The sequence below is a fragment of the Streptomyces sp. NPDC002790 genome (assembly GCF_040295505.1).
GTDB lineage: Bacteria > Actinomycetota > Actinomycetes > Streptomycetales > Streptomycetaceae > Streptomyces.
In genome coordinates, this window is sequence record NZ_JBEOVM010000018.1 from 1 (window position 1) to 90956 (window position 90956).

Consider the following 90956-nt stretch of genomic DNA (forward strand, 5'->3'; position numbering starts at 1 on the left):
TACGGCCACGGGGCTCCGCCCCGGACCCCGCGCCTCAAACGCCGGCGGGGCTTGATTTTGCCGCAGGGGCTTGATCTATCAATCCCCTGCGGCGATTGAGCAGGCCCACCCGGCAGGACTGCTTATAGCCCCTGCGGCGATTGAGCAGGCCCACCCGGCAGGACTGCTTATAGCCCCTGCGGCGATTGAGCAGGCCCGTCCGGCAGGACTTTCGGGAAGGGGTGGGGTGGGGGGATGTCACGGCTCCGGGCGGAACGCCTCGTCGAGGAAGTCGTAGGGCTCCCGCGGCGCCTCCGGCGAGGTGACCACTTCCAGGCCGGCCTCGGGCACCGGGGCCTGCTCCGGCTCCGGGTCGACCTCGGTGGGCCGGTTACGGCGCTCCCGGCACCACCACACCCCCGAAGCCACCGGCACCCCCACCACGCAGACCCACCCCGCCGCCACCACCCCGGTCACCCACCCCACCGGCCCGAACTCCGCAAGCGCCGACCGGCCGAGGGCCCCACCGGCGGCCCCCGCCAGGCACCCCATCACCACCCCGCACAGCCCCCCGGCCACAGCCACCGCGCCCGCGGTCCGCCGCCACGACCACCCATCCCCCGCCGCCACGACGAACCCCGCGACGACCACTCCCGCCACCACCGGAACCGCCCCCACGGCCCACGTCAGCGGCGACCCGTCCCCCGCCTTCGGCACCGCCACCAGCAGCGGAAACGCCGGCAGCATCGCCGCCCCCGAGCTCCCCAACGGCCCCACGGTGTGCCCGACACCGAGCACGACCCCGGGACCGAGCCCGTACGCGACCCCCCAGATCGCGGCGTTCGGCACGAGCCCCGCGCACAGCAGCAGCACCGCGAGCCGCCCCGACCAGGCCCCCGTGAGGTGCAGGAACGACTCCCGCACCGCCTCCCCGTGCCACACCAGCATCCCGGCCACCAGCAGCGCCCCGCCCGCGACCAGCGCGAGCACCCCGGCCAGCGCCGCCCGCACGGCGACCGGCGCCACCTCCCGTACGAACCCCTCCGGGATCAGTCGCGCCAGTCGACCCGGCAGCGGTCCGTACGGCCGCCCGTGCGCCGTCCACACCCCGAAGCCCGCCGCGGCCACCGGGAGCACGACCAGATGCGCCACACAGCTCACCCACGAGGGGCGCAGCTCTCCGCCAGCGCAGTAGTACGTCGCGGCGGCCGCCACCGACAGATAGCCGACCGCCACACCGGCCCAGACGCCCGCCACGGCCTCGGACTCCTCCGCCGCGTCCCGCGCCGCCCGGTGCACCAGCCACACGGGCAGCGCGAGCAGCAGCAGAGGGCTGACTCCCAGCGGTACGGGGATCCCTGACAGGGTGTCCGTTCTGATCACCTCGGCGCCGTGCGCCAGGATCCACAGCGCGGCAGCGGTGTGCAGCGCACCGCCGGGCCCACTGTCGGGGAACGGCGAGCTGATCCACAGCACCATCACGAGCACGGCGCACGCCCCGAGCCCGAGCCCCGCCGCGAGGGCCCCGCGCAGCGCGCCGCGGACGGGGCCCGGGGCCCTTTCCCGCAGCCGGGTCAGGAGCAGGGGCAACGAGAGTCCAAGGCCGGTCATTTGGGTCACCGGACCATGCTCCCAACGACACGCCCTTACCTCGCGCAACAGGCGAAGCCCGGATGTGTCGCACAAGATACGTTTATGTTCTTTTTGGCACGAAAGGGTGTGTGGAGTTCACGATGACGCAGGGCGCTGCCTCCCCACTGCCGCCGCCCAAGGAGCGCCGTAGGCTCCGCGAGGCCGGCTCGCTCTCCCGTGACCAGGTCGCCGAACGGGTCGGCGTGACGAGCGAGACCGTCCGCCGCTGGGAAGCCGGCCGCACCACTCCAAAGGGTCAGAAGCGGGAGACGTACGCACGCCTCCTCGCGGAACTGACCACCACGGAGGAGCCGACCCCGGCGACGACGGCCCCGACGACAGCGAAGCCGGCCCCGAAGGCCGCCGCGGCGATACAAGAACCCGCGCCGCCGACAGCCGGGGCGACCGCCACCGCCACGGCCGTGGCGGAGCCGGAACCCGTCACGGCACCGCCCCGTGCCCGTACCGCCGCCGAGGCCTTCGACGCGCTCTACACGCACGCCGCGCCGTTCCTCGTCCGGCAGACCTATCTGCTCACCGGCCGCAGGATCCTCGCCCGCGAGGCCGTCGAGCGCGCCTTCCAGCAGGCCTGGCAGCAGTGGCCCGAGGTGGCGGTCGACCCGGACCCGGCGGGCTGGGTGCGCGCGGCGGCGTACGAGTACGCGATGTCGCCGTGGCACGGCCTGCGCCCCGGCCGCCGTGAGCCGGAGGCCCCGCCGGCCACCCCGGAGGACCGCGAGCTGCTCGGCGCGCTCCTCGACCTGCCGCCCGTCTACCGGCGCACGCTGCTGCTGTACGACGGGGTGGGCCTGGACCTGCCGGAGACCGCGGCGGAGACGGAGGCCAGCACCCCGGCCGCCGCCAACCGCATCCTGCACGCCCGTGAGGCGGTCGCCGGGCGGCTGCCCGACCTCGCGGTCCCCGAGCAGCTGCACCGGCGGCTCACGGAGCTGGCGGGCTCGGAGAAGCTGGACGCGCCCGTGTCCACGGTCGTGCGCAGCGGCGGCGAGCGGCGGACCCGGTTCTGGACGCGGGCCGCGGTCGCCTTCACGGTCTTCATCATCGGGGCGACGGCGCTGACCCTGCGGGTGGCGCCCACGCACTACGAGCCGGTCCCTGCACCGGGTTCGCCGGTCGCCGGCGTGCCACCGCTGACCGGTCCCGAACCGCTGACACCGGCGGACCTGGAACTCCGCAAGGAGCTGCGGGACCGGCTGACCGGCGGACCCGAGCGGCTCGCGCCGAGGACCGAATAGCGCGCACGTGGCGCAACGCCAGTGGGCCCGCACCGTCACCGGTGCGGGCCCACTGAGCTGCGTAAGGCAGCTGGTTACGAGAGGATCTCGCGCGCCAGCTTCGCCGTCTCGGTCGGCGTCTTGCCGACCTTGACGCCGGCGGCCTCGAGGGCCTCCTTCTTCGCCTGCGCGGTGCCGGAGGAGCCGGAGACGATGGCGCCGGCGTGGCCCATGGTCTTGCCCTCGGGCGCCGTGAAGCCCGCGACGTAGCCGACGACCGGCTTCGTCACGTTGGCCTTGATGTAGTCGGCCGCGCGCTCCTCGGCGTCGCCGCCGATCTCACCGATCATGACGATCAGGTCGGTCTCGGGGTCGGCCTCGAACGCGGCGAGCGCGTCGATGTGCGTCGTGCCGATGACCGGGTCGCCACCGATGCCGACGGCGGACGAGAAGCCGATGTCACGGAGCTCGTACATCATCTGGTACGTCAGCGTGCCGGACTTCGAGACCAGGCCGATGCGGCCCGGCTTCGTGATGTCGCCCGGGATGATGCCGGCGTTCGACTGGCCCGGCGTGATGAGGCCGGGGCAGTTCGGGCCGATGATGCGGGTCTTGTCGCCCTTGGACTTGGCGTACGCGTAGAACGCGGCCGAGTCGTGGACGGCGATGCCCTCGGTGATGACGACGGCGAGGGGGATCTCGGCGTCGATCGCCTCGACCACGGCGGCCTTGGAGAAGGCCGGCGGGACGAAGAGGACGGACACGTTGGCGCCCGTCTTCTCGATCGCCTCGGCGACCGTGCCGAAGACCGGGATGTCGTTGCCGTCGATGTCGACGGACGTACCGGCCTTGCGCGGGTTCACACCGCCGACGATGTTCGTGCCGTCGGCGAGCATGAGCTTGGTGTGCTTCATGCCCGTGGCACCGGTCATGCCCTGGACGATGACCTTGCTGTCCTTGTTGAGGAAGATAGCCATGGCTGTTTAGTCCCTCGTCCTTACTTCGCGGCCGCGAGCTCGGCGGCCTTGTCGGCCGCGCCGTCCATGGTGTCCACGCGCTGCACCAGCGGGTGGTTGGCGTCGGAGAGGATCTTGCGACCCAGCTCGGCGTTGTTGCCGTCGAGGCGGACGACGAGCGGCTTCTCGACCTTCTCGCCCTTCTCCTCGAGGAGCGCCAGCGCCTGGACGATGCCGTTGGCGACCTCGTCGCAGGCGGTGATGCCGCCGAAGACGTTGACGAAGACCGACTTGACGTCGGAGTCGCCGAGGATGATCTCCAGGCCGTTCGCCATCACCTGGGCGGACGCGCCGCCGCCGATGTCGAGGAAGTTGGCCGGCTTCACGTTGCCGTGGTTCTCACCGGCGTACGCGACGACGTCCAGCGTCGACATGACCAGACCGGCACCGTTACCGATGATGCCGACCTCGCCGTCGAGCTTGACGTAGTTGAGGCCCTTCTCCTTGGCAGCGGCCTCGAGCGGGTCGGCCGCGTCCTTGTCCTGGAGAGCCTCGTGGTCGGCGTGCCGGAACTCGGCGTTCTCGTCCAGCGACACCTTGCCGTCGAGGGCGATGACCTTGCCGGAGGCGACCTTCGCGAGCGGGTTGACCTCGACGAGGAGGGCGTCCTCCTCGACGAACGTCTTCCACAGGGTCTGGAGGATCTCGGCGATCTGGTCGGCGACCTCGGCCGGGAACTTGGCGTCCGTGACGATCTTGCGGGCGACCTCGGGGGTCACGCCCTCATTGGCGTCGATCGGCGTCTTGGCGACGGCCTCGGGGCGCTCGACCGCCACCTCCTCGATCTCCATGCCGCCCTCGACGGAGGCGATGGAGAGGAAGGTGCGGTTGGTGCGGTCCAGGAGGAAGGAGACGTAGTACTCCTCCACGATCTCCGGAGCCGTCTCGGCCATCATCACCTTGTGGACCGTGTGGCCCTTGATGTCCATGCCGAGGATGTTGGTCGCGTGCTGCACGGCCTCGTCGGGGGTGGCGGCCAGCTTCACGCCGCCGGCCTTGCCGCGGCCGCCGACCTTCACCTGCGCCTTGACGACGGACTTGCCGCCGAGACGCTCGGTCGCCTCGCGGGCCGCCTCAGGCGTGTCGATGACTTCACCGGCCAGCACCGGTACACCGTGCTTGGCGAAGAGGTCCCTCGCCTGGTACTCGAACAGGTCCACGCGCGTCCGTCCCTATCAGTGATCTCGCCGCTCTGCGCTCTGCGGTCTGCCTATCTGAGTGGGCGTGCCGCGAGGGGCAACGTGACTCCGCTGTCACACGTGACGAGTGCTGTCGCTGCTGTGCACTGCTGCCACTGAGGAGGCGTACACGGTGGCCGGGTACGCGGCATGTCCGTCTCGCAGGTTATCGCCGCTCGGCGACCGCTTCTAAATCGCAGATCACACCTGAGCGGTGATACCCATCACAGAGCGTCCCGTTTGTGGCGTTATTTACATTGCTGCCGAGGGCCCCGGGGAATGGAAACGGCCTCACCGAGCGGGGGTGCGCTCGGTGAGGCCGCAGGTCAGCGGGTGGTCACGTCCCCAAGCGGACCACCCGCCGTCATGCACGTAAAGCGACCCGATCGGACCGATGGCTTTCGGCCGTCCGGGCACCGTCGCGTCGGTCAGACGCCGGGCAGGTAGCTGGGCGCGACGGAACCGGCGACACCCTGCACACCGGTGACGGCGTTGCCCGCGAGCGGCTGGGCGTCGGCGGTCACGGTGCCGGTCAGGCCCTGCGCGAACGGGGCGACCTCGTGGGTCACGCCGCCGGCCAGCGGGGCGACGTTGTCGCCGACCACGGTCTGCGCGAACGGGGCGACGTTGTCGCCGACCAGGCCCTGCGCGAGCGGCTGGACGTCGCCGGTGACGCCCTGCGCCAGGCCCTGCGCGCTGGTGCCGACGCCGCCGACGACCGGCTGCACGTGGTCCACGACCGTCTGGACGAGCGGCTGTACCGCGCCCACGACGCCGCCCGCGAACGGGGTGACGTCATTGCCGACCACGCTCTGCGCGAACGGCGCCACGTTGTCACCCGCCACGCCCTGGGCCAGCGGCTGGACCTGGCCGGTGACACCGGTGGCGAAGGGCGCGACGTTGTCGCCGACGACGGTCTGCGCGAACGGCGTCACGTCGCCGACCGCGCCGCCCGCCAGCGTGGTCACGTCGCCGACGGCCTGGCCTGCGACCGGGAGCACGCCCTGCACGGCGGTGTTCGCGAGGGGCGGGAGCACGGCGTCGGCGGTCTCGCCGACGGCCGGGGCGGTGTTCGTGCGGACGTTGTCGACGGCGCCCTGGACCGTGCCCTGGGCGTTGTCCTGTACGTAGGCGGGGGCCTGGGCCGCCGCCTGCGTCAGCTGCTGCTGGAGCTGCGGGGCGAAGGCGTCGAGCGGGCCGAACAGGTAGTCGACACCCTCCTGGGCGTCGGCGACGTGGCCGGCGGCCTGGTCCTTGACGCCCGTGACGTCGGCGGTGTTCGGGGCCTGCACGTCCGGGGCCTGCACCTGGTGAGCGTGCGACTGGACCTGGGCCTTGGCGTGCTGGGCGGTGGCCTTGGCCTTGTTGGCGACCTGGGTGTGGTCGACCTTGTCGGTCACCTGGGTGGCGGCCTTGGCCTTGTCGGTCACCTTCGAGGTGGTGTCCTGCACGTCCGACGTCGTGTTCTGCAGGTCGGAGACCGTGTCACCGGCGACGTCCGGGACGGACAGCGAGTGGGCGGGCAGCTCGTCGGCGCTCGCGACGGCGGAGCCGAGCGCCCAGGCGCCGGAGACGCCGGCGGCTATGACGATGGAGCGGCGAATGTTCTTGTTCATGGGTACGTCAGTTCCTTCGAATTCACTTCACGACTGGGCAGACCTGTTCCACCCCCGCGTGGCAGGTCACGAGCGGGGAACTGGCTGCCCTAGCCGGGGAATTCGGGAATGTCGCGAAGCCGGTCGACCACCGGCGCGGTGCCCGCGGACGCCGTGGCGCCGGACGCGAGCAGTACGGGGGCGCGGTCGCCGAACGCGGCCGCGTGCAGATCACCGTGGCGCGAGGAACCGCCGTCGCCCGCGCTCGCACCGGCCGACGGCACACCGTCGGGACGCTGCGGCACGACGGGCGACGCGGGACGCGCCTCGGCCCGCGCGCCCGCTTCCGCCTTCTGTACGTCGCCGAATCGCGCGACGTCGTACGCCTGCGGGGCGCTCGCCGCGGCGTGGGTCCGGTCGGCGTACTCGGCGTACTCGGCGTACTCGGCCGTGCCGGACCGGTCGCCGTGCGCCGCCGGGGTGTCCGACTGCTGCGGCGTGGTCGCGGCGGGCGGTCCGGGCCGGTCCCACGCCCCGACGAGGTCCGCGACGACTCGCGTCGCCAACTCCTCGACGGGCCCCGCCACCTGGCGCACGGTGGCCCCGACCGGCGCGGTCAGATACCGCAACGCGTCGGCGACGGAACGCAGCCGCACCTGATCGCCCCCCAGCGCCTCCACCTGCTGACGCAGGGGGCCGGTGAGGTACGTCCGCACGGTGGCGGTGGCGGCGGTGGCGGTGGTTTTGGCGACGTTGGTGGCGGGAGCGGTGGGGTCGCTGGGAGCCGCGGGCCCGTCGTGCAGGTGCCGCGCCAGGCGCTTCACACCGGAGGCGGGCTTCGCCTCGGGCGAGGACTTTGCGTCGGGCGAGGTCTGAACGCCGGGGGCGTGCTCCGGTGCGGCCGGGTTCGGTGTCGGCTCGGCGGGCCGAACCGGTGCGGATGCCTGCGCGGCGGGCCGAACCGGTGCGGGTGCCTGCGCGGCAGGCCGCGCCTTCGCCCGTTCCGGCGCCGATGTCGCGGTCGACGCCGCGGTCGAGGGCCCGGGTGCGTCGGACGCCTCGGTGCTCCCGGTGGCCTCGGAGAGTGCCGGGTTCTCGCGGGGACCCGCACCGCGCAACTTCTGCACGGAATCGGCGACATGCTCCCGCACCGCCACATGCCCCGCGCCGAGCGAACCCGCGTCGGACGACAACCCGTCCGCCTGCGCCCGGCCACCACACACGATCCCGAGGACCAACAACCCACCGAACAGCAGCGCCAGTTGCAGCGCACGCCGTCCAGCCGTCGCGCGAACCGGGCGCGCGACGACGGGGGCGGGAAGTGCCATCGGGGAAGTCACGGTGGCCGAATCCTCGCATGGGGCGAGGGAGGCGGCGCAAGCCCCGTGTACCTCCGTGTTACCGATGGGTACTCATATCCGGTTCGCCGTGGGTGCACGCTTTTCCGATGCTGCGTCCGGTATCGGCAAGGGGCGTTTCTCGATGGCCGCGGCCATGACGTCGGGGAACAGATCCGGGGTGCAGGCGAAGGCCGGCGCACCGAGCCCCGCGAGCGCCGCCGCGTGCTCCCGGTCGTAGGCGGGCGCCCCCTCGTCGGAGAGCGCGAGCAGCGTCACGAACTGCACGCCGGACGCCTTCATCGCGGCGACCCGCTTCAGCATCTCGTTGCGAATGCCCCCTTCGTACAGGTCCGAGATCAGCACGACGACGGTCTCGCCGGGCCGGGTGATCTGCGACTGGCAGTACGCCAGCGCCCGGTTGATGTCCGTGCCGCCGCCGAGCTGGGTGCCGAACAGGACGTCGACCGGGTCGTCGAGCTGGTCCGTCAGGTCCACGACGGCCGTGTCGAAGACGACGAGCCGGGTCGCTATCGAACGCATGGAGGCGAGCACCGCCCCGAAGACGGAGGCGTAGACGACGGATGCCGCCATCGAGCCCGACTGGTCGATACAGAGGACGACCTCCTTCTTCACGGACTGCGCCGCGCGCCCGTAGCCGATCAGCCGCTCGGGCACGATCGTGCGGTACTCGGGCAGGTAGTGCTTGAGGTTGGCCGCGATCGTGCGGTGCCAGTCGATGTCGCGGTGGCGCGGCCGCTGGATGCGGGCGCTGCGGTCGAGGGCGCCGGTGAGCGTGGCGCGGGTGCGCGTGGCGAGCTTCTTCTCCAGGTCCTCGACGACCTTGCGCACGACGGCGCGCGCCGTCTCCTTCGTCGTCTCGGGCATCGCCTTGTTGAGCGAGAGCAGCGTGCCGACGAGGTGCACGTCCGCGTCGACGGCCTCCAGCATCTCCGGTTCCAGCAGCATCGCGGACAGCCCGAGCCGGTCGATGGCGTCCCTCTGCATGACCTGGACGACGGAGGACGGGAAGTAGGTCCGGATGTCGCCGAGCCAGCGGGCCACGGCCGGAGCGGACGCCCCGAGCCCCGCGCTGCGGCTGCCGCCGGTGGCCTGCTGCTTACCTCGGCCGGAGCCGTAGAGGGCATCGAGGGCGCCGTCCATCGCGGCGTCCCGCCCGGCGAGTTGACACCCCGTACCCTCCGCGGCATCACCACCGAGCACCAGCCGCCACCGCCGCATGCGCTCGTCCTCGGCCGTCGTGGTGGCCGGGGCGGCCGGGGCGGTCGTCGTGTCCGGGGCGGCCGGGGCGGTCGTCGTGTCCGGGGCGGCCGGGGCGGTCGTCGTGTCCGGGGCGGCCGGGGTGGGTGTCGTGGTCGGGTGGTTCGTCATCTGGCCGCCTCCGTGGGGTCGTTGGTACGCCGTCCGGGCCGCGGGTGCCGAGCGGCCGGTGCGCCGGCGCGGGTGAGCCGCTCCTGGCGGACGACGCTCGAACGGTGGGGCCGCGCACGGTGGGGCCGCTGGCCGACGCAACCGTCTCCGCCGCGCCGCCCGCGCGGTCGGCCGTCCGCTCCGGCTGCCCGGCCGCTCATCCGCCCACCCCCACCGCGTCGCCGAGGAGCAGGCGCAGCACCGGCAGCACCGCGTCCGCCCGTTCCGCGTCCAGTTCCTCCGCGAAGCCGCGCGGTCCGCCGGCGATCGGGGCCCGCCCGCCCCCGGCAGGCCCGCGTCGGACCAGCTCGCCCAAGGTCCGCCGCACGCCGGGCTCGTACGCCGAGAACGTGCGCCGCAGCAGCGGCAGTACGTCCGTGAACGCGTCGCCCGACACCCGCGTCAGCCACGCGTCGACCAGGCCCAGGAGCCGCTCGTCGTGCACCAGGAGCAGCCCGCCGCCCGAACCGCCGCCGACGAAGCCCTCGATCCACGCCGCCGCCTCGGCCGGCGCGGTGCCGGGCGAGAGCACGAGGCTCATCAGCCGGGCCGCGTCGTCCTCGTCGAGCACGCCCTCGTCGAGCAGCACCCGCGCACACCGCCCCCGGATCACCCCGGCCACACCGTCCCGCTCCGCGAGCACGCGCAGTACGGTCCGCCAGCGCCCACGCACCCCGGTGTCCTCCAGGAGCGCGACGGCCGAGTGCACCGCGTCGACGTGGCCGCGCATCTCTTCGGCCGCCTCCGCGTCGAGGCTCGCGCACGCCGGGGGCAGACCGACGAAGACGCGCTCGGCGAGGCCCGCCGCCACGTCGGCGAGCGCACCGGTGTCGGTGTCGCGCACATCGCCGTAGCGCAGAGCCCGAACCAGGGCGGGCAGGGCGCCGGCGAGGTGGCCGACGTCCGCGTCGAGGGCGGCGCGGTCGGCGAGGATCCGCATCACCGTCGGCAGCGCGTCCGCGAGCCCCGCGAGCAGGCAGACCTCGGCGAGCGCCGTGACGTCGCCGAGCGCCCTGGCCGCGACCGCGTCCGTCTCCGCCTTGACGGTCGCGGCGGAGACCACGGTCGTCCCCCACACCCCCGCCTCCGCGACCCGCACGGAAAGCTCCGGCTCCCAGCGCAGCCGCCACGACTCGCGGAAAGTCCCCGTGGAGCCGCGCGCCGATCCCGCCGGCTCGCCCCAGGCGACGCCGAGGAGCCGCAGCCGGTGCAGCAGGCGGCTGCGCGCGGCGTCGGTTTCACCCCGCAGGTCGAGGTCCAACTCCTTCTCCGCCGCGGCCGGTTTGAGCCGCAGGGAGCGCTGCTGCCGCGTGAGGTCGCGCTGCAGCGGCACCGCGGGCGCCGCCTCGGGCACCTCCCCCAGCACGTCACCGACGACCAGCTTGTCGTGGATGAGCGCCAGCGGTACGTCCGAGCCCTCGCACAGCACGGCCCGCACCGCGTCGGTGGTCTCGGTGAGCCCCGCGAGCGGCCGCCCACGCAGCACTGCGAGCGTCTCCGCGAGGCGTACGGCCTCGATGACATGGGCAGAGGACACGATGCGGTCCTCCTCGCGCAGCAGCCCGGCGACCTTGGTCAGCCAGCGTTCCACCGGCCGGTCGGGCGCGCTGAACAGATGCCCGTACCAGCCCGGCGAATCGATCCCCGCCCCGTATCCGCTGGCGCGGGCCAGGCGCCGGTGCGTCCACGGCACCCACGTCATGTCGACCTTCGCCTTCGGCAGCCCCTTGAGCAGGGCGCGGTCGGCCGCGACGGTCGCCTTCTGCCGCAGCGCGGGCACGTGCCACGCCCCACACACGACGGCCACGTCGTCCCCGAACTCGCGCTGTGCCGACCGCACTTGGAGCCGCATGTACGCCTCGCGCTGCGGATCGCGGTCGTGTCCCCCGTCCCCGCACGTCTCCCGCAGCGCGCCCATCGCCTCGCCGAGCGCGGCGAAGGCGTCGCCGTCCCGGTGCTCGACGACGTCCTCCCACCAGCGCTCCGCATCGTCGTATCCGGCGGTCTCGGCGAGCACCCCGAGGGGGTCGACGCGCAGGGAGTCCCCCTCGCCCCTGTCGTCACCGGCCTCGTCGTCCTCCGCCCGCATCGCCAGGCTGTGCGCGGCCGGCAGGTCGATGAAGCGCACCGGCACGTCGCGTCCCAACGCCCAGCGGATCGCGACCCATTCGGGCGAGAACTCGGCGAACGGCCAGAACGCCGACCTCCCCGGCTCGTCCACGACATGCGCGAGCAGTGCGACCGGCGGCCGCATGCCGGCCTCTGCGGCGAGCGACACCAGGCCGTCGGCCTCCGGCGGCCCTTCGATCAGTACGATCCGCGGCTGCGCGGCATCGAGCGCCGTGCGCACTGCGCGCGCGGAGCCGGGCCCGTGGTGTCGCACGCCGAGCAGCGCGGGCCCCGTGGCCGGTGTCGTCATGCGCTCACCTCTCGGCAGGCCCGGTAGAAGTCCTTCCAGCCGTCGCGCTCGCGCACCACGGCCTCCAGGTACTCCTGCCAGACGACCCGGTCCGCCGCCGGATCACGCACCACGGCACCGAGGATTCCGGCGGCCACGTCGGAGGGGCGCAGCACACCGTCCCCGAAGTGGGCGGACAGCGCCAGGCCGTTGGTGACGACGGAGATCGCCTCTGCGGTCGACAGCGTGCCGCTGGGCGACTTCACCTTCGTCCGCCCGTCGGCCGTCACACCGTCGCGCAGCTCGCGGAAGACGGTGACGACGCGGCGGATCTCGTCCATCCCGTCGGGAGCACTGGGCAACTCCAGAGCGCGGCCGACCTGGTCGACCCGCCGCGAGACGATGTCGACCTCGTCCTCCACGCTCGCCGGCAGCGGCAGCACGACCGTGTTGAACCGGCGCCGCAGCGCGCTCGACAGATCGTTGACCCCGCGGTCCCGGTCATTGGCCGTGGCGATGAGGTTGAAGCCGCGCACGGCCTGCACCTCCTGCCCCAACTCCGGTATCGGCAGGGTCTTCTCGGACAGGATCGTGATCAGCGAGTCCTGCACATCGGCCGGGATGCGCGTCAACTCCTCGACGCGCGCGGTCATCCCCTCCGCCATCGCCCGCATGACCGGGCTCGGCACGAGGGCGTCCCTGCTCGGCCCGTTGGCCAGCAACTGCGCGTAGTTCCAGCCGTATCGGATGGCCTCCTCCGGCGTCCCCGCCGTGCCCTGCACCAGCAGCGTCGAATCCCCGCTCACGGCGGCCGCGAGATGCTCGGACACCCAGGTCTTGGCGGTGCCGGGCACGCCGAGCAGGAGCAGCGCCCGATCGGTCGCCAGCGTCGTCACGGCGACCTCGACGAGGCGTCGCGGACCCACGTATTTCGGCGAGATCACCGTGCCGTCGGGCAGCGTGCCGCCGAGCAGATACGTCGCGACGGCCCACGGTGACAGGCGCCAGCGGGCCGGCCGCGGCCGGTCGTCCTGCGCGGCGAGCGCCGCGAGTTCCTGCGCGAACGCGTCCTCGGCGTGGGCCCGCAGCACCTCGTCCGCGGCTTGAGCCCCGCCCTGACTCCCGGTCTGGCTCTCGACGGAAATGGTCATGGCTGTCCCCCTCCAACTCGCCCAACTCACCCAGCTCGAACCCGCACGACGAGCCCTCGACCGCTCTCATCGCGTGGTGGATCCCACGGTGCACCACGCCACTGACAATCGACGTCGGCCGCGCCATCACCGCAGGTCAGACAGATGTCCGGACGGATTGTCAGTGGCGGGATCTACCGTCGAGGACATGAATCAGCTGGGGGTGCGCTGGACGACGGATCAGGTGCTCGCACTGGCGCCTGACGCCGCGTCACGCAAGGCGGGAAGCAAGCTCGGGGACCCGGGCCCGTGGTCGGGGGCCGGGAGTTCCGCGGGCGCGGAGGGTTCGGACGAGGGGGCGGTATGGGGACTGTGCAAGGGGAGCGGCAGCAAGCCGTACCAGACGATCGTGGACATCGGCGGGGGCGGCCCGGGCGCGACCGGGCCGGGGTATTCATGCAGTTGCCCGAGCCGCAAGTTCCCGTGCAAGCACGCGCTCGGGCTCTTGCTGCTCTGGGCGGGCGGCGAAGAGCAGGTGCCGGCGGGGCAGTCGCCGCCGGAGTGGGCCGAGCCATGGCTGGCGGGGCGGCAGAAGCGGGCGGAGTCCCGGCAGTCCGCGGCGTCGGCGACCGGTTCGGGCAGCGCCCCGGCGGATCCGGAGGCGGCCCGGCGCAGAGCCGAGCGCCGCGCCCAGCGGATCACGGCGGGTGCGACGGAGCTGGAGCAGCGCCTCGCCGACCTGCTGCGCGGCGGCCTCGCGCAGGCGGAGCAGTCGGGTTACGGGCTGTGGGAGGAGACGGCCGCGCGCATGGTCGACGCGCAGGCGCCCGGACTCGCCGCGCGTGCCCGGGAGTTGGGGGCGATCCCGGCGTCCGGCCCCGGCTGGCCGGTGCGGCTGCTCGAGGCGTGCGCACTGCTGCACCTCCTCGACCAGGGCTGGTTGCGCCGCGACGCCCTGCCCGCCGACCTGGCGGCGACGGTCCGCTCACGCGTGGGCCTGCCGGCTCCGGACAGAGAACCACCGCTGCGCGACCGCTGGCTGGTCCTCTCCCAGTACGACACGGCGGACGGCCACCTCACCACGCGCCGGACATGGCTGCACGGCACGCGGAGCGCGCGCACCGTACTCCTCCTCTCCTACGGGGCGGCCGGCCGCGCCCCTGCGCTCGCGCTGCCGACGGGGCGCACGCTCGACGCGGCGGTGTCGGCATACCCGGGAGCGGGGTCCCTGCGGGCCGAGCTGGGCGAACAGTTCGCCTCGCCGGAGTCGGACGGCCCACGCCCCAAGGGAGTCGACGTCACCACCGGTCTCGCCACTTACGGAACGGCGCTCGCGGCCGACCCCTGGCTGGAGTCCTGGCCGGTGACGCTCGCGGAGGTGATCCCGACGCGGGACACGGACGGCCACTGGCAACTGGCGGACGCCGAAGGCAAGTCGGCACTCCCCCTCACCGCACACGCGGCGGCGTCCCCCGCCCTGTGGCGCCTGGTCTCCGTCTCGGGAGGCGCGCCGGTGACGGTCTTCGGCGAATCCGGCCCAACCGGCTTCCACCCACTGGCCACATGGACGGAGAAAACACCGGAGGTCATCCCCCTGCGCTGACACCCCGGTGCGGCACATCCAGCGGTGCCGCAAATCAAGCGATGCGGCACATCCAGCGGTGCCGCAAATCAAGCCCCTGCGGCTATTGAGCAGCGGGGTCCGGGGCGGAGCCCCGTGACCGTAACGCCGCTGCCGCCGCCCACGCCCCTGCGACCCACCGAGACCCACGGGAGGACCCATGCCACCCACCGCCACCTGGGACGACCTGGTCAGCACCGCGCTCCTCGGCACCAACCGCCGCCCCGACCACACCCCCCTCACCCTCCTCGACGAGGCCGCCGCGCAGACGGTACGACGCCGAGCCGGCCTACGCCCGGCCACAGCCGCCACCCCGCCGGACCGCACCGAGGACGACCCACGTCTCCCCCTGCCGCCCGCCGCGCGCCAGCGCCTCGCACTGCTGCTCACCGACCGCTCCAGCGGCACCGGTTCACGCCGCGGCACCGCCCCCGACCTCCTCGAACTGCTCCCGCAGTGGCTGGCCACGGCCAACTCGTACGGGTACGCGCCGCCACCCGAGCTGCTGCCCGCACTGCTCGACGCGGCGCGCGGCCGCACCGACCTGCGCCCACCGGCCCTCGCGTTCGCGGGCCCGCGTGCCCGGTGGCTGGCCCGGCTCAACCCGGACTGGAAGTTCGCGCTGCGCGCGACGCCGGGCGTCGGCGCCGTGCTGCCGGCGCCGGAGGAGAGTGAGCAGGTTCAACTACGGTGGGAGGAAGGCCTGTTCGCGGAGCGGGTGGCACTGCTCGCCTCGGTTCGGGCGCACGACCCGGCCGCGGCGCGGACGCTCCTGGCGGGGACGTGGGGAACGGAGCGCGCCGAGGACCGCCTGATATTCCTCGACTCGCTGCGCACGGGACTCGGAGACGCGGACGAGCCGTTCCTGGAGCAAGCGCTGACCGACCGCAGCAAGAACGTGCGGGCGACGGCGGCCGAGCTGCTCTCCGCGCTCCCCCGCTCGGCGCTCGCCGCGCGGATGGCGGACCGGGCGCTGACCTGGGTGGCGCTCGACCGTGCGGAAGGGGCGATCCTCGTGGAGGCGCCGCACGAGTGTGACGCGGGGATGGAGCGGGACGGCGTCGTGGCGAAGCCGCCCGCGGGGCGCGGAGAGCGTGCGTGGTGGCTCGGGCAGCTGGTGGAGGCGGCGCCGCTCGGCCGGTGGCCGGGCAGGTTCGGCGGCCGGGGCCCTGAGGCGATAGTGGCGCTGCCGGTCGCCGACGACTGGCGCGGGGAGCTGCACGCCGCGTGGTGCCGGGCGGCGGTCCGGCAGCGGGACATCGCCTGGTCGCGGGCGCTGCTCGGGGCGCCGACGGCGTCGGACGCGGCGGGGCCCGGGGCGGTGTCGCTCGCCGAGCGGGCGAAGCTGCTCGCGGCGCTGCCGGGGGCCGAACGGGCGGACTGGGTGGCGGAGTTCATCGCGGCGCACGGGCTGTCCGAGGCGTTCCAGCTGCTGGGGGTGTGCGGCACGCCGTGGACGCGGACGCTCGGGCGGTCCGTGGTCGACGCGCTGAACATCGCGCGGGACGCGGGGAGTTACCCGTGGAGCTTCAGCGGGGTGATGGGGCTCGCGGAGCGGTGCCTGGATCCCGAGGAGGTGGTGCGGCTCGACGGGCTCACGGCGGCGGTGGAGGAACCAGAGGGCTCGGCGCCCGGCGCCGGGGGGTACTGGACGGAGGCATTCCAACGCCTCGCCCGCACGCTCCGGCTCCGCCGTTCCATGCGCGACGAGCTGACCCCACCGTGTCCAGGCCCATGACCGCTGCACCGTGGCGGGGCCCGTCGTCCTCGTTGCGCCGCACCGGGGTGCCGCCTTGCCCACCCTGCCGCCCAAGGCGGCAGATTGCCCAAGGCGACGGGGCAGACGAAGCCGTGCATATCAAGCCCCTGCGGCGATTGAGCAGCGGGGTCCGGGGCAGAGCCCCGTGGCGTCAACTCCGGTGCCGACGCCGGTGCCGACGCACGAACCCCGCGGCGCGGAACCGCTCCCGTCAGCCCCCGGACGCCGCCGGCTGCCGGACGTTGGCCCGGACCCACTCCACGATGGACGCCGTCGTCGCCCCCGGCGTGAAGATCTCCGCGACACCCTTCTCCTTCAGCGGCGCAATGTCCCCCTCAGGAATGATCCCGCCCCCAAAGACCTTGATATCCGCGGCGTCCCGCTCCACGAGGAGCTCGATGACACGAGCGAAGAGCGTGTTGTGCGCGCCGGACAGGATGGAAAGACCGATCGCGTCGGCGTCCTCCTGGATGGCGGTGCCCACGACCTGCTCGGGCGTCTGATGCAGGCCCGTGTAGATGACCTCCATCCCGGCGTCGCGCAACGCACGCGCGATCACTTTGGCCCCTCGATCGTGGCCGTCGAGTCCCGGCTTCGCGACGACCACGCGGATCGGCCCGGCTGCCACACCCATCACTGCCTCCCTGAAACGACTGCTCAAGCAAAAGTTGAAGCGATTGTTCAAAAGACTGATGCCCGAAGTGAACGAACGTTATCGACAGCATCCCGCAAGCCGCCGTTTCACGGTGCGGACCGAGGGGGAAATCACACGGTGGGACACATTCGCTGCGCCCCGCGACTGCCACGGGCGGGACACACCGCCGGATCCAGGACAGGCGCGAAGGAGCCGCTTCGAGGTCGCCGCGCCACCGCGCCGACAGCCGCACGGCACGGTGGCACGGTGCTTCCGGCTGCCGTTCGGACCGATGAGTCGGCACATCGGGCACGACCGGCGCCGCGGGACCGCTTCGGTCGGCTCTCATGAGTGCACACGGGGGACAGAGGTGTCCTCCCGTGTGCCGACGGGAGGTTGACCGATGAAGGTCACGAGGACCCTGCCCTTTCGCCCCCTCTGCCACTTGCTGCCCACGAGACTGGCCGGTCTCTCGATCGCGCTCCTGAAGGCGACCGCCCTCGAACTGGCGATCCTCGCGGGCCATCTTCTCCTCTACCCCTCGGGCATCCTCCCCGAGCGGCGGCAGCCCCTGGCGCTGCCCCGCCACCCCTCGGCGTACGTCCCAGTGGCCATGGAAACGGTCACAGCGGACGAGAACTCCCCAGGAGAACCAGCAGACCCAGGAGAACTAGGAGAAGTAGGAGAACCAGCAGCAGCGGACGCACCTCGCCTGCCCGCACCGGACCAGAAGCCCCCGGTCCTCCTCCTGCACGGCTTCATCGACAACCGCTCCGTCTTCGTCCTCCTGCGCCGCTCCCTCGCGCAGCACGGCAGGCAGCACGTCGAATCGCTCAACTACTCCCCTCTCACCTGCGACATCCGGGCCGCGGCCACACTGCTCGCCCGGCACGTGGAGGAGGTGTGCGAGCGGTCGGGCCGAGACAAGGTCGACATCGTGGGGCACAGCCTGGGCGGCCTGATAGCCCGCTACTACGTGCAGTGCCTCGGCGGTGACACGCGGGTGCGCACGCTCGTCACGCTCGGCACGCCGCACGGCGGCACGCGTGTGGCGCCGCTCGCGGACGCGCACCCGATCGTCCGGCAGATGCGGCCGGGCTCGTCCGTCGTCGAGGAGTTGAAGCGGCCGGCGCCCGGCTGTCGTACGCGCTTCGTGAGCTTCTGGAGCGATCTCGACCAGTTGATGCTGCCCCTCGAGACGGCGTGCGTGGACCACCCGGACCTGCTCGCGCAGAACGTGCGGGTCACGGGCATCGGCCATCTCGCGCTGCCGGTACACCCGGCCGTCGCGATCGGCATCCGGCAGGCCCTCGACGCGGAACACGCGGAGCACGCGGGAGGAGCTCGCGCCGCCGCCAATTCCGGCGGCGGCCTGACAGTGGCCTGACCGCCGATCCGCGCCCCTGCGCAGCCATTTCGTCGAACGGGTCTCGAACCCAGGGCCAAGGAACTGTCCACAGTCCACCCAAAGGCGGCTGATTGCCCGTTTCCCCGGGTCGGGAAACCCGACGAAGATTGTCGTGCCCTCATACCGACGGGTACAGTCACCGCACTGCTCTGGCAGCCCTGTTGTCGAGGCGAAAGAGAAGTTGGTGAACGACCGCAATCCGTCGGGGACCGTGCCTAACGCGGCGTACGACGGTCACTCCGCGACCAGCTTCGCAAGCGATCCACTCTTCGGCGACATGGCAGAGGACCCGTACGAACCGGGTTCCCACGCGACCGGCCAGTGGCACACAGCCCCCCAGCAGCAGTACGCCGACCCCTACGCCTCCGCGTACTACGGCACCGGCACGTACGACACCGGTACCTACGACACGACCGGCGCCTGGGCGACCGGCGGGTACGAGCAGGTCGCCGACATCCCGGCGCAGCACCCCCGGACGATGGCCGAGCAGCACGCCACGGGTCAGTGGGACACGTCGGCGTACGAGACGCAGATGTACGCGGCTCAACACCCCGACACGCAGAGCTTCGACACGCATTCCTTTGAACCCCAGAGCTTCGAACCCCAAAGCTTCGAGACTCAGAGTTTCCAGACCCCGGGCTTCGAGACCCAGAGCTTCGAGTTCCAGGGGTTCGAGGCGCAGCACTTCGAAGCGCAGGGCTTCGAGACCCAGAGCTTCGAGACGCCGAGCTTCAACACGCACGACATGCTCGGCGCGCCCGATCCGCACGACACTCAGGGTTCCACCCACACCTTCCAGGCGCCGGTCTTCGGTACGACCGCCTACGACACGGGCGCGTACGACGCCACGCAGTGGAACGCGGCCGACGCCGTCGCCCCCGCGGAGCCCGAGGCCGAGGACGAGCCCGTCATGGACCCGGCCCCCGAAGCGGAACACCCGCACGGACCCGCCCTCGACGCCGACCCCGCGCCCCCGCAGCCCACATCACGCAGGGCCGGGAAGAACGCGAAGAACGTCTCCCGTGGTCGCGCCGGTCGCCGACGTCCGCCGGCCAAGCGGTCCGCGCTGGTCACCATCGTCGTGCCCTCGGTCTGCGTGGTCGGCGTCGCCGGGATCGCCGCGGCGAGCGTCGGCGGGAGCAGCGGGGACGACGGCAAGGAGGCGCAGGCCGAGGCGGCCCCGGACGCGCAGGCCGTGAAGCCGGCCGTCGCCAACAACAAGCTGGACTCGCAGTTGAAGGACCTGTCCGCCGACGCGGGCGACTTTGCCGACCGGGCGAGCCGCACGCAGGAGCGGATCGACCTCAAGGCGAAGCAGGAGGCGGCGCGCAAGCATGCCGCCGAGGAGGCCGCGCGCAAGGAAGCGGCGCGGCCCAAGTTCGTACTGCCGGTGAAGCAGCACGGGCTGAGCGCCTTCTTCGGGCAGGCCGGCGTCAACTGGATGTCCCAGCACTCCGGCATCGACTTCCCCGTCTCGTACGGGACTCCGGTGATGGCCGCGACGGACGGCACCGTGAAGACGCAGTGGAACAGCGCGTACGGGAACATGGCCATCGTCACCGCCAAGGACGGCACGGAGACCTGGTACTGCCACCTGTCCTCGCACACCGTGATGAGCGGTCCGGTGAAGGCCGGTGACGTGATCGCGCGGTCCGGGAACTCCGGCAACTCCACAGGACCGCACCTGCACTTCGAGGTACGGCCCGGCGGCAGCGCGGCGATCGACCCGCTGCCGTGGCTGCGCAGCCACGGCCTCAACCCGAACTGAGCCGCTCCCCCCGCTACAGCTTCTCGACCGGCGCGTACCGCAGCAGCAGCCGCTTCGGCTTGGGGTCGCCGAAGTCGATCGACGCCTCCGACTTGTCGCCGGTGCCCGACACGCCCACCACCGTGCCCAGCCCGAACTGGTCGTGCGTGACGCGGTCGCCGATGGCGAGGGCGACCACCGGCTTGGAGTTCGCCCGGCTCGTGGCGAAGGCCGGCGTCGTACCCGTGCGGGAGCGCGAGGACGACAGCGTGGCCGCGATGCCGCCGCCGATGCTCTTGGTCGAGGCCGCGGGCGTGGACGGGCCGGTGCGCTTCCAGTCGAGGTGGCCGACGGGGATCTCCTCCAGGAACCGGGAGGGCGGGTTGTACGAGGGCTGACCCCAGGCGCTGCGCATGGAGGCGCGCGTCAGGTAGAGGCGCTGTCGCGCGCGCGTGATGCCCACGTACGCGAGGCGGCGCTCCTCCTCCAGCTCCTTGGCCTGGCCGAGGGAGCGCATGTGCGGGAAGACGCCGTCCTCCAGGCCGGTCAGGAAGACGACCGGGAACTCCAGGCCCTTGGCGGTGTGCAGCGTCATCAGCGTGATGACGCCGCTCCCGTCGTCGTCCTCGTCGGGGATCTGGTCGGAGTCGGCGACGAGCGCGACGCGCTCCAGGAAGGCGGAGAGCCCCCCGCCCATCGTCGTGGCCTCGCCCTCGGTCGTGCCGCCGTCCGCCTCGGCCCCGCCCTCTGCCGTGTCCTCCGTCGCGTCCTCGCCTGCGGCGGACTCCTGCTCGAACTCCAGGGCCACGGCCGCGAGTTCCTGGAGGTTCTCGATCCGGGTCTCGTCCTGCGGGTCGGTGGAGGCCTGGAGTTCGGCGAGGTAGCCGGTGCGCTCGAGGATGGCCTCGAGGACCGTGGCCGGGCCCGCGCCCGACTCCACGATCGTGCGGAGGTCCTCCATCAGCGTGTTGAACCGCTTCACGGCGTTCGCCGAGCGGGCCGCCATCCCGTACGCCTCGTCGACGCGGCGCAGCGCCTGCGGGAAGGAGATCTTCTCGCGCTGGGAGAGCGCGTCGATCATCGCTTCGGCGCGGTCGCCGATGCCGCGCTTGGGCACGTTGAGGATGCGGCGCAGCGGGACCGAGTCCTCGGGGTTGGAGAGCACGCGCAGGTAGGCCAGGACGTCCCTGACCTCCTTGCGCTCGTAGAAGCGGACGCCGCCGACGACCTTGTAGGGCAGGCCGGTGCGGATGAAGATCTCTTCGAAGACACGGGACTGCGCGTTCGTCCGGTAGAAGACCGCGACGTCGCCCGCCAGCGCGTCGCCCGCGTCCGTGAGCCGGTCGATCTCGTCGGCGATGAACTGCGCCTCGTCGTGCTCGGTGTCCGCGACGTAGCCGGTGATCTGGGCGCCGGGCCCCTCGTTCGTCCAGAGGTTCTTGGGGCGGCGCGACTCGTTGCGCTCGATCACCGCGTTCGCCGCGCTGAGGATCGTCTGCGTGGAGCGGTAGTTCTGCTCCAGCATGATCGTCGTCGCGTTCGTGTAGTCCTCTTCGAACTGCAGGATGTTACGGATCGTGGCGCCACGGAACGCGTAGATCGACTGGTCCGCGTCACCCACGACGCACAGCTCCGCCGGGTCCGCCTCCTCCCCCTCGGTGGGGCCGACCAGCTCGCGGACCAGCGCGTACTGCGCGTGGTTCGTGTCCTGGTACTCGTCGACGAGGACGTGGCGGAAGCGGCGGTGGTAGTGCTCCGCGACGTCGGGGAACGCGCGCAGCAGGTTCACCGTCGTCATGATCAGGTCGTCGAAGTCCAGGGCGTTGGCCTCGCGGAGCCGTCCCTGGTACATCCGGTAGGCCTGGGCGAGGGTCTTCTCGAAGCCGTCGGCCGCCGTGCCCGCGAAGTCCTCCTCGTCGATCAGCTCGTTCTTGAGATTGCTGATCTTGGCGCTGAAGGACTTCGGCGGGAACTTCTTCGGGTCCAGGTCCAGGTCGCGGCAGACGAGCGCCATGAGCCGCTTGCTGTCGGCGGCGTCGTAGATCGAGAAGGAGGACGTGAAGCCCAGCTTCTTGCTCTCGCGGCGCAGGATGCGGACGCAGGCGCTGTGGAACGTGGAGACCCACATGGCGTTCGCGCGCGGGCCCACCAGGGCCTCGACGCGCTCCTTCATCTCGCCCGCGGCCTTGTTCGTGAACGTGATCGCGAGGATCTGGCCGGGGTGTGCTCCGCGCTCGGCGAGCAGGTACGCGATGCGGTGCGTGAGGACGCGGGTCTTGCCGGAACCGGCGCCCGCGACGATGAGCAGCGGGGAGCCGCCGTGCACGACGGCCGCCTGCTGGTTCTCGTTCAGCCCCTCGAGGAGGGAGGCCGAGTCGAGGACCGGGCGGGGGGCGCCGTCCCGGTAGTGCGCGTCCCGCTCCGGGGGCACGCCGAACAGCCCCTCCGGCATCGGCTCCGGGGCCCCGTCGTCGTACTCGGGGTCCGGGGGCGGGGGCGGGGGCTCCGCCGCACTGTTCTGGAGGCCGGTCAGGAAGCTGTCGTCAAAGAGGCTGCTCATCGCTCCACGAGTCTAGGCGGCCCCACTGACAACCCGCGGCCCCCTTCAAAATCCGAGGGAGCCCGGAGGGAAATCCGAGCGGGCCCGGAGGGAAATCCGAGGGGGCCCGGAGCAAGAGATCACGAAAATGTATCGGGCATATCGAACATCAACCTTCACAGCAGCCACACGAGTTGGCTACGGTTCAGCCGGGCAGCCCGTCCCCCCGCCCGCGGATGTCGCGGCGAACGGGCAGCCCCCGCTGAGTTCCGTACGCCGCAAGGCAGGGAACCGGGGACCCAACCGACCTTGGGGTGAATCGGTCAGCCGACCGTAGGGCAGCCTTCCACGTACGACGCCCGAACCCGACAGCTAACCCGGTAGGCGGACGACGGAAGGAGTCGCCTGCCTTGGCGTCGCACCGTAAGCCCCGCAGCCGTTCCCGGATCACCGGCGGCCTTCGCACGACCCCGGCCGTCGGCATCACGACCGCCGCCCTCACCTCCGTGGCCCTGCTCTCGCAGACGGCACAGGCCGCGCCCGCGCAGCCGTCGTCGAAGCCGCGCCTCGAAGAGGTCCAGCAGAAGGTCGACACCCTGTACCGGCAGGCCGAGGTCGCCACCCAGAAGTACAACGGCGCGAAGGAGCGGACCGACTCCAAGAAGACCCAGGTCGACAAGCTCCTCGACGATGTCGCGCAGCGCACCGATGACATGAACACGGCCCGCCAGAAGCTCGGCAGATACGCCGCCGAGCAGTACCGCTCGGGCAGTGTCAGCGACACCGCGACCATGTTCCTCGCGGACGACCCGGAGGACTACTTCTCGCAGCGCCAGCTGATGAACCGGCTCACCAGTGAGCAGAAGAAGTCGATCGACGACTATCAGGGGCAGGCGCGCGAGATCGCCGAGAAGCGCGACGAGGCGCAGTCGAGCCTCCAGGACCTCACCGACTCGCAGGCCGAGCTGAGGTCGACGAAGGAGACCGTCCAGACGAAGCTCTCCGACGCGCGCAAGCTGCTGGCCGAGCTGACCGCCGAGGAGAAGGCGCGGCTCGCCGCGATCGAGAAGGCCAAGGAGGCGGCGGCCCGCAAGAAGGCCGCCGAGTTGGCCGCCAAGCAGAAGGCCGCGGAGGCGGCGAAGCGGAAGGCGGCCGAGGAGGCGAAGGAGCAGGAGCAGTCTTCCGGCTCGTCCTCCGGCTCCTCGGGGTCCTCTTCCGGTTCGTCGGGCTCATCGGACGCCTCCTACGCCACGAAGGCCGCGCAGGCGCTGGCGTTCGCCAAGTCACAGGAGGGCAAGCCGTACGTGTGGGGCGCCACGGGCCCGGACTCGTACGACTGCTCGGGCCTTACGCAGGCGGCGTGGAAGTCCGCGGGGATCTCGCTGCCGCGGACGACCTGGGACCAGGTCGAGATCGGCAAGACGGTGCCGCTCTCCGACATCCAACCCGGTGACCTGGTGTTCTTCTACGACGACATCAGCCACGTGGGCCTCTACATGGGCGACGGCATGATGGTGCACGCGCCGAAGCCGGGTGCGGTCGTGCGCGAGGAGTCGATCTACTACGACGGCACGTCGTCGATCCACAGCGTGGTGCGCCCGGCCTGAGCCCACCACGCCTGTGACTCTGACGATGCCGGTGATCAGGTCCAGAGCACCGCGATGAAGATGTTCGCGACGGTGAGCGCGCCGACCGTCGCGAACAGACCCTTCTCGGCCTTCTCCTCGTCCCGCTTCACGTAGACGATGCCGAGGATCACGATCAGGACCGCGAGCTTCACGCCGATCTTGATGTTGTTGACGGTGGAGCCGTCGGCCTGGTTGAGGCCGACCAGGGCGACGCCGGTCACCAGCATGGTCAGCGCGCCGTGCAGCATCGCCTTGTTGAAGCGGGCCGCGCCCTCCTTCATCGCCGACATCTGCGTGAGGAAGCCGCCGAGCAGCGAGGCGATGCCGATGATGTGCAGACCGACGAAGATGTTGATGAGTACGTCCATGGGGCCGGAGCCTACTTGGGCCCGTTTCGGGCCACTTCGGAGCCCCGACGGTCACCCTCTGTCACCGCCCGTAACAAATGGGCCAGTTGCGAACAATCGGCCACCAACCCGTTACGCCGAGGTTTAGCGTCCTTGCTCAGGTGACCGGCTCCCCACCGCCGCCCGGGCCAGGGGCGGCAGTCGGACACCACCGCCGAGAAAGGTCCGGCGGCGACCCGCTCCCCCTGTGCGGGCCGCCGCCGGACGCGCGACCGGGGGCCGTGCGTTTCGGACGGCCGCCCAGAGGAGGACTTTGTGCCGGCAGCGCACCGCAAGCCCCGACCGCGTTCGCTCAGCGTTGGTAGGGCCCGCACCGCGGCCACCCTCGCCCTGGCATCCGCGGCCACCGTCACCGCCCTCGACGGCGGGGCGGCGCACGCGGAGCCCGAGCTCGGCGCCGCCCAGGTGCGGGCCAAGGTCGACAAGCTGTACCAGGAGGCGGAGGTCGCCACCCAGAAGTACAACGGCGCGAAGGAGAAGGCGGACGGGGCGCGGAAGAAGGTGGACGAGCTCCAGGACGAGGCGTCCCGGCGCACCGAATCGCTCAACTCCCAGCGCGAGAAGCTGGGTTCGGTGGCGGCATCCCAGTACCGCACCGGAGGCGTGGACCCTTCGGTCCAGTTGCTCCTCTCCTCCACCCCCGACGCGTACCTCGACAAGGCGTCCCTCACGGAGCGCGTCGGCGCCCGGCAGGCCGCCGCGGTCACCCGCGTGCAGGACGAACTCCGCGAGATCGACCAGCTGCGCGGCGACGCCGACGGCACGCTCTCCGAAATCCGCGCCAAAAAGGCCGAGTTGGAGGACAACAAGAAGAAGGTGAAGCGAAAACTCGCGGAGGCCCGCCGCCTCCTCGACCGCATCACCCCCGAAGAGCGCACCCCCACCGCCACACAGAGCGGGCGCACCTCACGCTCGACGGAACGCGCCGACCTCTCCCAGGCCCCCAACTCCCGCGCCAAGGCCGCGATCTCCTTCGCGTACGGCGCCCTGGGCAGCCCCTACGTATGGGGCGCCACCGGCCCCTCCGCCTTCGACTGCTCGGGCCTCACCCAGGCCGCGTACAAGGCGGCAGGCGTCTCACTCCCCCGCACGACGTACGCCCAGATCGACGCGGGCCCGCGCATCCCGAAGTCCCAGCTCCAACCCGGCGACCTGGTCTTCTTCTACTCCTCGATCAGCCACGTGGGCCTCTACATCGGCGGCGGCAAGATGATCCACGCCCCGAACCCGAGCGCACCGGTACGGGTGGCCCCGATCGACGAGATGCCGTTCGCGGGGGCGACGCGGGTGGCGTGAGCGGTCGGCTCGTCACGCCGACGTGGCGGGGAGCGACGCGAGGAACCGGCGTACGTGGCGGAGCCAGGTCGCCCGGTCTGCCGGGTTCAGGACGTGGGCGGCTCCAGGCAGTTCGATCAGCTGGGCACCCGGGATACCGGCCGCCAGCCGGTACGAGCTCTCGGGCAGCACCAGGCGGTCGCCGGTCGGCACCACCACCAGGGTGGGGGCGGACACCTTCGCCAGATCGGCCCGCACGTCCACCCGGGACACCAGGTCGAAGTGGTCCAGCATGCCCGGCGGCATCGCGGTCAGGGTCTGGGCGACCGGTTCGTCGAGGGCTGCCGGTTCACGGTCCGCCAGGTCCGCCAGGTCCGCCAGGTCCGCCGGGGACATGCAGGACAGGAGGGCGAGCCTTGCCACGTCCTCCCACTGACCCGCGGCCGCAAGGGACTTGATCAGCTGGGCGGCGAGCGCCAGGACCGGATCGGCGGCAGCGAAGCCGGCGGTCAGGACGAGGGCCCGGACACGGCCGGGGTGCCGTGTGGCGATCCGGACGGCGACGACGCTGCCGAGGGATTCTCCGAGGACGGCGAACGAGTCCTGGCCGGCCTCGACGGCGGCCGCGACCAGGCGGTCGGCGAGGTCGTCCAGGTCCAGGGGGCCGGTGGCCACGGCAGAGCCGCCGGCCCCGGGGTAGTGCGGGCCGACGAGGGTGTGGTCCTGGGCGAGGTCGTCGAGGACGAGACCGAAGTTCCCCTCGATGCCACCGCCCGCACCGTGCGCGAGCAGAAGTGCAGGGCCGCTCCCCTGCACGAGAACGTCGAGGCAAGAGGCGGGAAACGCGTGATCGGCAGTCATGGCGCCGACGTTAAACTCCGACATCAGTGTCAGAGTCAAGTCGCTTCTCCGGCAAGGGGAGCAGGGGGAGGCGAGCGGCATGCGCATGCAGGAGATGGTGCGGCGTACCGGGGTTCATGAACGGTTGCTGCGCTACTACGAACAGCAAGGACTCGTGACACCCGACAGGCTGCCCAGCGGCTACCGCATCTACGGCGAGTCGGACGTCGAGACAGTGCGCCGCATTCGCTGTCTGCTGGCGGCAGGCCTTCCGACCGCTCTGATCGCCCAAGTCCTGCCGTGCATCCGGGCGGACGACGAGCGCCTCGTGCCCGCCTGCCCGGATCTGCGCGCCCAACTCCGCCGGGAGGGCGAGCGCATCACCCGCGCCATCGAAGATCTACAGGCGTCGCACGCGATTCTCGACACCATCATCACCGCCGCACCCTCAGGGGCGCCGGCCGCTGAGGCCGCCCCAGCTTCAACTCCCTTCACCAGAAGCTGAGTCGGGGCGCATGGTCGAGTTCCCGGCCGGCTTCAGGCCGTCGTGTGCGCCGCCAGTGCCCGGATGAGCTCCGGCCACAGTTCGCGCGGCCTGTCGTGCCCCATGTCCGGGAGCAGGAGGAGTTCGGCGCCGGGGATCAGCTCGGCCGTGCGACGGCCGCCGTCGGGGGCGATCAGGGTGTCGTCCAGGCCGTGGATCACCAGCGAAGGCACGCTGAGCGCCTGGAGTGCGTCCGCGCGGGAGCCGCTGAGGATCATCGCGCCGAGCTGACGGCCGGTCCCGGCCGGGTAGTAGGCGCGGTCGTAACTGCGAGCGGCCAGATCCCGCAGGACGGCGGCGTCGCCGTACCGTCTGGAGGCCCACACCAGGGCCCTGTCCGCCACCGCGACGTACCCGGAACGGTCGGCCGGCTTCGGGGCGAAAAGCGCCGCCTGCGCCTCCGGGGTCGACCGCCCGCACTCGGGCTCGCCCGTCGAGGACATCATCGAGGTCAAGGTCAGGACGCGCTCTGGCCGGGAGATCGCCATCGTCTGGGCGATCATGCCGCCCATGGAGGCGCCGACCACATGGGCCCGCTCGATACCGAGCGCGGTCAGCAGGCCGAAGGCGTCGTCCGCCATGTCCTGCAGCCGGTACGGGATCATCGCGAGGGCGGCGGGCATGTCCCCCGCGCTCACCGTGGCGATGAACTCCGCCATGTCCACAGGGTGTGCGTCGAACTTGGTGGACAGGCCACTGTCCCGGTTGTCGAAGCGGATCACGTACCTGCCGCGCTCCGCGAGGGTGCCGCAGAAGTCCTCGTCCCAGGCGATCAGCTGGGCACCGAAGCCCATCACGAGCAGCACCACCGGGTCGGCAGGGTCGCCGAAGGTGTCGTACGCGATCGAGATCTCGGGCGATACGTCGACGCTCGGCATCAGTCCGCCCGCCCCGTGGCCGCCACCGTCACGCCAAGGCCCACCATCGCGAGGCCGCCTGCTCCGCCGACCGCCGCGAGGCGGCGCGGGGAGCGGGCGAACCAGGTGCGGGCCGTGGAAGCGGCCAGGCCCCAGACGCTGTCCGAGGCGATCGCGATGACGTTGAACACCAGTCCCAGAAGCAGCATTTGGAGCACGGTGTGCCCGGCCTCCCGGTCGACGAACTGGGGCAGCACCGCCGCGAAGAAGACGATCGTCTTGGGGTTCGCCACACCCACCGCGAAGCCCTCCCACAGGGTGCGCAGAGTCGTCGTGCCCGCCGCGCCCCGCTCCTCGTCGAACACCGCGCGCAGCGAACTCCGTTGACGTATCGCCTTGACGCCCAGATAGATCAGGTACGCGGCGCCCACCAGCTTCAACGTCATGAAGATCGCCACCGACCGCTCGACGAGCGACCCGACACCGAGAGCCACGGCGATCACGAGGACGTACGCCCCGAGCGTGTTGCCCACGACCGTCATCAGCGCGGCGCGCCGCCCCTGTGCGAGAGCACGGCCGACGACGAAGATCACGCTCGGCCCCGGGATGACGATCAGCAGCAAGGACATCGCCGCGAAGGCCAGGAGGCGGTCGGTGGACATCATGGGATCCATGGAGCCACATCCGGGGCCATGAACGCACCCGGATAACGGATCCGCCGGATCTGTCCCTCCTGCGCATGGCCAACCCTGCGGCTTGCGGCTCAGCCGGAGGTGCGTCCGACATGGGTGACCAGAATGCGGATCACGTCGTCGTCGATGACGTACAGAGCCCGATAGACACCGACTCGCAGACGCCGGTAACTGCTGCCGTACGGCGTCGAGTTGGCTGGGCGGGGATTTGTGGCCAGGCTGTCGACGGCTTCGTACAGAGCGGCCAGACCGTCGGGGTCGTCCTTGAGGAATCGCACGGCGGCACTGGTGGCCTCCGGCTCCCAGATGATGCCGTACGTCACCGGCGCAGCCCCAGCAGCCGGCCGACCTCGTCGTGCGACATGCCCTCGCCCAGCGCCCCCTCCGCCTTGCTCCGCTCACGCTCGGCGATCGCGAGCGAGTCCTCCAAATCCTCTATCACCTGGGGCGATACGAGGAGCGCGGCCACGTGGCCGTGATCGGTGAGGGCGATGGTCTCGCGGCCGTGTGCGGCGCGGCGCACGAGGTCGCCCAGCTCGGAGCGTGCCTTGCTGATGGCGATCTCAGTCATGCCCACATGGTGGCACAAGATTAATCTTGTGCCATATTCACGCCGCCCGCCACGGGGCGGCACGTCCGGCACAGCCCGCCCGGCAAGGCTGCGCGCTTTACGCGCCTTCCTGACCTCAGAGGTCATCGCCTCGGCCCCGCCCGCACCGACAGGATGAGGAATTCCTCCGCGTCGCAGGACGCGGACCACGACGGAGAGGTTCGCCATGTCCACAGCCGCACCAGCCAACACCCGTACGGTGACAGAGGACTTGCTGCGCAGGATCGGCGAGGGCGACCCCGAGCGCATCGCCGAGCTGTATGCCGAACAGGGCGACTGGAAGTTGAACTGGCCGGAGACCGAGCACGGTCGCGCCACCACGCCGTGGATCCGTCACCGGTCTTCACGGGCCGACGCCGCCGCCCACTACCGCGCGCTTGCCGAGCATCATGTGCCGGAGCACGTGGCGACCGAGGTCGAGCGCATCCTCATCGACGGTAACGACGCGGTGGTGCTCGGCGAGATCCGCCAGACAGCCCGGCCCACCGGACGTGCGTATCGTGCACGATTCGCTCTCCACCTCACCGTCGAAGACGGTCTTGTCACCCGCCACCACGTCTACGAGGACAGCCTCGCCGTCGCCCAGGCGTTCGGGGTGGACGGCCGCTGAGGTGACCGCGTGATCGCGGGCGCGTCCACCGGACGTCGCTCACACCAGCCGACGCGCCGTCGCCCACCGCGTCAGCTCGTGGCGGTTCGAGAGCTGGAGCTTGCGGAGGACCGCTGAGACGTGGGACTCGACCGTCTTCACCGAGATGAAGAGTTGCTTGGCGATCTCCTTGTAGGCGTAGCCGCGCGCGATGAGGCGCAGGACCTCGCGTTCGCGCTGCGTGAGGCGGTCCAGGTCCTCGTCGACCGGCGGCGCGTCCGTGGACGCGAAGGCGTCGAGGACGAAGCCCGCCAGGCGCGGCGAGAACACCGCGTCGCCTTCCTGGACGCGGAAGATGGAGTTGACGAGGTCGGTGCCGGTGATCGTCTTCGTGACGTAGCCGCGGGCGCCGCCACGGATCACGCCGATCACGTCCTCCGCCGCGTCCGAGACCGAGAGGGCCAGGAAGCGGACCGGGTTCTCCGCGTCCGCCATCATCTGGGCGCTGCGGCGCAGGACTTCGACGCCGCCGCCACCGGGGAGGTGCACGTCGAGGAGGACGACCTCGGGACGCGTCGCCGTGATCACCGTGACCGCCTGGTCGACGTCGGCGGCCTCGCCGACCACCTCGACACCCGTCTCCTCGGTGCGGCCGATCTCCGCCTGGACGCCGGTGCGGAACATCCGGTGGTCGTCGACCAGGACCACTCGTACCCGTCGCTCCTGAGCTGCCTCGTCGGTCATGACGCCCCTTCCGCCCTCTTCATGGTCAGTTCGACCTCCGTGCCACCGTCCGGCACCGCCCGCAGCCGGGCCGTCCCGCCGTTGCGTTCCATTCGGCCGATGATCGATTCTCTTACGCCCATGCGGTCGGGCGGGATGGAGTCGAGGTCGAAGCCGGGGCCCCGGTCGCGTACGGAGACGAAGACCATGTCCCCGTCCACGTCCCCCTCGACCTCCGCGTACACCTGGACGGCGCCGCCCACGCCACCGTACTTGGCGGCGTTCACCATGGCTTCCCTCGCGGCCTGCATCTGTGCCGACAGTTGATCGTCGAGCGGGGTGTCGCCCACCACCACGACCTCCAGCGGGACCCCGTGCTTGTCCTCGACCTCCGCCGCGTTGCGCTTCACCGCCTCCGCAACCGTCTCCGGCTCCTGCGGGTTCTCCGCGGCGGCCGGTTTGTAGAGCCACGCGCGCAGGTCGCGCTCCTGGGCGCGGGCGAGGCGGCGCACCTCGGCCGGATTGTCCGCGCCCCGCTGGATCAGGGTGAGCGTGTGCAGGACCGAGTCGTGCACATGCGCCGCGACCTCCGCCCGCTCCTGTGCGCGGATGCGCATCAGGCGTTCCTCGGAGAGGTCCTGCGTCATACGGATCAGGTACGGGCCCGCGAGGAGCGCGATGCCCACGATGACGGCGAGCGCCGCCTGGAGGATCGGGCCGATGTGTTCCGTGGCGCCCTGCGTGACGAAGATGCCGGTGACGCCCGCGCCGACGAGCAGCACCCCGGAGGCCGCGCGCGCCAGACTCAGCGTGCGCCGGCGGCGGCCGACCTCCATCCAACGGGCCCTGCGCGCGTTGTCGGCCTGTCGCCAGACGAGCGCGACGCCCGCCGCGACGAGCACGGTGGGGATCAGGTACGCCTTGGTGTTGCCGGTCAGGTTCACGTTCTCCACGAAGATCATCGCTACGACGACCATCAGGAGCAGGGCGAGGATCTGGCCCTTGTCCGGCTTGCGCGTCACCAGCCTGCGGCGGCCGTCGACGGACGTCTCCGTGCTGAGGACGGGCGGCCGGTCCGCGCCGACACCGCCCACGCCGAGCGGCACGAAGAACCAGAACGCCGCGTACAGCAACGCGCCAAGACCATCCGCCATGAACAGGCCCACGAAGACCAGGCGCACCCAGATCACCGGCAGCCCGAGATGCCCCGCGAGGCCCCGCGCCACTCCGCCCAGCCAGCGTCCGTCACTGCTGCGGTAGAGCTTGCGCGGCGGCCGCGGGTCGTCTCGGTTCTCGGCGAGAGAGGCGGGCGCTGCTTCCGACATGCCACCGATCGTCACACGCGGCAGGGGGCCGGGCATCAGGGTTCGGCCCGGATACTTCCCTGATCTTCGGGCCGGGGCCCGTGATCTTCGGGCTGGGGTACGTGACTCTTCGGTCCGGGGAGCCGTCGACGCGGATGGCACGGGGCCTCAGGGGTGATCTCAGGGTTCGGCCAGGGTTGTCCCGGCTGCCGCGGGCGGGTCCCGGCCGTCACGATGTACGTATGACGGAGCAGCCCCTTCAGGACACGGACACCGTGGCCCCCGACCCGACACCGGCCAGGCCGCTGCGCGGCTTCCGCAGGGACCGGCGGTACAAGACGCTGGGCGGGGTGTGCGCGGGGCTCGGCCGGCAGTGCGACATGGATCCGGTGATCTTCCGCATCGGCCTCTCGGTGCTCGCGGTGACCGGCGGCGTCGGGCTGATCTTCTACGGCTTCGCGTGGCTGTTCGTCCCGTACGAGGACGAGGACGAGAACGAGTTCCGCAAGCTCCTCACGGGGCGGGTGGACGGTCCTGGCCTTGCCGCGATCGTCACCGCGCTCGTCGGGTGCGGGGTGTTCCTCTCCATGCTGAACAACGGGGGCGCGCTCACCTTCGCCGTCGTGCTCGCGCTGCTGCTGGCCGGGGCCGGTTACTGGTCGCAGGCGCGGCGCACCGCCGATCCGGACCCGGTGGCCGCGCAGGCCGTCGCGGACGCGCCGCCGGAGGCGCAGGCGCCGCCGGTCGCGCGCGGGCCTTCGTGGTGGCGCGACCCGATCGTGAAGGACGGCACGCACGACGGAGGCACCGGCTACCTGTGGGGTCCGCCGGGCGCCGAGGAGCGCCCGGCGGCGGCGCGGTTCGGCTCCTGGCGCGGGCCTGTCTCCGCCGGGCCCGCCGCGCCACCACGGCCCGCCGGGCCGCGCGGCATCGGCGCGCTGACGTTCCTCGGCGCGCTGATCGCGGGCGGCATCGGCACGGGCGTGACGTGGGACGAGCGCACCCTCGACGCCAGCCTGCAGACCGGACTGGCCTGTGCGCTCGCCGTGTTCGGCCTCGGCATCGCGGTGAGCGCGTTCCGCGGCCGCACCGGGGTCGGCTCGATCCTCCTCGCGCTGATCACGGCGGGCCTGCTCACGGCGTCCGCCGCGCTGCCCTCGAACATCAGCACGCAGTGGGCCCGCACCGACTGGGCGCCCGCGCGCGCGGCGGATGTTCGGCCGAACTACGAACTGGGCTCGGGCGACGGCACGCTCGACCTCTCCAAGGTGGACATCGCCAAGGGCGCCACGACCGCCACCCACGTCGAGGTCGGTGCGGGGCGGGCGAGGATCGTGCTGCCCCCGGACGCCGACGCCGAGCTGCACCTGGAGGTCGGGGTCGGTGCGATCCGGCTGCCCGCCGATGTGTCGCGCGATGTGGACATCCGGCCGGGACTGGACCGGAACATCACGATTCCCGCGGCGAAGGCCTCCGGCACGATCGAGGTGCACGTCGAGGTCGGGCTCGGACAGGTGGAGGTGGATCGTGCGGCGTGAATTCCATCCGGGGCGGCTGGTGGCCGGGCTGGTGCTGATGGTGACGGCGGTTGTGTATTTCGGCGATGCGGGGGGCGCGTGGGACGCGCCGTGGTTCGTGGGGATTCCGCTGGTGGGCGGGGGGCTGTGCGTGGCGGCGGTCGTCGGCACGGCCCGGCGCCTGGCAACCCGCCCCCGGGGCTCCGCCCCGGACCCCGCTGCTCAATCGCCGCAGGGGCTTAAATAACCGACCCGAGCCATTCAATCGCCGCCGGGGGACCATCAGCCCCGCCGGCGATTGAGGCGATCCAGCCCTGCCGGCGCCTGAGGCGCGTACACCAAGCCCCAGCGGCGGGCGCGCACACCGAGCCCCAGCGGCGGGTGGGCACATCAAGCGCCTGCGGCGATTGAGCAGCGGGGTACGGGGCGGAGCCCCGGGCTTTCGAGCCCCGCCGGCGATTGAGGCGCGGGGGCCGGGGCGGAGCCCCGTGGCCGTCACCGCGTCCGGTTCAATACTCGGACGACCGCAGCCTTCGGCCCCGCCACCAGGAATCCACCGACCACACCGCCGCTCCCGCCAGAACCAGTGGGAGCCACGCCATCAGATACGCCAAGTCGTTCCCGAGGTAATACGGTTCCGTCGCCCAGCTCACCGTCAGCCACAGGCTCAACGAGATCAGCGCCCCGCCGACCGCCGCGAGCCGCGCGAGGACACCGAGCAGCGTGCCGACCCCGACCACCAGCTCGCCGAAGGCAATCGCGTAGCCGAACCCCGCCGGCGACTTCAGCGCGAGGTCGACGAGCTCCGGGATCGCGGACGTGTCCCGCACCCCCCGCATCTGGTCACCGATCGAGCCGCCCCCACTGGCCTTGAAGAACGCGCTGTCGGTGAGCTTGTCGAAGGCCGCGTAGATGAACGTGACGCCAAGGAAGGCGCGCAGCGGCACCAGGGCGTACCGCTGCGCGGTCTCGCGCCAGCCGCCCCGTGGCGGGCCGTAGTTCGTGGTCAGGTCGGATCGCATGCTGTGCGCCATAGCCGCTCCGCCGCCTCTCGCGCGCCGCTCGCGCCTGGTGTCTTTACCTGACCATACGTACGAGAGCACGCCCCGGCTCAGCGCGGAAGCCGTTCGGCCGCCTCAGTCGACGACGTCGATGCCGCAGCGGTTCGTCTCCACGCCCGCCGCCGTGATCACCTGCACCTCGACCCGACCCGGCTCCACGTCCACCGGAACCGGCACGGTGAGCAGCGCGTCGGTCGGGTTGGTGAAGCCGCCGGGGACCGGGACCAGCGGCACATGGACGTGGACCGGGCCGATCCGCACGGCGACCCGAGCGAGCTGGTCCACGACGCCCGCGCCGGGCGGCACGAACCCGGAGCCGCGGATCTCGATGTCGTCGCCGGTGCGGATCGGCGCGTCCAGGTCCCCGGCCTCCCGCGCCCGCACGACGGACAGGATCGCCGGCCGGCCGCCCTCCGTGTACTTGCCGGCGAGATACGTCGCCGCGGACACGCCCACCAGGACCGCGAGGGACCACGGCAGGTCGGGCAGCTGGTCGGGGCGGCGCGCGAGGCGGACGACCGCCCAGACGACGGCGGCCGCGCCCACGGCTACGTACTGGATGTCGGTGAAGCTGCCGCGCCCGGAGTCGTCGGTGAGCACGTCGGCGGCGCGCGGCCGGGGCGCCCGCAGCTTCTGCAGCCGCTGCCCGCCGACCCGGACCCCGACCACCCGCCGCACCAGCACGGCCACCCCGCACACCACGGCGAGCACCGTCAACAGGCCTGCCCCGCGCGCAAGTTCGAGGCCGCCGATGAGCGCGTCACGACGCCCTGGGTCGGCCGCGAGCGCCAGTTCACCCGCGAGGACGAGGACCGCGTACACGGTCGGCAGAAGCACGCCGCACGCCACCGCCCGCGAGGTCGACAGGCGGTTGTCCTCGCCGATCAGCGGCGCGAGCAGGCCGCCGCGTGCCCGGTGCAGATACCCGGCCGCGGTGAGCAGTCCGGCCACCACAAACGCGGCCACGAGCCCCGCCGTGCGGGCGGCGGTCCAGCCGGCGCCGATCGCGGTGAGCGACTGGCCTATCAGCAGCGCGCACACGCCGCCCCACACCACGTACAGCGTGCGCGGCCACAGCCGGGTGAACCAGGCCACGCCCTCCTCACGGCCGCGGTCGGCCATCGCCCGCGCGGACTGGGTGAGTTCGTCGGAGATCCACTGCCGCGACGCCCCCGCCGAGTACGCGACGGCCGCGGGCAACCCGTGCCCCGCCGCCAACTCATCCCGCTTGGCCGCAAATCGGGCAACGGCCCTGCGATGACCCTCGCGCGCCCCCCGCGGACAGTCGCCACAGGTACACCCGCCCTCGTGCGCCGTCCGGTCGTCCCGCGCTTCCTGCACCGCCACTGCCGCCGCCCCACCCTCGTCAACTTCCGCACCTTGAAGGCGAATTGTGCCGCACGCCGGGGGCGCGAACGTCGCACGGGCCCACCCCGCACGGGTGAACGGCTTTGACCTGCATTGACCGGAGTATTGACGTCACTGCGAGAATTTCCGTATGGCCGAGATCATCCAGCGTGACGGAACCTGGGCCTTCGACGGGACCACGGTCCGCATCACACCAGGTCTGCACCGGTCGGTCGCCCTGCTGCGGCAGACCTACGGCGAGATCGACGTGCCGCTCACCGCCGTCGCCGGCGTCGCCTACGAACCCGAGCGCAAGCGCGGCCGTCTCCGCCTCACCCTGCGCGAGGCCTCGGACCCGCTGCTCCAGGCCACCGGCGGCCGCCTCCCGGACACCGCCGACCCGTACCGGCTCACGGTCGACGCGGACCGCTCCGGGGTCGCCGAGTACGTCGCCGAGGAGATCCGCCAGGCCCTGCTGCTCGAACAACTCCCGCCGGGCCCCGCCGATTCGTACCTCGTCCCGGGGCCCGCCGTGCCGGTCTCGGTGCGCTCCAGCGACGGCCTCGTCTCCTTCGACGGCAGCCGGGTCCGCATCGACTGGAGCGAGACCTCGGACCGGGTGAAGCGTTCCACGGGCCCCCGCGTCATCGCGCTCGACGACCTCGACGAGGTCGAGTGGGTCCCCAACTCCGGTTACGAGGACGGGGTGATGCGCTTCATCCCCAAGGGCTCCCCGCACTCCAAGGACTCCCCGCACTCCAAGGGCTCCCCGCACTCCAAACTGCCGGCGGAGAAGGACCCGTACGCCCTCGACCTGTGGGGCAACGCCCGCAAGGACCTGCTGACCGCCCTCGTCGCCGCGGCGGTCACGGCCCGCCTCCCGCACCCCTCGGCGCCGCGCGGCACTCCTCCGCTGCTGCCCCGGCGGGCCGACCACGACGTGCTGCTGCGGCGCCTGCGGGAGCTGGGCGAGCTGCACCGCAGCCACGTGCTCACGGACGAGGAGTTCGCGGCGACGAAACGGGCGGTGCTGCGCGACTTCCGCTGATCACCCACGTATCAGAAGTATCAGGAGAGCAGGTCCGGCTCGCTGCGCGTGATGTCCTGCCACAGGCTCTGGTAGTTGATCCAGCCCACGAGGTCACTGCCCGTCTGCTCGTGGGTCGCCACCGCCTGCCGCCGGTCGATCAGCACCGGACGCCCCGCCGCACGCGCCGCCAACTGCACCTCGCAGGCCCGCTCCAGGGCGATGAACCACCAGGCCGCCGCGTCCACCGAGTCGCCCACCGTGAGCAGCCCGTGGTTGCGCAGCACGAGCGCCTTGTGCGAGGCGAGGGCGACGGCGATCCGTTTGCCCTCCTCCGGGTCCACGCCGACGCCCGTGTACTCGTCGAGCAGCGCGTGGTCCTCGTAGAACGCGCAGGCCTCCTGCGTGATCGGCTCGATCAGTTCGCCGAGCGCGGCCACGGCGCGGCCGTACGTGGAGTGGCAGTGCGCAACCGCGACCACCTCGGGGCGGGCGCGGTGCACTGCTACGTGCGTGGTGAAGGCGGCCTGGTTGACGTGGAAGCGGCCGTCCACGACCTGCCCGTCCCCGTTCGCGAGCACGAGGTCGCTCACCGTGACGTGCCTGAAGGGCACGCCGAACGGGTTGACCCAGTAGCAGTCGTCGTACTCCGGGTCGCGGGCGGTGATGTGCCCGGAGACCCCTTCCTCGTAGCCCGCCCGCCCGAAGACGCGCAGGGCGCCCGCGAGCCGCTCCTTGCGGTACCTGCGCTCGTCGGCGTACGTCTCGTGCCGCGGCGGCATCGCGAATCGGAGCTGGTCGTGGGGTATCGGGGCGGGGGGCTGCGTCGACATGCTGCGGAAGGTACCTCCGCTTCCGCCAAGGTGACAGGGCCGTCGTGTGAAAAGAATGCGGCGAAACGCGCGGGGATACCGGACAGAAGACGTCGGGATTGCGCGCGAGACTCGCCACCATGACGTCGAACGCGGCCACCTGGGCCACTTTCACCGAAGCCGAACCGGAACTCGCCAAGACCGTCGAGGACCGCTTCGGGCAGCACACCCACCACGTCCTGGCCACACTCCGCAAGGACGGCTCGCCGCGCACCAGCGGGCTCGAAGTACGGTTTCTGAACGGGGAGTTCTGGCTCGGCATGATGCCCGGCTCGCTCAAGGCCCGCGACCTGTTGCGCGATCCGCGGTTCGCGGTGCAGGCCAACCCGGGCGAGGGCCAGACGATGGGCGGCGGCGACGCCCGGATCAGCGGCCGGGCGTACCTGGTCGAGGACCCGGCGACCATCGCCCGCTACACGGACCGGGTGGAGGTCCCCGACCCGAACGACTTCCACCTGTTCCGCACCGAGCCGACGGAGGTCACCAGGACGTACGTCGAGGACGACACGTACCTGGTGGTGCAGGTGTGGACGCCGGGCGAGGCGGTCCGGGTCATGAAGCGGTCGTAGGCGACGCAAGTGAAAGTGCCGCCCACCCGAGGGTGGACGGCACTTTCACAGAACTACGAACTACGAGCTGCGGACTATTCCCACTCGATGGTGCCCGGGGGCTTCGACGTCACGTCGAGCACGACCCGGTTGACGTCCTTGACCTCGTTCGTGATCCGCGTCGAGATCTTCGAGAGCACGTCGTACGGCATCCGCGTCCAGTCCGCCGTCATGGCGTCCTCGGAGGAGACGGGGCGCAGGACGATCGGGTGGCCGTACGTGCGGCCGTCGCCCTGGACGCCGACCGAGCGGACGTCCGCGAGGAGGACGACCGGGCACTGCCAGATCTCGCGGTCGAGGCCTGCCGCGGTCAGCTCCTCGCGGGCGATGGCGTCGGCCTCGCGCAGCAGGTCGAGGCGCTCGCGCGTGACGTCGCCGACGATGCGGATGCCGAGCCCTGGACCGGGGAACGGCTGGCGCTGGACGATCTCGTCCGGCAGGCCCAGCTCGGCGCCGACCGCGCGGACCTCGTCCTTGAACAGCTGGCGCAGCGGCTCGACGAGCGAGAACTCGATGTCGTCCGGGAGCCCGCCGACGTTGTGGTGCGACTTGATGTTCGCGGTGCCAGTGCCGCCACCGGACTCGACGACGTCCGGGTAGAGCGTGCCCTGCACGAGGAACGCGACCTCCGGGCCGTCCTCCTGGAGGATCTCCAGCTGGGCCTGCTCGAAGACGCGGATGAACTCGCGGCCGATGATCTTGCGCTTCTCCTCGGGGTCGGAGACCCCGGCGAGCGCGTTCAGGAACCGCTCCGACGCGTCGACGACCTTGAGGTTCGCGCCGGTCGCGGCCACGAAGTCCTTCTCGACCTGCTCGGTCTCGCCCTTGCGCATCAGGCCGTGGTCGACGTACACGCAGGTCAGCTGGGAGCCGATGGCCTTCTGGACGAGGGCCGCGGCGACCGCGGAGTCCACGCCGCCGGACAGACCGCAGATCGCGCGCTTGTCGCCGACCTGGGCGCGGATCGCGGCGACCTGCTCCTCGATGACGCTGCCGGTCGTCCAGCACGGTGTGATGCCGGCGCCGCGGTACAGGAAGTGCTCCAGGACCTGCTGGCCGTGCGTCGAGTGCATGACCTCGGGGTGGTACTGGACCCCGTACAGCTTCTTCTCGTCGTTCTCGAAGGCGGCGACCGGTACGACGTCCGTGGACGCGGTGACGGTGAAGCCCTCGGGCGCCGCGGAGCAGGCGTCGCCGTGCGACATCCACACGGGCTGCTCGGCCGGGGTGCCCTCGAAGAGCGTCGAGTCGCCCTTCGACACGGACAGCGCGGTGCGGCCGTACTCGCGGGCGCCGTTGTCGTCGACGGTGCCGCCGAGGGCCGTGGCCATCAGCTGGAAGCCGTAGCACATGCCGAAGACGGGGACGCCGGCCTCGAAGAGCGCGCGGTCCAGGCTCGGGGCGCCCTCCGCGTAGACCGACGAGGGGCCGCCGGAGAGGATGATCGCCGCCGGGTTCTTGGCGAGCATCTCGTCGACCGGCATGGTGCTCGGGACGATCTCGCTGTAGACCCGGGCCTCACGGACGCGGCGGGCGATGAGCTGGGCGTACTGCGCACCGAAGTCGACGACCAGGACGGTGTCGGGGGCGGCGGCAGCGGAGGTCGCTGATGACACGGGTTGCCTTCCGGCGGCTTAGCGGGGGGTCGTGTGGCCGATTCTACCGGGTAGGTCACCCGTGGTCGGCGTCACGGGGCTCTGCCCCGGACCCCGCTGCTCAATCGCCGCAGGGGCTTGATTGTGGGCACCATCGCCGCAGGGCCTGATTGTGGGCGCCATGGCCGCGTGGGCTTGATGGTCCGTCCTCGGGACTTGATGGTCACGGAGGCGGGGTTATAGTGACGGCATGTTCTCGCTCACGACCTTCGTCTTTACCTATGGCAGCCGGCCCGCCGGATGCCATGGTCGTGCTGCTTGAACCACTGACAAGCACTTCACCAGGCGCCCCGGGCCGACAAGGTCCGGGGCGTCTGGCGTTTCCGGGGCTTGGCGGTCCGGGGCTCCGCCACCACGCCAGAGGAGCCCCTCATGACCACCACCGACACCACCACCGACGTGATCTCCGGTGCCCGCGAGCGCATCGACGCGCTCGACGACCGGATCATCGGCCTCGTCCAGGAACGCATGGCCGTCTCCGCCGTCGTCCAGGAGGCCCGGATCGCCTCGGGCGGGCGGCGGGTGAACCTGTCGCGCGAGAACGAGGTGCTCGGGCGCTACAGGGACGCGCTCGACAAGCCCGGCACCTCGCTCGCCATGACGCTGCTCGAACTGTGCCGGGGCCGGATCTGACCGGCTCCGGCAGGGCGGGGCACCTCAGTTCGGTTGCGTCCTCACCCATACGGCGCGTGACCCGTTGGCACAGGCTTCGTTGGTCCCGGTGTCCGTGCCAGCCAGGGGCGGGCCGATCGAACCACGCGTGGCTCCGCTGGAGCGTTGAGACGTATCGGGTCATGCCATACGTCGTGGGACCTCGCTCCAGACAAGTGACCGGACGGCAGGGGACAGCAGCCCGGTCACACCAGAGAACGGTCGGCCTCGGGGACGCCCGAGGCCGACCGGACTCCGTAGTACAACCCCATACCCCTCCGAGCGGGATCAGCCGGTCTGCAGCGGCTTCTGCTCATCCTTCTTCGGCGGCACCTCGGGTACCGCGAGGAGCGGCAGCTTCAGCGCGCCGAAGGCCTCCGCCGGGACCGCCGGGCTCTTCGGCTCGACGGGCGCGAGCCGCCGGTACGCCGAGCCGACCTCCGGCCGGGTGTCCTCCTCGCCCTTGTTCGGCCAGTACGACAGGGCCCGCTCGGCCTGCGCCGTGATCGTCAGGGACGGGTTCACGCCGAGGTTGGCGGTGACGGCGGCGCCGTCGACGACCGAGATGCCGGGGTGGCCGTAGACCCGGTGGTACGCGTCGATCACGCCGGTCTCGGCCGAGTCGCCGATCGGGCAGCCGCCCAGGAAGTGGGCGGTCAGCGGGGTGCCGATCAGCTCGCCGACGTTGGAGCCCGCGAACCCGTTGATCTCCGCCGCGATCGCCGAGGCGCCCTCGGTCGCCGCCTTGATCTGCTTGGGGTTGGGGGCGCCGTGGCCCTGCCGCGCGGTGAGCAGTCCCTTGCCGACGCCGTCCGCCTTCAGATGCGTGGTCAGCGAGTTGTCGAGGGACTGCATGACGAGACCGATGATGGTCTTCTCCGACCAGCGGCGGTTGGAGAGCGAGCGGACCATCAGCGACGGGTGCTTGACCACGTTCGCCAGCCAGCCGGCGACCCGCGAGGAGCCCTCCGCGTACGGAACTTGCAGGACCGACAGGCCGCCCATCGAGTTCGAGCCCTTGCCGTAGCGGACCGGCTCGATGTGCGTGTTCGCGTCCGGGTGGATCGAGGACGTGATCGCGACGCCCTTGGTGAAGTCGACCTTCGCGACGCCGTGCTTCTTCTTGTAGCGCCGGTTCGTGGTCTGCGAGCCGACGAGCGCCTCGGAGTTGGTGCGGGTCAGCTCGCCCAACTTCGCGGACAGGTGCGGCAGTTGGCCGCTCGCCTTCATGCGGTGCAGGAGGGTCTGCGTGCCGTACGTGCCCGCCGCGACGACGACCTTCGGGGCGGTGAAGGTGCGTCCGGCCGCCTTCTTGTCGTCCGTCGGCAGGGTCGCGACCGCGTAGCCGCCGCGCGAGTCGTCCGTCACCGAGACCACCGACGTCATCGGGTGGACGACGGCGCCCGCCTTCTCGGCGAGGTACAGGTAGTTCTCGTTGAGGGTGTTCTTCGCGCCGTGCCGGCAGCCCGTCATGCACTCGCCGCACTCGGTGCACGCCTTGCGGGCGGGGCCCGCGCCACCGAAGTACGGGTCCTCGACCTGCGCACCCGGGGCCGCCCTCGACTCGCCCTCGGCGTCCTTGCCGTCGCCGAAGAAGACACCGACCGGCGCCAGGTGGAAGGTGTCGCCGATGCCCATCGACTGGGCCGCCGCCTTCAGGTGCACGTCGGCGGGGCTCATCGTCGGGTTGAGCCGTACGCCGAGCATGCGCTGCGCCTGGTCGTAATACGGCTTCAACTCCTCCTGCCAGTCCGTGATGTGCGCCCACTGCGGGTCCTCGAAGAACGGCTTCGGCGGTACGTAGAGGGTGTTGGCGTAGTTCAGCGAACCGCCGCCGACCCCCGCGCCTGCCAGGACCATGACATTCCCGAGCAGATGGATGCGCTGGATGCCGTACATGCCGAGCTTCGGTGCCCAGAGGTAGTTCTTCAGGTCCCAGGAGTTCTTGGGGAGCGTGGCCGGGGTGAAGCGGCGCCCCGCTTCCAGCACGCCGACCTTGTAGCCCTTTTCGGCGAGGCGAAGGGCGGACACGGATCCACCGAAGCCGGAGCCGATGACCACCACGTCGTAGTCGTAGCCGTCCTGCGTCACGTGTGCGTTCTCCTTTGAACTTTGAACGTTGGAACGGCCGTCGGCTACTTCAGCCGGAACTTCTTCATCAGGCCGAGGCTGACCGTCATGAACGCGGCGTAGCGCTCGTCGTCCATGCCGAACGACGGAGCCATCGGCATCACGCGCTGGTGGGCGACCGTCTGCGCCTCGGTGTACTTGAGGATGCCCTCGGAGCCGTGCCGGCGGCCGAGCCCCGACTCCTTCATGCCGCCCATGGGCGACTGCACGCTGCCGTACGCGGGCGCGTACCCCTCGTTGATGTTCACGGTGCCGGTGCGCAGGCGGGCCGCGACCTCGTGGCCGCGCTTGGCGCTCTTCGTCCAGACCGAGGAGTTCAGGCCGTACGCCGTGGAGTTGGCGAGCGAGATCGCCTCGTCCTCGTCGCTGAAGCGGTAGATCGAGACGACCGGGCCGAAGGTCTCCTCGTTACAGACCGACATGGGGGCCTCGACGCCGTCCAGGATCGTCGGCTCGAAGAAGTACGGGCCGATGTCGGGGCGCGCGGTGCCGCCCGCGACGAGCGTGGCGCCCTTCGCGACGGCCTCGTCGACATGCCGCGTCACCGTCTCCAGCTGCCGCTCGCCGACGAGCGAGCCCATCTCCGCGCCGTACGCGAGGGACCGGCCGAGCCGCATCCCCTTGGTGCGGGCGGCGAACCGGGCCACGAACGCGTCGGCGATCGACTCGTGGACGTACAACCGCTCGATGGAGATGCACAGTTGACCGGCCGAGGAGAAGCAGGCGCGGACCGCGCCCGCCGCGGCCTTCTCCACGTCGGCGTCCTCAAGGACGAGCATGGCGTTCTTGCCGCCCAGTTCGAGGGAGACGCCGACGAGGCGCGCGGCGGCGCCCTGCGCGACCTCGCGGCCGGTGCGCGTGGAGCCGGTGAACGAGACGTAGTCGGCGTGCTTGACCAGCTCCGGGCCGACGACCGGGCCCTCGCCTAGTACGACCTGGAAGACCTCGGACGGCAGGCCCGCCTCGATCAGCAGGTCGCGCGCCCACAGGGCGGTCAGGCAGGTCTCCGTGTCGGGCTTCATGACGACCGCGTTGCCCGCGACGAAGGCGGGGAGCGCGTCGCCCACCGACAGTTCGAGGGGGTAGTTCCACGGCGCGATCTGGCCGACGACGCCGCGCGGCTGACGCAGCTCGGTGACCTTGGTCAGCGTCGGGACGGCGCCCGTGTGCCCCTTGGGCTTCAGGTACGAAGACGCCTTGCGGCCGTAGTGCCGGGCGGCGACCGTGACGGCCTGCACCTCTTCGTGCGCGTGCAGACGGGCCTTGCCGGTCTCCAGCTGGATCAGGTCGAGCACCTCGGCCTGGCGGGCGAGCACCAGGTCGTGGAAGCGCAGCAGGACGGCGGCGCGCTTGCGGACCGGCGTCTTCGCCCAGACCTCCTGGGCGGCGCGAGCCCGCTCGAACGCTTCTGCGACGTCCTCGGGCGTCGACTCCGGCAGGTCGGCCAGCTTCTCGCCGGTGAACGGCGTGTGGTTCGCCGTCCGCCCCGAGCCGACCACGTCCCGCGTGAGGCGCGCGATCAGGTCGGGCGTGACCACGTCGACGGCCGTGCGGGCACCCTCGGGGGCGGCCGCGACCGGGTTCGTGCGGGTCTTCTCTGCCACGTGCTCGGGGGTGGCCTGCGACTGCGTCATACGGGCGAGCGTAAGTCCGGGCGTCCGCTTTCGGTACCCGTCGGTAACAGGTTTCACCGACTGCACACACCGCGCCAGTGATCGCTGGCAGCAAAGCCGCTGATCAGGGCTTTGCCACCAACGAACGCGACTTCAGAGCTTGTTGACCTCCAGGTTGGCGATGGCACCCTTGGCGACCTCGCGACCGCGTTCCGTGAAGTCGCCCTTGCCCGGGTAGTCGACCCACAGCCGGTACATGTCGCCGGCCTTGCTCTTGTAGTAGAAGGCCTTCGCCTCGCGCGGCATGTCCTTGTCGAAGTCCGTGCCGATGCTTCGCACGCCGTACGTGATCGTGTTGAGCGCGGCGTCGCGGTCCTGGTACGTGACGTTGGAGTCGGTCTCGCTGGTGCTCTTGGTGTCGCTCGACATCGACGCCCCGGCGCCGCTGAACGTGCCGCCCTTGATGTCCTCGGAGTCCTTGGAGGCCTCGGCGTCGGCCGTGCTCGCGATGTCGGCCACCTCGTCCTTGTGGTCCGCGCGCGACAGGTTCACGGTGATCGCGCCGCTCGGATCCGCGTACGTCATCACCGACTTGTCGTCCTCGTCCGGGATCGGGATGTACGTGTCCGGCAGGCCGACGGTCGTGTCCAGTGGCGCCCCCGCCTCGAACTCCTTCCACCCGTCCGGCAGCGGCCCCGCGAACGGGTTCGCGACGACCAGGTACGCGACGACGGCCGCCACCACGACGCCCGCACCGATGCCCAGGAGGGTCTTGCGGCCCAGGCGCAGGCCGCCCTGGGCGGAGCCGATCTGGACGACCTGGGTCGGCGCCTGCGACGGCGGCTCGGCCGCCTTCTCCAGGAGGACGCGCACCTGCGCCGCGTTGGGCCGGCGCGCCGGGTCCTTCTGCAGCAGCCCGTTGATGGCGTCGGCCAGCGGGCCCTGCGCGGCGGCGGGCGCGGCCGGCGTCGCGTTCAGCACGGACTGGAGCGTCGCGGGCGTGTTGTTGCGGCGGAACGGGGAGACGCCCTCGGTCGCCGCGTACAGGACGACGCCGAGCGACCACAGGTCGGAGGCGGGGCCCGGACGCTGACCGAGGACCCGCTCCGGGGCGATGAATTCGGGCGAGCCGACAAAGCCACCCGTATCGGTCAGATTCGTCTCGCCCTCGATCTGGGCGATGCCGAAGTCGGTGAGGATCACGCGGTCGTGGCGGCCGAGCATCACGTTGTCCGGCTTCACGTCACGGTGCAGGATCCCGCCGGTGTGCGCGGCCTCCAGGGCGCCGAGCATCTCGAGGCCGATGCGGGCGGCCTCGCGGACGCCGAGCGTGCCCTCCTGGAGGGCGGCGCCGAGCGAGCGGCCCTGCACGAACTCCATGACGATCCACGGCTGGCCGTCCTCGACCGCCACGTCGTGCACGTTCACGACGGAGGGGTGGTCGAGCCGGGCCGCGGCGCGGGCCTCGCGGCGCATCCGCTCGAAGGCGTTGGCCCGCTCCCGCTCCGGCAGGTGGTCCGGCAGGCGCGGCTCCTTCACGGCGACCTCGCGGTCCACCGTCTCGTCCTTCGCCCGCCACACCGTGCCCATGCCGCCGTGGCCCAGCTTGCTCAGCAGCCGGTAGCGCCCGGCCACGAGCCGCCCCGCGCCCGGTTCGTGCTGCTCGGTCGAGACCTGCGTGGGCTGGGCGGCGTACGGGTTGCCCGGGTGCGGCACGTACGGCTGCTGCGGCGGTTGCAGGGCAAAGCTGGTGGGCTCGTTCGGGCCGTGTGCGGCTCCCCCGTTGTCACTCATGGGTCCATAAGTACCTTGCGGGACACGCCTGGGACCACTCGGAGCACGGAGTTGTGACCACGCTGATGCGAGGCCTCACCCCCGGGGCACCGCGAACCTGTCGACCGCGGCGTCGAAGTGGGCGCGCGCCCGGGCGGTGTCGCCGACGGGGGCCGACACCCACACGTCGTACATCCGGCCGCCCTCCTCCCAGCACAGGTCGACGGTGTGCCGGGCGCCCTCGGCCTCGCTGAACCCGTTCCAGGTGAACTCCCACAGCGCGGCGTCGTGCCCGTTGTGCGAGGTGTCGGTGACCTTGGCGGCACGGTAGCCCGGATTGTTCTTCGGCCCTCCGGCGTCGGAGCGCCGCTGCACGGCGCCGGGGCCGCCGCTCTCCGTGCGCCCCACCTTGACGCCGATGCGGTAGGTCTTGCCGGGCGACATGTAGAAGATCCGCGGCCCGTCCACGGAGCGCGTGAACCCCTCGGGCACGGCGAGCCGGAAACCCTCGGGGTCCGTGACCGTGCGATAGCCCTGCGGGGCCCCGGCGTCCGGCGTACGGGTCCCCGGCCGGGTCACGGTGACCGTGGAGGTCGGCGAGGGCGAGCCGGAGGCGGACGGCGTACCGGTCGAGGCGGAGACGGTGGTCGTCGGCGGCGGCGCGGGCGTCTTGCCGTTGTCCCCGGCCAGCAGCACCGCGGTCGCGACCCCGGCCCCCGCGAGCGCGGCCACCAGCGCCGCCGCGACGAGCAGCGCCCGGGTCGACACGACACGTCTGCGCCGCGCCATCGGCACGTTCGCCTGCGTCGGGGTGTAGAGCACGCGCGGCACGAGCGGGATGGGGACCGCGGGCTGCGGCGTCGCCCCGGTGGCGATGTACGCGCGCAGCAGCCGCTCGGCCTCGTCCAGGTTCATCCGGCGCGCGGGGTCCCGCTCCAGCAGGCCGCGGATCACCGGGAGCAGCGGCTCGGCCTCCTCGGGCGGTCTGATCTCCTCGTAGACGACGGCGTGCAGGATGCCGCCCAACGAGTCGCGGCGGAAGGGGGATTCGCCGCTCATCGCCGCGCAGAGCAGCGCCCCGAGCGACCACAGGTCGGCCCCCGCGCCGGCCCGCTCCCCCGCCATCCGCTCCGGTGCCGTGTACTCGGGCGAGCCGACGAAGCCGCCGGTCTCGGTGAGGGTGGTGGCGCCCTCGACCTGGGCGATCCCGAAGTCGGTGAGGACGACCCGGCCCGTCGAGCTCTCCAGGAGTACGTTCGCGGGCTTCAGGTCCCGGTGCAGCACGCCCGCGGCGTGGGCGACGCGCAGCGCGCCGAGCAGCGCGAGCCCGATCCGGGCGGCCTCCAGGGGTTCGACGGAGCCTTCCCTGGTGATGCGCTCGGCCAGCGAGTCGCCGCCGACCAGGTCCATGACGATGTACGGGTGTTCCTCGTACAGCACCACGTCGTGCACGACGATCACGTTCGGATGCCGCAATTGGGCCACGGCCTGCGCCTCGCGCAGCATCCGCTCGCGCTGCTGGTCGGCCTCGTCCTCCGAGAGCGTCTCGTCGACGGCGAGTTCCTTGACGGCCACCTGACGACCCAGCAGCGTGTCGGCGGCCCGCCATACGACGCCCATGCCGCCGCGGCCGATTCTGGCCTCCAGCCGGTAACGCCCGGCGATCACACGGGCGTTGTCCCCCTCGGTCCCCATGCGCCCCATCATGCCGCACGCTTGTTCACCGGGACTGCACGCTTCCGGCCAGGGGCCCTCACGTGCCTAGGAGCTCTCGGGTTCCCAGCCGCGCAGTATCGCGTCGAACTGCTGTCGCGCGTCGGGCCAGTCCGATTCCGGGACGGACAGGTAGATGGCGTACTCCGTGCCGTCGTGTGCCCGGTAGGTCTGCTCGATGGCGTGCCGCGGCCCGGACGTCGTGTCCTGCGTCCCGGCGGTCCAGCTGAACTCCCACAGCGACCCGGTCTGGTCCCGGAACATGTTCGACTGCAACAACACCCGCTGGTAGTCCGGCAGCTTGGGCCGCAGCCCCTTCTCCAGGTCCAGCTGGTGCTGGTACGAGTCCTTCCAGTCGGAGGCCTTGTCGATGGCGATACGGACGAACCGCTGCCCGCCGTCGGGCGTGTAGTCGATCTGCGAACCCTCCTGCTGCCGCTTCCAACTGGGCGGCAGCATCAGGCTGAACCCCTCGACATCGTCCCGCCGCACCCAACTGTCGGGGATCGACCCGTCCTTGGGGACTGCCTCGTCCTTGTCGCCGGATCCGCTCTGCCCCCCGGAGTCCTGGCTCCCGGAGTCCTGCCCCGTCGCCGCACTGCTGCTGTCAGCCGCACGCTGATCGATGTAATACATGGCGCCCAACGCCCCGCCACCACCCACGAGCGCAGCAGCCACAACAGCAGCAACCACCTTGGGCCACCGCCGCCTCTTAAGCCCCGCCGGCGATTGAGGCGCGGGGTCCGGGGCAGCGCCCCGCGACTCAGGACCGGTGTCCCGAATCGTCACGGTCGGCTGCCCGGACACATGCCCCACCGGAACCGGCGCCGCCGGCACATGCACCTGCGTCGGCACATACGCCTGCGCCGCACTCGGCCGACGCCCCTCCGCCGCCTCCGCAAGCATCACCTCCGCCTCATCGGCGGTGGGCCGGTCGGCCGGGTCCTTGCTGAGCAGGGCGCCGATGACCGGCCCGATCGCCCCGGCGTTCTCCAGCGCCTCCGGCTCGTCCTCGACGACGGCCTGCATCGTGGCGATCGGCGACGTACGCCGGAACGGGGAGAGCCCCTCCACGGCCGTGTACAGCGTCGCGCCCAGCGCCCACAGGTCGGCGGCGGGCCCGAAGTCGGACCCGCGCACCCGCTCGGGCGCGAGGTAGTCCACGGAGCCGACTATCTCGCCGGTCCGCGTGATGGTGGAGTCGCCCTCGACCTGGGCGATGCCGAAGTCCGTGAGTTTGACCTGCCCGTTGCCTGCGAGGAGCACATTGCCGGGCTTCACGTCCCGGTGCATCACACCGGCGTTGTGCGCGGCACGCAGCGCCCGTAGCGTCCACAGGCCTATCCGGGCGGCCTCTGCGGGCTCGACCCGCCCGTCCGCCTTGACCGCGTCGGCGAGGGACCGCCCCTCGACCAACTCCATGACGATCCACGGCCGGTCGTCGTGCTCAAGCACGTCGTGCACGGTGACGACGGCGGGGTGGTTGATCCGCGCGGCGGCCCGCGCCTCCGTCCGCGTACGCTCGAGCAGGACGGCCCGGTCCGCCTCGGCCACCCACTGGGCAGCCGTCAGCTCCTTCACGGCGACGGTACGGTGCAGCACCTCGTCGTGCGCACGCCACACCCGGCCCATGCCGCCGCGCCCTATGGATTCACCGAGCCGATAGCGCCCGGCAAGGACCTCGCCCTGCATCTGATTCACGTTTCCCCGATACTGTGTCGACCCGGTTCACACTAGGGATCAGTCGCCACACACGGAACAGCCGGGGTCCCACAGAGACCGCACTGTGACGCTTTGTCGCGGGCTCGACGGCTGTGGCGCGCGGGCTCAACCACCGTAGCGATACGTCGAGTACGCCTGCTGATAGAGCCGCGTGACCTCGTCCCGCTCGGCCTCCGGGCCGCGCACCTGCACCACGTGGTACCTGCCGCCGACCACCATCGCGAGATTGCGGACGTACATCTCCCGCCCGTCGGACCCCTGCCAGGTGAACTGCCCCTCGGCCATGGTCCGTCCGCCGACGTCGATGCTCTTCATGCCGCTCGACGTGGCCCAGGTCGAGTCCCGGAACGGCTGCAACTCGTGCTCGTCCTCCCGCTGATACTTCATCGGGTCCTTGCCGTACTTCGCCGTGGAGTCGCGCCCGGGGACGACGAGCAGCTCGAAGGCGCCGTGCGCGTAGACGACCTGCCCCCGCCCGTTCTTCCCCGTCCGCTGCCACCCCTTGGCGACGGCCACCTCGAACCCCGCGGCGTCCTCGCGCAGCACGAAACCGGGGGCCACGTCAGACTGCGGCTTGGTGGAGGAGGGCGTCGAACTGCGCTTGCCCGACGGAGACGCGGCGGACTTCGACGGCTCCGGCGACGGCTTGCCCCGGTCGTCCGAGGAGGCGGAGGGCGCCGCACCCGCCGCGTTCTCCTGCCGGGCGCCCGCGGCCCCGGCCCCGGCGCCCTGGCCCGACTTCGGCATGAACACCATCGCGTACGCCACGGCGCCCACGAGCGCGAGCAGGATCAGCACCAGCAGCCAGCGCCCGAGCGATCTCGGCCGGCGCGTACGTGGAGCGCGCGCGGGCCGCGGCGCGCGCTCCACGGCCCGGCCCCGCTTGTGCCGGCCGTGCTGCCCCGCGGTGGCCGGAACCCGCGCCCGCCGCTTGCGGACGAGCTCTCCCCTGCGGCGTACGACGGGCAGCCGGGCCGCGTCGAAGGCGGGCGCGGGGATGACGTTCACCCCCGCCTCCGGCTCCGGCGCGGAGCGCACCAACGACCGCAGCCAGCCGCGCAGTTCCTCGATGTCGAGCCGCTCGGTGGGGTCCTGGCGCAGCAGCGACTCGACGACCGGCCGCACGGGCCCGCACTCCTCGGCGAACGCGGGCGGCTCGGCGCACACCATCTGCACCAGCTCGGGCGTGGACTCCTCCGGGTACGGGGCGTGCCCCTGCACGGCCCGGAACAACAACGCACCGAGCGCCCACAGATCAGTGGCGGGCCCGACGGGCGCCGCCAACTGCCAGTTCTCCTGCACCGGATACGCCTGCTCGGGCGCCCACCGCTCGGTGACGGGACCGATGACGGTCATGCGCACCTGCCGGGACCGCTCGGCAGATATAGCCCCGCCGGCGTTTGAGGCGCGGGGTCCGGGGCGGAGCCCCGAGTCGTCACCCCCGGATATGAGCTCACTCCACCGGGCAGCCGGCACAACGGCCTTACCGGCCCCCACACCCACGGACTCCACCTCATCCGGATCCCGCTCGACCGCAGGCGCCACGTCATACCCGCACAACGCCTCCTCCGCCGCCCCCACGGCAAGCCCGGTCAGCATCACCCGCCCGTCGTCACAGACAAGCACCGTCCGCGCCGTGACGTTCCTGTGCACCCACCCGTGCGCATGCAGCACCCGCAACGCGGTGAGCACATCGGCGGCGACCTCAGCGGCCCGGTAGGGACTGAGCGGCCCACGCGCGAGCAGCGCGGACAGCGGCCGCGCCGCCACCAGTTCGCTCACGATCCACAGCGAACCGCCCTCGGCGAACACGTCGAAGACCTGGTCGAGCCGGGGGTGGTCGGGGATCCGCGCGGCGGCCTGCACGGCCTCGACGGCGCGCGCCACAATGGGGCCTCCCCTGCTCGAACGGAGTTGAGAGCTTGGGGAAGGTTCAGCGGCCTCCCGCCCCGTATCCCCGCCGGGCCTGAACCCCTCCGGCAGCCCGTCCGCGTCAAGGACCTCCGCCTCGACGACCTCGGGCAACGGCACCTGCCGCACGAGGACTTCCTGCCCGCTGTACGTGTCAAAGGCCCGCGTCTCCGCCGCCGGGGACTCGTACGCGTCCGAGGAGAGGACCGGCAGCCGGTACCGGCCGGCGAGCACCCGCCCCGCGTACTCGTCCACGACGCCTCCCCCTGATCCACCGGCTCTGCCGAGCGACTGCGCACGGTCCCCAAACATTCACGATACGTGCCGCACGGCCCACCGGTTCAGGACTTGGGCTTGAACGTCTGTGTGAATGCCTTCCAGGTCGACTTGCGCTGCTCGCCACCCCAGTCGGAGTCCTTGGCGGTGTACATCAGCCCGTATCCCAGCGACCCGTTCACCACGGTCCCCCGGTCTATCGAGTGCCACTTCGTGCCGCCGTCGGCGTACGTGAACTCCCAGTCGGCCGTCTTCCAGTCGCGGTAGTCCACCGACGCTATGCGCACCCGGTGGTACTGGGAGCGGACCATGTACTTCTCCTGGTTGCGCCAGTCCGCGACCGGGTCGGACTTGGGGCTGCTGGTCCAACCGATCAGCAACCGCTGCCCGTCGGGCCCGGTGAAACGGGCCCCCGCCGCCTGCGTCTTGACGTACTTCCACCCCTTCGGCAGGCCGATCGAGAAGCCCTGGGAGTGCTTGTACGTCTCCTTGACGGCCGCGGCGGACTTGCCCTCGGCGGCGTCACCGCTGGGCGAGGCGCTCGCGCTCGTACTGGGAGACGCGGAGCCGCTCGCCGACGCGCTCCCGGAGGGCTTCTTGTCGCCGCCGGAGCCCTTGTTGTCCTTGGCACCGCTGCCGGCGTCCTTGTCGCCACTGTCGTTCTTGCCGTCAGCGCCGGCCGTGGCCCCGGACGACGCGCCCTTGTCGCCGCCGCCCTTCGCGTCCGCACCGTCGCCGTTGTTCAGGACGAGGGCCAGGATGCCGGAGAGCACGACGACCGCGACGACGAGCGCGCCGATGACGAGGGAGCGGCCCCGCAGCGCGTCCGCGAGGACGGCCGTGCCACCCGGGCGCCCACCGCCCGCGGCCGGGCCGGCGGGCGCGGTCGCCCCGGGCTCCTCCGACTTCGCCTTCGGAGCCGTCGCGGCGGCGGCCGCCTTGCGTACGTTCTTCAGGGCGCCGCGCATCTTCTCCGCGGTCTCTTCGCTCCTGGCGGCGACACCTGCCGCGGCCGAGGCGGCGGCAGCCTTCGCGGCAGCTGCCCTGGCCGCCGCGGCGCCCTTCTCCCTGGGCTTCCTGGGCTCCTTGCGCTTCTTCGGCGCGGGAGCGGGCGGCAGCGGCACCACCTTCGTGGCCTCGACCGGCTCCGGCTCGGGGGCCGGCTTCGGCTCCGGGGCATGGATGATGTCGTTCAGCATCAACCGCGTCGTCGCGTCGTCGAGCCGCTGGTCGGGGTCCTTGTCGAGCAGCCCGTAGATCACCGGCTCCAGCGGCCCCGCGTTCTTCGGCGGGTCCACCTGCTCGGTCATCACGGCGGTCAGCGTGGCGATCGCCGACCCCTTGTCGTACGGCGGCACACCCTCCACGGCCGCGTACAGCAGACCGCCGAGCGACCACATGTCGGCGGCGGGCCCCGGCTTGTGGCCTCGGGCACGCTCGGGCGAGATGTACGAGGGCGCGCCGACCAGCATTCCAGTCGAGGTGATCGACGGGTCACCCTCGACCTGCGCGATCCCGAAGTCCGTCAGGACAACGCGACCGTCCTCCGAGATCAGCACGTTGGACGGCTTCACGTCGCGGTGCAGGATGCCCTCGCGGTGCGCGGAGCGCAGCACGTCGAGCACGGCGAGCCCGACCTCGGCGGCCCGCCGGGGTTCGAGCAGTCCGTCCTCGCGGATGGCCTCGGCGAGGGACATGCCCTCGACCAACTCCATGACGATCCACGGCCGGTCGTCCTCGTCGACCACGTCGTAGACCGTCACCGCGCCGTTGTTGCGGATCCGCGCGATCGCCTTCGCCTCACGCAACGTACGCGTGATCAGGCGGCGCTTCTCCTCGTCGTCGATGGCGCCCGGGAAGCGCAGCTCCTTCACCGCCACCGTGCGCCCGAGTGTCTCGTCCTTGGCCCGCCACACGGTGCCCATGCCGCCCCGGCCCAGCACATCGCCGAGCCGGTACCGGCCGGCGAGCAGCCGGCCCTCCGGAGCTGTCACGGACTCCTCCTGATCGTCCCGACCGGATGAATCCTGACGAGTGCCCTTGTCTTCACGGGCCTCGCCCGCCCGCTCCGCCTCCGACATGCGTCCCCTCTAGCAACCCGCCCTGACAGAGCCTTCATTGTCCCATCACTGGACCACCACTCCGCGCGCCGGGTCACCCCCACCCGACACGCACAGGAACGTCCCACAATGGTGCGCCCGCACCCCCGAAGGGACCGTCGTTGCCCGTACTCCGGACACTCCTGGCCATACCGCTGGCCGCGGCCATCGTGTGCCTGGCCCCGAGCAGTGCGCCAGGTCCGACGACGCCCGCGGACGACACTCTTCCGCTGCTCGTGACGCGAGGCAAGGCCCCGTCGGCCGCGCTCCTGGCAACCGACGGCTCCACAGGCCACTTCACCACCACCAGCACCGACCTCACCCGCTCCGATCATGTGCGCGCGGGCAGCATCACCAAGACCTTCATAGCGACGGTGGTCCTCCAACTCGCCATGGAACACCGCCTGCACCTCTCCGCACACATCACCACCTACCTCCCCACCCTCCCGGACACCCGCGAACTCACGGTCCGCTCGCTCCTGACCCAGACCAGCGGCCTCTACGACTTCACGGCCACCACCCACGGCCGCGTCCCGCTGACCCCGAGAGCGGTGGCGGCGCTCGCACTCTCCGAGCCCCGGACGACCCGCCCAGGAACCTGGTCGTACTCCAACACCAATTACGTACTCCTGGGCATGATCATCCATCAGGTCACGGGCCACTCCTACGCCACGGAGGCCCGCCACCGCATCATCGACCCGCTCCACCTCACCGGCACCACGTTCCCCGGCGCCCGCACCACGGTCCCGAGCCCGCACGGCCCCGACGCGGTCCGCCTCGACCCACGCACGGCCGGCGCCTCCGGCGAACTGATATCCACGCTCCCCGACCTGAACCGCTTCTACGCGGCCCTCCTGGCAGGCCACCTCCTCCCACCCGAGGCCCTCCGCACGATGCTCAACACCCGCCCCACAAACGGCCATTACGGCATGGGCCTCTACCCGGAAAAACTCCCCTGCGGCACGACGGTCTGGGGCCACAACGGCCGCATAGCCCACACCTACGTCCGTACAGCGGCAACACCCGACGGCTCACGCACCGTCACCTTCCGCACGACAAGCCCAACTTTGTCGCACGACACCGACATCGAACGAAACATACTCGCGTCAGAGTTCTGCCAGCGACCACAATCAAGCCCCTCCCGCGATTGAGCCGCACACCAAGCCCCTCCGGCGATTGAGCCGCACACCAAGCCCCTGCGGCGATTGAGCAGCGGGGTCCGGGGCAGAGCCCCGATCTTTCAGCCCCGCCGGCGCTTGAGGCGCGGGGCCCGGGGCAGCGCCCCGCGACCGCAACCCCGGCACCCGCAACAACGACACCCGCCCCACCGAAGGTCAAAGCGGCACGATGTCCGGCGCCCCAAGCCGCGCCGCATCCGCCGTAAGGTCATCCGGCTGCCGCTGCGACTCCCGCTCCGCCTCCACCCGCTTCTCGTAATGCTCGACCTCCCGCTCCACCTGGTCCTTGTCCCACCCAAGAACCGGCGCCATCAACTCCGCCGCCTCCCTCGCACACCGCACCCCCCGGTCGAAGGTCTCGATGGAGATCCGGGTCCGCCGCGTCAGCACGTCGTCGAGGTGCCGCGCCCCTTCGTGCGAGGCCGCGTAGACGACCTCGGCCCGCAGATAGTCGTCGGCACCGGTGAGCGGCGCCCCCAACCCCGGGTCGGCGGAGACGAGTTCGAGGATCTCCTCGGCCAGCGCCCCGTACCGGTTGAGCAGGTGCTCGACCCGCACCACGTGCAACCCCGTACGCGCGGCGATCCGCGCCCGCGCGTTCCACAGCGCCCGGTACCCCTCGGCCCCCACCAGCGGCACCTCCTCGGTCACGCACTCGGCGACCCGCTGGTCGAGCCCGTGCACGGCCTCGTCGACGGCGTCCTTGGCCATGACCCGGTACGTCGTGTACTTGCCGCCCGCCACGACCACAAGACCCGGCGCGGGATGCGCCACCGTGTGCTCCCGCGACAGCTTGCTCGTCGCATCGCTCTCCCCTGCGAGCAGCGGCCGCAGCCCCGCGTAGACCCCCTGCACGTCATCACGCGAAAGCGGGACGCCGAGCACGGAGTTGACGTGCTCCAACAAGTAATCAATATCCGCACTCGACGCCGCCGGATGCGCCTTGTCCAGGTCCCATTCGGTGTCGGTCGTGCCGATGATCCAGTGCCGCCCCCACGGAATGACGAACAGCACGCTCTTCTCGGTCCGCAGGATCAGCCCGGTCGTCGAGTTGATCCGGTCCTTCGGGACCACCAGATGGATCCCCTTGGAAGCCCGCACATGGAACTGCCCACGCTCGCCGACCATGGCCTGCGTGTCATCGGTCCACACACCGGTGGCATTGACGATCTGCTTCGCCCGGATCTCGTACTCCCCACCCCCCTCCACGTCCTCCACCCGCGCCCCGACAACCCGCTCACCCTCCCGCAGGAACCCGGTGACCCGCGCACGGTTCGCGGCCTTGGCGCCGTACATGGCGGCGGTCCGCACCAGGGTCGCCACATACCGGGCGTCGTCCATCTGCGCGTCGTAGTACTGAAGCGCGCCGACGAGAGCGTCCTTCTTCAAACAGGGCGCGACCCGCAGCGCATGCTTACGCGTCAGATGCCGGTGCATCGGCAGTCCGCGCCCGTGCCCACGCGCCATCGACATCGCGTCGTACAGCGCGACGCCCGACCCGGCGTACACCCGCTCCCACGCCTTGTGCTGCAACGGATACAGGAAGGGCACGGGCTTCACGAGGTGCGGGGCGAGCCGCTCCAACAACAGCCCGCGCTCCTTCAGCGCCTCGCGGACGAGCGCGAAGTCCAGCATCTCCAGATACCTGAGCCCGCCGTGGACCAGCTTGCTTGAACGGCTCGACGTGCCGGAGGCCCAGTCCCGCGCCTCGACGATCCCGGTGGACAGGCCGCGGGTCACCGCGTCGAGCGCCGTGCCCGCGCCGACCACCCCGGCTCCCACGACAAGAATGTCCAGCTCGCGCTCCGCCATGGCCGCCAGAGCCTGTGCACGCTGCTCGGGTCCCAGTGTCGCTGCCTTCACTGCTGCCTCCCGCTGTCGTCGGCGTGGCTCACGCGTGTGGTGTGCCCGGCCTCATGTACCTCGAAGCGCCCACCGCACTCTCCCTACATGCCCCGATTCTTCACCCGCTGCCCGATTCGGGCCACCAGCGGGCGCGCGCCTGTGGACAACTTGCGGAGACTCGCGGCGCAACACTCGCAAATCCATCGCTATGCAATACGACATATCGGTCATATTTACTCCTAGTCTGACAGGGCGCTCGCTCATCCTGTCCACAGGGCTTGCGCCCTCGTCCCGCTCCGGTTAATGACCGGTCCGCTCCTCGGGAAAGGACGGCAACCGCCATGCCCGCAGACCTCGCCGTCATCGGCCTCGGCCACCTCGGCCTGCCCCTCGCGCAGGCCGCCGTGGCGGCCGGGATCGCGACCATCGGCCACGATCCGGCCCGTGCCCGGGATCTCGCGGCGGGCCGGCTGCCCGGCGGCGGCGACTCGGCGGCCCTCACTGCCGCCGACCTCCGCCGCATGCTCTCCGCGGGCTTCCGCCCCACGGCCAACCCCGCCGAGCTCGCCCGTGTCCGCACCGCCGTGATCTGCGCCCCGACCCCGCAGGGCCCCGACGGGGCGCCAATGCTCACCCCGGTCGTCGAGGCGACCCGCGCACTCGCCGCCCGGCTCCGCCCGCACACCACGGTGATCATCGAGTCGCCCGTGCCGCCCGGCACCACGCAGTCGCTCCTCCTCCCCGTCCTCGAAGAGGGCTCGGGCCTGCGCGCGGGACGCGACTTCCACCTCGCCCACGCCCCCGGCCGCGTCGACCCCGGCAACCGCCTGCACCCCTACACGTCGACCCCCAAGGTGATCGGCGGCCACACCCCCGCCTGCACCGAGTCGGCGGCCACCTTCTACGGCCGCCTGACCGACAAGGTGGTACGCGCGCGTGGCCCGCGGGAAGCGGAGACCGTGCACCTCCTGGAGACCAACTACCGGCACGTCAACATCGCCCTGGTCAACGAGATGGCGGTGCTCTGCCACGACCTGAACGTCGACCTCTGGGACGTCATCCGCTGCGCGGAGACGAAGCCCTTCGGCTTCCAGGCCTTCCGCCCCGGCCCCGGCGTCGGCGGCCACGCCCTCGCCCAGGACCTCACGGGCCCGCACCTGCCCACACGCCCCCTGCGCATGGTCGAACTGGCCCGCCAGGTCAACCACCACATGCCGTCGTACGTGGTCCAGCGCGCGGCCACCCTCCTCAACGAGCACGGCAAGTCGGCCCGCGGCGCCCGGATCCTCCTCCTCGGCATCACCTACAAGCCGGACCTCGCCGACCAGCAGGCGGCCCCCGCCGAGGAGATCGCCACCCGCCTCATGCAACTCGGCGCCGCCGTCAGCTACCACGACCCGTACGTGCCGTCCTGGAACGTCCTGGACCGCCCGGTCCCACGCGCCGACTCCCTCTACGAGGCCGCCGCCGACGCCGACCTGACGATCCTGCTGCAACAGCACCGCACGTACGATCTCCAGGGCCTCTCCGTAAAAGCCCAACTCCTCCTGGACACAAGGGGCGCCACTCCGGCGGGAGCGGCCCACCGCCTCTAACCACGGGGCTGTGTCGATTTGCGGCTCCGCCGCGCGGGCGCAAAAAAACGGGTTGGGCCCCACCTATCCGGTGAGGCCCAACCCGTTTCCCGCTACGCGCTACCGCTTGTGTGTGGCATCGGCCACCGTGACCTCGACCCGCTGGAACTCCTTGAGCTCGCTGTAGCCGGTCGTCGCCATGGCCCGCTTCAGCGCACCGAAGAAGTTCATCGACCCGTCGGGCGTGTGCGAGGGCCCGGTCAGGACCTCCTCGGTCGTGCCGACCGTGCCGAGGTCGACCTTCTTGCCGCGCGGCACGTCCTCGTGGACGGCCTCCATGCCCCAGTGGTGACCGCGGCCCGGCGCGTCCGTGGCGCGGGCCAGCGGGGACCCCATCATCACGGAGTCGGCGCCGCAGGCGATCGCCTTGGGCAGGTCGCCGGACCAGCCCACGCCACCGTCGGCGATGACGTGCACGTAGCGGCCACCGGACTCGTCCATGTAGTCACGGCGGGCAGCAGCCACATCGGCCACAGCGGTCGCCATCGGCACCTGAATACCCAGCACGTTCCGCGTGGTGTGCGCGGCGCCGCCACCGAAGCCGACGAGCACACCCGCCGCACCGGTCCGCATCAGGTGCAGCGCGGCCGTGTACGTGGCGCAGCCGCCCACGATGACCGGGACATCCAGCTCGTAGATGAACTGCTTCAGGTTCAGCGGCTCGGCGGCACCGGAAACGTGCTCGGCGGAGACCGTGGTCCCGCGGATCACGAAGATGTCGACGCCCGCGTCCACGACCGCCTTGGAGAACTCGGCGGTGCGCTGCGGGGAGAGCGCGGCGGCGGTGACGACACCGGAGTCGCGCACCTCCTTGATGCGCTGCCCGATCAGGTCGGCCTGGATGGGCGCGGAGTAGATCTCCTGGAGGCGGCGGGTCGCGGCCTCGGGCGTCAGCTCGGCGATCTCGTCGAGCAGCGGCTGCGGGTCCTCGTAACGGGTCCACAGGCCCTCGAGGTTGAGGACACCGAGTCCGCCCAGCTCACCGATGCGGATCGCGGTCGCCGGCGAGACGACGGAGTCCATGGGGGCCGCCAGGAACGGCAGCTCGAAGCGGTAGGCATCGATCTGCCAAGCGATCGAGACCTCCTTCGGGTCGCGGGTGCGCCGACTCGGAACGACGGCGATGTCGTCGAAGGCGTACGCGCGGCGGCCGCGCTTGCCGCGCCCGATCTCGATCTCAGTCACGTTGGGGGGCGCCTTTCACATCTGGGTCCCACTTGGGCCTTGCCTGTCCAGTATCCCTGACACGCGAAGAGAGGGGCGGACCGGAGGTCCTCAGGCAAGGGCGGTGGTGGGTGACGGGCGGGAGGTCCCGGTGTTTCCCAGGACCGCCCCATCACGTCTGACCTGCTGTTACTTGCTGCGGCTGTAGTTCGGCGCCTCGACCGTCATCTGGATGTCGTGCGGGTGGCTCTCCTTGAGACCCGCCGACGTGATCCGGACGAACCTGCCGTTGCTCTGCAGCTCCGGAACCGTGCGCCCGCCGACGTAGAACATCGACTGGCGCAGGCCACCGGTGAGCTGGTGCACGACCGCGGACAGCGGGCCGCGGTAGGGCACCTGGCCCTCGATGCCCTCGGGGACGAGCTTGTCGTCGGAGGCGACACCCTCCTGGAAGTACCGGTCCTTGGAGAAGGACCGCTGCTCGCCGCGCGTCTGCATGGCGCCCAGCGAACCCATGCCGCGGTACGACTTGAACTGCTTGCCGTTGATGAAGAGCAGCTCGCCCGGGGACTCCTCGCAGCCCGCGAGCAGCGAGCCGAGCATCACGGTGTCGGCGCCGGCTACGAGCGCCTTGGCGATGTCACCGGAGTACTGCAGGCCACCGTCGCCGATGACCGGGACACCGGCCTCCCGGGCGGCGAGGGACGCCTCGTAGATGGCCGTGACCTGCGGGACGCCGATACCGGCGACGACACGCGTGGTGCAGATCGAGCCCGGTCCGACACCGACCTTGATGCCGTCGGCACCGGAGTCGACGAGCATCTTGGCGCCGTCACGGGTGGCGATGTTGCCCCCGATGACGTCGACGCCGCCCGCGTTGGACTTGACCTTGGCGACCATGTCACCGACGAGCCTCGAGTGCCCGTGCGCGGTGTCGACGACGATGAAGTCGACGCCCGCCTCGATGAGGGCCTGGGCGCGCTCGAAGGCGTCACCGGCCACACCCACCGCGGCGCCGACGAGCAGCCGACCCCCGGAGTCCTTCGCGGCGTTCGGGTACTGCTCGGCCTTCTTGAAGTCCTTGACCGTGATGAGGCCCTTGAGGAGGCCCGCGTCGTCGACCAGCGGAAGCTTCTCGATCTTGTGGCGGCGCAGCAGCTCCATCGCGTCGACGCCGGAGATGCCGACCTTGCCCGTGACGAGCGGCATCGGCGTCATGACCTCGCGGACCTGACGGCTGCGGTCGTTCTCGAAAGCGATGTCGCGGTTGGTGACGATGCCGAGCAGCTTGCCGCCGCCGTCGGTCACCGGCACACCGGAGATGCGGAACTTCGCGCAGATCGCGTCGGCCTCGGCGAGCGTCGCGTCCGGGTGCACCGTGATCGGGTCGGTGACCATGCCGGACTCGGAGCGCTTCACGAGGTCCACCTGGTTCGCCTGGTCGGCGATCGACAGGTTGCGGTGCAGGACACCCACGCCACCCTGCCGCGCCATGGCGATCGCCATGCGGGACTCGGTGACCTTGTCCATCGCGGCGGACAGCAGCGGGATGTTCACCCGTACGTTCTTCGAGACGTGCGAGGCGGTGTCGATCTGGTCGGGCGCCATGTCCGACGCGCCCGGCAGCAGCAGCACGTCGTCGTAGGTCAGCCCGAGCGTCGCGAATTTCTCGGGCACTCCGTCGACGTTTGCAGTCATGACACCTTCCCCAAATGGCCTTGATCGGTGCGGATGTCCATGCTAACGGCCCGCGGGGGTGTCTCATTCCACGATCAAGATCATCGGCGCACTTTGTACGTTTACACGTACACGTCAGGGGGATGTGCCACTGCTCCGCGAGCGCCCCGCCACCTACTGCTCGGCGAGCGCCCGGAGCCTGCTCAACGCCCGGTGCTGCGCCACGCGCACGGCGCCGGGTGACATGCCCAACATCTGCCCGGTCTCCTCCGCGGTGAGCCCGACGGCGATACGCAGCAGGAGCAGCTCCCGCTGGTTCTGCGGAAGGTTGGCGAGCAACTGCTTGGCCCACGCGGCGTCGCTGTTCAACAGCGCCCGCTCCTCCGGGCCGAGGGAGTCGTCGGGCCGCTCGGGCATCTCGTCGGAGGGCACCGCCGTGGACCCGGGGCCGCGCATGGCCGCCCGCTGCAGATCGGCGACCTTGTGCGCGGCGATGGCGAAGACGAAGGCCTCGAAGGGCCGCCCGGTGTCCTTGTAGCGCGGCAGCGCGAGCAGCACCGCGACGCAGACCTCCTGGGCGAGATCCTCCACGAAGTGCCGCGCGTCACCCGGGAGTCGGGAAAGACGCGTGCGGCAGTAGCGGATCGCGAGGGGGTGGACATGCGCGAGCAGATCGTGCGTGGCCTGCTCGTCGCCGTCCACGGCGCGGCCGACGAGCGTACCGATGACCCCCTGGGGAGTCGCTGCCTCGTCGTCACGCATCGGTCCATGGTGCCCCGACGCCTTTCGGTCCGAGACACCGTGCCCGTAGTTGTGCACCGAAGCGTTATGAGCAGGTGCGCCGGAACTCATCTCCTGCGCCCTCCCCTCTCGCTGACCCTGCTCACCCGACTCGTCCCCGAGGAACTCCACACCCCCAAGGATGCGGCATCGCGCGCGAAGCGTCGAAAAGTCGCGGCGCGACGGGCCGGAGCGGCGTCCCTCACGGCGGGTCCACCGCGCCCCGAAGGGCGCGGAGGCGTGCCGATCAGCGGCTCGTCGTCAGCGAACCAGGCCCCAGCGGAACCCGAGCGCCACCGCGTGCGCACGGTCCGAGGCGCCGAGCTTCTTGAACAGGCGACGCGCGTGCGTCTTGACCGTGTCCTCGGAGAGGAACAGCTCGCGCCCGATCTCGGCGTTGGACCGCCCGTGGCTCATGCCCTCGAGCACCTGGATCTCCCGCGCGGTGAGCGTGGGGGCGGCCCCCATCTCGGCCGAGCGCAGTCTGCGCGGCGCGAGCCGCCAGGTCGGGTCGGCGAGCGCCTGCGTCACCGTGGCCCGCAGCTCGGCGCGCGAGGCGTCCTTGTGCAGATAGCCGCGGGCGCCGGCGGCGACCGCCAGGGCCACCCCGTCCAGATCCTCGGCCACGGTGAGCATGATGATGCGCGCACCGGGATCGGCGGAGAGCAGCCGCCGCACTGTCTCGACGCCGCCCAGACCGGGCATGCGTACGTCCATCAGAATCAGGTCCGAGCGATCGGCGCCCCAGCGGCGGAGTACTTCCTCGCCGTTGGCCGCGGTCGTCACGCGCTCGACGCCGGGCACGGTCGCGACCGCGCGGCGCAGCGCCTCTCGGGCAAGCGGGGAGTCGTCGCAGACGAGGACGGATGTCATGACCGTCCTCCGCAGCTGATGCGCGTCACCTTGAGCCTCCAGGCTGTGTACGAATCGTCACCTGTGCGGTCGACATTCAACAAGGCAATCGGACACTTGCCCGAGCACTTGCTCCTTCAACCGCCTCCGCACTCTCAACGACGGTCACTCGAAAGAGTTACGGGTCGGACGACCTCCTTCGGCACTCTACGTGAGGGCGCGAACACGGTGCGGACAGCGCGGCGGACCCACAACGTTTCATCACAACCCATGCCCCATTTGGAAGGTTTTCCTTCCTTTTACTGGTATCTGTAGCTAGATTCGCAATGAGTCATATTTTCATCTCCTTAGACAGTAGATGTACGGTCATGTGCACCGCATCCACGTCTGAACGGCTACAAGGGGACACAGCAATGGCAGATTTCTCCCGCCTACCCGGACCGAACGCCGATCTGTGGGACTGGCAGCTCCTCGCGGCCTGCCGCGGGGTGGACAGCTCGCTCTTCTTCCACCCGGAGGGCGAACGTGGGGCGGCTCGCAGCGCCCGTGAGAACTCGGCCAAGGAGGTCTGCATGAGGTGCCCGGTGCGCGCGGAGTGCGCTGCTCACGCCCTACAGGTGCGTGAGCCGTACGGCGTGTGGGGCGGCCTGACGGAGGACGAGCGCGAAGAGCTCATGGGGCGGGCCCGCAACCGGCTCGTCACCGCGTCGGCCCCGAGTGGAGGACAGGCCGCCACAAGCGGCGCGCACAACTGAAGGAACGTTTCTGCACGCATCTGAACGGCCCGCGGAGGCGGGGCGCGCCGAGCCGCGCCCGCCTCCGCGTTCAGTGCGGGGCGGACCTGTTCAGCGTGTCGCGGCCTTCGCGAGGTGGTCGAGGGTCGCGCGGACCGCGGGCACCTGGGCCAGATCGGGCAGGGTGAGCGCGACGATCTCGCGGCGCACGGCGGGCTCGACGGTCACTGTGCGTGCACCCTTGGGCCGAACGGACTCGATGGCCAGTTCGGGGAGGACCGCCACGCCGAGCCCGGCGCTCACGAGTCCGACCACCGCCGGGTAGTCGTCCGTCGCGAAGTCGATGCGCGGGGCGAACCCCGCTCCCCTGCACACCTCGACCAGCTGGCGGCGGCAGCGCGGGCAGCCCGCGATCCACGGCTCGTCCGCGAACGCGTCGATGGTGACCGAGCCCGCCCCGGCCAGCGCGTGCCCCTCGGGGACGAGGCCCACGAGCCGGTCCGCGAACAGCGTCCGTACGACGAGGTCGTCCCAGTCCTCCGCGGCGTGCGCACCCTCGTAGCGGAAGGCAAGCGCGACGTCGCAGTCGCCCTCGCGCAGCATCTCCACGGAGCGCGGCGGCTCGGCCTCCACCAGGGACACGCGCGTGCCGGGGTGCTCGGCGCGCAGGGCGGCGAGTGCGGCGGGGACGAGCGTCGAGCTGCCGCTGGGGAAGGACACGAGCCGGACCCGGCCCGCCCGCAGCCCGGCGATGGCGGCGACCTCCTCCTCGGCGGCGGTGAGCCCGGCGAGGATGCCCGACGCGTGCCGCACGAGGGCCTCGCCGGCCTGCGTCAGGCGCATCTCGCGGCCGGTGCGGATCAGCAGCGGGGTGCCGGCCGAGGACTCCAGGGCCTTCATCTGCTGACTCACGGCGGGCTGGGTGCAGCCCAGCTCGCGGGCTGCCGCGGAGAAGGAGCCGGTGGCGGCGACGGCGCGCAGGACACGGAGATGACGAGCCTCGATCACCCCTCAAGCATAAGGGACGCTTGGATATCGCGCCGAATAACGCATGGCGACTTTGGGTCCGGGTCCCGTAGCGTTCCGCGCATGAAGCTTCTGTCGCTGAATCTGGGGCGGCCCGAGCCCGCCGAGTACACGGACCAGCCCGAGGGGGTCACGGGCATCGACAAGCGGCCCGTCACCGGTCCCGTGCGGGTGTCGGCGCCGGGCCCCGAGGGGACCGGCGCGAGCGGGCTCGCCGGGGACGCGGTGTGCGACCTGCGGCACCACGGCGGGGACCATCAGGCCGTGTACGCGTACGCGCGTGAGGACCTGGACGCGTGGAGCAAGGAGCTCGGCCGGCCGCTGCCCAGCGGCACGTTCGGCGAGAACCTCACGACGGAGGGGGTCGACGTGTCGGGCGCGCAGATCGGCGAACGCTGGCGCGTCGGTGCCGAGTTGGTCCTGGAGGTCACATCGGGCCGCATCCCGTGCCGGACCTTCCAGGGGCATCTGGGCGAGCGGGGCTGGGTGAAGCGGTTCACGCGGGAGGGGGTGCCGGGGGCGTACTTCCGGGTGATCGAACCGGGCGAGATACGGGTGGGCGATCCCATCGAGATCGTGCACCGGCCCGAGCACGGGGTGACGGTGGCGGTGCAGTTCCGGGCGGTGACGACTGAGCGGGGGTTGCTGCCGAGGTTGTTGGAGGCGGGTGGGGCGCTTCACCCGGAGGCGTTGCGCTCCGCGCGGGAGTACGTCGAGAAGTACGGCTCGTAGCCATCGTTGCGGTCGACCGCTCCCACGCCACGGGGCTCCGCCCCGGACCCCGCGCCTCAAACGCCGGCGGGGCTGAAAGAATTCGTGCTCATTAGCCTTGGGGCATGACTACCGCTCTGATCACCGGATCCACCGCAGGCATCGGCGCCGCGTTCGCACGGCGGCTCGGCGCGGACGGGCACAACCTGGTGCTCGTCGCGCGCGACACCGAGCGGCTGCACGAGCAGGCGACAGAGCTGCACGACCGGCACGGCATCGAGGCCGAGGTGCTCACCGCCGACCTGGCCACGGATGACGGAATCGCGGCGGTCGAGGCCCGGCTGACGGACCGTAAGGCCGCGGTCGATCTACTCGTCAACAACGCCGGGTTCGGCAACAAGGGGCAGTACCTGGAAGTCCCGATGGCCGACGAGCTGACGATGCTGAAGGTGCACTGCGAGGCGGTGCTGCGGCTGACGTCGGCGGCCGTGGGGGCGATGCGCGAGCGCGGTCGCGGCGGCGTGGTGAACGTGGCGTCGGTGGCGGCCTTCGTGCCGCGCGGCACGTACGGCGCCTCGAAGGCGTGGGTCGTGCAGTTCACGCAGGGCGCGGCGAAGGATCTCGCGGGCAGCGGGGTGCGGTTGATGGCGCTGTGCCCCGGGTTCGTCCGTACGGAGTTCCATCAGCGGGCCGGGATGGGCACGGGCAACATTCCGAAGTGGATGTGGCTCGACGCGGACAAGTTGGTGGCGGCGGCGCTGGGCGATCTGGCCCGCGGCAAGTCGCTGTCGATCCCGGACCCGCGGTACAAGGCGCTTATGGGTGTGGTGAAGGTGACGCCGCGCGTGCTTTTGGGCGGGGTCACGTCCCGCACGGGCCGCAAGTACGGTCCCCAGTAACGGTCGTCCGTCCCCACGTCACGGGGCTCCGCCCCGGACCCCGCGCCTCAAACGCCGGCGGGGCTTGATGTGCCGAGGCCCGGCCCCCCGCGACGGGGAGCCGGGCCTCGGTCGGCGGCCGCCTGAGCGGCAGCGAATCAGTGCGAGTGGCCGTGCCCGTGGCCCGCGGCCTCGGGCTCCTCGTCGGCCGGCTTCTCGACGACCAGGGTCTCGGTCGTGAGCAGCAGGGAGGCGATGGAGGCGGCGTTCTCCAGGGCGGAGCGCGTGACCTTGACCGGGTCGATGACACCGGCCTTGACCAGGTCGACGTAGTCGCCGGTCGAGGCGTTGTAGCCGTTGCCGTTCTCGAGCTCCTTGACCTTGGAGACGATCACGTAGCCCTCCTGGCCGGCGTTCTCGCCGATCCAGCGGAGCGGCTCGACGACGGCGCGGCGGACCACGGCGACACCGGTGGCCTCGTCGCCGACCTTGCCGAGCGAGTCGTCGAGGACCTTGGAGGCGTGCACCAGAGCGGAGCCACCACCGGAGACGATGCCCTCCTCGACCGCGGCGCGGGTCGCGGAGATGGCGTCCTCCAGACGGTGCTTCTTCTCCTTGAGCTCGACCTCGGTGGCCGCACCGACGCGGATGACGCAGACGCCACCGGCCAGCTTGGCCAGGCGCTCCTGCAGCTTCTCGCGGTCCCAGTCCGAGTCCGTGTTCTCGATCTCGGCCTTGATCTGCGCGACGCGGCCCTTGACGTCCTCGGCCTTGCCGCCACCGTCGACGAGCGTGGTGTCGTCCTTGGTGATGGTCACGCGGCGCGCGGTGCCGAGCACCTCGAGACCGGCCTGGTCGAGCTTGAGGCCGACCTCCTCGGCGATGACGGTGGCACCGGTGAGGGTGGCCAGGTCCTGCAGCATCGCCTTGCGGCGGTCACCGAAGCCGGGGGCCTTCACGGCGACGGCGTTGAACGTGCCGCGGATCTTGTTCACGACCAGGGTCGACAGGGCCTCGCCCTCGACGTCCTCGGCGATGATCAGGAGCGGCTTGGAGCCACCGTTCTGGATGACCTTCTCCAGGAGCGGGAGCATGTCCTGGATCGAGCCGATCTTGCCCTGGTGGATCAGGATGTACGGGTCGTCGAGGACGGCCTCCATACGCTCTTGGTCGGTGACGAAGTACGGGGACAGGTAGCCCTTGTCGAAGGCCATGCCCTCGGTGAAGTCGAGCTCCAGGCCGAAGGTGTTGGACTCCTCGACGGTGATGACACCGTCCTTGCCGACCTTGTCCATCGCCTCGGCGATGAGCTCGCCGACCTGGTTGTCCTGGGCGGACAGACCGGCGACGGCCGCGATGTCGGACTTGTCGTCGATCGGGCGGGCGGTCGCGAGGAGCTCCTCGGACACGGCCTTGACCGCGGCGTCGATGCCCTTCTTCAGGGCGGCCGGGGAGGCGCCGGCGGCAACGTTGCGCAGGCCTTCCTTGACCAGGGCCTGGGCGAGCACGGTGGCGGTGGTCGTACCGTCACCCGCGATGTCGTTGGTCTTGGTCGCCACCTCCTTCACCAGCTGCGCGCCGAGGTTCTCGTACGGGTCCTCGACCTCGACCTCACGGGCGATCGTGACGCCGTCGTTGGTGATGGTGGGGGCACCGAACTTCTTGTCGATGACGACGTTGCGGCCCTTGGGGCCGATCGTCACCTTGACCGTGTCGGCAAGCTTGTTGACGCCGCGCTCGAGGGCGCGACGGGCGTCCTCGTCGAACTTCAGGATCTTCGCCATGGAGCTGAGTCAGTCCTCTCGAAAAAACGAACCGCGCCCCTCGCACCCGGCAATATCAGCGGGGGCCAGGGGCGCGGTTCAAAGCATTCTGCTTCAGTGAAGCCGGGAAAGCTCGGGTGAATTACTTCTCGACGATCGCGAGCACGTCGCGAGCCGAGAGGACGAGGTACTCGTCGCCGTTGTACTTCACCTCGGTGCCGCCGTACTTGCTGTACAGCACGACATCGCCGACCTTGACGTCGAGCGGAAGACGCTCGCCGTTCTCGAAGCGGCCCGGGCCCACGGCGAGGACAGCACCCTCCTGGGGCTTCTCCTTCGCGGTGTCCGGAATGACCAGGCCAGAGGCCGTGGTCTGCTCGGCGTCGAGCGGCTGGACCACAATGCGGTCCTCAAGCGGCTTGATGGCAACCTTGGAGCTGGTGGTCGTCACGATCCGGTCTCCCCCTTCGGAGATCTCACGGGGTTAACAGTCTGGGGTGGCGACCAGGTGGATCCGTCGTCGCGGGTGCCGGACCTGCCCGTCGCTGTTGGCACTCTCCAGTGGTGAGTGCCAGAACCGAGACTATGACCGCGATTAGCACTCGGTCAAGCGGACTGCTAATCGACACCGTCGCGGGTCGCCGGATCACAGGTAGTCCTCCAGCCTCCCGACCGTGAGTCCCGCCTGCCGTACGCGGTCCAGCAGCCGGGCGGCCGCCTCCTGCCGCATCCCGTGGACCGGGAGGATGTCGCCGGGCCGCGGGGTGCCCCGCGGCTCGCGCCACAGGACGATCGCGTCGACCGCGCACGCGCCCGCCGCCAGCAGCGTGCTCCCGTCGTACGCGCCCGAAGGCGGGTGGAGGAGGCGGGGCGCCGTCCCGAAGCGGGCCTCGATGCGGTCGCGCTGACCGCAGATCTCGGCGTGCTGCTCCACGTATCCGAGGCCGGGCAGGAGGACGTGGGTGAGGGTGCGGTTCTGCACCTGGGCGCCCAGGGACGGGCCCCCATCGCCCCCACCGCCCGCGGCGCCCGCGAGGAAGAGCGAGACCGGGACGTGGCGATCGCGGAACGGTCCGATACCTTCCGCGCCCTGCCCGGCCCCGCCCTCGTACGCCAGGAAGACCACCCTGTCGGCGGTGGGGACGCGGGAGACGATCGGTGGGACGGTCCGCTGCGGGCCGGCCCGCGAACCGGACGCCGTCCGCTCGGCCGGGATGGCGCCCCGTGCGCACCCGGTGAGGAGTGCTGCGGCCAGGGCGCAGCCGAGCAGCCGCGCCCATGGCCCGCGCGGTGTCACAGGTAGTCCTCCAGGCGCGCCACCGCGTACCCCCTGTCGGTGAGGTACTTCATGAGGTTCCGGATCATGTCGGGCATCGTGCCCTTCCAGTCCTTCCGGCCCCTGAAGTGCGTGAGCAGGATGTCGCCCGGATGGATGCTGCGGTCCCACTCGCGGTAGTCCATGCGGTCCACGAACGCCTCGGCGTTCCAGATCGGGGCGTACTCGATGCCGCAGGCCTTGGCGGCGCGCAGGGTGTCCTGGTTGTAGTCGCCGAAGGGCGGGCGGAAGAGCTTGGGCCTGTGGCCGTACTTCTTCTCGATGACGTTCTGCATGCCGCAGATCTCGTGCTTCTGGCGGGCGTACGAGAGGGCGGGCAGGTAGGGGTGGGTGAGTGTGTGGTTGTCGAGGGTGATGCCGCGGGCCTGCATTTTCTTGAAGTAGCCGTATCCGGGCCTGACTTCGGAGTCGGTCAGGAACGCCGTGTACGGGATCCGCAGCTCGCTCATCATCTTCAGGAACCGCGGATCCTTCTCGGCCCCGTCGTCGATGGTGAGGAAGACGACCTTGTCCTTGGTCGGGATCGACGTGAACACGGGCGGCAGGCCGAGTTCCTTCTGGCCGTCGACCTCGAAGCCCTTGCGCGCCTCGATGACCGGCTTCTTCGCCGGCGGGGCCGGGGCGGTGAGCGGCACGTCGGCGAGGCCCCAGCGTCTGGTCGCCGCGACGAGGGCGGTCCGCTGGGCGCGCAGCTTCGTCGCGTACGAGTCGAGGGCGCGGGCGGGGGCGCCCTGGAGGCCCTTCTGCGCCTGCTGGCCGGGGGCCGGCCGCACCGGCTCGGGGTCGCCGCCGGCCGCGCATCCCGTGGCGAGGGCGGAGGCGGCGAGCAACGCGCTCAAGAGACGGACGCCGCGTCTCTTCCTGACCAGCTTTCGGGCGCTTTCTTCGTTTTGTCGTACTAGTTGCATGGCGCCGGATCCTGGCAGCTCGCGGGCCCGTTCCCGGGCCGACACCGCCGCCTGGCGCGCACCGTCGCCCGCCTGGCCCACAATGGACCGGGTGAGTTCCTCCCCTTCGCCCGACGCCTTCTCCGCCCTCCTGTCCCCCGAGGGCCTGGCCCTGCTCGACGAACTCCGGGATCACGATCCGGCCCAGGAGCTCGCCCTCGCCACGAGGCTGCGCCGCGAGCATCCCGCCGAGCTCGTCTCGGCCGCGCTCGCCCAGGCGCGGCTGCGGCAGCGGGCCGTCGCGAAGTTCGGGGCCGAGGACGCGGCCCGGATGTACTTCACGCCGAACGGGGTCGAGCAGGCGACGCGGACGCGCGTGGCGGAGTACCGGGCCGGGGCCTTCGAGCGGCTGGGCGTGCGCTCTGTCGCCGACCTGTGCTGCGGCATCGGCGGCGACGCGATCGCGCTCGCGCGCGCGGGGATCCGGGTGCTTGCCGTCGACCGGGATCCGCTGACGTGCGCGGTGGCGCGGGCGAACGCGGAGGCGCTCGGTCTCGCGGAGCTGATCGAGGTGCGTGAGGCGGACGTCACCGAGGTGGACACGTCCGCGTACGACGCGGTGTTCGTGGACCCCGCGCGGCGTGGTGGTCGGGGGCGCATCTTCGACCCCGAGGCGTACTCCCCTCCGTTGTCCTGGGCCGTGTCGGCCGCGCTCAAGGCGCCGCGCGCCGCGCTGAAGATCGCTCCCGGGATCCCGCACGAGGCGATCCCCGCGGAGGCTGATGCCGAGTGGATCTCGGACGGGGGCGATGTGAAGGAGGCCGTGCTGTGGTTCGGCACGACCGCCGGGCGGATGCGGTCGACGCTGCTGCCGGGGCCGCGGGAGCTCGTCGGGCGGGGGCTGCCGGATCCCGAAGTGCGGCCTGTGGGGCGGTACTTGTACGAGCCGGACGGTGCGGTGATCCGGGCGCATCTGGTGGCCGAGGTGGCCGAGGAGGTCGGGGGCGGGCTCGTCGACGAGACGATCGCGTATGTGACGGGGGACGAGTTGCGGCCCACGGCGTACGCCGTCGCGTACGAGATCACCGATCAACTTCCGTTCAACGTGAAGAAGTTGAAGGTGTTGCTGCGGGAGCGGGAGGTCGGGGTGCTGACCGTGAAGAAGCGGGGGTCGGCGGTGGAGCCGGAGGAGTTGCGGCGGAAGGCAATGCCTAAGCCCTTCGGGAAGCGGGCGGTGACGGTGTTCCTCACACGGGTTGCGGGGGCGCCCACGATGCTCATCGGCGCCCCGGTGGGTTGACGCCACGGGGCTCCGCCCCGGACCCCGCGCCTCAAACGCCGGCGGGGCTGTAAAAGGCGGGGCGCTGCCCCGGACCCCGCGGGCTCTCGTCGAAAGTACGGGCTTGAAAGATCGGGGCTCCGCCCCGGACCCAGCTGCTCAATCGCCGCAGGGGCTTGATAGGCCCACCCGTCGCCGGGGTTTGATGTGGCCCGCTTCGCCGCAGGCGAGGCCCGGGCCCCGCCCATCTCCCACCGCCCGCCCCCTCCGGGGGCGTCGGCCGCGTGGGGTGCGGCACCCCGCTGCAGGCAATCTGCCGCCCGCACGGCTCCCGGCCCATTGCGGTCGGCCGCGCCCCGCCTTGGGCAACGTGCCGCGGCACGACTCCCCACCCATGCGGTCGACCGCACCCGCCTTGGGTGGCCTCCCGCCCGCACGGCTCCCCACCCGTTACGGTCGGCCGCCGCCTTGGGCAATCTGCCGCCTGGGGCGGCAGGGTGGGCATGGCGGCGCCACGGTGCCGCGTGCCGAGACGACGAGCCCGGACCCGGAGAGGCTGCGCATGACGTTCGACCACAACGATCACTATCACCGGTTGCTGACCCGCCAGTTGCCCGCCGGAGGGCGCACCGCGCTCGATGTCGGCTGCGGCACCGGCCGGTTCGCGCGGCGGCTCGTGGCGCACGGGTACCGGGTCGACGCACTCGACCCGGACCCGGCGACGCTCGCCGTGGCGGAGGCCACCGGTGGCGGGCCGCGTTACCGCCTCGCCGATGCCGCGGAGGCCGAACTCCCGCCCGGCCACTACGACGTGATCAGCTGCCTGGCGAGCCTGCACCACATGCCGTTCGAGACACTCACCCGATTCCGCGAGGCCCTCGCGCCCGGCGGCAGGCTGCTCGTGCTCGGTTGCTACGACGGCGTGACGCCGTGGGACGTGGTCGCGTCCCCGGCGAACGCGGTGGCGCGTCTCTCCGTTCACGTGGGTGAGCGTGCGCGCGGAGGCGGAGTCCGTACTGCTCCGCCGCGACCGCCGGTGCGGCAGCCGGAGATGCGGCTGCCGGAGGTTCGCCGGGAGGCGGCGCGACTGCTGCCGGGCAGCGAGGTGCGTCAACTGCTGTACTGGCGCTACCTGTTGACGTACACGGCGGACACAGCAGACACGGCGGACAGCCGCTAGGCCGCCTCGAACCGCCAGCGGTGAACCGCCCGTGCCACCAAATCGGCGCCCGGTTCCGGGAGTTCGGGCAACTCCGCGTCGTACTCGGCGTCCCACCACGTGATGACGAGGACCCGGTCCTGCGGGGCGCGGAACGTCTCGCGGCGCTCCGGTTCGCGGTCGAGGACCTGGGACTTGGCCCAGGCGAGCAGCTCCTCGCCACGACCGTCGACGGCCCTGGCCTCCCACATCAGCGCGACCGTCATGAGTACAGGTTCTCCTTGCTGACCTCGTGCACGTGGTCGTGATGGTGGTGGCCGGGGACGTGCGGCTCCGTCACCGGGAGCGAGGAGTCCGCGGACAGGTCCCAGCAGGAGGACGGCCGGTTGCGGGCCACCATCTCCGCGCCGAGCGCCGCGACCATCGCGCCGTTGTCCGTGCACAGCTTGGGGCGCGGCACGCGCAGCCGGATCCCGGCCCGCTCGCAGCGCTCCTGGGCCAACGCACGCAGCCGCGAGTTGGCGGCCACACCGCCGCCGATCATGAGGTGGTCGACGCCCTCGTCCTTGCAGGCACGCACCGCCTTGCGCGTCAGCACGTCCACGACGGCCTCCTGGAAGGACGCCGACACGTCGCGCACCGGCACGTCCTCCCCCTCCGCCCGCTTGGCCTCGATCCAGCGGGCCACGGAGGTCTTGAGGCCCGAGAAGGAGAAGTCGTAGGCCGGGTCGCGAGGGCCCGTGAGCCCGCGCGGGAAGGCGATCGCGGTCGGGTCGCCCTCCTTCGCGTACCGGTCGATGACGGGCCCGCCCGGGAAGCCGAGGTTGAGCACGCGGGCGATCTTGTCGAAGGCCTCGCCCGCCGCGTCGTCGATGGTCGCGCCGAGCGGCCGTACGTCGGAGGTGATGTCGGTGGAGAGCAGCAGAGAGGAGTGGCCGCCCGACACCAGCAGCGCCATCGTCGGCTCGGGCAGCGTGCCGTGCTCCAGCTGGTCGACGCAGATGTGCGAGGCCAGGTGGTTGACGCCGTAGAGCGGCTTGTCGAGCGCGTACGCGTACGCCTTCGCGGCCGAGACGCCGACGAGCAGCGCGCCCGCGAGGCCGGGGCCCGCCGTGACGGAGATGCCGTCGAGGTCCTTCGCCGTGACGCCCGCGTCCTTCAGGGCGCGCTGGATCGTGGGGACCATCGCCTCCAGGTGCGCGCGGGAGGCGACCTCGGGGACGACGCCGCCGAAGCGGGCGTGTTCGTCGACGCTGGAGGCGACGGCGTCGGCGAGCAGGGTGGTGCCGCGGACGATGCCGACGCCGGTCTCGTCGCAGGAGGTCTCGATGCCGAGGACGAGCGGTTCGTCAGCCATGGTTCTTCTCTTCGCTCACTGAGTCACTTGCGGTGGTGGTGTTCAGGCGCATCACGAGCGCGTCCACGTTGCCGGGCTGGTAGTAGCCGCGCCGGAAGCCGATCGACTCGAAGCCGAAGCGCTCGTACAGCTTCTGCGCCCGCGTGTTGTCGACGCGTACTTCGAGCATCACCTGGTCGACGTCGAAGGCGGTGGCGTGCCGCAGCAGTTCGGTGAGCAGCCGGGCGCCGAGCCCGGTGCCCCAGTGGTCGCGGGCGGCGGCGATGGTCTGGATGTCGGCCCCCGCGGCGGAGCCGCTGTCGGACGCGGTGCCGGAGGCGGCGACGCCCCCGTACCCGACCAGCTTCTCGTCCTCGTACGCGACGACATAGCGCCGCGTGGAACCGAGGCCGCGGGCGTGCGCAAGCTCGGACCAGAACATGCCGCGCGACCAGGCGTCGTCCGGGAAGAGCGCCTTCTCCAGGGCGAGCACGGGGTCGATGTCCCACCAGCGCATCTCGCGCAGCGATACGTCCACGGCTGTCACTTGGGGGTGACCACCTTGTAGTTCTTGGGGACCTGCGCGTCGGGGCGGCGCAGGTAGAGGGGGCGCGGTTCGAGGAGTTCCTCGCCCGCGGCCAGCTTCTCGGCGACGAGGGCGGCGAGCGCCGCGGCCGACACGTTCTGGGGCCCGCGCGCGTCCGGGAAGGTGTCCGGGTAGAGCAGCGCGCCGGCGCCGACGGCGGGCAGCCCCGCCACGTCGGAGGCGATGCCGGCGGGCCGGTCGACGGCGGGCTCGGTGACCCGGGTGCGCCCGTTCTCGTAGCGCGCCCAGTACACCTCCTTGCGCCGCGCGTCGGTGGCGACGACGAAGGGCCCCTTGACGTCCCGCGCCTCGTACGCGAGCCCGTCGAGCGTGCACACGCCGTGCACGGGCACGCCGAGCGCGAGCCCGAACGTGTCGGCGGTCATCAGGCCGACACGCAGCCCTGTGTACGGTCCCGGGCCCACGCCCACGACGATCCCGGTGACGGCGTCGAGCCGCAGGCCGGCCTCGGCGAGCACCCGGTCGACGGCGGGCAACAGCAGTTCCCCGTGTCTGCGGGCGTCCACCTGATTCGACTCGGCCACGACGGAGGTCCCGTCGTACAGGGCGACGGTGACGGCGGGGGTGGCGGTATCCAGCGCGAGCAACAGCACGCGAACAGCCTACGACCACAGAAGGGCGGACACGTCCGTACTTCCGGCTAGGCCGGGGTGCCGGGGCTCGACTGCTACCGTCACCCTGAGGTTCGTACTTGAGAGGCAGGCACCTGGTGGCACGGAGCAGCACCGGATTCGTGACCGCGCTCACGGCGGGATCACTCGTCGTGGTCGGCTTCCTCGCCTACCAGGCGTCGGCGAGCGCGCCCTCCGACCTCGCCGAGAAGAAGGCGGGCTCCTCGCCCTCCGCCTCGGCGTCGAAGACACCCAAGAAGAAGACGGACCCGAAGGCGCTGCCCGCGGGCTCCGGCAAGGGCGAGCGCGTCGTGTACGCGCTGGGCGGTGACCGGGTGTGGGTGGTCGACGCGGGCAACAAGACGGAGTCGACGTTCCGGGTGACGCCCGGCACGGTGGACCCGGCGCCCGGCTCGTACACGGTGACCTCCCGCTCCGGCTCCATCACCGGCACGGACGGCGTCCCGATCGAGCACGTGGTCCGCTTCGCCAATACGAACGGCGTGGCGATCGGCTTCAGCGCGGCCGTCAACGGCTCGACGGCCGCCCCCGACCCCGGCAAGCAGACCGGCGGCATCCGCGAATCCCGCAAGGACGCCGACACGCTGTGGCAGTTCGCGACGATCGGCGTAAAGGTCGTCGTCGTCAAGTAATTCGGCCCCTGATCCAAGCCCCGGGCCGGGGAAAATCAAGCCCCGCCGGCACTTGAGGCGCGGGGTCCGGGGCAACGCCCCGCGTCCGCAACGCCGTCACGGCGCGACGATTCCCGCCGAACCGGCGGAGCAGGCGGCGTAGAAACCACCCGCGCCGCCGCACAGGACGCAAGCAGCTCCGCCATCGACACGTTGTGTTCTGAAGCCGACATGGACGCCTCCCGAGGGCCGGAGCAGCCGTAGTTAGGTAGACCTAACCAGTACCGAACCCCCATGTGAACACGCCGAAGCCACGCCGCGCAAGAATTTGCCGACGCCCTGTCGGGATACCTGTCGGGATACGCCCCGCCCCCGCGACCGATCAGCCCGCCAACGACCCCAGGTCCGCCCCGGCCCACCGCTCCCCGATCCCGCTGAACGTCACGACCCGCACCTCGTCGGTCGTGTCCCCCGTGGCCCGGTCGATGATCACGTGAAGCCGGTCGTCGGACAGCTCCTCGACCTTGCCGTCGCCCCACTCCACGACGACCACGGAACCCGGCAGGGACACGTCGAGGTCGAGGTCCTCCATCTCGTCGAGCCCGCCTCCGAGCCGATACGCGTCGACGTGCACCAGGGCGGGCCCCTCGCCGAGCGGCGGATGCACGCGGGCGATCACGAAGGTCGGCGAGGTCACCGCGCCGCGTACACCCAGGCCCGCACCGAGCCCGCGGGTCAGCGTCGTCTTGCCCGCGCCCAGCTCACCGGTGAGCATCACGAGGTCGCCGGGGCGCAGCTGTTTGGCCAGGGCGAGCCCCAACTCCCGCATCTGGTCCGGGGAGTTGACGGTGACGGTGACCGTGCTGACGGGGGTTTCCCGAGCGGTGGCGGGCTCAGCCGCCGGGCTGTGCGGTGTTGCCGGTGTCTCCATAAATCCCCACGGTAGCGGCTGTCGGCACCGCTCCCGCACGCACCAAAAGGTCCGCGAGGCGGTCCGTCACGACCTCGGGGTGCTCCAGCATCACGAGGTGCCCCGCGTCCGGCACCAGCACGTACTCGGCGTCCGGCAGCAGCGCCGCGATCGCCTCGCTGTGGTCGCTCGGCGTGACCAGGTCGCGCTCCCCCGCGAGGACGAGCGCGGGCAGGTCCGCGAAGTGCGCCAGGGCGTCCGCCTTGTCGTGGTCCCCGAACGCCGGGTAGAACTCGGCGACCACGTCGATCGGCGTCCCCTCGATCATCCGCTCGGCGAACCGGGCGACGGCCGGGTCGACGTCCCGCGAGGCGAACGAGTACCGCTTGATGATCCCGGCGAACAGGTCGGCCGTCGCGCGGCGCCCCTTCTCCACGAGGTCCGCCCGCTGCCCGAGCGCATTCAGTACGCCGGGCAGCACCCGCCGCACCGCGTTCACCCCGGCCATCGGGAGCCCGTAGTTGACCTCGCCGAGCTTCCCCGACGACGTACCGATGAGGGCGACGCCCACGACCCGGTCGCGGATCAGCTCGGGGCACCGGTCGGCGAGCGCCATGACGGTCATGCCGCCCATGGAGTGGCCGACGAGGACGAGCGGCCCCTCGGGCGCGGCCGCGTCGATGACGGCCAGCAGGTCGCCGCCGAGCCGGTCGATGGAGACGGGCACCCCGTCCTCGACCTGCTCGGCGCCCCGCCCCGAACGCCCGTGGCTGCGCTGGTCCCAGTACACGCAGCGGACGACGCCGCGCAGGGCCGCGCGCTGGAAGTGCCAGGAGTCCTGACCCAGGCAGTAGCCGTGACTGAAGACGACGGTGACGGGCGCCGGGTTCTTGCGGCCGAACAGGCGGCGCCGACGGGACCCGGAGGGCTCCGGCTCCGCCTCGTCGACCTCGTAGTACAGCTCCGTGCCGTCCTCCGCGTACGCCTTTCCCGGCACGCCGCGCAGCGCTCCGTAGGGCCCCGACGCGTCGAGGGCGAGCCGCGCCTTCCTGCGCATCCCGCGGCCCACGGTCAGCCGCTCGATGGCGACGCCCGCGGCGGCCCCGGCCGCGACCACGCCTATGGCGGCGCCCGCGAGGCCGGCCCGCCGCCAGTTCCCCGACGCGGCCTGTTCAGCCGCTTCGACGACGGCCGCCGTGGCCGGTGCGCTGCTCTCGCTCACGTGCCGCTCCCTGCTCCGCGTCCTGCCTGTCGCCCGGTGTCGGGTGACCCGTTTCGTTGTTGCTTCACATGGTGGCGGCTCGGACCGCCGTGTCGGTGGACCTTCAAGCCGTGACGCCGGTCACGCGCGCGTGGCGCCGCCTTCTTCGTCGCCGCTTCCTTCGTCTATGCAGTCGCCGCTTTCTGCGTCTACGTAGACGCGCGGTACGCGGGATCCGATGCGCGTGACGATCTCGTACGCGATGGTGCCCGACGCGACCGCCCAGTCCTCGGCGGTCGGCTCGCCGCCGTCACCGGGTCCGAAGAGCACCGCCTCGTCCCCCGCGGCCGGTTCGTCGCCACCGAGGTCGACGACGAACTGGTCCATGGCCACGCGGCCCGCGATCGTGCGCCGCTTGCCGCCGATCAGGACCGGGGCCGTGCCGGACGCGTGCCGCGGGATGCCGTCCGCGTAGCCCAAGGGGACGAGGCCGAGCGTCGTCTCGCCCGGTGTGACGTAGTGATGCCCGTAACTGACGCCGAGTCCACCCGGCGCGTGCTTCACGAGCGCGAGGCTCGCCTTCAGCGTCATGACGGGGCGAAGCCCGAAGTCGCCGGGCGTGCCGACCTCGGGGCTCGGCGAGATCCCGTACATCGCGATGCCGGGGCGCACGAGGTCGAAGTGTGTCTCGGGAAGGGTCAGCGTCCCCGGCGAGTTGGCGATGTGCCGGACCTCCGGTGTGACGCCCTCGCCCTCCGCGTACGCGACCATCTCCCGGAAGGTGGTCAGCTGGGCGGCGATGGACGGGTGCCCCGGCTCGTCGGCGCACGCGAAGTGCGACCAGAGCCCGGTGACGTTCACGAACCCGTCCCGCTGCGCCTTCAGCGCCTCCCGTACGAGCTCGGGCCAGTCGCCGGGCAGGCATCCGTTCCGCCCGAGGCCTGTGTCGGCCTTGAGCTGGATACGGGCGACCCGGCCCGCCGCGCGCGCGGCGTCGGCGACCTCCCGCAGCGCCCACATGCCGCTCACCGACATGTCCAGATCGGCCTCGATGCCCGCCCGCCAGGGCCCGCCCGGCACCCACAGCCAGCACATGATGCGCCCGGTGAGACCCGCCGCGCGCAGTTCGAGCGCCTCCTCCGCGGTGGCGGCCCCCAGCCATTCGGCCCCCGCGCCCTTGGCGGCGCGCGCGACCGGAAGCATGCCGTGCCCGTACCCGTCCGCCTTCACGACCGCCATGAACGCGGCCCCGGGCGCGTGGTCCCGCAGGGCGCGCACATTGGCCTTGAGGGCGGCCAGATCGATCTCGGCGCGGGCGCGGAGCGGGGCAGTCACGTTCTCGTTCATGGTGAGGTCAGTGTCTCAGAGGGGTGTGACATCACATCCGTTGGCCGATCCGGCACCCGTCGCTCCGGCCGGAGCGACGGCCCTGCGGGACACTCGATGGCATGCGACTCGCTCACGACGTAGAGACGGTCCGATCCGCCGAGCGCGCCCTCATGGCGCGGCTGCCCGAGGGCGCGCTGATGCGGCGCGCGGCGGCGGGTCTCGCCACCGCCTGCGCCGATCTGCTCGGCAAGGTGTACGGATCCCGGGTCGTCCTCCTGGTCGGCAGCGGGGACAACGGGGGCGACGCCCTGTACGCGGGCGCCCGCCTGGCCCGGCGCGGCGCGGGCGTCACGGCGCTGCTGCTCTCCCCCGAGCGCGCGCACCCCGGGGGCCTCGCGGCGCTGCGCGCGGCGGGCGGCACGCTCCTCGACGCGCAGGACGAGCACGCCACGGAACGCGTTGGCCGCGCCGACCTCGTCGTCGACGGCATCGTGGGCATCGGCGGCAAGGGCGGCCTGCGCCCCCGCGCGGCCGAACTGGCCGACGCGGCACGGGGCACCGTCGTGGCCGTCGACCTTCCGAGCGGCGTCGACGCCGACACCGGTGAGGTGCGCGGCGCGGCGGTGCGGGCGGACGCGACCGTCACCTTCGGCACGTACAAGCCGGGCCTCCTCATCGACCCGGCGCGGGAGTACGCGGGCGCGCTCCGCCTCGTCGACATCGGCCTCGAACTCACCCCTTCCGAAACGTGTCTCGAGGCGCTCCAGTACGCGGACGTCGCGACCCTGCTCCCCGAACCCACCGGCGAGAGCGACAAGTACCGGCGCGGCGTCGTCGGCATCGTCGCCGGCTCGGCGCGCTACCCCGGCGCGGCGGTCCTGGCGGTGGCGGGCGCGCTGCACGGCGGCGCGGGGGCCGTCCGGTACGTGGGCCCGGCCGCGGACGCGGTGCTGGCCCGCTTCCCGGAGACGCTCGTCTCGGCCGGGCCACCGGCGAAGGCGGGCCGGGTCCAGGCGTGGGTGATCGGCCCCGGTCTCGGCGACGACCCGTCGGGCCTGCACGACGTCCTGGCCTCGGACGTCCCGGTGCTGATCGACGCGGACGGGCTGCGCCTCGCCGACCCGGCGACGGTCCGCGCCCGCACGGCGCCCACCGTGCTGACCCCGCACGCCGGGGAGGCGGCCGCGCTGCTCGGTGCGACCCGCGACCAGGTGGAGACCGAACGCCTGGCATCCGTAAGGGAGTTGGCGGCCCGCTATGCCGCCACGGTCCTCCTGAAGGGCTCGACGACCCTGGTCTCGCCGCCGGACGAGACCCGCCCGGCCCGTGCGAACCCCACCGGCACCCCGTGGCTCGCCACGGCCGGCAGCGGCGACGTCCTCTCCGGCCTGACCGGCTCCCTGCTCGCGGCGGGCCTGCACCCCCTGGACGCGGCCTCGGCGGGCGCGTACCTGCACGGTCTGGCGGCCCGGCACGCGGCGCAGGGCGCGCCGGTGTCCGCACAGGACGTGGCGGGGGCGCTGCGGAGCGCCTGGCAGGACGTCACGGAAAACCACTTCGCCTGACGCCACTCCGTTGCTACCGTCGTCGACGACCGTGCAGTCACAGCTGGGAGGTGAGACCCGTGAACGCAGTCACCCATGGGTGCTCCCTCAGCTCGTCACGGTCCGGCGGCTGACAGCAGGTGTCGCCGGGAGCGCCCCGTAGATCTCACGATCGAGGGCCTCCGAAAGGGGACACCGATGACCACAAACAGCACCCGCCCCACAGCCCCTCCCCCACTCGTCGTCACCCGCGTCGCCGACCACCAATGGCACGCGCTGGAGAACGACGAGGTGATCGGCCGCGGTCACGCCGCGCACCGGCCCGACGGCCGCCTCTTCATCAGCGTCGACGCCTGGCACGACACCGCGTTCGCGGCCCTGGCCGAGACGCTGCTCACGGACCTGCCGGGCCCGCTGCACACCGTCGTCGACGAGAACGACACCGAACTGACGTCGAAATGGCGGGAGTTCGGCTTCACGGTCGGCCGCGGCGAGTGGGAGTACGAAGTACCCACCGACCCCGCCGTCACGGGACTCGGCGCGGTGCGCCCGCCCGCGGACGTCGCCGTCGTCCCGTACGGCGCGGCCGACGAGGCGCGGCTGCGCGCCCTCGACCGTACGGTCCGGGACGAGGTCGAGGCCACGGTCGGCTGGCGCACCATGCCCGCCGAGGTGCGTCCGCTGCCGCCGGGCGTCACCGTCGTCGACCCCACGAAGTACACCGCGGCCGAGGCCCCGGACGGCGCCTACCTGGGCCTGTTGCGCCTGGCGACGGCCACCCGGCGCCCCCGCATCGGCCTGCTCGCGGTCCGCACCGACGCGCGGCGCCGCGGCATCGCGCGGGCCCTCCTGGCCGACGTACTGAACACCCTGCACCGCTCCGGCGCCGAGGCCGCGTCGGCCGAGGTGGACGAGTCGAACGAAGCGGCCACTGCCCTCTTCGACGGCATCGGGGCGCGGCGCGTGAACCGCGCGCTGGAGCTGGTCCGATGACAAAGAACACTCAAGGCGGCGTCCACGCCGAAGGCACCGTCGTCGAGTGCCTGCGCAGCGCGATGTTCACGGTGGAGCTCGACAACGGGCACCGGGTCCTCGCGCACGTCAGCGGCAAGATCCGCAAGAACTACATCAAGATCCTGCTGGCGGACCGGGTCCAGGTCGAGATCACGCCGTACGACCTGACACGGGGCCGCATCGTGTTCCGCCACCGGGCGTAGGGGCTGCCAGTGGTGGCCGAAGGGGCGGGCGGTCTACCCCTCGGCCACCACTACCGCCGACGCGACCCCCGCGTCGTGGCTCAGCGACACATGGAACCCCCGCACGCCCAGTTCCGCCGCCCGCGCGGCCACCGTCCCGGTCACCCGGAGCCGCGGCTGCCCGCTCTCCTCGACCCACACCTCCGCGTCGGTCCAGCGCAGCCCGGCCGGCGCGCCGAGCGCCTTGGCGACGGCCTCCTTCGCGGCGAACCGGGCGGCGAGCGAGGCGATCCCGCGCCGCTCCCCGCTGGGCAGCAGCAGCTCGTCGTCCAGGAAGAGGCGCTCGGCCATGCTCGGCGTACGCTCCAGCGACGCCGCGAACCGCTCGATCTCGGCCACGTCGATACCGACCCCGATGATGCTCATGCAGCAGACCTTACGGTCGCCGGGCCCGGCGTCCGGCGTCAGGCGGTGCGCCCTCTGGCGATCCGGTCCCGCGCGTCCCGCACGAGCTCCAGGTACTCGACCTCCTCGCAGCGCGGCTTGCTGCCGAAGCGGTAGAAGTCGAGGCAGTCGTCCAGATCCTCGCCGATGTCCTCGTCGGGCAGTTCGAGCGCGAGTTCGCTGCGGACATGACTCGCCCAGTCGTCCATGGCGTAGGCACCCGCCGGCCTGCGGCGGACAAAATTCGGCACACGAAGCGCGGCCATCACGGTTCCCCTCCCGCCCCGCGGACAGCGTTACGTCCCACGGGTGTACGGAACGTATCGCCACCCCCACGCAAGGTCCATACCTGTGGCGAACCTGTGACGAACAGGGTTCCCACATCTCCCGGCGTGACACACCCCACCTGCCACCGCGGGCCACACTGCCGTAACAATGGACTGTGATCTCTCCGGTCTCCGAGTCCAAGCCACAAGCGACCTCCCGGAGCACCCACCGGCAGAAGCCGGAGGTGACTCCCTATGTCGACCTCACCCGCACCGAATGGAGTGCACTGCGCGACAAGACGCCACTGCCGCTGACCGCGGAAGAGCTGGAGCGGCTGCGCGGCCTCGGTGACGTGATCGACCTGGACGAGGTCCGCGACATCTATCTGCCGCTCTCCCGCCTGCTGAACCTGTACGTGGGCGCGACCGACGGCCTGCGCGGGGCGCTCAACACGTTCCTCGGCGATACGAACAAGAAGGCCGCCCAGTCCGGCACGCCCTTCGTCATAGGGGTCGCCGGCTCCGTGGCGGTCGGCAAGTCGACCGTCGCCCGCCTGCTCCAGGCCCTGCTCTCCCGCTGGCCCGAGCACCCGCGCGTCGAGCGGGTCACCACCGACGGGTTCCTGCTCCCCACCAAGGAGCTCGAGGCCCGCGGCCTGATGTCACGCAAGGGCTTCCCCGAGTCGTACGACCGGCGCGCCCTGACCCGCTTCGTCGCCGACATCAAGGCGGGCAAGGACGAGGTGACCGCCCCGGTCTACTCGCACCTGATCTACGACATCGTGCCGGACGAGAAGCTCGTGGTGCGCCGCCCCGACATCCTCATCGTCGAGGGCATCAACGTGCTGCAGCCCGCCCTGCCCGGCAAGGACGGCCGCACCCGCGTCGGCCTCGCCGACTTCTTCGACTTCAGCGTGTACGTCGACGCGCGCGCCGAGGACATCGAGTCCTGGTACCTCAACCGCTTCCGCAAGCTGCGCGCGACGGCCTTCCAGGACCCGTCCTCGTACTTCAGGAAGTACACCCAGGTCTCCGAGGAGGAGGCCCTGGACTACGCGCGCACCACCTGGCGCACCGTCAACAAGGTCAACCTCCTGGAGAACGTGGCCCCCACACGCGGCCGCGCGGGACTGGTGATCCGCAAGGGCCCCGACCACAAGGTGCAACGGCTGCGTCTGCGCAAGCTGTAGCTGTTAGAAAGACCCCATGCTGCATCTGCGCCTCATCACGCCGTCCGACTCCACGGACGACGTGGTGCGTCTGATCGAGAAGACGACTGGCACCACGCACCTGGTGGTGTTCCCGGGCGCCGCCCGCACGCCGTCGGGCGATGTCGTCATGTGCGACGTCGCCCGCGAGGCCGGTGACGAACTCATCGGCGGGCTGCGGGAGTTGGGCATCGACCGGTCGGGCTCGATCTCCGTTGAGACCATCGACCTGTCGCTGTCCCTGCGCGCCGACAAGGCCGAGGAGGACGCGCCGGGCGAGGGCGCGGACGCAGTCCTGTGGGAGCAGCTCTCGGACGCCACGCACGAGGAGTCCACGCTCACGGTCACGTACGTGGCGTTCCTGGTCATCGCGACGATGATCGCGGCGTGCGGTGTCGTGCTCGACAACGCGATCCTGATCGTGGGCGCCATGGCCGTCGGCCCCGAGTTCGGCCCGCTCGCCGGGTTCTGCACGGCCCTGGTGCGCAAGGCACCGCGCCTGGCCTGGCGTTCCCTGGTCGCCCTGCTCGTCGGCTTCGCCGTGGCGATGGCGGTGACGGTGGGCTTCAGCTACTTCATGGACGCCGTGAACCTGTTCAGCGAGAGCCAGTTGGAGGCGGACCGGCCGAACACCGGCTTCGTCTACGCGCCCGACTGGTTCTCGTTCGTGGTGGCCGTGCTCGCGGGCGCGGCCGGCACCCTGTCGCTCACCTCGGCGAAGTCCGGCGCCCTGGTGGGTGTCGCCATCTCGGTGACCACGGTCCCGGCGGCGGCGAACGCCGCGGTGGCGCTGAGCTACGACGACATGGGCCAGATGTGGGGCTCGACCCAGCAACTCCTGCTGAACCTGCTGGGCATCGCCCTGGCCGGTACGGCCACGCTCCTCGCCCAGAAGTACCTCTGGGCCAAGCAGCGCGAACGTACCGCCAAGCGACTCGCCAAGAGCTGAGTACTAGCCCAGCGCCGACTTCACGACGTCCGCCAGGCGCTCCGCGACGGACCGGGCCTGCGCGATGTCCGCGGCCTCGACCATCACCCGCACCAGCGGCTCCGTACCCGACGAGCGCAGCAACACCCGCCCGGTCGCGCCGAGTTCACTCTCCGCGTCCGCCACGGCCCTCGCGAGGTCCTTGGACGTGGTGACGCGGGACTTGTCCACGTCCGGCACGTTGATGAGCACCTGCGGCAGCCGCTCCATGACGCTCGCGAGGTCCCTCAGCGTCCGCCCGGTCTGCGCGACGCGCGCAGCGAGCAGCAGGCCCGTCAGCGTGCCGTCGCCGGTCGTCGCGTGGTCGAGAACGATGACGTGCCCGGACTGCTCGCCGCCGAGCGCGAACCCGTTCTCCTTCATGTTCTCCAGGACGTACCGGTCGCCGACGGCGGTCTGTACGAGGTCGATGCCCTCGCGCTCCATCGCCAGCTTCAGGCCCAGGTTCGACATGACGGTCGCGACCAGCGTGTCGTCGCGCAGCACGCCGCGCGCCTTCATGTCGAGCGCGAGCACCGCCATGATCTGGTCGCCGTCGACCTCGGACCCGGTGTGGTCCACGGCCAGGCAGCGGTCGGCGTCCCCGTCGTGCGCGATGCCGAAGTCGGCCCCGTGCTCGACGACGGCGGCCTTCAGCAGGTCCAGGTGGGTCGAACCGCACCCGTCGTTGATGTTGAGACCGTCGGGCTCGGCGCCGATCGTGATGACGTCGGCACCGACGCGGGTGAAGGCCTCCGGGGAGACCCGGGAGGCCGCACCGTGCGCCTCGTCGAGGACGATCTTCAGGCCCTCGAGCCGGTTCGGCAGCACGCCCGCGAGGTGCGCGATGTACTGGTCGAGGCCCTCGCCGTACGACTTCACGCGGCCGACGCCCGCGCCCGTCGGGCGGTTCCACAGGGCGCCGGTGCTGTGCTCCTCGTAGATCGTCTCGATGCGGTCCTCAAGGGCGTCGTCCAGCTTGTGGCCGCCGCGCGCGAGGAACTTGATGCCGTTGTCCGGCATGGCGTTGTGGCTCGCGGAGAGCATCACACCGAGGTCCGCGCCGAGCGCGCCCGTCAGGTACGCCACCGCGGGCGTGGGCAGCACGCCCACGCGCAGCACGTCGACTCCGGCGCTGGCCAGGCCCGCGACGACCGCGGCCTCCAGGAACTCGCCCGAGGCGCGCGGATCTCGGCCGACCACGGCCACCGGGCGATGGCCCTCAAAACTGCCGGCCTCGCCCAGAACATGTGCCGCCGCCACCGACAGACCGAGCGCGAGCTCCGCCGTCAGATCCGCGTTGGCGACGCCGCGCACGCCGTCCGTGCCGAAGAGTCGTCCCACCTTGATGTCCTCCGAACCTTCACATCGTCATAAGCCGAACGCCCCGGCGGCACGATACGTGCCGCCGGGGCGAACGGAAGAACAAGCAGGCAGCGGAATTTAGCGCTTGCTGTACTGCGGGGCCTTGCGGGCCTTCTTGAGACCGGCCTTCTTGCGCTCGACCGCACGGTCGTCGCGGCGGAGGTAGCCGGCCTTCTTGAGGGCGCCGCGGTTGTTGTCCGCGTCGGCCTCGTTCAGCGCGCGGGCCACGCCGAGGCGCAGGGCACCGGCCTGACCGGAGACGCCGCCACCCGAGATGCGGGCGATGACGTCGTAGCGGCCGTCGAGCTCGAGCACCTTGAAGGGCTCGTTGACTTCCTGCTGGTGGACCTTGTTCGGGAAGTAGTCCTCGAGCGTGCGCCCGTTGACCTTCCACTTGCCGGTGCCGGGCACGATGCGAACGCGCGCGATGGCGTTCTTGCGACGGCCCAGGCCAGCGGCCGGCTGCGGGTCACCGAAGCGGGCCGGGTTGGACTCCGAGGTGTACTCGCCCTCGACAGGCGCGTCCGACTCGGTGGTGTAGCTCTCGACGTCGACGGTCTCGGTCTCTTCGACCGGCGTCTCGGCAGTGGTCTCGGCCACGATTCTCCTCAGATTCTTTTCTGTCTTAGGGGGTGTGGCCGGAACTACTGCGCGACCTGAGTGATCTCGAACGGCACCGGCTGCTGGGCAGCGTGCGGGTGCGTGTCGCCCGAGTAGATCTTCAGCTTCGAGAGCATCTGACGGCCGAGCGTGTTCTTGGGGATCATGCCCTTGATGGCCTTCTCGACGGCCTTCTCCGGGTTCTTCTCCAGAAGCTCGTCGTAACGGACGGAGCGCAGACCACCCGGGTAACCGGAGTGGCGGTACGCCATCTTCTGGGTCTTCTTGTTGCCGGACAGGTGCACCTTGTCGGCGTTGATGATGACGACGAAGTCGCCCATGTCCATGTGCGGCGCATAGGTCGGCTTGTGCTTGCCACGCAGAAGGGTGGCAGCGGTGGTCGCCAGACGACCCAGGACGATGTCCTGGGCGTCAATGACGTGCCACTGGCGAGAGATGTCGCCGGGCTTGGGGCTGTACGTACGCACGGTCGTATGCCTTCGCTTCTTCAGTGAATGGGGTCCTGACACACGGCACCACTGAAGCGATCATGCAGCTGGGGCTCACAGTGCCGGGGACGCTGCCCGTATGCGAGCCACTGGTAACTGCTCCAGGGAACCTACGTAAGGGCCCTTCGCGTGAGAACGACCAAGCCAATACGTATAACAACTGTCGAGAGTACCCGCGCTGCCCCGTACGGGTCAAAACGCGTGGGCCCCGGTGAATCCGGAGGCCCTGTACTCCACTGTGCCGTGCCCCTTCACGGTAACGCGACGGAACCCCTCACACCTCCACCACGGGACGAGGGCGATGCCACACCAGGCAGTACCTCTAAGATGCGCCCCATGAGTTTCGGGCAAGGGGGATCCCCGTGGGGGCCCAATGACAACGGGTCGACCCCGGACTGGGCGTCGCTCGCGGAGGCATCAGAGTCTCGCGCGCGCAAGAAGCGCTGGATGGTGATCGGTGGCGCGATCGTGGCCACGCTCGCCGTCGGTTCGGCGGTCGCGTGGGGCATCGTCTCGACGAACAGCAAGAACGAAGCCGCCAACAAACCGGCCGACCAGCTGCCGAGCACGGCGGACATCCCCAGCGAGGGCGAGTCGGGAGGGCCGTCCTTCGACGCGACGACCCCGCCGCCCCCGCTCGATCCGAACGACTTCATCAACAGCGCCGCGAAGGACAGCGCCCCGCTCAGCGCGGACACGCTCTTCCCCGGCAAGAAGCTCACCTTCGGTGACCGCGTCTACACGAAGGGCGCCACGGCCCGCACGACCGACTGCGCGTCGGCCGCGCAGAAGGGCCTGTCCGGGGTGCTGAAGAACAACGACTGCAACCAGCTGATCCGCGCCACGTACTACAAGGGCAACTCCGCGGTCACCGTCGGTGTCGCCGTCTTCAAGACGAAAGCGCAGGCGACGAAGGCCAAGGAGCAGTACGACTTCGACGGCTCGGTCGTCTCGCTGCCCGGCTCCGGGGTGCCCACGTTCTGCCGCACCACGACGTGCCGCTTCACCGCGAACTCCGTGGGCCGCTACACGTACTTCACCAACGGCGGCCTCACCAACGGCCAGGACGCCTCGAAGAAGGACACCATGGTGTTCTCCCTCGGCGACGACCTCCAGGAATTCACGTTCCAGCAGATCAAGCGACGCGGCGAGGTCCAGGCCTCCGCGGCCGCCACATCGGGCTGACCGCCACCCCGGGCGCCGCCCTCAGCAACATCCGGCGCCCGGGAGGGTCCGCTTGTTGCGCGCCTCCTTGTTGCGCGCGGCGAGCAACTCGTCGGCGGGGTAACCGACTTCCTCCAGCGTCAGCCCGTGCGGCCGCACCACGTGCACGGCGGAGTCCCGCACACCCGCGGCGAGCACCTTGCCGGGCCAGTCGGCCGAGCGGTGCCCGTCCCCCACGAACAGCAGCGCCCCCATCAGGGACCGCACCATGTTGTAGCAGAAGGCGTCGGCACGCACGGTCGCCGTGACGATCCCGTCCTCGCCACGCACGAGGCTGAGCTCCTGCAGCGTACGAATGGTGGTCGCACCCTCACGCCGCTTGCAGTAGGCGGCGAAGTCGTGCTCGCCGAGCAGCCGTTCGGCGGCCTCGTTCATGGCGTCGACGTCCAACGGCCAGTCGTGCCACAGCACATGGCCCCGCAGCAGCGGATCGACGCCGCCCGGATGATCCGTCACCCGGTACGCGTACCGCCGCCAGATCGCCGAGAAACGCGCGTTGAAGCCGCCCGGCGCCTCGGCCACCGACCACACCCGCACATCCTTCGGCAGCCGCCCCGCGAGCCGCTTCAGCAGCTTCTCCCGGTGCTCGCCCCAGACCTCCGCCGGCAGGTCCACGTGCGCGACCTGGCCCCGCGCGTGCACCCCGGCATCGGTCCGCCCGGCGACCGTCAGGTCGTACGTCCGCTCGGACCGGGTCACCGTACGGAGCGCGTCCTCGATCTCCCCCTGCACGGTCCGCCGCCCGGAGGCCTGCTTGGCCCAGCCGGAGAAGTCCCTGCCGTCGTAGCTCACATCGAGCCGCAGCCGGACGAACCCGTCCGCCACCTCATCACTCACAACCCACAGTCCCTACCTAGGAGAAACGGAAAGCGGGCCCGCCCCGGAAGGGCGGACCCGCTCACACACAAGGCATCAGCCTCAGGCGTCCTTCGACTCCTCAGCGGCAGCCTCGGCCGGAGCCTCGGTCTGCGCCTCGGTGGCCTCGGCGTCCTTGGCGGCACGCTTGGTGGCGGCCTCGGCCTCACCGGTGGCCTGCTGCTGCACCGTCAGGGCCTCGACCAGCTCGATGACAGCCATGGGCGCGTTGTCGCCACGACGGTTACCGATCTTGGTGATACGGGTGTAACCACCCGGACGGTTCTCGTAGCGCGGGGCGATCTCGGTGAAGAGCGTGTGGACGACGCCCTTGTCCGTGATGACCTGGAGCACCTGACGGCGGTTGTGAAGGTCGCCCTTCTTCGCCTTGGTGACCAGACGCTCCGCGTACGGACGCAGACGACGGGCCTTGGCGTCGGTCGTCGTGATCTTGCCGTGCTCGAAGAGCGACTTCGCGAGGTTCGCAAGAAGCAGCTTCTCGTGCGCGGCGCTGCCGCCCAGACGGGCACCCTTGGCGGGCTTCGGCATGATTTCTCCTAGGTGTCTGCCCTGGCCGTACTAGGTACCAGGGTCAGTGTTCGAGCGGGCAGGGTTGCCCGTCGAAGACCCCGGCCCCTGAAAGGGGCGCGGGGAACTGCGCAACCGCAACCACGGTCCCGCAGCAAGCGATCCGCCCGCCGAAGCGGAGCGACTCAGTACTGCTCGGTCTCCACGAAACCCGCGTCCGCGTCGTCGTCGGCGCCGAAGGCGTCGGCGGCAGCGGTCGGGTCGAATCCGGGCGGGCTGTCCTTGAGGGCCAGGCCCATGCCGGCCAGCTTCGCCTTGACCTCGTCGATCGACTTCGCACCGAAGTTGCGGATGTCGAGCAGGTCGGCCTCGGAGCGGGCGACGAGCTCACCCACGGAGTGGATGCCCTCGCGCTTGAGGCAGTTGTACGACCGAACGGTGAGCTCGAGCTCCTCGATCGGCAGCGCCAGATCGGCGGCCAGGGCGGCGTCCGTCGGGGACGGACCCATGTCGATGCCCTCGGCGTCGATGTTCAGCTCGCGAGCGAGACCGAACAGCTCGACCAGCGTCTTACCGGCGGAGGCCATGGCGTCACGCGGACGCATCGCCTGCTTGGTCTCGACGTCGACGATCAGCTT

At 71.3% G+C, this 90956-nt stretch carries 82 protein-coding genes and 1 riboswitch; of the genes, 28 read left to right on the top strand and 54 right to left on the bottom strand.

Annotated elements, in window-relative coordinates; all coding sequences use genetic code 11:
* Positions 1-237: 237 nt before the first annotated feature.
* On the bottom strand, positions 238-1590 hold the full coding sequence (locus tag ABT004_RS11825) for a cell division protein PerM (RefSeq protein WP_351334484.1): 1353 nt from the start codon (positions 1588-1590) through the stop codon (positions 238-240).
* Positions 1591-1712: 122 nt separating this feature from the next.
* On the opposite strand from ABT004_RS11825, the gene ABT004_RS11830 reads away from it, so the two are divergent.
* On the top strand, positions 1713-2867 hold the full coding sequence (locus ABT004_RS11830; protein WP_351334487.1) for a helix-turn-helix domain-containing protein: 1155 nt from the start codon (positions 1713-1715) through the stop codon (positions 2865-2867).
* A 74-nt stretch (positions 2868-2941) separates the two neighbouring features.
* Here ABT004_RS11830 and sucD read toward each other — a convergent pair whose 3' ends face one another.
* The 7 genes from sucD to ABT004_RS11865 all read right to left on the bottom strand — a co-directional run bounded on the left by sucD (position 2942) and on the right by ABT004_RS11865 (position 12952).
* Complete coding sequence (sucD, locus tag ABT004_RS11835; RefSeq protein WP_351334490.1) at positions 2942-3823, bottom strand: succinate--CoA ligase subunit alpha; 882 nt, start codon at positions 3821-3823, stop codon at positions 2942-2944.
* 20 nt (positions 3824-3843) lie between these two features.
* On the bottom strand, positions 3844-5022 hold the full coding sequence (gene sucC / locus ABT004_RS11840; RefSeq protein ID WP_351334492.1) for an ADP-forming succinate--CoA ligase subunit beta: 1179 nt from the start codon (positions 5020-5022) through the stop codon (positions 3844-3846).
* Between the two features lie 446 nt (positions 5023-5468).
* Positions 5469-6656 carry a hypothetical protein gene (locus tag ABT004_RS11845; protein ID WP_351334494.1) on the bottom strand — a complete coding sequence of 396 codons (1188 nt, stop codon included), beginning with the start codon at positions 6654-6656 and terminating at the stop codon, positions 5469-5471.
* Between the two features lie 89 nt (positions 6657-6745).
* On the bottom strand, positions 6746-7963 hold the full coding sequence (locus ABT004_RS11850; protein WP_351334497.1) for a hypothetical protein: 1218 nt from the start codon (positions 7961-7963) through the stop codon (positions 6746-6748).
* Between the two features lie 84 nt (positions 7964-8047).
* Positions 8048-9214, bottom strand: a complete 1167-nt coding sequence (locus ABT004_RS11855) for a VWA domain-containing protein (RefSeq protein WP_351334672.1) — start codon at positions 9212-9214, stop codon at positions 8048-8050.
* 346 nt (positions 9215-9560) lie between these two features.
* On the bottom strand, positions 9561-11822 hold the full coding sequence (locus ABT004_RS11860) for a DUF5682 family protein (protein WP_351334500.1): 2262 nt from the start codon (positions 11820-11822) through the stop codon (positions 9561-9563).
* Positions 11819-12952, bottom strand: a complete 1134-nt coding sequence (locus ABT004_RS11865; RefSeq protein WP_351334502.1) for an ATP-binding protein — start codon at positions 12950-12952, stop codon at positions 11819-11821. Before ABT004_RS11865 ends, ABT004_RS11860 begins: the two co-directional genes overlap by 4 nt.
* 187 nt (positions 12953-13139) lie before the next feature.
* On the opposite strand from ABT004_RS11865, the gene ABT004_RS11870 reads away from it, so the two are divergent.
* On the top strand, positions 13140-14534 hold the full coding sequence (locus ABT004_RS11870; RefSeq protein WP_351334505.1) for an SWIM zinc finger family protein: 1395 nt from the start codon (positions 13140-13142) through the stop codon (positions 14532-14534).
* Positions 14535-14712: 178 nt separating this feature from the next.
* Positions 14713-16290 (top strand): DUF5691 domain-containing protein, encoded by a 1578-nt coding sequence (locus ABT004_RS11875; RefSeq protein WP_351334508.1) that lies wholly within the window; start codon positions 14713-14715, stop codon positions 16288-16290.
* A gap of 232 nt (positions 16291-16522) precedes the next feature.
* Here the strand turns inward: ABT004_RS11875 and icmB are convergent, their stop codons facing one another.
* The gene (gene icmB, locus ABT004_RS11880) at positions 16523-16945 is read right to left on the bottom strand and encodes a coenzyme B12-dependent isobutyryl CoA mutase small subunit (RefSeq protein ID WP_351334511.1); all 423 of its coding nucleotides are present in this window, start codon (positions 16943-16945) and stop codon (positions 16523-16525) included.
* Positions 16946-17348: 403 nt separating this feature from the next.
* Here icmB and ABT004_RS11885 point away from each other — a divergent pair, with 403 nt between their 5' ends.
* Positions 17349-18332, top strand: a complete 984-nt coding sequence (locus ABT004_RS11885; protein ID WP_351334514.1) for a lipase family alpha/beta hydrolase — start codon at positions 17349-17351, stop codon at positions 18330-18332.
* 205 nt (positions 18333-18537) lie between these two features.
* A complete protein-coding gene (locus ABT004_RS11890; RefSeq protein ID WP_451189773.1) occupies positions 18538-20121 on the top strand; it encodes a M23 family metallopeptidase in 1584 nt (527 codons plus the stop codon).
* Positions 20122-20134: 13 nt separating this feature from the next.
* Here the strand turns inward: ABT004_RS11890 and pcrA are convergent, their stop codons facing one another.
* Positions 20135-22660, bottom strand: coding sequence for a DNA helicase PcrA (pcrA, locus tag ABT004_RS11895; protein ID WP_351334517.1), 2526 nt, complete (start codon positions 22658-22660; stop codon positions 20135-20137).
* Between the two features lie 243 nt (positions 22661-22903).
* A riboswitch (cyclic di-AMP (ydaO/yuaA leader) is annotated at positions 22904-23042 on the top strand.
* Positions 23043-23049: 7 nt separating this feature from the next.
* Here pcrA and ABT004_RS11900 point away from each other — a divergent pair.
* Positions 23050-24246, top strand: coding sequence for a C40 family peptidase (locus tag ABT004_RS11900; protein ID WP_351334520.1), 1197 nt, complete (start codon positions 23050-23052; stop codon positions 24244-24246).
* 35 nt (positions 24247-24281) lie between these two features.
* Here the strand turns inward: ABT004_RS11900 and ABT004_RS11905 are convergent, their stop codons facing one another.
* A complete protein-coding gene (locus ABT004_RS11905; RefSeq protein ID WP_351334522.1) occupies positions 24282-24635 on the bottom strand; it encodes a hypothetical protein in 354 nt (117 codons plus the stop codon).
* A 294-nt stretch (positions 24636-24929) separates the two neighbouring features.
* Here ABT004_RS11905 and ABT004_RS11910 point away from each other — a divergent pair, with 294 nt between their 5' ends.
* Positions 24930-25970 carry a C40 family peptidase gene (locus tag ABT004_RS11910; protein ID WP_351334525.1) on the top strand — a complete coding sequence of 347 codons (1041 nt, stop codon included), beginning with the start codon at positions 24930-24932 and terminating at the stop codon, positions 25968-25970.
* Positions 25971-25982: 12 nt separating this feature from the next.
* On the opposite strand, the gene ABT004_RS11915 is transcribed toward ABT004_RS11910, so the two are convergent.
* Positions 25983-26810 carry an alpha/beta fold hydrolase gene (locus ABT004_RS11915; RefSeq protein ID WP_351334528.1) on the bottom strand — a complete coding sequence of 276 codons (828 nt, stop codon included), beginning with the start codon at positions 26808-26810 and terminating at the stop codon, positions 25983-25985.
* Positions 26811-26889: 79 nt separating this feature from the next.
* Here ABT004_RS11915 and ABT004_RS11920 point away from each other — a divergent pair, with 79 nt between their 5' ends.
* A complete protein-coding gene (locus ABT004_RS11920; protein WP_351334531.1) occupies positions 26890-27294 on the top strand; it encodes a MerR family transcriptional regulator in 405 nt (134 codons plus the stop codon).
* Positions 27295-27326: 32 nt separating this feature from the next.
* Here the strand turns inward: ABT004_RS11920 and ABT004_RS11925 are convergent, their stop codons facing one another.
* The 4 genes from ABT004_RS11925 to ABT004_RS11940 form a co-directional block, all read right to left on the bottom strand.
* Entirely contained in the window at positions 27327-28211 is an 885-nt protein-coding gene (locus ABT004_RS11925; RefSeq protein ID WP_351334534.1) for an alpha/beta fold hydrolase, read from the bottom strand.
* Complete coding sequence (locus ABT004_RS11930) at positions 28211-28855, bottom strand: LysE family translocator (protein ID WP_351334675.1); 645 nt, start codon at positions 28853-28855, stop codon at positions 28211-28213. The genes ABT004_RS11925 and ABT004_RS11930 overlap by 1 nt, the downstream gene beginning before the upstream one ends.
* Before the next feature lie 98 nt (positions 28856-28953).
* Positions 28954-29205 (bottom strand): type II toxin-antitoxin system RelE family toxin, encoded by a 252-nt coding sequence (locus ABT004_RS11935; RefSeq protein ID WP_351334537.1) that lies wholly within the window; start codon positions 29203-29205, stop codon positions 28954-28956.
* Positions 29202-29453 (bottom strand): type II toxin-antitoxin system Phd/YefM family antitoxin, encoded by a 252-nt coding sequence (locus ABT004_RS11940; protein ID WP_351334540.1) that lies wholly within the window; start codon positions 29451-29453, stop codon positions 29202-29204. Before ABT004_RS11940 ends, ABT004_RS11935 begins: the two co-directional genes overlap by 4 nt.
* A gap of 205 nt (positions 29454-29658) precedes the next feature.
* Here ABT004_RS11940 and ABT004_RS11945 point away from each other — a divergent pair, with 205 nt between their 5' ends.
* Positions 29659-30102, top strand: a complete 444-nt coding sequence (locus tag ABT004_RS11945; RefSeq protein ID WP_351334542.1) for a nuclear transport factor 2 family protein — start codon at positions 29659-29661, stop codon at positions 30100-30102.
* Between the two features lie 39 nt (positions 30103-30141).
* Here the strand turns inward: ABT004_RS11945 and ABT004_RS11950 are convergent, their stop codons facing one another.
* Complete coding sequence (locus ABT004_RS11950) at positions 30142-30825, bottom strand: LuxR C-terminal-related transcriptional regulator (protein WP_351334544.1); 684 nt, start codon at positions 30823-30825, stop codon at positions 30142-30144.
* Positions 30822-32129 carry an ATP-binding protein gene (locus ABT004_RS11955; protein ID WP_351334546.1) on the bottom strand — a complete coding sequence of 436 codons (1308 nt, stop codon included), beginning with the start codon at positions 32127-32129 and terminating at the stop codon, positions 30822-30824. The genes ABT004_RS11950 and ABT004_RS11955 overlap by 4 nt, the downstream gene beginning before the upstream one ends.
* Before the next feature lie 221 nt (positions 32130-32350).
* On the opposite strand from ABT004_RS11955, the gene ABT004_RS11960 reads away from it, so the two are divergent.
* Together ABT004_RS11960 and ABT004_RS11965 are read left to right on the top strand one after the other, a co-directional pair.
* Positions 32351-33646 carry a PspC domain-containing protein gene (locus tag ABT004_RS11960; RefSeq protein WP_351334549.1) on the top strand — a complete coding sequence of 432 codons (1296 nt, stop codon included), beginning with the start codon at positions 32351-32353 and terminating at the stop codon, positions 33644-33646.
* Positions 33636-33872, top strand: coding sequence for a hypothetical protein (locus tag ABT004_RS11965; RefSeq protein ID WP_451189785.1), 237 nt, complete (start codon positions 33636-33638; stop codon positions 33870-33872). The genes ABT004_RS11960 and ABT004_RS11965 overlap by 11 nt, the downstream gene beginning before the upstream one ends.
* Positions 33873-34134: 262 nt before the next feature.
* On the opposite strand, the gene ABT004_RS11970 is transcribed toward ABT004_RS11965, so the two are convergent.
* The gene (locus ABT004_RS11970) at positions 34135-34659 is read right to left on the bottom strand and encodes a DoxX family protein (protein WP_351334552.1); all 525 of its coding nucleotides are present in this window, start codon (positions 34657-34659) and stop codon (positions 34135-34137) included.
* A 102-nt stretch (positions 34660-34761) separates the two neighbouring features.
* Positions 34762-36033 carry a hypothetical protein gene (locus ABT004_RS11975; RefSeq protein WP_351334554.1) on the bottom strand — a complete coding sequence of 424 codons (1272 nt, stop codon included), beginning with the start codon at positions 36031-36033 and terminating at the stop codon, positions 34762-34764.
* A gap of 151 nt (positions 36034-36184) precedes the next feature.
* Between ABT004_RS11975 and ABT004_RS11980 the strand changes: the two genes are divergently transcribed.
* A complete protein-coding gene (locus ABT004_RS11980; protein WP_351334557.1) occupies positions 36185-37081 on the top strand; it encodes a DUF4429 domain-containing protein in 897 nt (298 codons plus the stop codon).
* Positions 37082-37101: 20 nt separating this feature from the next.
* Here the strand turns inward: ABT004_RS11980 and ABT004_RS11985 are convergent, their stop codons facing one another.
* Complete coding sequence (locus ABT004_RS11985; RefSeq protein ID WP_351334559.1) at positions 37102-37893, bottom strand: class II aldolase/adducin family protein; 792 nt, start codon at positions 37891-37893, stop codon at positions 37102-37104.
* Positions 37894-38012: 119 nt separating this feature from the next.
* Between ABT004_RS11985 and ABT004_RS11990 the strand changes: the two genes are divergently transcribed.
* Complete coding sequence (locus ABT004_RS11990; protein WP_351334562.1) at positions 38013-38501, top strand: pyridoxamine 5'-phosphate oxidase family protein; 489 nt, start codon at positions 38013-38015, stop codon at positions 38499-38501.
* Positions 38502-38575: 74 nt separating this feature from the next.
* On the opposite strand, the gene guaA is transcribed toward ABT004_RS11990, so the two are convergent.
* A complete protein-coding gene (gene guaA / locus ABT004_RS11995; protein ID WP_351334565.1) occupies positions 38576-40156 on the bottom strand; it encodes a glutamine-hydrolyzing GMP synthase in 1581 nt (526 codons plus the stop codon).
* Positions 40157-40567: 411 nt separating this feature from the next.
* On the opposite strand from guaA, the gene ABT004_RS12000 reads away from it, so the two are divergent.
* The gene (locus tag ABT004_RS12000; RefSeq protein WP_351334568.1) at positions 40568-40828 is read left to right on the top strand and encodes a chorismate mutase; all 261 of its coding nucleotides are present in this window, start codon (positions 40568-40570) and stop codon (positions 40826-40828) included.
* Positions 40829-41134: 306 nt separating this feature from the next.
* Here ABT004_RS12000 and ABT004_RS12005 read toward each other — a convergent pair whose 3' ends face one another.
* From ABT004_RS12005 to ABT004_RS12035, 7 genes are all read right to left on the bottom strand, one after another.
* On the bottom strand, positions 41135-42937 hold the full coding sequence (locus ABT004_RS12005) for a GMC oxidoreductase (protein ID WP_351334571.1): 1803 nt from the start codon (positions 42935-42937) through the stop codon (positions 41135-41137).
* A 44-nt stretch (positions 42938-42981) separates the two neighbouring features.
* Positions 42982-44610 carry a succinic semialdehyde dehydrogenase gene (locus ABT004_RS12010; RefSeq protein WP_351334574.1) on the bottom strand — a complete coding sequence of 543 codons (1629 nt, stop codon included), beginning with the start codon at positions 44608-44610 and terminating at the stop codon, positions 42982-42984.
* Positions 44611-44742: 132 nt separating this feature from the next.
* A complete protein-coding gene (locus ABT004_RS12015) occupies positions 44743-46383 on the bottom strand; it encodes a serine/threonine-protein kinase (protein ID WP_351334577.1) in 1641 nt (546 codons plus the stop codon).
* 75 nt (positions 46384-46458) lie between these two features.
* On the bottom strand, positions 46459-48057 hold the full coding sequence (locus ABT004_RS12020; protein WP_351334580.1) for a serine/threonine-protein kinase: 1599 nt from the start codon (positions 48055-48057) through the stop codon (positions 46459-46461).
* A gap of 66 nt (positions 48058-48123) precedes the next feature.
* Positions 48124-49767, bottom strand: a complete 1644-nt coding sequence (locus ABT004_RS12025; RefSeq protein ID WP_351334680.1) for a serine/threonine-protein kinase — start codon at positions 49765-49767, stop codon at positions 48124-48126.
* A 135-nt stretch (positions 49768-49902) separates the two neighbouring features.
* Positions 49903-51963, bottom strand: a complete 2061-nt coding sequence (locus ABT004_RS12030) for a serine/threonine protein kinase (protein ID WP_351334583.1) — start codon at positions 51961-51963, stop codon at positions 49903-49905.
* 86 nt (positions 51964-52049) lie between these two features.
* Positions 52050-54065, bottom strand: a complete 2016-nt coding sequence (locus tag ABT004_RS12035; protein ID WP_351334585.1) for a serine/threonine-protein kinase — start codon at positions 54063-54065, stop codon at positions 52050-52052.
* A 140-nt stretch (positions 54066-54205) separates the two neighbouring features.
* Between ABT004_RS12035 and ABT004_RS12040 the strand changes: the two genes are divergently transcribed.
* The gene (locus ABT004_RS12040; protein WP_351334588.1) at positions 54206-55234 is read left to right on the top strand and encodes a serine hydrolase domain-containing protein; all 1029 of its coding nucleotides are present in this window, start codon (positions 54206-54208) and stop codon (positions 55232-55234) included.
* 183 nt (positions 55235-55417) lie between these two features.
* Here ABT004_RS12040 and ABT004_RS12045 read toward each other — a convergent pair whose 3' ends face one another.
* Positions 55418-57124, bottom strand: coding sequence for a glycerol-3-phosphate dehydrogenase/oxidase (locus ABT004_RS12045; RefSeq protein WP_351334590.1), 1707 nt, complete (start codon positions 57122-57124; stop codon positions 55418-55420).
* A 323-nt stretch (positions 57125-57447) separates the two neighbouring features.
* Here ABT004_RS12045 and ABT004_RS12050 point away from each other — a divergent pair, with 323 nt between their 5' ends.
* The gene (locus tag ABT004_RS12050) at positions 57448-58701 is read left to right on the top strand and encodes a nucleotide sugar dehydrogenase (protein ID WP_351334592.1); all 1254 of its coding nucleotides are present in this window, start codon (positions 57448-57450) and stop codon (positions 58699-58701) included.
* A gap of 99 nt (positions 58702-58800) precedes the next feature.
* Here the strand turns inward: ABT004_RS12050 and ABT004_RS12055 are convergent, their stop codons facing one another.
* The 4 genes from ABT004_RS12055 to ABT004_RS12070 all read right to left on the bottom strand — a co-directional run bounded on the left by ABT004_RS12055 (position 58801) and on the right by ABT004_RS12070 (position 63234).
* Positions 58801-59925: a GuaB3 family IMP dehydrogenase-related protein gene (locus tag ABT004_RS12055; RefSeq protein ID WP_326020775.1), complete on the bottom strand. Its 1125-nt coding sequence runs from the start codon at positions 59923-59925 to the stop codon at positions 58801-58803.
* A gap of 168 nt (positions 59926-60093) precedes the next feature.
* Positions 60094-61602, bottom strand: a complete 1509-nt coding sequence (guaB, locus tag ABT004_RS12060) for an IMP dehydrogenase (protein ID WP_351334595.1) — start codon at positions 61600-61602, stop codon at positions 60094-60096.
* Between the two features lie 153 nt (positions 61603-61755).
* Complete coding sequence (locus tag ABT004_RS12065; protein WP_351334597.1) at positions 61756-62343, bottom strand: sigma-70 family RNA polymerase sigma factor; 588 nt, start codon at positions 62341-62343, stop codon at positions 61756-61758.
* A 279-nt stretch (positions 62344-62622) separates the two neighbouring features.
* Positions 62623-63234, bottom strand: a complete 612-nt coding sequence (locus tag ABT004_RS12070) for a response regulator transcription factor (RefSeq protein ID WP_003948568.1) — start codon at positions 63232-63234, stop codon at positions 62623-62625.
* 392 nt (positions 63235-63626) lie between these two features.
* Here ABT004_RS12070 and ABT004_RS12075 point away from each other — a divergent pair, with 392 nt between their 5' ends.
* Positions 63627-63968 carry a WhiB family transcriptional regulator gene (locus ABT004_RS12075; RefSeq protein WP_266713167.1) on the top strand — a complete coding sequence of 114 codons (342 nt, stop codon included), beginning with the start codon at positions 63627-63629 and terminating at the stop codon, positions 63966-63968.
* A 90-nt stretch (positions 63969-64058) separates the two neighbouring features.
* Here ABT004_RS12075 and ABT004_RS12080 read toward each other — a convergent pair whose 3' ends face one another.
* Positions 64059-64955 (bottom strand): LysR family transcriptional regulator, encoded by an 897-nt coding sequence (locus ABT004_RS12080; RefSeq protein ID WP_351334601.1) that lies wholly within the window; start codon positions 64953-64955, stop codon positions 64059-64061.
* Between the two features lie 81 nt (positions 64956-65036).
* Between ABT004_RS12080 and ABT004_RS12085 the strand changes: the two genes are divergently transcribed.
* Positions 65037-65705 carry an MOSC domain-containing protein gene (locus ABT004_RS12085; protein ID WP_351334603.1) on the top strand — a complete coding sequence of 223 codons (669 nt, stop codon included), beginning with the start codon at positions 65037-65039 and terminating at the stop codon, positions 65703-65705.
* 104 nt (positions 65706-65809) lie between these two features.
* Positions 65810-66583: an SDR family NAD(P)-dependent oxidoreductase gene (locus ABT004_RS12090; protein WP_351334605.1), complete on the top strand. Its 774-nt coding sequence runs from the start codon at positions 65810-65812 to the stop codon at positions 66581-66583.
* A 137-nt stretch (positions 66584-66720) separates the two neighbouring features.
* Here the strand turns inward: ABT004_RS12090 and groL are convergent, their stop codons facing one another.
* From groL to ABT004_RS12110, 4 genes are all read right to left on the bottom strand, one after another.
* Positions 66721-68346 carry a chaperonin GroEL gene (groL, locus tag ABT004_RS12095; RefSeq protein ID WP_351334607.1) on the bottom strand — a complete coding sequence of 542 codons (1626 nt, stop codon included), beginning with the start codon at positions 68344-68346 and terminating at the stop codon, positions 66721-66723.
* Between the two features lie 121 nt (positions 68347-68467).
* Positions 68468-68776, bottom strand: a complete 309-nt coding sequence (groES, locus tag ABT004_RS12100) for a co-chaperone GroES (protein WP_018528412.1) — start codon at positions 68774-68776, stop codon at positions 68468-68470.
* A 195-nt stretch (positions 68777-68971) separates the two neighbouring features.
* Positions 68972-69622, bottom strand: a complete 651-nt coding sequence (locus tag ABT004_RS12105) for a polysaccharide deacetylase family protein (protein WP_351334610.1) — start codon at positions 69620-69622, stop codon at positions 68972-68974.
* Positions 69619-70569 carry a polysaccharide deacetylase family protein gene (locus tag ABT004_RS12110; protein WP_351334612.1) on the bottom strand — a complete coding sequence of 317 codons (951 nt, stop codon included), beginning with the start codon at positions 70567-70569 and terminating at the stop codon, positions 69619-69621. Before ABT004_RS12110 ends, ABT004_RS12105 begins: the two co-directional genes overlap by 4 nt.
* Positions 70570-70651: 82 nt before the next feature.
* On the opposite strand from ABT004_RS12110, the gene ABT004_RS12115 reads away from it, so the two are divergent.
* Together ABT004_RS12115 and ABT004_RS12120 are read left to right on the top strand one after the other, a co-directional pair.
* Complete coding sequence (locus ABT004_RS12115) at positions 70652-71848, top strand: class I SAM-dependent methyltransferase (RefSeq protein WP_351334683.1); 1197 nt, start codon at positions 70652-70654, stop codon at positions 71846-71848.
* 541 nt (positions 71849-72389) lie between these two features.
* Entirely contained in the window at positions 72390-73007 is a 618-nt protein-coding gene (locus tag ABT004_RS12120) for a class I SAM-dependent methyltransferase (RefSeq protein WP_351334615.1), read from the top strand.
* Here the strand turns inward: ABT004_RS12120 and ABT004_RS12125 are convergent.
* The 4 genes from ABT004_RS12125 to tsaB are packed head-to-tail and all read right to left on the bottom strand — an operon-like array spanning position 73004 to position 75522.
* Positions 73004-73252 (bottom strand): hypothetical protein, encoded by a 249-nt coding sequence (locus tag ABT004_RS12125; protein WP_351334618.1) that lies wholly within the window; start codon positions 73250-73252, stop codon positions 73004-73006. The two genes, ABT004_RS12120 and ABT004_RS12125, sit on opposite strands and share 4 nt — an antisense overlap.
* On the bottom strand, positions 73249-74343 hold the full coding sequence (tsaD, locus tag ABT004_RS12130; RefSeq protein ID WP_351334621.1) for a tRNA (adenosine(37)-N6)-threonylcarbamoyltransferase complex transferase subunit TsaD: 1095 nt from the start codon (positions 74341-74343) through the stop codon (positions 73249-73251). Before tsaD ends, ABT004_RS12125 begins: the two co-directional genes overlap by 4 nt.
* Positions 74336-74839 carry a ribosomal protein S18-alanine N-acetyltransferase gene (rimI, locus tag ABT004_RS12135; protein WP_451189826.1) on the bottom strand — a complete coding sequence of 168 codons (504 nt, stop codon included), beginning with the start codon at positions 74837-74839 and terminating at the stop codon, positions 74336-74338. The genes tsaD and rimI overlap by 8 nt, the downstream gene beginning before the upstream one ends.
* Positions 74840-74865: 26 nt before the next feature.
* Positions 74866-75522 (bottom strand): tRNA (adenosine(37)-N6)-threonylcarbamoyltransferase complex dimerization subunit type 1 TsaB, encoded by a 657-nt coding sequence (tsaB, locus tag ABT004_RS12140; RefSeq protein WP_351334626.1) that lies wholly within the window; start codon positions 75520-75522, stop codon positions 74866-74868.
* 116 nt (positions 75523-75638) lie between these two features.
* On the opposite strand from tsaB, the gene ABT004_RS12145 reads away from it, so the two are divergent.
* Positions 75639-76193, top strand: a complete 555-nt coding sequence (locus ABT004_RS12145; protein WP_351334629.1) for a hypothetical protein — start codon at positions 75639-75641, stop codon at positions 76191-76193.
* Between the two features lie 361 nt (positions 76194-76554).
* On the opposite strand, the gene tsaE is transcribed toward ABT004_RS12145, so the two are convergent.
* The 3 genes from tsaE to alr all read right to left on the bottom strand — a co-directional run bounded on the left by tsaE (position 76555) and on the right by alr (position 79630).
* A complete protein-coding gene (gene tsaE / locus ABT004_RS12150) occupies positions 76555-77103 on the bottom strand; it encodes a tRNA (adenosine(37)-N6)-threonylcarbamoyltransferase complex ATPase subunit type 1 TsaE (RefSeq protein ID WP_351334631.1) in 549 nt (182 codons plus the stop codon).
* Entirely contained in the window at positions 77066-78304 is a 1239-nt protein-coding gene (locus ABT004_RS12155; protein WP_351334634.1) for an alpha/beta fold hydrolase, read from the bottom strand. Before ABT004_RS12155 ends, tsaE begins: the two co-directional genes overlap by 38 nt.
* A 120-nt stretch (positions 78305-78424) precedes the next feature.
* Positions 78425-79630, bottom strand: coding sequence for an alanine racemase (alr, locus tag ABT004_RS12160; RefSeq protein WP_351334637.1), 1206 nt, complete (start codon positions 79628-79630; stop codon positions 78425-78427).
* A 101-nt stretch (positions 79631-79731) separates the two neighbouring features.
* Here alr and ABT004_RS12165 point away from each other — a divergent pair, with 101 nt between their 5' ends.
* The 3 genes from ABT004_RS12165 (at position 79732) to infA (ending at position 82373) form a co-directional block, all read left to right on the top strand.
* Positions 79732-81177, top strand: a complete 1446-nt coding sequence (locus tag ABT004_RS12165; protein ID WP_351334640.1) for an NAD(P)H-hydrate dehydratase — start codon at positions 79732-79734, stop codon at positions 81175-81177.
* 177 nt (positions 81178-81354) lie between these two features.
* Entirely contained in the window at positions 81355-82149 is a 795-nt protein-coding gene (locus ABT004_RS12170; RefSeq protein ID WP_351334643.1) for a GNAT family N-acetyltransferase, read from the top strand.
* Positions 82146-82373: a translation initiation factor IF-1 gene (gene infA / locus ABT004_RS12175; protein WP_351334645.1), complete on the top strand. Its 228-nt coding sequence runs from the start codon at positions 82146-82148 to the stop codon at positions 82371-82373. Before ABT004_RS12170 ends, infA begins: the two co-directional genes overlap by 4 nt.
* Positions 82374-82406: 33 nt before the next feature.
* Here infA and ABT004_RS12180 read toward each other — a convergent pair whose 3' ends face one another.
* Positions 82407-82778, bottom strand: coding sequence for a holo-ACP synthase (locus ABT004_RS12180; protein ID WP_266713129.1), 372 nt, complete (start codon positions 82776-82778; stop codon positions 82407-82409).
* A gap of 38 nt (positions 82779-82816) precedes the next feature.
* Positions 82817-83062, bottom strand: coding sequence for a hypothetical protein (locus tag ABT004_RS12185; RefSeq protein WP_351334647.1), 246 nt, complete (start codon positions 83060-83062; stop codon positions 82817-82819).
* 176 nt (positions 83063-83238) lie between these two features.
* On the opposite strand from ABT004_RS12185, the gene coaA reads away from it, so the two are divergent.
* Positions 83239-84252, top strand: coding sequence for a type I pantothenate kinase (coaA, locus tag ABT004_RS12190; protein ID WP_451189805.1), 1014 nt, complete (start codon positions 83239-83241; stop codon positions 84250-84252).
* Between the two features lie 16 nt (positions 84253-84268).
* Complete coding sequence (locus tag ABT004_RS12195; RefSeq protein ID WP_351334651.1) at positions 84269-85219, top strand: DUF389 domain-containing protein; 951 nt, start codon at positions 84269-84271, stop codon at positions 85217-85219.
* Between the two features lie 3 nt (positions 85220-85222).
* Here ABT004_RS12195 and glmM read toward each other — a convergent pair whose 3' ends face one another.
* The 3 genes from glmM to rplM form a co-directional block, all read right to left on the bottom strand.
* Positions 85223-86581 carry a phosphoglucosamine mutase gene (glmM, locus tag ABT004_RS12200; RefSeq protein ID WP_351334653.1) on the bottom strand — a complete coding sequence of 453 codons (1359 nt, stop codon included), beginning with the start codon at positions 86579-86581 and terminating at the stop codon, positions 85223-85225.
* Positions 86582-86680: 99 nt separating this feature from the next.
* Entirely contained in the window at positions 86681-87202 is a 522-nt protein-coding gene (rpsI, locus tag ABT004_RS12205; protein WP_351334656.1) for a 30S ribosomal protein S9, read from the bottom strand.
* A 44-nt stretch (positions 87203-87246) separates the two neighbouring features.
* Positions 87247-87690, bottom strand: coding sequence for a 50S ribosomal protein L13 (gene rplM, locus ABT004_RS12210; protein ID WP_351334659.1), 444 nt, complete (start codon positions 87688-87690; stop codon positions 87247-87249).
* A 348-nt stretch (positions 87691-88038) separates the two neighbouring features.
* On the opposite strand from rplM, the gene ABT004_RS12215 reads away from it, so the two are divergent.
* Positions 88039-88896 carry a hypothetical protein gene (locus tag ABT004_RS12215; protein ID WP_451189810.1) on the top strand — a complete coding sequence of 286 codons (858 nt, stop codon included), beginning with the start codon at positions 88039-88041 and terminating at the stop codon, positions 88894-88896.
* 21 nt (positions 88897-88917) lie between these two features.
* Here the strand turns inward: ABT004_RS12215 and truA are convergent, their stop codons facing one another.
* The 3 genes from truA to ABT004_RS12230 form a co-directional block, all read right to left on the bottom strand.
* Complete coding sequence (gene truA / locus ABT004_RS12220; RefSeq protein ID WP_351334664.1) at positions 88918-89772, bottom strand: tRNA pseudouridine(38-40) synthase TruA; 855 nt, start codon at positions 89770-89772, stop codon at positions 88918-88920.
* A gap of 81 nt (positions 89773-89853) precedes the next feature.
* Positions 89854-90339 (bottom strand): 50S ribosomal protein L17, encoded by a 486-nt coding sequence (rplQ, locus tag ABT004_RS12225; RefSeq protein WP_351334667.1) that lies wholly within the window; start codon positions 90337-90339, stop codon positions 89854-89856.
* A gap of 164 nt (positions 90340-90503) precedes the next feature.
* On the bottom strand, positions 90504-90956 hold a 453-nt coding region (locus tag ABT004_RS12230), incomplete at its 5' end, for a DNA-directed RNA polymerase subunit alpha C-terminal domain-containing protein (RefSeq protein WP_351334669.1).

Coding starts and splice junctions, on each gene's coding strand:
- ABT004_RS11825 (WP_351334484.1), bottom strand. CDS start 1,590: ATGACCGGCCTTGGACTCTCGTTGCCCCTGCTCCTGACCCGGCTGCGG.
- ABT004_RS11830 (WP_351334487.1), top strand. CDS start 1,713: ATGACGCAGGGCGCTGCCTCCCCACTGCCGCCGCCCAAGGAGCGCCGT.
- sucD (WP_351334490.1), bottom strand. CDS start 3,823: ATGGCTATCTTCCTCAACAAGGACAGCAAGGTCATCGTCCAGGGCATG.
- ABT004_RS11845 (WP_351334494.1), bottom strand. CDS start 6,656: ATGAACAAGAACATTCGCCGCTCCATCGTCATAGCCGCCGGCGTCTCC.
- ABT004_RS11850 (WP_351334497.1), bottom strand. CDS start 7,963: ATGGCACTTCCCGCCCCCGTCGTCGCGCGCCCGGTTCGCGCGACGGCT.
- ABT004_RS11855 (WP_351334672.1), bottom strand. CDS start 9,214: ATGCGGCGGTGGCGGCTGGTGCTCGGTGGTGATGCCGCGGAGGGTACG.
- ABT004_RS11860 (WP_351334500.1), bottom strand. CDS start 11,822: ATGACGACACCGGCCACGGGGCCCGCGCTGCTCGGCGTGCGACACCAC.
- ABT004_RS11865 (WP_351334502.1), bottom strand. CDS start 12,952: ATGACCATTTCCGTCGAGAGCCAGACCGGGAGTCAGGGCGGGGCTCAA.
- ABT004_RS11870 (WP_351334505.1), top strand. CDS start 13,140: ATGAATCAGCTGGGGGTGCGCTGGACGACGGATCAGGTGCTCGCACTG.
- ABT004_RS11875 (WP_351334508.1), top strand. CDS start 14,713: ATGCCACCCACCGCCACCTGGGACGACCTGGTCAGCACCGCGCTCCTC.
- icmB (WP_351334511.1), bottom strand. CDS start 16,945: ATGGGTGTGGCAGCCGGGCCGATCCGCGTGGTCGTCGCGAAGCCGGGA.
- ABT004_RS11885 (WP_351334514.1), top strand. CDS start 17,349: ATGAAGGTCACGAGGACCCTGCCCTTTCGCCCCCTCTGCCACTTGCTG.
- pcrA (WP_351334517.1), bottom strand. CDS start 22,660: ATGAGCAGCCTCTTTGACGACAGCTTCCTGACCGGCCTCCAGAACAGT.
- ABT004_RS11905 (WP_351334522.1), bottom strand. CDS start 24,635: ATGGACGTACTCATCAACATCTTCGTCGGTCTGCACATCATCGGCATC.
- ABT004_RS11915 (WP_351334528.1), bottom strand. CDS start 26,810: ATGACTGCCGATCACGCGTTTCCCGCCTCTTGCCTCGACGTTCTCGTG.
- ABT004_RS11920 (WP_351334531.1), top strand. CDS start 26,890: ATGCGCATGCAGGAGATGGTGCGGCGTACCGGGGTTCATGAACGGTTG.
- ABT004_RS11925 (WP_351334534.1), bottom strand. CDS start 28,211: ATGCCGAGCGTCGACGTATCGCCCGAGATCTCGATCGCGTACGACACC.
- ABT004_RS11930 (WP_351334675.1), bottom strand. CDS start 28,855: ATGATGTCCACCGACCGCCTCCTGGCCTTCGCGGCGATGTCCTTGCTG.
- ABT004_RS11940 (WP_351334540.1), bottom strand. CDS start 29,453: ATGACTGAGATCGCCATCAGCAAGGCACGCTCCGAGCTGGGCGACCTC.
- ABT004_RS11945 (WP_351334542.1), top strand. CDS start 29,659: ATGTCCACAGCCGCACCAGCCAACACCCGTACGGTGACAGAGGACTTG.
- ABT004_RS11950 (WP_351334544.1), bottom strand. CDS start 30,825: ATGACCGACGAGGCAGCTCAGGAGCGACGGGTACGAGTGGTCCTGGTC.
- ABT004_RS11955 (WP_351334546.1), bottom strand. CDS start 32,129: ATGTCGGAAGCAGCGCCCGCCTCTCTCGCCGAGAACCGAGACGACCCG.
- ABT004_RS11960 (WP_351334549.1), top strand. CDS start 32,351: ATGACGGAGCAGCCCCTTCAGGACACGGACACCGTGGCCCCCGACCCG.
- ABT004_RS11970 (WP_351334552.1), bottom strand. CDS start 34,659: ATGGCGCACAGCATGCGATCCGACCTGACCACGAACTACGGCCCGCCA.
- ABT004_RS11980 (WP_351334557.1), top strand. CDS start 36,185: ATGGCCGAGATCATCCAGCGTGACGGAACCTGGGCCTTCGACGGGACC.
- ABT004_RS11985 (WP_351334559.1), bottom strand. CDS start 37,893: ATGTCGACGCAGCCCCCCGCCCCGATACCCCACGACCAGCTCCGATTC.
- ABT004_RS11990 (WP_351334562.1), top strand. CDS start 38,013: ATGACGTCGAACGCGGCCACCTGGGCCACTTTCACCGAAGCCGAACCG.
- ABT004_RS12000 (WP_351334568.1), top strand. CDS start 40,568: ATGACCACCACCGACACCACCACCGACGTGATCTCCGGTGCCCGCGAG.
- ABT004_RS12010 (WP_351334574.1), bottom strand. CDS start 44,610: ATGACGCAGTCGCAGGCCACCCCCGAGCACGTGGCAGAGAAGACCCGC.
- ABT004_RS12015 (WP_351334577.1), bottom strand. CDS start 46,383: ATGAGTGACAACGGGGGAGCCGCACACGGCCCGAACGAGCCCACCAGC.
- ABT004_RS12020 (WP_351334580.1), bottom strand. CDS start 48,057: ATGGGGACCGAGGGGGACAACGCCCGTGTGATCGCCGGGCGTTACCGG.
- ABT004_RS12025 (WP_351334680.1), bottom strand. CDS start 49,767: ATGCAGGGCGAGGTCCTTGCCGGGCGCTATCGGCTCGGTGAATCCATA.
- ABT004_RS12035 (WP_351334585.1), bottom strand. CDS start 54,065: ATGTCGGAGGCGGAGCGGGCGGGCGAGGCCCGTGAAGACAAGGGCACT.
- ABT004_RS12050 (WP_351334592.1), top strand. CDS start 57,448: ATGCCCGCAGACCTCGCCGTCATCGGCCTCGGCCACCTCGGCCTGCCC.
- guaB (WP_351334595.1), bottom strand. CDS start 61,602: ATGACTGCAAACGTCGACGGAGTGCCCGAGAAATTCGCGACGCTCGGG.
- ABT004_RS12065 (WP_351334597.1), bottom strand. CDS start 62,343: ATGCGTGACGACGAGGCAGCGACTCCCCAGGGGGTCATCGGTACGCTC.
- ABT004_RS12070 (WP_003948568.1), bottom strand. CDS start 63,234: ATGACATCCGTCCTCGTCTGCGACGACTCCCCGCTTGCCCGAGAGGCG.
- ABT004_RS12075 (WP_266713167.1), top strand. CDS start 63,627: ATGGCAGATTTCTCCCGCCTACCCGGACCGAACGCCGATCTGTGGGAC.
- ABT004_RS12085 (WP_351334603.1), top strand. CDS start 65,037: ATGAAGCTTCTGTCGCTGAATCTGGGGCGGCCCGAGCCCGCCGAGTAC.
- ABT004_RS12090 (WP_351334605.1), top strand. CDS start 65,810: ATGACTACCGCTCTGATCACCGGATCCACCGCAGGCATCGGCGCCGCG.
- groL (WP_351334607.1), bottom strand. CDS start 68,346: ATGGCGAAGATCCTGAAGTTCGACGAGGACGCCCGTCGCGCCCTCGAG.
- ABT004_RS12110 (WP_351334612.1), bottom strand. CDS start 70,569: ATGCAACTAGTACGACAAAACGAAGAAAGCGCCCGAAAGCTGGTCAGG.
- ABT004_RS12115 (WP_351334683.1), top strand. CDS start 70,652: ATGGACCGGGTGAGTTCCTCCCCTTCGCCCGACGCCTTCTCCGCCCTC.
- ABT004_RS12120 (WP_351334615.1), top strand. CDS start 72,390: ATGACGTTCGACCACAACGATCACTATCACCGGTTGCTGACCCGCCAG.
- ABT004_RS12125 (WP_351334618.1), bottom strand. CDS start 73,252: ATGACGGTCGCGCTGATGTGGGAGGCCAGGGCCGTCGACGGTCGTGGC.
- tsaD (WP_351334621.1), bottom strand. CDS start 74,343: ATGGCTGACGAACCGCTCGTCCTCGGCATCGAGACCTCCTGCGACGAG.
- rimI (WP_451189826.1), bottom strand. CDS start 74,839: ATGCGCTGGTGGGACATCGACCCCGTGCTCGCCCTGGAGAAGGCGCTC.
- tsaE (WP_351334631.1), bottom strand. CDS start 77,103: ATGGAGACACCGGCAACACCGCACAGCCCGGCGGCTGAGCCCGCCACC.
- alr (WP_351334637.1), bottom strand. CDS start 79,630: ATGAACGAGAACGTGACTGCCCCGCTCCGCGCCCGCGCCGAGATCGAT.
- ABT004_RS12165 (WP_351334640.1), top strand. CDS start 79,732: ATGCGACTCGCTCACGACGTAGAGACGGTCCGATCCGCCGAGCGCGCC.
- ABT004_RS12170 (WP_351334643.1), top strand. CDS start 81,355: ATGACCACAAACAGCACCCGCCCCACAGCCCCTCCCCCACTCGTCGTC.
- infA (WP_351334645.1), top strand. CDS start 82,146: ATGACAAAGAACACTCAAGGCGGCGTCCACGCCGAAGGCACCGTCGTC.
- ABT004_RS12180 (WP_266713129.1), bottom strand. CDS start 82,778: ATGAGCATCATCGGGGTCGGTATCGACGTGGCCGAGATCGAGCGGTTC.
- ABT004_RS12185 (WP_351334647.1), bottom strand. CDS start 83,062: ATGGCCGCGCTTCGTGTGCCGAATTTTGTCCGCCGCAGGCCGGCGGGT.
- ABT004_RS12195 (WP_351334651.1), top strand. CDS start 84,269: ATGCTGCATCTGCGCCTCATCACGCCGTCCGACTCCACGGACGACGTG.
- ABT004_RS12215 (WP_451189810.1), top strand. CDS start 88,039: ATGCGCCCCATGAGTTTCGGGCAAGGGGGATCCCCGTGGGGGCCCAAT.
- rplQ (WP_351334667.1), bottom strand. CDS start 90,339: ATGCCGAAGCCCGCCAAGGGTGCCCGTCTGGGCGGCAGCGCCGCGCAC.